A 115,343-nucleotide genomic window follows, 5' to 3' on the forward strand; every position below is an offset into this window, starting at 1 on the left:
CAATTGGAGTCCATGACACGCAGGATGGTAGAGGCCAACTTTGGTGAAGTCCAAGAGGAATTCGCTGCATTTATCGGCTCTACGCCTGAAGAGCGCTACAAGACACTTTTGCTGAAACGGCCATATTTAGTCGATCGTGTACCCCAGCATCAGTTGGCGAGTTATCTTGGGGTTACCCCAGAGTCACTAAGCAGAATTAAAAAGCGGATTAATCAGGATAAGATTTAGGCAGAGATCATGCTTTTTTCGGGACTTTTCCGCCTTTGATCATCAGCCATATCCCAAACCCCAGTTCTCCAACAATCATTGGCACATTAAATACAAATTCAAGGATCGTAATGAACTCATCGTATTGTGGAAGAAACGATTTGCAGAAGTGAATGATAATATATCCTGCTGCAGCAATTAACAATAAGATGCCAATGACTTTAGGGATGGTGTCAGATCGGAAAGCGACATAACCCACAATCATTAGATGCCCGCCAAAAATGATCAAACCGGCCGACCAGATCAATTCAAAAGCTTCCAAAAACAGCATCACAAATCCCTGTAGTTGACCGGTTGTAAATAATGATAAATAGTCTGCGCCGCTCGAGAGAAGCATCACTAATAGCAAACTCAGTATGGCAATACCCAATATAGCCGAATAGATAAGACGGAACCATACACCGAGCAAGGACAGCTTTTTATCAATGGGCTTCAGGATAAGATAGAATGCCCAGGCAACTACGATGTCACAGATCAGGATAAGAAGCCAGCCAAAGATTTCAGCCCTGAAAAGCATATTGGATGACCTGAGATTGTTCAATGTAGCACTGGCATCGCCTTGTATAACAAGACTTCCATGAACATAACCATAGGAAAAATATACTGCAATCGCCATGATGATAAGTGATATGCCGGCAGTTAGTGCTGTTTTCCGCAGTTCCAACCCTTCTTTAACTGGGGTAGTCATAATTTAACCTCCTTGTTTACATTGTTGATTTCATTGTAAACGGCTAATTATGACGGAGCATTGACTTAAATCAAGAGCTTAAAGGAACTGCTTAATCACAACATTTTTAAAGACCGCGATTCCGCCTTCTGAGAATAAGGTAATGCCTTGATCGTTTAATTCCGGGAAAATGAGACTGGAATGCACAATGATACCCTCATCAATAAAGACTTCGACGCTTGTTTTATCGACAAAAATTTTCAGATGAACCTTCTTCTGGCTGGCATCGAATGGAGACGTGCTTTCCAGATATTGTCCACTCGTGTCAGGATTTCCTGTATAAGTCCGATTGACATAGGTGTAACCGCCCTCTACAGAAACTCCGACATCTACATGACGGCTTTTATCGGTGGATTCCCGGAGTCTAAATCCCATATTGTTGAGCTCAGACCAGGACATATCGGCCTCAAGCTCATACGAGTTTCCTGTGAACGGAAGTGTTGTAGAGCCCTTTACTTGGATTTCTTTATAGGAGACGGTTGAATCCGCCGCCTTACTTAGGGCTTCAAGCGGTTGCGAAGCCAGATGATAAATGCCGTTGCCAGTCTGTTTAAGTTCAATTTGACGAACAATAGAGTCCATTCCGTTAAAGCCTTCGTGCAGCGTCGGAGTATTATGGGGATATTCCCAATTGTTCATCCAGGCTAAAGCGTAACGGTGAGCAGGAGGACCGCTGTTAGTCCCGTCTTCAAAGGTTACAGCACCATACCAATCAAAGCCATAATCCAGCCACTGTGGTTCCTGCCGATCAGGGACAAATGTCTTTCCGTCAAAAGCTCCTGTCCAGTAAGCGTAGGTGTTCGGCTTTCCTGATGATTTCCCATTGGCGCTGGCCCCAAGCACCCATTTAGAGGTCCCGTCTTCCGCAAGCATTACGTACAGATCGGGACATTCCACAAGCCCGATATTCTCCGTTACAAAACCGCTTGTATAGTGCCAGTCTTTTAAGTTGGGAGACTCGTAAAAACCTATTTTTGTGCCTTCTGCCAAAGTCATGATCCATTTGCGGGAATGCTCATTCCACATGATTTTCGGGTCTCTAAAATCAGCAGTTCCCGGATTCGGCAGAACAGGAGCGTTACTGTAAGCCTTAAATGATTTTCCCCGGTCGGTGCTATACCATAAATACTGCTCTTGTTCTCCCCCTTCGGCGGAGGGTTGTGTCACAATCGCGACCAGAGCGCCTTTTCCGAAACCTGAGGTGCCTGCCTCGTCCACAACAACCGAACCTGACCAGACATCGCCATTCGGATTACTATATTTGGGGATGGCGATGCCTTCGTCCTTCCAATACACCAGATCTGTGGATGTGGCATGCCGCCATTCCGTGCCATTCCCACTCGGATAATCACCGTTATACAAATAATAGTAATGGTAGGCTCCATCGTAATAAATGGGCCTTTGCGGGTCGTTTTTCCACTTGTCTGGCGTTGTGAAATGATAGCTGGCCCGTAAGGTTGACTCTGGATCAGAATCCTCGTCTTGCTTCAGCGGATTACTCTTTGCCCAATAATAACCCGCTAATCCCAGAGTGATCACAAAGCTTAAACCAATGATCCCTATAACGAGCTGTCGTGTAAACGTCCGCTTCTGGCTGCTCAAATGGATACCTCTTAGTTAACCGTTAATTGTCCTTGTTCCAGAACGCTGTCTTTAACTACCGAGGTCTTCGAGCCTTTAATGTTCAACAGGAAGCTTGGGGCGAAAGTGGACTGCTGGTCCTCATACAAACCTCTGTTAGTCATATAGCTTGTGATTACCACGTTATTTCCTTTTGCTTGCGGGATCGCGAAGTGAGAGTAAGTCCAGGTAACATCACTAGGATCAAGGTCCATATGCAGTACAAGCCCGCTTTTGTTCAACGGTTTGTAAGGACCGGTCAATGAATCTGCTACATAACCGAGCATGTATACATCATTAGCGCCGATTCCATCAATGGTCATTTTGGAGCCTCTGGAATCGGTGAACAAATACCATTTGTTATTCATTTCAAATATGTTCGCACGTTCAATTTCATCCGTTACGGTATTGGAGGCAATCAGCGGCTTCATCACTTTTTTGAGCGAGTAATCATCATTCAACTCAATAATACCCAGTGCGCCGTTCGCTAAGGTCGCAAGAGATTTCTTAGGACTGGACAACAATTTATTTTTTTCAGCTTCGAAGAAGGGTTTGTTGCCTCCATAATAAGTTCTGATGTCTAACGATTGTTCTCCCTGGTAACCTGTTTCCGTTCCGGTATTGGCTTCAAAAACAAGATATTTATGACCGTTATCTTCCACATAGTGAGGATCTCTTAACGTGTGGTTATCATCATAGTTACCTTCACCGAATGCTTGATCCACATTTTGATAGAACTTGCTGTCTCCGTCAAAGATTGATTTGAGATCTTCCACGCCATCCACTTTCAGCGTATCCGCATCAGGCTTGGACACATTCACTTGAGCAGTCGTCAAGGTTTGCTTGCCGAAAAAGTTATTCGCCGGATCCCAGCCTTGGCGGTTGGTATAGAACAAGCGGACTTTGCCTTCCTTGGTTAAGGTTGCGGAACCGGACCATTCTTCGGCTTGGTTATTTAGAATCGGATCGTTTGAAACGTATTTATCACTATTTTTAAATACTCTGCCGGCATTTTTCCAGCTATCAATCGAGGTGTCGCCTACTTTTTGATAGAACATGTATACGAAGGTGTCCCATCCTTTTTTAGGATCTCCCGCTAAAGCGAACACGATATGGTAGCCATTATATTCGGCAACGGTTCCGTCTGCGTTCTGAAGCGGCCAGCTGTCCCAAACATCCAGATCAAGAGCATTGCCAGACTCATCCACTGTATTTGCAGTAGGAATGTTTTTGATGGTGGAAGCATCAAACGAAGGGATTTGAAAATTCTCGCTTTTTTGTTGTTCCGGTATTTTCATCATGTCAGCGCGGGTAATGTGGGAAAAACCAAAGTCTTCATTGTAATTCTTGCTGTTATCGTCTTTGGCCAAAGCTGAAGCCCCGCCACCTGTAAGTAAAGCTGCTGTAAAGGTTACTGCTGTTGCTTGTCTTACCATCTTTTTGATATTCATTCTCCCGGTCTCCTTCTGATTTCGAATTTTTGTTGTTTTTAAACAGAAAAAAAGACCTAAAAATACCATTGGGGATACGTAAAACGCATCGATTCCCAAACGGATTTTTAGGTCTTGCCTGCTTAACAGTAACAATCCCGACATATTTTGTTGTCGCGTTAATTCTATAATTTTTTAACGGGAAATGGCTATAGACTGAAATCCCTATTTTTTTGAGGATGATACTAGGGGTATTCGATATCGTTTTGATATCAAGGGTCTAAAGTCCCGCGTTATTTCATTTCAATATATTACCATCCATCGACCGTGTACAGATCCGATCAATTTCCATGGCGATAAATACCAGCTGGCTGTCGATGAAAGTATACCCGTAATCTTCTTCAACCTGATCGCCAACCTCCTTGGCCTGCAAGTAGGCCCGGGTGTAGCGTTCTTTGGCAATTCGTACAATTTCAGGGTTCAACTCATTGAGAAGCTTGCCGGTTTTATCAGATTTCAGGATGTTTTCAAGCTGAGTCACCAGACGCTCGTAATTGGCGGAGCCTCGTTTGAGCGTAACACCGGCAGCCTGTTCCACACCTTCAGCAATATCACGGATCATTGCCGCCATTTCGGTATTTGTTCCGTGAGCTCCGGCGTTTTTCCAGGCAGTATGGATATGCATGGCGATATATCCGACCTCGTCCACGGGAATTTCGACCTGCAGTGTTTCATAGATAATGTTTTTGGCCTGTTGTCCAATCTGGAACTCTCTCGGATATAAAATGCGGATTTCATCCAGCAGCGTGTTCTGGATCATCGTTCCTTTAGCGATCCGCTCCAAAGCGAAGGAGAGGTGATCTGTCAGTGCAATGTGAATATGCTCATTAAACGTCACTTCCAGTTCACGTTCAGCATAAGAAATAATTTGTTCGGACGCGGCAATCTCTTCTTCAGGCAGTGTCCCCAGCATTTCCTGCAAATGGCCGTATTGATCCGGGTCATCCATAATGAACACTTTTTCAATAAGGGACGGATCTATAATATCGTTTTTCCCTTTCTGAAAAGCAATACCGGAACCCATGACAATCTTTTCCTCTCCAAGGTCGTTTACCACAACCGCGTTGTTGTTCAGAATTTTTTTGATTTTCATGTTATTCTCCTATGCTTGTTTGTTCCTTAAGAAGTCGCTTGTCAACCCCAAGAATCCAGGTGGCTGTAAAGGCTGTTATTGCTGATAGTAGAAAACCAATCAAATAATGGATAAGATTCAGCTGCCCGAGCTGGACGGTAAAGGCGATCATTGGAATCCCGGTTAAGCCGAACGAATCAGCTGCCACCTGATAATAAGCTACATAAGCCCCTCCGGCGGCACCTCCCAAAGCAGCGCCCAAGAAAGGGCGGCCAAGCTTCAGGTTGACGCCGAAGGTGACCGGTTCGGTGATGCCGAGAAAGGCGGTGATTGAAGCGGGTAGGGCTATTTTTTTCAATGCTTTGTCACGGGTTCTGGCATACACGGCCAGTCCGGCGGCAGCTTGGCCGATATTCGCCATAGACCAGATGGGAAGCAGGAAATTGACGCCGACGTCCGGATTGGTGATCAATCCGATTTCAATTGCCTGAATGCCATGATGCAGACCGCTCACGACAACAGAGCTATAGATTCCGCCAAGCAGCAGACCGAAAAACGAACTGCCGTATCTGAACACCACTTCCAGCAAGCTGCCAAGAGAGCTGCTCAGTTCGTAGGTGAGTGGACCGATGACCAGAATCGCAATGCTGCCCCCGGCGGCAAGGCTTAAAAAGGGGATCAGCATAACTGCAGTCGATGATGGAAGGATCCGGCGCAGCCACTTCTCAATTAGACTCATTAGCAATACCGCAAGAATCGTAGGAATTACGGCTCCTGGATACCCGAACTGCGGCGTTAATAATAAATTCTCAGAACTTATCGGTGCTCCTCCGAATCCGGTGACCTGCAATAGATCAGGACGGGTCATGACAACGCCGATTGCAGCGCCGAGCGCAGGGGTGCCTCCAAACCGCTTGGCCGTGTGATAACCAAACATCACAGCCAAAATCTGAAATGCTGAACCTGTCAGTAATGACAAGGTTCGGAACGGGACACTCTCCGGCTGCGCCCAGCCGAAGGCTTCCATCATACTAAGCAGGCCCAGCAGCAGGCCGACCCCGACAAAGAGTGGAATCATGGGCACGACGATATCGGAAAAAAAGCTTACCGCATCGACCATCTGTCTGAGCACACCTTTGACCAGGTTCTTTGACTTGGAAGGCGAACCATCGGTGCCGGTGGCCGGCATGGAGGGTTTCCGTTTCCGTACTTCAGACCAGAAAGGAAGTAGAGCCCGCTTGGACCCGGCAGTGCTGTCCGGGCTTATGGATTCAGAGGGTCCGGCAGACTGAACCTCTTCCTGCTGTGTTAGCTGGCCGTCTTGAAGGATGCGGACAACCTGGCGGTGCACCTTAAAGACGTTGGCTGATCCCAGTATAATTTGCAGCTGTTCGGCTCGAAAGAACACGCCCTGAACCTCCTGCATGCCGGAAAGGCCGGCTTCGTCCACTAGGGAACTGTCCCGCAGTCTAAGGCGAAGCCGGGTTGTGCAGTGGATGGCTTCTAATACATTGCCGGATCCTCCGGACAGCCTAATCAGATGTACAGCCAATTCCCTTGCCGAACCGCGGATCTCCTTCGCAGTCTCTCCAGCCTGTTCCGGACGGATATTCCCTTGCGTCATTACTGTGCCTCCCAACCATTTTGCTCAGCGGCTATCTCAGGAATCTAATTGTGACAATGATCGATTCTAAAATCAATGGTCAGGAATTACCACCTTATCAAGAAAAAACAGGTATTCCGCCTTAGTTTGAAACTTAGTTAGCCGAAAAACGGTTACCGGATACACCTTCAGCAGCATCGTTAGCGAAATGGCTTCGCTAAGTGATCCCATTCGCAATGCTTGTGCACAGTTGTATCAGCAAATACAGGATATTTATTTGAATAAGTTAGCTGCAGATGGATTTTCAAAAGATAAGGCGTATTCAATAGCGCTCATGCTGGCAGCCTCTATTGAAGGCGCAATGCTTCTCTGCTTAACACAACAAGCAACTGAACCACTTCGAGTGATTTCTCAAGTGTTACCAACTATTTTAAAGGGGTTTTAATAAGTGAGTAAAGAAATTAAAAAAGGGCCGATAATGGCTGCTCTTTTAGTAGCGGGCTTTGTTGGACTTTTTAGTGAAACGGCATTAAATATTGCCTTGGGAGATTTAAGCAAATTATTTAATGTGGATGCCACGACGATCCAATGGTTAGCCACAGGGTATTTTTTAACACTAGGGATTTTAGTGCCGGTAACAGGGATCTTGATGCAGAAATTCACCACGCGTCAAATGGTCCGACACTGGGTCCAACTTTAGCTGGACTTATTCTAGATACCTTATCTTGGCATTGGATTTTCTGGGTTACGATACCTTTCTTGCTGTTTTCCCTTATTTTCGGTTTGATCTATTTACGGAATGTGAATGAGATACGTAAGGTTTCAATTGATGCATTCTCTGTAATTCTTTCGACGATCGGATTTGGCGGTATTGTATACGGAGTAAGTGTTGCTGGAGATATCGGGTGGACAAGTACAACGGTTATAGGGGCCATCATCATTGGTTTTATAGCACTGTTTGGTTTTGTTGTTCGTCAGACGAAAATGGAAAATCCTATGCTAAATTTAAAAGCATTTCAATATCCGCTCTTCGTGCTTGGCATCATTATGAGTTTCATAACCTTCTTCAATATGCTGTCATTGCTTGTGATTCTACCGATGTATATGCAAATCGCTTTAGTCATCGCTGCATTTACAACAGGTCTTATTCTTCTCCCAGGCAGCCTGCTTAACTGTGTATTAGCGCCTACCATTGGCCGTATGTTTGACAAATATAGTCCGAAAGCGGTTATTGCACCTGGTACCATTTTAGTAGGGATTGGTTATGCGTTCTATTCACAATTTGGTACGGACACGGCTTTATGGATGATTGCGGTAACTCATATTATCATGATGTTAGGAATCGGTATGGTACTGGCTTCGGTACAAACCAATACCTTAAATGCTCTTCCGAAACAGTACTATCCGGATGGAATTGCTCTAACTCAAACCGTTCAGCAAGTTGCTGGCGCTATTGGTATTGCAATAATGGTATCGATATTATCAGCCAAACAGAATAGTTACTTGGCAACAGTTAGAGATGATCTGACAGAAGCTACAGCAGCCGGATCATCACTGGTGTTTAAAATCGGTTTGTTGTTAGCAGTGATTAACGTCGTATTGTCTTTATTCATCAAAAAGCCCCAAGTATCTAAAGACAACATCTAAAAGTCATTTTATGCTGAGAGAATTAGCCTTGCTGTTTTCAAGTGATGTAACTATAATTTTTTTTGGAACGAAAAAACACAGTCTGGTTGGTAGTCCAGGCACTAGGATGACTCTATATTTCAAGAGCGCCGTGTCAGTAGCCTTCCCCCCTCGGGATGTCCATCGTTTCCGATTTAAATGAGGGGGTTTCATTTTGAAGCTTACGGTTTATCACGATGGGCAGTATTGGGTAGGTGTTGTGGAGCAGGAAGACCAAGGGAAATTGAAGGCAGCCAGGTACATTTTTGGAAGAGAGCCTAAGGACGAGGAAATTCTCCATTTTGTCCGTGAGGAAATGTGGAGGCTGCTCGGTGGCCTCTCACAAGAAGTTGCCGTAAAGTTGTCTGATACGAAGAAGGTCAATCCGAAGCGGCTGGCAAGGCAGGCAGCGTATGAATTAAGCAAGAATGGGGTCTCCACCCATGCTCAAAAGGCTATGAATTTGGAGTATGAGAAGAACAAAAGGGAGAAACAGACTTGTTCTAATCAGCAACGGGAAGCCATGAAGGCCCGGATAAGGGAATTGAAGGAGAAAAAAGCGAAGGAAAAACATCGCGGACATTAATTTAACCTGCTTACGCACAAAGGGCATTAGTATCGGCAGCCTCGCAGGCCTATGAAGCGGAAGCAGCAGTACTTTCAGGCGGGGCGGCCGCCGCATCCGACCATACCGGTTATACGTCCGTAAACCCGCCTGCAAAACTCCAACAACATCATCAATGCCGGAACCTACGGCGTATATGTTAGAAGCTCCGCCAGCGGCAGCTCGGTCTTCAATAACAATACGGTTACCGGAGCACCTTCGGGCAAGTTCCTGAATACTTCCACAAGCTTTACTGTTTCAGAAACAGGGAATAACTGGTAAGCAGTTGAGTCGATGAAAAGGTAGAACAGAAGAGACCATCCTTTGCCGAGGAAGGTCTCTTCTGCTTGTTGACAGATATCCAGCATCTGGATACGATAGACTGAAATACAGCAATTCGAAAAGAGGCTTATGTATGTCACGAGGTTTTCGTTTCATCAAGTTGAGATAAGAAGACGCCTATCAATTTTTTGAATCCTGCAGCCAAGGATTTATTTGATTTGCCGTTTTTCAATGAACTGGTGAGATGGAGGCCTTTTTATGCCCGGATTTAGCGGCAGGGGACAGCTTTGCCTTGTTATATGCAGATGCCCAAGCACCGGACGGCGGATTTTGCCTGTCTGTGGTTTGGGCTGTTTGGTTTGCCCTTATACCTCCGTCTCATCTGATTTCTAATTCTATGGAGGTACACTCGTATGAGAACGAAAGATTCTTATACCCATCCAATGCTTGAAATCGCAGCTAGTCGTTACAGTATGAGCAGCGGCCAGCTCCGTTATCTTGGGGGCAGCCAGAATATGGTTTCGGTGTTTTCCGCAATTACGACGGGGATGAATTCTTCAGCAGCTTAAATAATCAGTGGCTTAAGGACTGGATCGCGGAGAGTAAACAGAGGTTTGAACAATCCATTCCCATTGTGGACATTTGGAACAGAGGAGAGAATACGAAATGAAATTGAACAACAAAAAACTTATTATTATTGATGGCATGCCGGGTTCCGGGAAAACGACCTGCGCGACGATGCTCTCGGATCAATTGTCCGCGTGGAATGTAACCAACCGGTGTATTCTGGAGCTTGAAGACAACCATCCTTTGTTCATACAGGGCTACAAATTCAGCTCCTTTGAGGATGAGGCACAGGCAGATCTATTCATAGAAGGGCTGCAAGCCCTGTTCAGGGCTTTTGTTCAGGATAGGCTGGCCAGTACGCAGGATATCACGATTATTGAAAGTGTATTGTTTCAGGATGCCATTAACTGCGCGTATCATATGGGCATGAATCATGATAAATTGCTCAATTTCTCGTTGGCACTGCAGGAGATATTATCACCACTGGAACCGCTGCTCATCTACTTTTACCAAGTGAATGTTGAAGGGCAATGGCGGTTTATTTGCAGTGTGCGCGGGAACGAATGGGGGCCGGTGGCTCTGCATACGGATGATGATTTTAAGGAAGCCGCTGAGTTGTGGGGCGGGAGTCAGGCGTTTGTAAGAGCAATTGTTGATTCTTGGGCCATACCGAAATTAATTATTGAGAATCAGGATTATTTATGGGATGAATATGCTGACCGCATTAATCAATTTATAAGGGATAACCTTTAGTTAGCAATAGTATTCGAAACCACTCCGCCAAAGGAGTGGTTTTTCGATTACAGCCTGCTCTCATCAAACTCTAATCTGCCTGCAAAGTCTTTCTCATGGATTGTGTTGTACCCTAAGGTCGATCAATCACAAGAATCGGAGGAATGACTATGAAAGGTTCAATATTGAAGCGTTTAATGAAGTGTCTACTGGCCGTGCTATCCCTGGTGATGGTGCTGATTTATACGGGCCGGGGCGGCCCAGGGCTCATCTTTGCACGGCAGCTGTCCGAAGCGGATTTCAAGACCACGCCGCTTGTGCGGGCAAAGGCTACGGCAGCGGGATTTTCTTTTGACAAAGGCATGACAAGCATCTCCTTAGCGAAAAACATCCAATCGGTTGCCATCAAGAACCGAAATGGCTCAATTGAAATTAAGCAGGGCAGCGGGAGCACTATTGAAATTCATACAACGGTGGTTGTGGATCAAGCGGGTGAGAAGGAGGCGTCGGCTGTTGCGGAGAAGACTGAGCTTCGGGTAAAGGAGGGGAAGGTTCTGGATATTGAGGCCTACAGTGAACGTTATGGCAGAAGCCATCATAAGGAGGCAAGTATTCATCTGACCGTTACACTGCCCAAGAAATTGGCAGCTGATCTGCAGGCGAATGTGAGCAACGGCAACATCAGCTTATCAAAGGTTCTCAGCGTCGGCAGAGTTAAGCTCTCGTCAGCGAACGGCAACGTTGATGCCAAAGGCATCGGCAATAATATTTCCCTGCGGAGCGACAATGGCACCATTCATGTGTCTGATGCGAAGCAGGCTGTTCAGGCCACCGTGATGAACGGGGATATTGTGGCTAATCAGATCGCCGGACCGCTCGGCATGGAAACCATGAACGGCAACCTGTCCTCCAAAGAAGCCAGCTCCACGATCGAAGCCGTATCATCCACCGGGAACATCCGCATTGAAAGTCGAAAGGTTGGCGGTAACTGGGAAGTTTCCTCAAATGTAGGAAATGTGTACCTGGCTTGGCCGGGGAGCGCGGAGGTGGAGGTCGACGGGAAGACGGCCCTTGGCGAGCCGCAGACTGATTTTCCGCTGGCGGTAAAAAACAATCACGTGACCGGAACCATTGGCAAAGGGACTTATCGTATAGAAGCATCCTCCATGGCCGGGTTATCCTTAATGAAAACCAGATAAGCAAGTGGAGAGGTGAGGGCAGGAGTGAAGGAGCGCGTCTTAATCATCGAAGATGAAATGGCAATGGTACGGCTGCTGGAATTGGAACTCTCGTATGAGGGCTATGAGACTACGATTGCAAGTGATGGGCCTGATGGGGTGGATAAAGCCCTGAGTGAGAGCTTTGACTTTATTCTGCTTGATCTGAATTTACCCGGAATCAATGGCATAGAAGTATGCAAAAGAATCCGTGCAGCAAAGCAAACGCCGATTATTATGATCACGGCGAGGGATACCGTAAGTGACCGGGTCCGCGGGCTGGATACCGGTGCGGATGATTATGTGCCGAAGCCATTCGCCATCGAGGAGCTTCTCGCCCGCATGCGTTCGGTACAGCGCAGACTTCAGACCAAGGAGACCGGGGACATGCTTAGCGCCAAAGATTTGACGTTAAGTGTAGCCTCACATCGCGTAAGCCGCGCGGGTCGGGACATTGAATTGTCGCAGCGCGAATTTGAGCTGCTCCACTGTCTGCTGCTCCACAAGAACCGGCTGATGCATCGCGAGGCGCTGCTGAATCTGGTATGGGGTTATTCCTACGAAGGTGAGACGAATGTCGTGGATGTCTATATCCGGTATGTGCGTATGAAAGTGGATGAAGGCTTTGGAGAAAAGCTGATCCATACCGTCCGCGGAAGCGGCTATATCTTAAGGGATTGAGGTGGCGGACTTGAAGACATGGACGTTCTCCCGTAAAGTCAGCGCATCCATTGCGCTGGCGTCTCTTATGGTGGCAATCGTGCTCAGCGGCTTCGTATATATCATGTTCAGTCAGTGGACAGAAGGTCAGGAAGTCAATTTGCTGGAGGCCAAGCTCAGGCAGTTTGAGCTTCAGATTGGGGAGGTTTCCTTCTTGCCTTCACTGCTTAAGCCGGGAATTGGAAAAGGCAGCGGAGCCGCAGCGGTGCTTAAACCGGATTTGTCGTCTTTTGCGGCTGACTTGGATAAAGGGCAGCGGCTCCAAATGCTGGATTCGAAGGAAAGGGTATTGGCGGAGGCGGGGATAGGGGGAGTAGACAAAGCCGTCAGATACAAGGCTGAAAGTGACATGGCTTTACCCGCATACGGGTCTGTTAAGCTGCGGCTTACAGACAGCGGGTATTCAAGGACAGCGACAGCGGTGCGGGAAGTTGGCAGAATTCTGCTGTTTGGCTTATTAATCGCAGCAGGAATAGCAGTTGTGGCCGGATGGATTGTAGCCCGATCAGCCTTGAAGCCGATCCGCAGCATGATCGGGGAGGTTCAGAGCATCGGAGCCAATAATTTATCCCGGCGGCTGCAGCTGCCTGCCGCGAGGGATGAGCTCTATGAACTGGGAGCAACCTTCAATGGGCTCTTGCATAAGCTTAGTGTCTCCTTTGACCAGCAGCGGCGCTTTGTCGCCGATGCCTCGCATGAGCTTAAGACACCGCTCGCCATCATCGAGGGGCATACGCATATGATGCAGCGGTGGGGGAAGAAATCGCCGGATGTGCTGGAAGAGTCGCTCGCTTTCATGATGGATGAAACCAGAAGGATGAAGGAGCTGATCGCCCAGCTGCTGCTGCTTGCCGAAACGGAAGAACCTCTGCCGGACGTTGCCGGTGATGGAGGCTGCGATCTTAAGGCAACCTTGAATGAGCTGCTTCCCCAGACCGTACATGTGAATTCTGAAGTGAAGCTGTGTTATGAAGAGGAGCGCAGCGGGGAAGCGCTGCTGATCCGGATGCCTGCAAGCGCAAGCTATCAGGTGCTGCGCAATATTGTAGAGAATGCGCTGAAGTATACGCCAGAAGGCGGTACGGTAAGTCTTGAGCATTTCATAGAAAATGGACAAGTGATTGTGTCAGTCTCGGATACGGGAATGGGGATTTCCTCCCAGCAGCTGCCACATATCTTCGACCGCTTCTACCGCACGGAGGGATCGCGGAACCGGACTCAGGGAGGTTCCGGGCTTGGCCTTGCCATTGCCAAAGCCATTATGGAGCGGTATGGGGGTTCCATTGTAATCGAGAGTACGCCGGGGCAGGGGACGAAAGTGACGCTGCGGTTTGTCCAAGGGTAAATGTTGATGATTTTTGTTCAGGATTTGAGTACAGACCTCAAGGAGCCTTCTCAGGATGAGAGGGCTCCTGCCTTCATATGGCGGTATGTCTTAACTATGCCGGCTTTGATTGAATCTTATTTTCCTCCAAAAACTGCCTTATTTCTTCTTGAGATTCAGATGGAAGTAATCCACGTATCACATTATCCTTTGTATGTATCTCCAGCAACAAACGATTTGTGACCGTATTCAATTTGCCGAATTCGTAATAGCTGATAAATTCCCAGGGGATCACGTTCCCCTCTTGGGAGATACCGTATTCTCCGATGTACATAAGTACTCGGTCATGGTTGGCGACAACCGGAAGAACCAGCATAAAAACATAGGAGAACCAGTGATCCTCGATCACATGGCTGACCTTGAACATGTACAACAGCCACAGAACCACAATTGTACTCACGTATAGCAGAGTGACCACAAGCAATAATTTATGTGGATTAAGTCTGGCTGGATCATAGACGCGAATTTGCCCGGCTGCCGACCGGTTAGCCTTGTATTGTCTATAGGCATAGTAGAGAAACCACGGGATGATTACACAATAAGTCAAATTTAGCACCATTATAAATATGGACTGAATCGTCATACTACCGCCCCGTTCTTCGGAATCCTGTCTGTTTAAGCTCTGAATTTCCCCATCCAGTCCGTGGCCCAGTCGACCAGAGGTCTTTGCGCTAGCAGCCGGATTTCGGCATTGCCGATGTGATGAATCTTGAGATTGATTTCCTGCTCATATTCATTCCCTAACGTGACAAAATCACTGTCATCCACCGCCTGGGTCGAATAAGTGAGCCACTCCCGCTTGCCGTCCACCAGAACTGCGCTGCTCTCGTCTACCATGTGCTTACCGGGGAAATCAGCCCGGGCTTCGGCCAGATGCAGGGAAGTATTCCTGTCGTGGCCGACGCCAACCAAGAGGACATAACCATTTAGCTGATAAATTTTGTCCAGTGGAGATCCGGCACCAAAAATATTGCTCAAATCATGGTCCGCCGTAATATAGGCTGCATGTCTGCCTACTGCTGCTATGGAGCGGGCGGGGTGATCCGATCTTTGGGCTCCCGGCCATTTGCGGAGCATTTCAGCCGCGGCACCCATGCCGATGGCCGGAGTAACCTCTTTATCATAGGCGGGCCAATGCTCCCGTATCACGGGCCACCATTCTGCCGGTTCCTGCCAGTGGACGCCTGTTGAAGGATCGAGGTTTTTCCAGGTTTGCGAAGGCATGACCAAAGTGCCGTCCTCCCCCACTATCTCCAGCAGCGCCCGGATTAAGGTTTCCGCACCTCCTACGACAAAACCCAGCTTGCTTAGCGAGGCATGAACAAACAGGGTTTGCCCTGCCGCCACTCCGCAGCCTTTAAACTGATGGATCAGGTCTTCCTTCGTTAAAATGGCTCTTGTTTCCTGCAGCTCAGTCATAGATAATTCCACCTTTATACAAAAATAACCCCGCATAAGCTGCGGGGTTGTCTCCGGATGCTTCCGGAAAACAGTGCCCTTGAATTAAAAAATTTACTAAATTATACCACGGAAATGCCAGCTGAGAATAGCGAATTACACTGTACTAACTCATGGGCGGAACAAGTTACAGGTAAAGAAGTGGGAAGTAGAGATTTGAGTAAAATGCAAGTTATGTTTACTTACATCCGAAAATATTTTCTAGTTAAATGTCATTTAATATAACATTAAGTTATTGACAACTCTATCTTTTTATCTATAATGATGTATAAGCAATAGGCGGTGACGTAGTTACCAATGTTCCTGTAATATTTTATAACATTATTATTAGCTATGAAGGAGTGATCGCCATGATCGCTTCCGCCGGACAATGGAAACAGGATATTTTACGGATCTACAATGAAATCAATAAGAGGATGTTCAACGCCGGTGTTAAGCAGCAGAAGGTTGATTTTGTAGGAAACAAGATTATCATTTTATCCATCAACAGCCGCGTGCCTGTACTGAAGGTGCTGGATACCCATGATGCTTCGGCCAGCAGGGAAATTAATCTGGTGCTGCATGAGGTATTCAAGCGTCAGATCAAGCAGGCTTTTATGGATGAATTTCAATTGAATATCAAAGCCGTTCTTAAAGATTATGATGTGGAGACCGAATATTCCGGTACGATCATAATTTTGGAGAAGGATTTGGAGCATTACCTGAACGTTACGCTGGAACTCTGAATGTGGGAGAGCCGGCCTGCCGTCAGTTTTCAGACAATAGCCCTGGGGCTGTGTCTAAAACTGGCGGCTTTTTGTTTATCCATTGAATTTCTGCATATGATCACAAAATTCTGAGGGGGATGAAGCGATGAAGGCCAAGATTGAAATTTCAGGGGTAAGCAAGTGGTTCCGCCGTGACGGCAAAGAGATTATCGCCATGCAGGAAACGAATCTATCCATTGAAGAAGGAAGATTTGTCAGTATTATCGGTCCCAGCGGCTGCGGCAAATCTACTCTGTTCAACATTATTGCCGGACTGATGCCTCCATCAACCGGCCGTGTCCTGGCAGACGGTGAAGATATTATCGGGAAGACCGGACATGTCGGCTACATGCTGCAGAAGGATATGCTGCTGCCCTGGAGGACCATTCTGGACAACATTATTCTCGGGATGGAAATCCGCGGAGTGCCGCGCAAAGAGGCGGTAGCCAGAGCCCAACCTTTGATGGACCGTTACGGGCTGAAAGGCTTCGGCAGCCATCATCCTGCAGAGCTGTCGGGAGGCATGCGGCAGCGGGCAGCGCTGCTCCGCACGCTTCTGTATGACAGGGACATTATTTTACTGGACGAGCCTTTCGGCGCGCTGGATGCCCAGACCAGGCTGACGATGCAGAACTGGCTGCTGGAAATTTGGGAGGACTTCAGAAAGACGGTATTATTCGTCACTCATGATATTGACGAGGCGATCTACCTGTCCGACGACATCTATGTATTCTCCGGCCGCCCGGGCAGAATTATTTCCAAGATTTCTGTGGACATGCCGCGTCCGAGACATAAAGAGGATACCGTATCGGCTTCTTTTATGGAGCTTAAAGCTCATCTGCTGGACCTGCTGTCCGGCGGCGGAAGCGAAGAGCCGGCTGCACATATCTCGTAAGTATGCTGCTTCCGAAGCGAGTTTTGTACAAAGAATACCAAGGAAGACTAACCTCACAAAACTTAAAGCATATGCTTCCGAAGTGAGTTTTGTACGAAGAATATCGATGAAGACTAACCACACAAAACTTTTAGGGGGAAACAGGATGGAAAGTGTGCAGAAGAAAGGGTATGTCATTCACAAGCTGGAGGCGTCCGGGAACAGCGCGGTGAAGCCGGACAAAAGGCAGGCGGAGCCGTTCATTCAGGACGAGGAGGCGGTGAAGCGCCGGACCGGCAGGATTATCAGCATCGGGCGTCTCTCGGTAGCGCTGCTGGTTGTACTCTGCTGGGAGCTATTTACACGGATCGGCTGGATGGATTCCTACTATTGGAGCAGCCCGCTCCGCATCCTTAGCACGACCTGGACACAGATTACGGAGGGCACTTTGCTTGAGGATATTGCCTACACCTCAAGTTCCACCATTCTGGGGTTTATCGGTGGAACCCTGCTGGGCTCGCTGCTCGGTCTTTCCTTCTGGTGGTCGAAGAGGTTTGCCGGGATCAGCGAACCGTTCCTCATTCTGCTGAACGCAATGCCGAAGCTGGCGCTGGCCCCTGTGCTGGTGATTCTGCTGGGCATCGGGTTTTTCTCCAAGGTAGCGCTGGCTTTTGCCATGACGGTGGTGGTTGCGGCCTTGTCGGCACACAGCGGGGTGCAGAGTGTGGACAAGGATATGGAGAAGCTGATGTACTCGCTGGGCGCGAAACGCCATCAGGTCTTTACAAAAGTGGTCATTCCCTGGGCGATGCCCTGGATGATCAGCAGTCTGCGGATTAATATTGCACTTTCGCTGGCTGGAGCCATTGTAGGCGAATTTATTGCTTCCAGTCACGGGATTGGCCGGATGGTCATTTATGCCGGGACGATTCTTGATATCAACCTTGTTTGGGTGGGGGTAGTGGTCTTGTCGGTGTTGTCGATGGTCATGTATGCAGGAGTGGTGCTGCTGGAGAAGTGGCTGTCCAAAGGGTACGGAATGAAGAAGGCGTAAGGCGGATTGTTCTATTTCATAAGATAAAGGGGAGAAACAAATCATGAAGTTGAAAAAAGTAAAGCTGTCCGCCGTCCTGCTGCTGGTCTCTTCCATAATTCTGCTTGCGGGCTGTAGTAATAAGGAAAGCGCCGAAGCCGCAGCCGGCAAGGAAGGTCTAAAGAAGCTTGTGATTGCCGAACCTCTGCATTATACAGGTTATCTGCCGCTGTATGTGGCGCAGCGCGAAGGGTATTTTGCGGAAGAAGGGCTTGAGGTTGAAATGCTGCAGGCTACCGGCGGCACGCATGTGACTTCGGTGGTCAGCGGGGATGCCTGGGGCGTTATCGGCGGTCCGGAATCCAATGCGCTGGCGAATACCGGCAATTCGGACCCGATTATTTCGGTAAGCAATGTCGTCAACCGTGCCAATGTGTATTTGATGGCGAAGAAAGGGACGGCTCCGGCAGGAAGCTCCGATGAAGAGCTAAAGGCCTTTCTTCAGGACAAAAAAATCAACGCCGGACGGCATGGCGGAACGCCGAACCTGCTGACCCAGTATTTGCTGCTGGAGCTGGGGCTTGATCCGCAGAAGGATGTACGTCTGCTGGAACCGGCGGACGGCTCAACCGTTGTGGCTATGGTTCAGCAGGGTGCGGCGGACATTGCGAACGGTGCCGAGCCGCAGATCAGCGACGGAATGGATAAAGGCGTGTGGGACGAGCCATTTTATAAATTCCATGATATGGGCGATTATGCGTATTCCGTATTGAGCGTGAAGAAATCTACCCTTGAGAAGGACCCGGAAACGGTGCAGAAGGCGGTGAACGCCGTGGTCAAAGCCTTAAAGGCTATCCAGGAGGACAAGACGATGGCGATGAAAGTGCTGAAGGCCGAATTCCCGACCCTTTCGGATACGGCGGCGCAGGCGGCACTTGACCGCGCTTATGAAGACCAGCTCTGGAGTCCGGACGGAATCATCTCGGAGGAAGCGCTGGACAAGGATATGAATGTAATGATCAAGACCGGGATTTATAAAGGCGAATATACGTATGACGGGCTTGTCGATATGCAGTTTGTAAAGAAGTCCGCAGAGAAGTAAGCGCCGCATGGCCTTCAAAAACTAAAGAGGTGACGATGATGGAGTTGACAGCAGATTTGATTATGCCGGATCGGACGGCTTTGGTCATAGTAGATGTGCAGAATGATTACTGCCACCCGGATGGTGCGCTTGTCGCAGGCGGAAACGATGTGGCTGGTGTAAAGGCGATGATGCCGCGGCTGCATTCGCTGATTGATGCGGCCAGAGCGCACGGGGTTCCCGTTATTTTTATCCAGACCTTTCATGAAAAAGCGACCGACTCTCCTGTGTGGGTTTCGCGTTCCGGGCGGGGTTCGCTCGGAGTCTGCCGCAAGGGGAGCTGGGGGGCCGGGTTTTATGAGGTGGCTCCGCTCCCTGAGGAGATTGTGGTCAACAAACACCGGTACAGCGCGTTTATTAATACCCGACTCGATTCTGTGCTGCGCTCGCTGCGGATCGAGACGCTTATCATGACAGGGGTAAGCACCAATGTATGCGTGGAATCGACGGCACGGGACGGTTTTATGCTGGATTATCATATCGTGCTGGCGGAGGACGCCTGTGCCTCCTATTCCCGGGCGGCGCATGAGATGACGCTGGAGAACATGAAGGGCTATTTCGGGGTAGTCGCTTCAGTCGCGGAAGTCGAGGAGAACTGGAACATCTGGCATCAATCTGCGCTGCAAAACGCGCTATGAGTTTCTCAGCCACGACTTCTAAGCGGGTTGTAAACCCTTCAGCTGTTAAGATTGTCATCTGTCTCGGGGCGTTCCTGTCCAATCTTTCCGCCGGGATGTTCAATATCGCCCTGGTCGACATTTCGGCGGATCTGCGGATACCGGTAGCCTCTGCCCAGTGGGTGGTCAGTATTTATCTGCTGGTCATCTCCGTCCTGCTGCCCGTGATGGGCCGGCTGGGAGATAGGCTTGGCCGGCGGAAGGTGCATAACTTCGGTCTGTTCGCTTTTGCGGCGGGCGCACTGGGCTGCGCACTCGCTCCGAATGCGATAATGCTGCTGGGCTTCAGGGTGATTCAAGGCGTGGGTGCTTCCATGTACCAGGCAACAAATATGGCACTTATTGTCTCTGTATTTCCCGCAGAGCAGCGGGGCCGGGCACTTGGGCTAATGAGTACCTTTGTGGCCGCAGGCTCCATGGCCGGGCCGGGGCTGGGAGGTTTCCTGATCCAGTGGTTCTCCTGGGAGAGCAACTTCTGGCTGCTTGCTGCAGTGGCAGGGGGTGTAGGGCTGCTTGCTGAGCGGCTGATCCCGCAGGATACCGAAACGGCTGGAGGGCGGCTCGATCTTGGCGGAGCCGTATGGTTTGCGGCCTGCCTATCCTCGCTGATGATTGCCCTCGATCTCGGCGGCCGCTCGTCCTTCCTGTCTCTGCCGGTGCTGCTGCTGTTCGCAGCTTCAGCCGTTACGGCCGCAGGCTTTGCGGCACATGCGCGCTCCTCCCGCAAGGGGAACACAGATGAAGCCGCGGCGACTACTCAATCCCGCCGGTCTGCTGATAGCGGCTTTGGACTATTCGCTGACCGGAACTTTGCCGCCGGAATTGTCATTACGGTCATCACATACATGGCGGCATTCGCCGCACAGCTGGCTTTGCCTTCGCTGCTGCGGCTGTCCGGTGCAGAGCCTGCGCTGGTCGGCTTAATCATGATCGGGTACCCTCTCGCGCTTGTGGTGACAGCTCCTATAAGCGGGGGCTTCGCGGACCGCAAAGGTCCGCTCGGCATCCTCACGGCCGGGCTGCTGCTCATGAGCGTGACGCTGCTGGCGCTTGGTTTCGCTGCCCCTGCGCTTGGAGCCGGGGCGATGATTCTGCCGGTGGTACTGCTCGGCTGTTCGATGGGAATGGTGACTTCGCCCAATACCAGCATCGTCATGGGGCTGGCGAAGAAATCCCAGCTTGGCCGGGTCAGCAGCGTGCTGGCGCTGTCACGCAATATCGGAATGATGTTCGGAACAGCAGCGGGCGGTCTGGTTATTGGCGGCGGCACTTCCGGATCGGGAGGAGGAATGTACATGGCTGTGTTTCTGGTCTGTGCAGCGGGAGTGGGTATTTCCTGTATCTGGCTGCTATATTCCCTTCGCCGCAGCAATAAGGACAAGGGAGTGGAGCAGCTGCCTTGGTCGCCGCGCTGAAACCTGCCGTGTCTCCAAATATAATTGCCGGCTTAGCCTATCCGCTCAAAATCAGCCGGTTATGCCTTAACCCATGAACCTTCGCCTTGGCAGGCGGAGGTTTTTGGCCTGGAATCAGCGCAGCCAAGCTCAGTTCTATTCCGCTCCGGATCATTCCATGCATTGCCAGGGAGTGGACTGTATGTTAGAATTAAATTACCAAGATTATGAAAAAGGTTCCTATAATCAAATGAAAAGGTGAAATGCTATGAGCGATAATGCGATCAAAATTGGTGTCTCCAACAAAGACGGTCAACTCGGTTTCTTGTCTGGAAGAGGCGGTCTCCGGGAGGGAGCAGGCAGGAAAGGTATCGGGTGCACCAAAAAGGTATCCCTGACATTGCCGGAGGAGCTGTGGAACAAGCTTGAAGCAGATTGTACAGCTACAGCATTATCCCGCTCGGAAATGATCCGGAATATCATTACTGCTTATTATTCATAATCATTCACTACAAGGGACAGGTGAGGGCAATGCTGGTCAATGTGACAAAGGAATCACTGCTTCATGCTCTGCAGCATGTCCTTAAGGCTGTTGTTGCGAATAGCCCAAATCCAATTCTGTCAGGAATACATATTCAGGCTTATGAGAAGGCTCTGGTGTTCACGGCAAGCAATACAAGTATGACCATCCAGTACAGGGTTCCCGAGGATAAGGACTCGATGAATGTGCAAAGAACCGGCGGAATTGTGGTGCCGGCCCGTTATTTAAGTGAGATCATCCGCAGGCTTCATGCCGGGTGGATAGCTTTTGAGAGCGAAGAACCTTTTATCCTAAGCATCACTTCAGGCGATTCGCATGTCCGGTTATGCGGTTTGGACCCTGCGGAATTCCCGCCTGTACACTCCCCTTCCACTGATGCTGAGCCTGCCTGCAAGTTTCAAATCCAAAATGACGTATTGCGATCGGCGATAAGACAGGTGTGCGTGGCTGCCTCCACATCCGATTCCAGACCGGTACTGACGGGAGTTTCTTTTGAATTTACCGGGGAAAATCTCAGCCTGATGGCAACGGACGGAATCCGTTTTGCTTCCCGCACGCTGCATACCGGGTATAACATAAACAACGGAACGAATGTTATTGTGCCTGCTAAAAATATAAATGAAATCGTAAAGATGCTTAGCGACGACAAAGCCGCAACGGAAATTGCAGTGAGCCGACATCAAATCAGCTTCACGGCAAATGAGCTGCATGTACAGTCCGTCCTCATTGAGGGGGTCTTCCCCTCAGCCGTAAAAAATGTGATTCCACAATCCTGCAAATCTGAACTGCTCATTGGCCCCTATGGTTTCCTGCAAGCAGTTGAAAGGGTGTCCGTACTGGCAGGCGGAAACATCATTCGGCTTACAGCGGCTTCCGGCAAGCTGGTTTTATTATCCGGTACGTCGGACATAGGAGAGGTCCGGGACGAAATTAACCTGGAAGCCATGGAGGGGGATGACTTCACCATCGCGCTGAACGGCAGATTTTTGCTGGATATCCTGCGCTGCCTGGATAGCGGGTCCCTCAGAGTAAGATACACAGGGAAGGAAAGCCCGGTGGTCATCCTGACTACAGACCCGCTTTCGCCCGCGCTATTCCTGATCACTCCTGTAAGGACCCATGATTGAGCCGCGTGCATAAACTTCATATCGCTGGCACCTTGACCTTGAAGTATACTTCAGGGTTTATGCTTTATCCGCAATCATTGCTGTTCTTCAGCTTATGGTGAATGTCTGGTATCCGGTGGACCCGGAAGAGGCTGAGGGGAAGGTGAAGGAGCATTATCCTTCCGAGCTCGGAGAAGCTATCAGTCTGGTATTTGGCCTGCCCAAGCAGCTGTTCAGTCATGTGACCGAAATTCCTACACATGTCGTCGATGGAGCGAAGCTGTCCGCAGCCGAGGCGAGCTATCCGGTTTTACTGTTCTCGCCGGGCATTCGTTCCACCCGGTTTCAGAGCATGACGGCCATCGAGGAACTGGTCAGCCACGGCTATATTGTAGTAGGGATGGATCATCCCTATACATCGGCTAAGGTCACATTCCCGGATGGACATTCGGTCTTCTATGAACCTGATCCCGAGTTTGATACCTCTGCAGAGCTTTATGAGTATAATGTCACAGGAGTAGGTATTCGCGCAGCCGATGCCAGCTTTGTACTCGACACGCTTACGGAATGGAATGCGCAGGATCCGAACGGTTTGTTTCAGGGCAGACTGGATCTGGACCGGACCGGAATATTCGGCCATTCCTATGGCGGGGCGACAACTGCGGAGGCGCTGGCACAGGACAAGCGGTTCAAGGCAGGCGTAAGTCTGGAAGGCGGATTCTGGGGGGAGGTTGCCTATACCGGATTGCAGCAGCCGTTTATGTACATGATGTCCGGAGGCACCGCTCAAAGTCTCGATCCGGTGCAAAATATTGATATTACGAGATCTTATGTGAGAGCCTTCTTCGATCAATATTTAAACAACAAACCGCAATCTCTTCTGGACGGGCCATCAGCCGATTCCCCCGAAGTGAAGTTTGATCAAGAGTATACCCGCAAGAGAATGTAATCAGCAGATAAAACTGAGAAGGCAGGGGGGAGCAGTCATGGAGGGCATGACACGCGGAGAGCTGGCGAAATTATCCGGGGTAAGCATGGCAACCATTCGCTATTACGAGGATAGTGGCATCCTGCCTGTCCCCGGGCGGGTAGCAAATGGTTACCGGATTTATACGGAGGATTATCTGGTGAAGATCAAGTTCATCAGGGATGCCAAATCCCTGGGGTATTCGCTGAAAGAAATCCGTGAAGTGCTGGGAATGCTCGGTCAAAAGATGGATGCCGAGACGCTGAAGGGACGGGTCCGCAATAAAATACTGGAAATCGATGAAAGAATTGCTGCAATGCGCTCCATTCAAAGCATGCTTGCAGGCCTGCTTGAGACGCCTCAGGAGGATATCCACAATTATTTGCAGTCGTTCCGCATTCACGATAAGGAATAGTTATTTGGACAGCAGCTCGTCAATCGTCACCGGGAACAATGCTTTCACAATCTCAAGTACGGCTTTGGCATAGTCCTGTATTTCCTTCTGGGCGTCATGCTCCAGCCGCTGATTCAGGAAATGCGCTACGGATTGCAGCGAAGCCGTCCAATACCAGCGGACATAGAGTCCATAGGCAGGCAGAAACAGCCTTGCCTGTTCCGCGCAGATTCCGTCTGCCAGCGCAGCCTCATATTTCTGAATCCCCAAATCCACATAGTTCATGAGCTCCCGGGTATATTTCTCTCCAAGCTCCCAGGCTACGATATCGCCGCTGCCTTGTTTGGAGTTCGCGGGTGCGCTTCGCCATTGCCCGGCGGCAGGGGTATAAAAAGCGGGTTCTTCCGTAATATACCTGCGGCTTGATTCATTCCAGGCCTCCAGGCTGTCACCGGTTCCTTCATAATGGGCCGAGCCGATGACGTATTTCCACCACTGTCTGGCGACCATAAGCGGAGCATAGATTTCATATTGGATCACGGCATGGCGGAAGGGGGAAGTATGTCCTTCTCTGGCCAGAAATTGAATGAGCCGCAGATCTTTTTCTGTGAGTGCATCCGACTGTTTGGCATAGGATACCCGCGCCGCATTAACAACGGTGAGATCGGAACCCATATGATTCACCAGCCGGACATAACCTTTATCGAGAACATCAATATTCAAGAGCAATTACCTCCAATTTTTTTCTCTTATTCTTATTCCTCTGTGCAGGTGGCATTTCCTGCAAACAAGGCACCCTTAGGGTGTCTTTTGTGTTGCGTTCGTCCGTTACCACTTAATCTGAAATCACTAAAGATACATTCTCCATTGATTTGAAGTCCAAGTTGCTGGTATGGTGAGAATGAGTATGTAAATATTTGGAGTGCGAGGATACTCTTCATAGCGCATGAATCAGGGAGTGGTTCTGGAGGATGTACAAAATAGTGTTTTTTGACGTGGATGGCACGCTCTTAAGTGAAGTTGACGGATGTATGCCGTCCAGCACCAAAGAAGCGCTTGGAACGCTGGCTGCGAAAGGAATAAAGGTCGTGGTCGCTACAGGAAGGCCGTACAGTCTGTGCGAAGAGTTCAGAGGGCTTGGTGTGGATACCATTATTTCCGCGAACGGAGCACTTGTCCAAAGCAATGGGGAAGTGATTCATAAGTCGCTGCTGAAGAGTGAGACGGTCCGCGAGCTCTCGGTATTTGCCGGAAATAATGGACATGGCTTATCTTATTTCACCGATTTGCTCACGATGAACGGCCTCGGGTTCGAAGATGACCGGATGAAGAGGGCGCTCCAGGAGACTTTAAGTCTTACGGAATATCCTGAAACTATGGGTTCGTTGTCCGAAGAAATATATTGCATGTGCCTATATGCGGATGAACATGAAGCCCAAAAATACATAGAGCAGTTCCCGAGGCTCCGGTTTGTCCGGTTCCACGGTTATGTGATGAATGTGTTGGAAGAAACAGAGGTCTCCAAATCAACGGCGATCCGCAAGGTGTTGGAGCACTTCGGGTTATCTCCTGCCGAGGCTGTCGCCTTTGGAGACGGGGGAAACGATATCGATATGCTGGAATATGTAGGCTTAGGAATTGCCATGGGCAATGGAGGAGAGCAGCTCAAGCAGAAAGCAGACTTCGTCACTAAAAAGGCGAGTGAAGGAGGGATTGCTTACGCTCTGCAAAAGTATGGTGTCATTTAAATAGGGTCCATTTAGGGGAGAGATGATGGTGCGGATTAGACCAATGGCAGTAGCTTTCTTATTTAATGATAAACAGGAGGTGCTGCTTCTGCAAAAGCGGTCTGGCAGATAGCACCTTAATTGAAAGTGAAGAAGGCCGGCTCTTGTGGGTGGATCGCAGTGCAATTGCCGATCAGCATGTAACCGCCTCAACGCAAGAAGTGATGCGGCATTACCTGGAGACAGGGATTCATAACAACCATGTTTATGTAGGCTCGTTGCACTCCTTCCATGGAGAACCTGCGATGGGCTGGAATGTGCTGGAGGACTGGGAGGGAAATAATTTATGAATGATATCGTTTCGATTCTAGGTGTTCCATTTTCCAAGCTGACGCTTGAGGAAACTACGCTTCGGTTAGCCGAGCAAGTTCAGAATAAACAGGACAGGCTCTTTCATCTAATAACGGCCAATCCGGAGATTACGTTAGCCAGTCAGACCGATGAACTGCTTCAGGAAATCATCAGCTCGGCGGACTTAATCGTGCCTGACGGGATCGGCATCGTACTGGCTGCCAGAAGAAAAGGCGAGCCGATCCCCGAGCGGGTAACAGGCTATGACCTGCTGCTCAGGATGCTGGAGAAGGGCAATGAGCTGGGCTGGAGCTTTTATTTCCTGGGAACCGATGAAATCACCAGCAGACAGGCCGTAGAGAAGATTAACGCCTCCTATCCGCAGGTGAAGATTGCCGGCAGGCATCATGGATTTTTTAATGCAGCAGAGGAGCAGGGGATACTTGCAGACATTCAGCGCAGCAAGCCGGATGTTCTCATTCTTGCCATGGGCGCACCGTATTCGGATAAATGGCTGTATAAGCATAAGCAGGAGCTGACTGGCGTTAAGCTTGTTTTTGGAGTTGGCGGCAGCCTGGACGTAATCTCGGGAAAAGTGAAGCCGGCACCGGTGATCTGGAAGAAGCTTAACCTGGAATGGGCGCACCGGTTGTTGTTCGCTCCCGTTGCCAAAGGACAGAAATCCCGCTGGCGCAGGCAGTCCGCGTTGCCCAAATTTGTGTACCGGACAATGCTCAGAAAGTGACGGGGATTCGTAACGATAACAGATTGTGAGGGCGGAAGGAAGATGGATGAGACGGAATTTAATAAGATCCTGCAACTGATTTCAATGATTTCGTCGGGAGCGGAAGGTTATGTTAGGGCTGCTTTTGCCGATGGGGCTGTGTCGGTTATGTACTATGGGGAATCAGGTCCCAATCAAGGTGTCTTCTGTCTGGTGGAGGGAGCGGATTGCGTCATTGCCTATGCAGTTTTCAGGCAGTGCGGCCAGCCCGATGTATTATTGGAGGTGATGGAGAGCGAGATTAACCCCTATTTACAGGCAAGCGAAGAGAGGGAGATCTGCTTTAATGTATACGGGAGAAATACGGAGATCGTTCAGTTCGTGAGAGGGCTGGGGTTTTCATCAGACATCGAAGGTTATCAGCTGAGGTATGCCGGGAACCATCCGGTTGAAGCGGAGCCCGCTGCTTTATTGCAGGAAGGGGGATTTACGCCGGAGATGCTGGAGTCCTTCATTGCCTTGTTTGATGGGGCGTATGAGCAGTTGAATAGAGATAACGGTTGGGACACGGACCAGTACCGGCGGGAGCCGGAACCCTTTTTGGCGACACTTGCCGCTTACGAAGCGGAGTCCCGGGTCCGTTCATTTTGGATACGAGGCTCTTTAGTGGGTGCTTATATTACGGAAGGGGAATATATCTGCGATATTGTTGTAGCGCCGGAGTACCAGAACCGCGGGTATGGCGGAATTATTCTGAAGCACTGCATCAACCGTATGAGAGAGCAGGGTGACGGGAATATTTTTTTGCGGGTGGCCGGAAGCAATGCCGGAGCCAAGAGACTCTATGAGCGAAATCACTTCGTTGAAACCGCCTGTTTTGCCGAGCATACCTACCGCCGCTAGAAAGAGCTTTTGTTCAAATATAAGAATTTATATGTTTCACGCTATAAATTATCCTTCTATTTCTCGCTGAAACGGATACCGTCCTTTGAGGACGGCGAAGCCGTTTCCACTTGATGATTATCGCTATTGTATTCGTTGCAAAGGAAGATGACCTATGAGTATAGATAACAGTAAATTGACCGAACTGATAAAAGATACAATATACTGCTTCATTTCCCCGGATATTCAAGTACTGGGTATTGAGAATATTCCTGTAGGCGCGGGATCACAGGCAGTTGGATTGTCGCGGCATAAAATAAATTGGAAAATGACAGCTGAAAATGAAACCGGTCCCACCGGAACAGCAACAACTATCTCTCTTGAGGTACCGGGCATCTACCTGTATTCCAAGCAAGCCACCTTTATTGAGCGGTCGGCACTGTCCAGATTATATTCACAGGCAGCGAATGTGCCGTACAGCTTATCGAACCATCCGCTGAACGAGGGCCGCAGTTTGCTGGTTATTCAGGACGTGGACGTTGATACGGATTACGCCAAGCTGGATATTGCACCCATTCAGGACAGAGAAATGTTGGCGCTGGCCTATATTCATCGGGCCAATATGGGATGCAGGGAAGATTTGCCGTGGCTGCCTATGGTTGATGAGGCCTATATTGCAGAAATAATCAATGAGAAATGGAGATATTCGTGGAATTTCGCTAAGGACAATCCGGCATTTGAGAGGACGTTTGGGCTGAATGTCATCTCCGGAATAGAGGAAGCCGCCGATGGCATCGTTGAGGAGATGTCTGCTGTGATCAATGATGCAAGTACTCATACGATGATCCACAATGATCTTAATCCCGGCAACGTATTGGTGCATAACAATGAGAACGTGTATTTTATTGACTGGGAGGAAGCCCGCTACGGCTCACTGTTTATGGACATTCCGATGCGGTGCGGCAGCCTGCAGCAGGCCAGTGCTTACCGGACCTATCTGGGCAATTTCGGCTTAGACATTCCAGAGCCACGTTATGCAAAGCTGTTCTCCATAGCTTCCCGATACTTGGGGCTCCGTTTTATGTGCTGGAACCTTGGGGTGTGGGAGCATAATGAGCAAGCGAAAGCGGATTTGCTAAAATACATGAAGATGGTGACCCAGCCTTTATTCAGTTCATAAGCAGCAGACGGTGAATCCTCCTTAACCGTTCTGGGTAAGTATTAGTGTATAGATTGAGCTTGAGAATTACATTTAGGAAAGAGTGGCGGCCGGAAGTCCAAATATTCTCTGGAGTCACGGACAATCCTAAAATAGAAGAATTATAAGTTCAATTTATATAGAGGGAAATTAGGAGGGATACGTTTGGGTAATCCGCTGAAAGAACTTAAGAAAAGTATCGACGGCTTGAAGCAGTCGCTGGATGGTGTTAAACATTCGGTAGACGGCTTAAAGGAGCCGGTGGATGAGATCAAGGCCAATATTCAGGAGACTAAGGATGAGGTGAAAATGCGGTCGGATAGTGTGAAATCCGAGGTGCAGCGGATGAAGGCATTCGTAGAGGAGACCAAAGAGGTGCTCGGTGAGGTTAAGGAAACGATTACGTCGGCCGCCGATGTTCTGTATACGCAGAAGCGTTATAAACGTCTGCTGAACCGGAAAAGAAAAGTAGGAAGCGGGAGCGCAGCACGCCGTAAGAAGGCTGCAGCTGTTTGGCGATCATAGATTTTTTTGGACAATCCCCGAAAAAGAAGACGTAAGAGACTAACGGCAATCCTCCGTTACTTTCTTACGTCTTTTTAATAGAAGTATTATTGGCAGCTTAAGGGAGTACTACACTCATGCTTTCCAAGGAGTCTGCCACGAACACGGGCAAGCCTGTATCTGTCTCTACGTATTCGAAACTGTTCAAGAACTGACCGCTCACCAGGGCTAACCCCGTAACCGATCCGGTATTTCCCTGAAGGACAATAAGACGTCCATCGGAGCTTGCAACGGATCTGCCCGAAGAATCAATATATATATCGCAGTGAAGGGTAACCTTCTCAAAGGGATGAAGCTCCAGCTCGATAGCGGAAATCTGTGGATATTCCTGTTCCTGATGAATCTCGGAGAACTGGTAGACGCCCTCTGTTAATCGGTATACCGCGGTCAGGCCGTCTCCACCATTGTCTACAATTGCATTTTCAACGTAAATAGCATGATCATCCGGCTGCAGCGTATAGCTGTTTCCGGCAAACGAGAAGAGCTGGGAGATTCCCTCCGGCTTAATCTGATAGGCAGTAAAAGAGGTGCGCCCATCCTCACGGCTGCTCTCGGCGACGACCACAGGCACTTCGGAGAGGGCTGACAGCTTATCATCAAAAGCAAGACTGCGGAGATTCTCGAAGCCCGCAATGACTTCACCGGTCCTTGTCGAGACAATCCCGTCCTCGCTCATATCCGCAAAGTAGAGGACTCCGCTGCTGTCTGTTCCGGCTACGGCCACCTTGGCTCCGTATCTTCCGGTGACGGAGACAACATGGGCATATTTGCCCTGCTCCTCACCGCCCGGTAGCAGGCGGACAGGCTCCGCAGCATTCCAGGCGATCCTGGCGGCGGCAATGTCTTCTGCAGTGTCCTGAAGTCCGGTGAGGTCGCTGTACAGCTGGATCGCTTCAGCATATTGGCCGCCGCGGACCAAACGTGCGGCGCTCTTCATCAGCTTCGCTAAGCTGCTGTCTATTAACGTAAGCACCTTGGATGAATCAATGCCGGCAGAGGCAGCATATTTGCGGTAGCTTACGGCATGCCCGGTAAAGGCGGCATAGGAATCACTGTCCAGATCGCCGCTGAGCATCTTCTTTGCGCTGGCCTCAGTTTGCTCCTGTACCCATGAGGCATTATAGGTGTGGCTGTTGTAGGCATCCATCATGGACAAGGCGGAATTCAGCAGAGCATCGAAGCTTCCAGCCGCCGCCAGCTCCTTGAGCTTAACCGTATCATGAGCTTGGAAGGACCCGGCCAGCAGCTTCTCCTTGGCTGGGCTCCCTCCATAAAAGGCATCGGGAATCCGCAGCAGATTCCACTTGAAGCTGTCCCCGCTGTCTTCATTGCCGCTGCCGCTTTGACTGGCCCCCAGTTCGGTAAGAAACTGGCTCTTGAACTGCTGGAACCCGGCTGAGAACTGGCCGGAAAGGCCTGAATCCGCCGACAACTGGCGATAATAGGATTCATAAGACCCTCCCGGCTGCATATACTCAGTTTTCAGGCTAAGCAAAGCAGCATAACTCTCCATGAACCCGGTAAAATCCTTTGTATCCAGCTGCTGGGACACTTTTAATACCAGTGTCTTGAGCCCGCTGCGGATCGCTGTTATTGGAGCCAGCTCCTTGAGCTTCGCTGCAACCTCGTCTTCCTTATAGAGGATGGAAGGGTTCGCCGCTGCCAGGCGGTACTGGTTCTCTGCGGCAATCAGATCGCCGGCGGCATACAGCCGGTCGCCTTCATGCACGGCCTTAATCTTGTCTTCGATTCTAAATGCCTTCTGTCCAAGCAGAATAAGGATGAATGTACACAAAATGATCAATATATTCCGCAGGGATATGGCTTGTTTAAACGTCATATTATAGTAGCCCCTTTCTCGCGGAGCCGGTACCGTCCTGACTTTGGACGGTGCAGCCGCTTCTTCTTGTTTAAAGTACTATTAAATATTGCAGTACTTTACTCAAGATTCAGGGTCCCACCGGTATTTGGCTTCACGGACTTCCGCCACCTTAAGATCCAGGCCGTTCCAGGCTTCATAGGGGCTGGCGGAGATCAGCCTGGATAAGCGCAGGAAACGGTCCTTGGGCAGATCCTGTATGTATCTTCCGATCATTCCGGAGTAGAGCAGCGCGTAACGCTTCAGGCGTACAGCCGCTCCGGCGACACCGACCAGGATGGCCGCACCTTTATCCATTTCAAGAATCTGAGCTTCATAATTCTTCACATAGCGCAGCGTACGGTCTTTGATAAGGTCAGGGCGGACCTTGGCGATTTCGCCGATATATTCTGCGAGCAGTGGCTCGAAATCCTTCAGCAACAGCTGTTCAAGCTCCAGGTACATATCTTTACGCAGCTGGAAACCGTGCAGAAGGGCAATACGCTGGCGGGCAATCCGGTCGCCGCGCAGCAGGATGGAAATTTCGCGCAGCTTCTCGTAGGCCAGCACATCATTCTCGCGCAGTACGGATACAGCCTCCTGACGGTTGATTTCCAGGCCCTCCTTGATGTTAATGATATTTCGTCCCAGCAGTTCATTGAGGGCATAAAGATTCTGGTTCTGCCTTACCTTCCGCTGCGTATAGAATAGAAGTCCGGCTAGAACGACTCCTCCGGCAGCGCACAGCACCATCTGCTGCAAGCTCTCGCCGAAATAGACCGAGACCAGGGTGAGCAGCAGGATGAGCAGCAGGCGGGTGTGCATTTTGCGTCCTGCGATGGAGGTGGCCTGCTTCTCCACCGGAGTCAGGGCGGCACGTCCGCATTTGCCGCAGCGCTCTTCGCCTAGTGCGGTATAACGGCCGCAATGGCGGCAGACGCGCAGGTTATCATGCGCATAACGCGGAGCCTTGAAAGGCCGGAAAGTTACGGGTTTCTTCTTATTCACGGGCAGGATCGCCTCCATTCAGTGCGGCGAGCAGCCTCTCGTCAATGTCGTCACGGGTAAGCGGCTTGCGCTGGCGTGAAGCATACAAGGAGATCTGAATTACGGCATATAGAAACGTAATCCCGAGAATGACGTATGAAATCATGGAACTCTTCCTTTCTTCTTGGAAGTACAGCGGTCTGGAGGGGCTGATAGAATGACGATTCTATGCACCCGGTTGCCGGTCCTGCGGTCCTAAAGTTGAAGTTTACAAGGTTTAATTATATCATAATGGCATACTATTTACAGATTTTAGCTATACCGTTACCCTGCCGCATAACCCGAATATAACACAAGAGGAGCCATCTTTATGCTTCGTACACATTTACACCTAAGAAGAACAAGTCCAACGATGCTGCAGCGTGTTGTACCTTTACTGCTGCTGATTCTGTTCATGGCCGCTGCGCCCTTTGCGACATTGCAGGCCAGCGCTGCAACATCTGCCGCGCCATCTCATATTGACGCCGTACTGCTGATTGATGTCAGCAACTCCATGAATAAGAGTGACAAGAACAAGATCGCGAACGAAGCGATGAAAATGTTTATAGATATGCTGTCTGCCCAAGGCGACAAGGTCGGTATCGTAGCCTACACCGATAAGGTGCAGCGGGAGAAGGCGCTGCTGCAAATCAGCTCTGCCAGTGATAAGCAGGACCTCAAGGATTTCATCGACGGTTTAAGCCGCGGGGCGTATACGGATATCGCCGTAGGGATGGAAGAGGCCGTCAAGGTGCTGGAGAATGGCAGTGACCCGGGTCATGAGCCAATGATCGTCATGCTGGCTGACGGCAACAATGATTTGGATGAATCAAGCGGCCGGACCCAGAGCCAGTCGGATCAGGAACTGGATGCTGCCATAGAAACAGCCAAGCAGAAAGGATACCCGGTTTATACTATAGGGCTCAATGCTGATGGCAAGCTGAATAAAGAAATTCTGGCAGGCCTGTCTGACAAGACAGGCGGCAAGGCATTCACAACGGATTCGGCCGATGATCTGCCGCAGATCCTAAGTGAAATTTTTGCCAGCCATTTGAAGCTGAAGGTCGTGCCTGTACAGTCGATTACGGCGAACGGAAGCTATCAGGAGGTTACGGTCAATGTTCCTAACAGCAGTGTGCTGGAAGCGAATATATCCATTATGTCCTCCCAGCCGGTTACCGCGAAGCTGACGGATCCTTCGGGAAAATCTATAGCTATCCCGTCGGACGATGTCCTGCTGTCCAAATCGAGCAGCTATAGCCTGATCAAGCTGATCTCGCCGGAGCAGGGGGACTGGAAGCTCCAGGTGAAGGGTGTGCCGAAGGATAAGATCGATATCAATCTCGTATTCAACTATGATCTGGAGCTTAAGATCGATGCGCTGCCTTCCGCCGCAACTTACAAGAAGGGCGATAAAGTTGAGATTTCCTCGCACCTGTTCAGCAATGGTGCTCAGGTAACGCTCAGTAATTTGTATCAAGATATGAAGGCGGTACTGCTCGCCACGGATCTGGATACAGGCGATGTGCAGGAGATTCCGCTGGATAACTCCGCAGCGGTCTTCAAAGGCACCTTTGAACTCAAGGACAGCCATGAGTATGAGCTGAAGGTCCGGGCGGAGGAGAGCAGCTTCTACCGTGAGAGTGACGTGCTCAAGATCAACGCCAAGACGGGGACGGTTGCTACAAGCCCACCGGCAGCGGGAACAAAGCCGGGTGGTGAAGAACCTGCTCTGGAGAAGTCTTCCTCAAAGACGCCATATTTTATCATTGGGGGCATCGTGCTGCTGCTCGCTGCGGCTGTTGCGTTCTGGCTGTTGCGCAAGAATTCGACCCGAGGTTTTGTAGGGCAGATGGTGGTGGAGGTACTCGACGGGAATACCGGAGAGAAGACCTATCCACAGTACAAGAAGCTTTCGGCGTTCCGGGGGAAATTCACCCTTCACCAATTGCTGCAGCTGGCACCGGAGCTGAAGGAGAGCGAGAAGCTCGTCTTCACACCGGGCAAGAATGACCGCCTGCTGCTGCGCGGCGGGGAAGGTATATCCGTGGAAAGATCGGGCCGTGTGGCCGATACCTCGCGCGGACTAGAATTGAAGAGCGGCGACCGTATTTCCGTGGCGCTGCAGACGGTAGATAAGACGATTTTGCTGGAGTATTTAATATAAGGCTGAGAAGTTAGTGGTATGGGGAGTTCCTGTAACTGGAATTTTTCAAATTGACTAGGGGGAAAACCTATGAAACCGGTAGTGAGAGAGCATATTCAGCAATTGGATGTATCGCTTGGCGGAGGGATCGTCAGCGACAAAATCAGAGTAGACACGATCGATAATCCGATCCTGATCATCGGCCTCGGCGGCACGGGCATTGATGCCCTGCTGCGCTTGAAATACCAGATCAACCGCCGCTTCAAGCTGCCGGAAGATCCGCTCTCCAAGAAGAAACGCGACAAGCCGGACAATGTGGAATTTTTGGCATTTGAGACCAATGAGCAGGACCGCGGTAAAAAATACAAAGGCATCGGCCTCGATCCGCAGAATGAATTTGTGCTGCTGGCCAATGCCGAGATCGGCGGACTGCTGCAGAACCGCAGCATTCTCGACCCGTATATTACAGAATGGCTGTCACCTGAGCTGAGCATTACCGACGGAATGAACGGTGCCGCAGGGGTACGCCAGGCTGGACGGCTGCTGCTGTTTACGAAGATCAACCAGGTTGTGGGCGCCATCGACAAGAAGATCAAGACGCTGTCCGTCGGCACCAGCAAGAAGCTGATGGTATTCCTGCTCACCGGTCTGTCCGGGGGAACAGGAAGCGGCTCGTTCCTTGATATTGCTTATATCGTGCGCGGGATTATAGAACGCGACTACGGCGCGGCCGGTGTTGACCGGGTGAACACACTGGGATATCTGTTCACGCCGGACGTGAACCTGGCAAACAAGAGCCTCAGCGAGCATACGCGCGAATATATCCGCAAGAACGGGTATGCGGCGCTCAAAGAGCTGGATTACTGGATGAATGTGGACAGCCGGGGTGAACGGTTCCGCCAGCAATACGGCAATATACTGACGGTTAATTCGCCGCTGCCTCCGTTCAATCTGTGCCATCTGATCTCGGCGACCAATACCGAAGGCAAGCTGCTGGAGAACGCCTATGATTATTGCATGAATGTAACTGCGGAGAATATCACGAACTTTATGGCCAGCGAGGAAAAGCAGTCGGGTGAGGAATTTGCGATCCACGACTATATCAGCAACATCCGCACGAACATTGCGCAGATGAACAAGACCTATCCGGCCAACTATGAATACAACATTATCGGGGCCTCTTCCGCAGTTCTGCCGATAGAGGAAATGACCACCTATCTGGCTTTCCGCCTGTTCGACAAGATGGACAAGATGTTCCAGCAGGCACCGGGGCAGGAGGATGTGGAGAAGCTGGCCCGCAAGCTGGGCATCGACCTCGACACCATGATCAAAACCTTTGAATCCCGTGTGCCGGAGCCGCTGCCCGGCTACCAGAACAGTGAACGTCTGGGCCATGCCAATGTGATCAAGAACCAGGTCGTCGACATGGATACGGAGCTGGAGCAGAACTTCCTGTCCCGGGCGCGTGAAGAATATATCAAGGCCAAGAAGCAGCTGCCGGGCGAAATCACCGGACGTTTCGGTGAGGAACTGGAGCGAATCTTCCTTCATCCTGAGCAGGGACCGTTTTATGTCTCTCGCCTGCTTTATACCGAGAAGGGCTTCTGTATTCTGAAGCTGATCCAGTCCTATATCGAAGCGCTGCGTGAGAGCCTGCTGAGACTTCCGCGCGATATCGAGACGGCGCAGGAGAGTGCGGAGGAGAAGCTGGGCGATGCGCGGAGCGCTTTTGTCTCCAAGGAAAAGAAGAAAAACGCCTATATCGAAGCCAAAATCAACGAGTACTGGCTGCATGCTGATGTGGAGCGCACGGAGCAGATGATCGAATTCTACGAGGACCTGTTTGAGCTTCTGAATGAAGAAAACAACCGGATTTATGGTGTGTTTACGGAGATTCTCAGTGCGCTCAGCACGATCTTTGAGAAGAACGGCGATATTTTGATTAACGGTGAAGAGCAGGCCGACCATAAAGGCAACAAAACCTACTACTGGAATATCGTCAATGTGCCGGATATTTCGGCGACGATCTCGAAGGTAATGGACCAGAAGGACGGTGATGACCTGATCCGTGACTTCACGCGGGAAATGCTGAAGCATTCCGGCCGCTGGGTCAAAGAACAGGAGATCGACATTGTGCGTTCCATCTCCGAATTCCTGAGCGATAAGTTCGGCGATCTCATTACCCGTTCGATGGAGGATTTCCTGGTCATGAAATACGGCCGCGAGGAGCCGCTGGATAAGTTCGTGGAGCGGATTATCGCCGGACGCCTGGATGAGGACGCCGTGCCGATTTTCCATCTCAGCAACAGCTCCGGCAGCCTGCACTTCCCGTCGTGGGGATTCGTATCTGTGCCGGTTAAGGCACCGGGCATCCTGAAGGGGATCCGCAATTATCAGAATAATGCGCTGGGCAAATCGCAGTTTACGATCAAGGAAAGCCAGGTGAAGAACCGGATTTTCTGGCTGAATACGCGCAATGGGGTACCGCTGTTTGTGTATACGCCGCTGCGGGTGTTCGAGGAGAACTATGAGCGGACCATCCTCGACAAGGAAGGCATTGGCCGCCATCTGGTGATGACTGACAAGAACAACTGGACCTACCTGCCGTCCCCGATTCCGGAAAAATCATGGGGCGATACCTACGTCAACGCCCGTGTGCGTGATTACAACGCCAGAGTTCGCGCCGATTTCGCGAAAGCACTGGAGAGCGGGGTTATTATCGAAAAAGGGCTGGATGAAAATACGAGCAGCCGGTTCTCGGTCGTGTTCACCAAGCCGTTCGACTTGGCTAAATTCCTGAGCGGCTATGATCTGCAGCTTGACTCCTCGCGTCCGAATCTTGGTGAAGTGAAGAAGGCAACCGACGAGCTGAAGGCGCTGCGCCAGAATGGGCTGGAGCGCGAAGGGATCAAGGATATCTTTGGCAGCATTAATAAGGAACTGGCCCAGGAGAATCTGATCCGTTCCCCGCAGCTGATTACCCGTGTGCGTGAAGAGCTGGCGAAGTACGAGGCGCTGACCGCGAAGGCGGCTGAGCTTGAGGCACTGCTGCATCAATATATCGACGAAGACAAATGGCTGGATCAGTTCATCGAAGCCTTGTACACCGATACGATCACCAAAAAAGGCGCGCTTTACGTCTATGACCGTGACGAGGACGAAGATGCCTGGGAACCCTTTGCCAACTTAATGAAGGAACGCAGCTATGTGGAGTATGCGGTATACCGCCATTTCCGCTCGCTGGATGAGAAGAGCCGCAGTCTGCTGCTGCGCAAGGCGGCCCGCCGCGCCGGTGAAATGACCGCTGCGGAGGATGTCACCCCGCTGCTCTACAAGCTGGAAGGCATGTATGTCTCCTTCCTGGAGGCGCGTGACAGTCTGGAATATGAGCGGGTGGAGCATGCGGACGGCGATGAAATGTACAGCTTCTACAAGAGCCTGACCGGCAAGCTTGGCAGCATCCGCAGAAAGCTGAAGTAAGCCTATGATTAAAGCACAAGCATTAAGTTATGCCCAGCAATATGCGGCACAGGAAGAGGCGCAGCGCAGCAAAGGGGATGGACGCAGCAGCATCCATTACCCGGCCTTGTTTCTGTTCCTGGGCGACAAGGTATCACCGGCCATTGGACCGGTGCTGGACAGCTGCGAACGGAAATGGGATAATGCCGGCGGCGTGATGGCACTGCATGCAGCGCCTGCAGGCGGCAAGGAACAGGGCCACAGTCAGGTGCAGGGCGGTGAAGGCGGAAGGGAGCGGGTGATGAGCATGGCCCTGCCGGAAACGGCGGGGCGCGATCCCCGCACGGTCCGCCATGACATCTACCGCGAATTTCACGAAGACAGCCGTTATTTGGCTGGGATGAACCGGACCCTCCGGCAGCTCGGCAACAGCATAGCGGATTATGGGCGGCTGTATTCTTCCTTTGACGTCATCCATTTGTCCATCATTACGCGGGTCGATGACCCGCTTAATGTGCTGCTGCCGGAAGTTGCCCTGCTGGCCCGAGCAGTGCTCGGGCAGTCGTTCAAGTCGGTGCAGACCGACCTTTACGCCCTGATCAACGAGCGGGAGCAGGGGGAGAATTTCGGGTATTCCAGTTCGGTAGGGCTGGCTTTTCTGCGTGAGCTGGACGGGATGCAGCTTACGGACTATACGTTCAAAGCGCCGCTGCTTGTAACCGAAGAAGGGCTGTCTATTCCGGTCGCCCATGGCCCCTCCGCCTTGTTCGATCTCGTCTATCTGCTCTCTGATAAGAACGAGCGGGGGATGATGTCCCCGCATGGCATGGACGATAATTATGAGATTATCGCCCATATCAGCCTGCTGAAGAACCGTGTGCGGCCTTCCACGGACCACGCAACTGGACATGGCGGCTATAACAATATGACCTTTAAGAGCGGCATCAGGGGCAGTACGGGAAGGCAGGGGTATGCATCCGCCGGCTTTTCCGCCGTTCGCAGACCCAATAAGCAGATTGCGCTGACGGTGCTGTACCACGCTTTCCGCTATCTTGCGGAAGAACTGCGCGGAGGCAGCGCTGCATGGAGTCTGCGTGAGCGGCAGTCGCTGCTTGGGCTAAACCCGGAGGCCTTGCGTGAACGTGCGGCGGCATTGCTGCCGGATGAAGCCGGAATTGCGGAAATGACCGGGCTGATGAGCCACGGACGACCGTCCTTCAGCGAACTGAAGCAGCTGTCGCTGCGCGAAGCGGAGGACCTGCTCTTCGGTGACGGCGGGCAGGCTTATTTCCGCCGCAACTTTGCGGAGGTATCCGCCGGACGCACAGCAGCCGTAAATCCTGCCCGTGAATGGGACGCTGTTCTGGCGGCCCAGGAGACGGCGGTTCCGCCAGTGACGTTCTATCAGCTGGCGGAGTGGACCGCCGGGCAGGGCGAAGCCGGCGGCAGTGTGCTGCATGCGCTGCGCCAGCATATGAACGGCCTGCGCTCAGCGTTATCCTCCGCACAGGAGGAGCTGGAGCGGCTCTACGCGGAAAGCGTGGAGCGCCAGCCGTTCCAGCGGGTGCCGCTGCTGGATAAACGGACGGTGCGCAATTTCATTCATTATTTATTTGAACGGGTCTATGGCGGAAAGTACGAGATTCTGCGTCTTGAGAGCGAGCTTGCGCTCTGCCTCCGATATGATGCCGCACTGGAACAGCTGCACCTGGAGAGCAAGGCTAAGGTGCAGACGATGGAGGCGCTGGAGGAAGAGCTGCGCAGTCTTGCACTGAATAGCATCGGCCGCAGCAACGAGACGGTGGACCGGAACATTATGGAGTATTACCGTACCGTCACGGAAGAGGTCATGAAGGACATGGAAGCGCGCCGTGGTGCCGGCATCTTCTTCAGCGAGCGCTTTATGGGCAGCCTCTCGGAACTGCTCAAGCAAGGCGGAGCGGCAGTCGCGGAACGGCTGATTGAGATCTGCCGGAGGGAACTGCTGGCGGCAGAGCCGTTCGCGCTGCCTTTTGAGGAAGAGCTGCTGCGGCGGGCCAATGTCGCGGCGGCTTATGAGAACCGCGAGATCGTGTCCAAGGAGGAGCTGTTCAAGCGGCTGTACCGGAGCCTGGAAGAGGAGGCGAACATCAATGTCCGCCTGTTCGAATACACGCAGGAGCACCGGCATGAGGAGAAATATTTCTTCGGCGACAGTGCATCCGAGTTCCTGCGCTACGCCTTCGGTGCAGACGAGACGACCCGCATCTACCGGCTCGGCTTCGTGCATGAGCAGCGCCGGAGCGGAGTCGAGAAGCTGAACCTGATGGGCGGTTTCCATCTGGAGGACCTGCTCTATTACCGCAACGGCAAGGTCTACTATGAGACCTACGCCACAAGCGGCTACCGGCTCCACGGCGTTGAAGCTGAGCAGCTCCCGGAGTTGCGTTAAGCCACAGGCACAGAATGGACGGCTGTGTGTGCTTCTCTTCTCAGATGAGCGAGCGTTTCTATTGTAAAAAGTGCAGCAGAACCGCTTGTGTCATCCCCTTACTGTATCAATCCAAGAAGAGACCGTTAGGAGTATGCTCCAGAGTATACTTTTTTTAAAAAGATAAGAATTTATATGCTTCACGCTATAAATTATCCTTCTATTTCTCGCTGAAACGGTTACCGTCCTTTTGAGGACAGCGAAGCCATTTCCACTTGCTAATACTGTAATTTCATAGCCAGGCTCATTGAGTAACATTACAATAAACAAAGGGAGTTCCTTCGCCGCCGTTTTTGCCATGGACTAGAATGCCAACAGCATGACCGGCTGGCTGCTCCGGTAATTATAAATATCAAATTTTAGTTGTTCCCGGAAAGGATGAATAACGATGCAGCGAAAAATCAATCTGCTCCTGTTCTTCTTCAGCCTGCTGGGCGGTGGAGTGGCCTTTGTTCTCGGTGAGCTGCTGCTTAGCCGCAGGCCCTATGACCTGCCGTCGATTGTGCTTGTCGGAATCTATTTTGCCATTGTGGCACTTGGGGTTGGGCTTGGCTGTCTGATTGCGGAGATGATCTCTCCAAGGCTGAACGGCTTGTCCTGGAAGCAGCGTTATCTGGGCTTGTCCTGGAAGCTGCTCCCGCTGACGCTCGTTCTGATGCTTGGAGTAGGCGTTTTAACAGAGTTTGTGTACGAGCTGAACTTCGGCGGAATCAAGCCGATCAAAAATGTCGTAATGGTCATTGATGACTCCGGCAGTATGATGCAGAGTGATCCTGACAACAGCCGCTATGCGGCTGCGGATGCGCTGGTGCGGCAAATGGACGAAGATAATCAGGTGGCTGTAGTAACTTTCAGCGACGAGTCTTCGGTTGTTCAGCCGTTGATTTCACTCTCCAGTTCGGCGAACCGCGAGAAAGTATCGGCTGTAATCAGCAGTTTGCAGACGACGGAGGGCGGGACGAATATCAGCGGTGCACTCACAGAAGCTATGAACGTTATTAACAGTGACGACAAAGCCAGCCGCGGAGCAATGGTAATCCTGCTGTCCGACGGGTTCAGTCAGTTCAATACCGCTACGGAACTCAACGAGTACGTGGAGCGCGGCATCGCGGTTAATACTATTGGACTGGCGCTGGACGATACATCAGGCTCCAATTTGCTGCTAGACATCGCTTCCGTCACCGGCGGGCAATACTATGATGTTACAGATGCGAACCGGCTGGGTGATGTGTTCCAGCAAATTTATGACCGCTTGGGAGACCGGACCTTGCTCACTGAGCGCAGTGATGCGACCGCCGACAGTCCGTATTATGCAGTAGTTCGTATTTTGGCGCTTATGCTGATCGGCATAACTCTGGGCGTTGGCCTTGGTATTGTGTTCGATAACCGCCACCTCGCTAAAAGCTTCGGAGTAGGCGGCGCAGTGTCCGGTCTATTCGCCGGACTGATCCTTGAATTCGGCCTCAGCGGGCATTCTTACTGGGATGCAATCATCCGTCTGATCGCCCTGCTTGTTCTGGCTGCGATTCTCTCCTTGTTCACCTTTGTTGTGCCGGTTGGGGAGGGACGATTATCCCGCAGAGGTGAAAGAAATGCTGCAGCCTCAGCACCGTCATCGGAGGGCTTCCACTCACCGCGCAGAAACAGGGGCAGCAAGGGATTCTAAAAGTATGGACAGCAGATAGGGAACATGCAAAACGATAGGGATAGTGAAAGGAGTTTACAGTCATGAGGTACGCCGAGGCTCATTCCTCCACGCCGGTTATTGCGGATGTGGTCTCCCGGGTGGAGGACCGGTTCTGTACGCTGCGATGGCGCTGGCCGGATGGCGTGCAGGCGGTCTGTATTCACAAGGCCTCTACAGAAGCGCCGGATAGCGGAGAGCTTCCGCCCTCCGGCATGAAGCTGTATACGCGCGAGGAGTACAAAGCGAATAATGGATACCGCGACAGGCTGGATGATATCGGCCAGGTGGTCTATACCATATTTGTCCGGCTCACCGAGAACGGAGAGACCCTGCTGGTGCGCCAGCCGGATGGCGAGAACCGTGCCTTGGTCAGTGCAGGCAAGGCGCGGATTTATTATTCCATCCAGCAGAAAAAAGCACTGTTCGGCAAGCTGAAAACAGTACATATGACGATTTCCGCCGAAGTGCCGGTGCCGAAGGATGTACTGTGCTACGTCAAGAAACGGGGCGGGCATCCGGCTTCTAAAGAGGACGGCATCCTTTTTCCATTTGTGCAGGATTTCCCCGCCGGGAGAAGCGTCCTTCCGCCGATTGAAATCGGCAAGGAGGATTTTGTACGCATCTTTTTCACGGATGGCCGTAAGTACGGATTGTATTATGAGCTGGTGCCGGAGTAATCCGGTGTTGAGCTTGTAATTATGAGTCCGCAGCTTGCTTGGGTCGTAAGTATCTTGAGGTGTAAGCTTCGTACGTCTGTGGTGCGCGCGTTTGCGGGAATGTAAGTAAGTCTGAATGGCCTGCTTTTTGGAGTCTGAAGTGGCTGGAATTGCATTTCGTGCAACTAAAACGATCGATTTCTTCTACTAAGCAGGTTTAATTGTATTTTGTACATCTATATTTCGGGAAAGCCGATAAAGTATGCCATTTGCTCTTCTATAATTGCACAAAGTGCAGGTAAAAGTGGAGCGGTGGGCCTGAGCGTTGATATAGCTGTACAAAGTGCAGTTATCATTAAGCTACATGCGGACGCAGAGCGAGGCAGAGAAGAGTAAAGTAAAGCGAAGCAGTTACAGTAGATTAGACTACAGCAGGTCATAGTAGATCAAATTGTTGGAACTTAGTTTTGTAGGCACTTACTAACAAGTTATGCAGACAGAACTTTTAGGAGGATGAGAGATGTCTTTTTTCAGCCGATTTAAGAAGAAAAATCAGCCGCAGGCGCGGCCGCTTTTTTATGATATTGTCTGTCCGTACTGCTTCACCAAGTTTTCGCCGGAGGACGTTGTTTTTCGGGCCATGCACAGCCGTGAGGATGATGAGAACTATGCGCTCGGCGAAGATGATGCACTGAATAAATACCGTGAGCGTTTCGGCCTCGATACTGTCGATGATATGGAGGCTGTGCTTAATCCGGCTGATATTCCCGAGGAATATCACCACTATACTGATCATGTGCTGACCGGTCTCACCGACCGCTATGGTGTGCTTACGCGCAGACGGCTGTGCCCGTCCTGCCATAATGAGCTCCCTGTGACCGCAGGCAAGGTTCCGAGCAACATTATCTCGATCATCGGCGCTTCCCAGGTCGGGAAGTCGGTGTACATGACCTCGCTGATCCATACGCTGCAGCATACGACGGCTGGGCATTTCGACGCGGCCTGCATGCCATTGAATGCTGAAATCAGCCGCAAGTTCCGCACCCTGTACGAAGAACCGCTGTTTGAGCGCGGTGATTTGCTGGCCTCAACACAGAAGGAGAAGATGCAGGAGCCGTTTATTTTTCAATTTGTGTTCAAGGATGAAGAGAAGCCGCCGCTGACACTGGTGTTCTTCGATGTTGCCGGTGAAGGCATGGTCGATCAGGATTACCTTGGGCTGCACGGCCAGCATATCAAGAACTCCGCGGGAATCCTGTTCATGGTCGATCCGCTGCAGATCCGCTCTATCCGGGAGAAGATCAAGATTAATTACGGCGACCGTCCCGGGGAATGGGTCTCGCAGTATGATGAGCCGCGTGATGTGGTGCTGACGATGTTCGGCGATTTCATCGCCTACCAGGAGAAGAGCAAGACCGATATCCCGACGGCCGTCGTGCTTGCCAAAAGCGACATGCTGCATTCGCTGAAGGATGAAGATGGCGACTACATCAAGTCCAACAGCAATGTATTCAACAACTATGTGCACCGCAACACGCTGAACCTGGATGAATTCCAGAACATCGACGGTGAAATCCGCCGCTTTATCGGCAAGGTAGACCGTCCGTTCAAAGATACGATGGATGTGTATTTTGCCAATACGGGGTATTTTGCCGTCTCCGCGCTGGGCAGCAATCCGGTCAACCAAAAGATAGAGGGTGTCGTCAGCCCGATCCGTGTGGACGAGCCTTTTATCTGGTTGCTGCATAAGCTGAACTATATTGAGGGGAGCGACGGGCCGTGAACAGATTCTCAGGGTCCAGGATCACCCAGCAAATGTATACCCGCGAGCGGCGGGGCGTATACCGGGCAACCGAAGGATTCGATACTGTAGCGAAGTCGGAGAGCCTGGACAATAATTTTGTCAAAAAAATCATTCATCCTTTCTGCCTTTATGATGCCCCGGCTGAGCTGGCGGCGCGCGGCGAAAAAAATGAGAAGCTGTATCCGCCCGCGCTGCATTTATTCCATACGGAAACAAACGACACGGTGATCGGGCAAAGCCGCTATCAGGCGACTGATTTTACCGGGCAGCGGAGTGCTTTTTTTGCCCATAACTTTGTAGTGCCTCCGACACGCGCCGAGGAAATTATTCAGAGCTATGGGGATTGGCTGCATGCCGATTTTGCCGGGAGTTATGAAGGAGAGCTTGGAGGAACCTTGCCGGAGCTGGCCGATATTCCGGCCCTACAGCGTGAAGTACAGGCTGATCCGCTAACGGTGCTGCGCAGTCTCGGGTTCAGCGAAGCATTGTTCAAGGCGCTGCTGCAGGCGGTCATGATCTCTGTGGCAAGCAAGAAAAAAAGTTATGTTGCCCTCGATGTTCCCATCGCAGAGCTGTCGCAGCGGGCGCTGGAGCTTACGGAGATTATTTACGGGGCTTTGCCGTATGATTTCCGCCGCAGGCTAGGGGTACTCACCTATGCAAACGAGCCAAAAAGCCGCAAATATATCGATCTTACCTTTGTAGAAAAAGGCTCGCTCCGCCCCGGAGACCGCAGTATCGAGAAGGATTTCATCTTTGATCTGGCTTCAGGCCGGACCCTGAATGCCGATTTCGGCGACTCGCAGCAGCCTTATGCCGATCTGGTATGGAAAACGCTGAAGAACAAGGGCAGTTTAGATGACTTTGCCCGGTTTGCCGATTCGCTGCTGCTAGGCGAGAATGTGGACCGCAAGCTGCAGTTGGCGCTCTATAATGAGCTGGCGGTTTTTTATGAGATTGAGCAGGGCAATGAAAGCTTGTACACGGAGAACAAAAATGCTGTGCTCAGCGGCCTGCTGTCCTACCTCAAGCCAGAGGGGGCGCTGGAGTCCCGGGTACGGCTGAACGATATGTTCCTGGAGCGCTTCGACCGTGAGTATGACCTGATCCGCCAAAAGGGGATTCCACAGCCGGAGATTATGGAGCGTTTTATGGAGTATTTTGTGCTGAAGGGCCATAATTACCGGGTCAAAGTGGTCGAGTATTTCATCAACGGCATGCTGAATGCCCGGTCTGCGAGCCGGGAGGATACATTGGCTGCGGCTTACACTATCATTGAGAGCAATGACGAGCTGAGTGCAGCCTTTTTCAAAAGAGTGCTGGCCCAGCCTATTTTCCGCAAGGCACTGCTGGAACCGTATATGGAATCCCGGTTGGCTGCTGCAGCCCAATCGTCTGACATTTTACGGTTTGTCGCCCACTGGGGCCGGTTTCTTCCGGAGGCGCTGCAGCAGTCGTTTGTCCGTGATACAATCAGCGATTATTTGCTGGAGAAGCTGCAGCGTGACAAAGATCCGGTTTCGGCGGTGGCCTCGATTCACGACTCTGTAGAGAAGGCGGAAAAAGAGCGCCGCAGAGGCAGCGGGTTCAACCCTGAGGCGCTTTCGCTGCTGAAGGAGCTGATGGCGGCAGCGGACCGCTTCCTGCTGAACCGTGTATCGCTCAGTGAGCTGACACAGGAGCAGCTGCTGGAGATTTCGTTCCTGCGCTACCGGGATACGGCGGACTGGCAGCCGCCGCTTGATTCCATCAGCAGGCAAAAATCCAATGCGCTGCGCGCTGCCTACCGCTGGTTCGGGGAGGAGAATCCGGATGAGGAACTTTTTGCCGGATTGTCACCAAAGGAGCTGGATGATGTACAGCTGCTCGGACGGCGCTGGCTGAAGGAATCGCGAAGTGTAGAGCCGTTCGAGCGCTTGCCGCTCGCTTTCTATCACAATAGTGACCGCGAGAGCGGCCCGCTGGATTATGACGCGCTGCTGGATCTCGTGAAGCGCAAAGCGGACGGCGACAAAGAAACGATATACCGTTTCTTGGCCTGGTCACAGAACAACCGGCTGTTCACGGTGTCGAAGAAGAAGCTGTACCCGGGCTACCGCCGGGCGATTCTAAAGTATTTCCTGAACAGCGACCGTGAAGCCTTCAAAAGCAGGGACTTCCGCAAAAGCTATGTCTCCGCTGCCGGGCCTGCTCTGCAAAATGTATATAACGAAGCCCGCTCCCAGCTGGCTTCGCCGCTGGCGCGGTGGGTTAGCCGCAGCCGATTTCAACTCCTGATCTCCGGCTCCATTCTGGGGATCGTACTGATTGGCGTCATTATCGCCATCAGCCTGCTGCGGCCGGACAGCCCGGACACGGCTCTGCCGGAGGGCAGCCCAGCACCGGACGGCGGCCAGCCGCCTGCTGCCGTGTATCTTAGCGGCAGCGGAGAAGGCACGGGCAGCAGGCTGGTGTTCACCTTTGCTGACGCTGAAGAATGCACCGCCTTTACTCCGGCGGAGATCAGTGTAGCAGCCTCCGGTGGGGATCCGGAGGTTTACAAGGTCACGGCGACGTCGAGCCGATGCCTCGCTCCGTCGCCGGATGCGGGAGCCGCCGGCTTGAACGGCGGCAGTGGAACGGCAACGCCGGATGCGTCAGCCGGAGCAGAAGCCGGCGCGACAGGGAACGCGGATGCCGGAACGGAAGTCGACGCGACGGGGACCGCGAACGCCGGAACAGAAGTCGGCGCGACAGGGAACGCGAACGCTGGAGCAGAAGCCGGCGCGACGGGTAACGCGAACGCCGGAACAGAAGTCGACGCGACGGGTAACGCGAACGCCGGAACAGAAGTCGGCGCGACAGGGAACGCGGACACCGGAACGGAAGCCGGTGCGTCCCCGGCTGTGTCATCCGCGCCTTCGCCGGGCGTGACCGGGGGGGCTTCGTACCAAGTCACTGTGGATCTGGAACCGGGGGCTAAGCTGGCCGAGGGCAACATGATCATCGCGGGCGATTACAAGCTGACTCTGCAGTCGGATCCAGCACTTACGGCAGCCCCTACACCGAGTGCCCAGCCTACTGCAACTGCGACTGCAACGCCTTCGGATGATGGCGGAACAGCAACCGATGCTGCTGAGTAAAGCGATATAAATAGACAAAAATCCTGAACCGCATGTTTTGCCCGGAAAGAGCAGGGTAGATGCGCATTCAGGATTTTTTTCTTTACACTGAGCCCCGGTGTTGGTTATTGCGGATCATACCCAGTAAAGGGGAAATTTCCCTCTAATGTGGACTATAGATTGAGAATAAGTTGTATAAGACGAAATATTACCGCTAAATTATCCGGTTGAGCCAGATGAGGCGTTTTGCGAAATAATAGCGGGTGTAAATCCGCCTAATCCTTATTAATGTGGGAGTAGCTAAAACTTAGCGGGCATTTTTTCCGCTACTAATGATGAACTGCGTGCAGACAGGTTGGGAGCAACGAAGAGTGTGTTTGATGCTTACGAAAAGGGATCAGCCGACAACGGGCGGCATTGGACAGCTTTTCTATAGACATACAAGGAAATAGTGGATATGATTATGAATATTAAAATTTGATAGTCTAGTGAAAAGGGTGCAGATTCTATCCATAGAATTTGCTTAAAAGGGAAGGCCGGTGCAAGTCCGGCGCGGTCCCGCCACTGTAAATGCGGAGCGACTCTTAAGGGTGCCACTGTCCTGTGAAGCAAGGACGGGAAGGCGGAGGGAAGCGGTGAAGCATAAGCCAGGAGACCTGCCTTTTTCTTGAACGTTTCTATTCTTCGTGGGGTAAGAATGCGGAACATTACAAATGGATGTGGTGGCGGAGCTTGAGCACCGCCGTGCTTCATTTGTATTCTTCCGAGGCCGCCCTTAACAGGGGCGGTTTTTTTGAGGGATGAGGATGAGGAATAAGCCGGTTGCTGTACGTGTTCCTTCTCTCTCGCAGAAACGGCCCCGTCCTTTTGAAAGGGACAGCACAGCCGTTTCTTCTTGTTGTCCGCTGCTTCAACTATTTTATTCACGGAAAGAGGTTAACGATGAAGACTCTTCTCTCTGCCAAGTCCTTTATGCTTGGCCTGGCTTTATTGCTGGTTATTTCGATTCTGGGCACAGCGCTTGTTCCTTCAGGACAAGTGTTTGCCGGGGCGGTCTCCGCTACCGCGTCCGGGGGAACGGAAAGTGTTACGGCTGCTGTATATGCAGCAGACGAATCTGGCGCAGAGCCGGCTGCGGCTGCATTAACAGCGAAGCAGCAGATTACCGTTGCCGGAGCGACCTATGCGGCTGCCGAGTATATGCTCAGCAGCGGTGTGACGTCAGAATGGCAGGCGGTTGGCCTCGCACAGGCGGGCTACAAAGTACCGGAAAGTTATGTCCGGCTGCTGGAGCAAAAAGTTCGGACGGCCAGCGGCAGCTTTGCCGCAGTCACTGATTATGCACGGATTGTGCTCGCGGTACAAGCCGTGGGGGCTGATCCGGCGAACTTTGCCGGAAACGGCTCTGAACCGGGTTTTAATCTGGTTGAGCGTATCTATAACAGTGACAAAATGAGCGGCCAGACGCTGAACAATCCGGTCTATGCGCTGCTGGCACTGGATTCCGGCAATTATACCATTGGGGCGGATGCCAAATGGAGCAAAGCGGCGCTGCTGAGCGAGATCCTGTCCAAGCAAAATGCGGACGGCGGGTTCGCCTTGACTTCCGGGGCGAGCGAGCCGGATATGACGGCGATGGCTTTGACGGCTCTTGCTGCGCATAAGAGTGATCCTCTGGTTGCAACTGCCGGGCAAAAAGCAGTAGCCTGGCTGTCCGCTGCGCAGGACAGCAACGGCGGCTTTGGAGGCAGCAGCGAAAGCGCGGCACAGGTCATTATCGGCCTTGCCTCCTTCGGGGTAGACCCGGAAGGAGCAGAATTTACCAAGGGTGAAGCAGACCTGATAAGCAGACTGCTCAGCTTCAGCGTAGAGGGCGGCGGGTTTGCCCATAATCAGGGCGGAAATGTAAATGCATTTGCTACAGAGCAGGGGCTGCAGGCGCTGGTGGCCTACACCCTGTACAGCGGGGGCGGAAACGGCAAGCTGTATGACTTCACTAAGCCTGCGGTTCCGAATCCGTTAGTGTATGTGCCCCTTGTAATTGAAGGGCCGCAGAACACGCTGGGAGAAGGGATGGCATACGCAGGCAATGTCCTCGAGGTGCTGGAGAAAGTGGCAGCCCAGAAGGGCCTTCCGATTAAGAATGAATCGGGCAGCTATGTAACGGGAATCGGCGGTATCCAAGCCGGAATCTACGGCGGCTGGGATGGCTGGAAATACGCTGTATCCCGGGATGGGGCATGGATTGATCCCGATGTAGGAATGAAGGACTTTAAACTTAAGGAAGCTGACAGGGTCCTCGTTTATTATGCGGGCAATGATACGCAGCTGGTGAATTCGCTGACGCTGTCCGCGTCGCAGCCAGGTGAGGAGGAGCCTTTCTCAGTTACGGTTACCCAGATAAAATGGGTATGGGACAACGCCACAAATATTTCGAGTCCTGTAACCTCAAGTGCATCTGGTGTGGAGGTGGCGGTCGGAGACCGGAAGGCAACAACCGGTGAAGACGGCAAAGCGGTCTTTGCCGAAGGTGTTCCGGCAGGAGACTATACGCTAACCGTAACCGGCTATGTTACGGACAATGCACCAACTATCGCTAAATATTCGCAAGCTGTAAAGGTAATCTCCAAGAATGTACCAGTCCACCTGTCGGTTGAAGGACCTGAGGGGCCGGTCGCTGAGGGAGCGCTGCAAGCATCCAACGCGCTGGCGGCATTGAAGAAGCTTACGGCATCCGGAAATATTCCGCTGGAGATTACGGAGTCCTCCTATGGCAGCTATGTGTCGGGCATTAATGGGATTAAGAACGGAACCCATGACGGCTATTGGAACTTCCTGGTGTCGCGCGGCGGGAAATGGATCTACCCAAGCGAAGGCATGGGTGATTTCAAACTGCAGGCGCAGGACAAGGTGCTTGTCTATTTTGCCGGTGCCAACACGAAGGTAGTAAATTCCGTTGCAGTATCTCCACCGCAGCCAAAACCGGGAGAAACGTTTAAAGTGACCGTTACCGGGGTGGAGTGGGTATGGAATAACACGACATTTGCTTCCGAACCGGTTGTTTCACCGGCAGCCGGAGTGAAGGTAACCATTGGCGGTAAAACAGTCACTACGGACAGCCAAGGCGTTGCAGTTTTTGAAGGAGGCTTGTCCGGCAAAATATACACGCTGGCCGTAACCGGTTATGTTGCGGAAGCCACACCAAATATTGCTCGCTATACGGATTCGCTGAAGGTAGCTCCGGGCAATGTAACCTCCTATCTGTCCATTGAAGGGCCACAGGGTCCGGTAGCCGAGGGCACGCTGGAAGCATACAACGCGTTTGATGCGCTGCAGCAGCTGGCAGATGCGAACAACATTCCGCTAAAGGTTACGGAATCTTCCTTCGGCATCTTTGTAGGGGGCATTAATGGAATCGAGAACGGAGCCTATAACAATCAGGGTTACTGGGCCTTTGCCGTATTGCGCGGCGGGGCGTGGATTTATCCGGATGTGGGCTTAAATGATTATATTCTGCAGACTTCCGACAAAGTGCTTGTCTACTATGCCGGAGAAAATACGCAGGTAGTAGATTCGGTACAGATTTCGCCTGCGCAGCCGAAGCAGGGTGAGGCATTCACCGCTAAGGTTACGCAGAAGAAATGGGTCTGGAATAATGACACGTATACTTCTGATCCGGTGACTTCACCGGCTGCGGGAGTGCAGGTCACTGTTGGCGATAAAACCATCACTGCTAATGAGCAAGGGCTCGCAACCTTTGAGGGAGGCCTGCCTGCCAAAACATACACGCTGGCCGTGAGCGGTTATGTCGAAGGCGGGACGCCTAAGATTGCCCGCTACACGCAGCCGCTGACCGTTACAGCTTCCGTAGAAGTGCCTGAGACTGCATCGGCCACGCTCACAGTCATTGGAGACACTACTAAGGGAACCATTCTGGCTGGTACCAAGATGACGCTGAACGAGGGGGAGACCGCATACAGCCTGCTGATCCGCCAGCTTGGAAGCAAGGTTGTCAGCGGCGGAAGCGGAGACAGTGTATACATTAAAGCGATTGATGGCTTGGCAGAAAGAGACCGCGGTGAGAAAAGCGGCTGGATGTACTCCGTAAACGGTGTCTACCCGGATTACAGCTCCGGAAGTTATAAGCTGAGCAGCGGTGATGCCGTAGCCTGGCGTTATACGCTTAATGGCGGAGATGATCTGAAGGGATCGGCTGGAGGTTCCTCCGGCACTGGAGGTGCAGCAGCAGGTACGGGCGGCAGCACGGTGAATGTGGACATCACCCCGGATAATACCCTTCCGCTGAATCAAGTAGGACAGACAACAGCTGTTTCGAACCTGAGCACTAAAATGACTCCAGCAGCAGCGGCTGCCCTTAGGCAGAAGCTGGCGGCAAACGTGGCTGTCTTCGAGCAGGAGGTCACTCCGGGTGCGGCGGCAACCTTGCAGGACAGCGGCGGTGAAGTGAAGCTGCAGCTGCCAGCCGGTTCCGTGTCCGGCAATGTGAAGATCAGCGTACGCGAGACTAATTCAGAACGCGCTGAGCTGGTATCGGGACTTTATGATTTCAAACCGGATGGTACGAAATTTGTGAAGCCGGCAGATCTCTCGATTACAGTTCCGGTTACGGCGGTAAACCCTGCCAATCTGGCTTTGGCATGGCTTGACGAAAGCACCGGCCGCTGGATTCCGGTTCCCGCTGCGCTGGATGCGCAAAGTGGGGTGATCACCGGAAAGGTCAGTCACTTCACGGCCTTTGCCGTAGTGGACCGCAGTAAATGGGAGCCGCAGCCGCAGCAGCTGAAGAGCGATATTGCAGCTACTGCCAAGGCAATCACGGCAGCCGAAGAGATCAGCGATTGGCAGGCGATTGGACTCGCCCGTTCCGGCCACACAGTACCGGCCGCTTATTTGAACGGAGTGAAGGAGCAGCTTGCCGCGAATAAAGGGGAGTTCCGCAAGGTTACGGATTATGAACGTTTGGCGCTGGCTGTTGCCGCTGCCGGCGGTGATCCGCAGAATATTGGCGGGTATAATCTGATTGAGAAAATTTATAACAATGACCATATGGTAAGCCAGGGCAGCAACGGCCTCATTTTTGCCCTGATTGCGCTGGACAGCGGTTCTTATACTGTACCTGCGAATGCGCAGTGGACTAAGGAACGGCTGATCAAGTCCATCCTGGAACTGCAAAGCAAAGACGGCGGATTCCCGCTGACAGCTGGCAGCACCGATGATGTGGACATTACCGCTATGGCGGTTACTGCACTCTCATCCCATAATGACCAGGCGGAAGTAAAAGCGGCTGCGGATAAAGCGATCGGCTGGCTGTCACAGCAGCAGCTTGAAGGCGGCGGCTTCAAGCTCTCGGGAGCAGAAAACAGCGAGAGCACGTCACAGGTCATCATTGCCCTGAGTGCTGCCGGAGTTGGTCCTAATGACTCCAGATTTATTAAAGCTAAGGGCGGACTTCTCAGCCATCTGGCTTCGTTCAGACAAAGCACTGGCGGCTATGCTCATTCGGCTGGGCAGCCTGAGAACAGCCTGGCTACCGAACAGGCATTACTGGCACTGGCTGCGTACAACCGGTTCCTGGCCGGAGAGGCGAAGCTGTTCAGCATCTCGCCAGCCGATTCCGGCAGTGTGTCCTTTGCCGATGAGGGCAAAATTTCAGCCTGGGCGCTGGACTCCGTTCACAAGGCCTATGAGCAAAAGCTGATGGAAGGCGTCAGCGGATCAAGCCTGATTTTTGCACCGAAGCAGAATATTACCCGTGCTGAATTCGCTGCGCTGCTGCTGAGACTGACAGATCAGACACCTGCTGCAGCTTCGGCTGCACCAGTATTCAGCGACGTAAAAGCCGGCACATGGTATTATGGAGCTGTGCTTAAAGCGAAAGAGCTCGGATGGGTAGGCGGAGTTACGGATACAACCTTTAATCCGAATGGCTGGATTACCCGCGAGGATATGGCTGTGATGATTTCCAGAGCGTTCAAGCTGGAGAACGGTTCTGCGGCTTCGGCGAAGACTGCGAAGTTCACAGACGAGCGCCGGATCAGCAGCTATGCGCTGTCAGCGGTCCATACGGTAACGGAGTCCGGTTATATGACCGGCTTCAATGGAGGATTTGACCCGTCAAGTGCCGTAACCAGAGAAATGGCGGCGGTCGTAGCCGTAAGATTGCCTTAAGTGTAATCCATCTTTAAGAAGGCGATTGAGCGGAGTAACAGGTTCATCGGACTGAAGCTTCAAAAGAAAACATAGAGTATAGGAACGGAACGGGGGAGCAGCAGGACAGCCTCCGTTCCTTTCCCTTTTTTCGGAGGTGTGAAAATTAATGTCCAAGCAATCCAAACGATGGTTGTTTTATCCCTTGCTTCTTCTCTTGGCGGCGTTGCTACTGGCCGGCTGTTCTTCCGGCGAGCGGCAGTCTGCCGGTTCTGATCTGAACAGTGCAGCAAATACCACCGCTACACAAAGCCCCGCCCCTGATAACGCCGCGTCTCCGCAAACCGGAGACGCAGCGAACACGGCCCCGCCGTCAGAACCGGCGGGCAGCACCGCTTCGCCTTCCGCGGAGGCGTCGGCGGCTCTTGAAGGAGCGGCGACGTCTGCGCCGCCTGACACCGCTGCAGGCACGGTGACAAGTCCCGTGCCTGCAGGAACTACGGCGCCGGCTGCGCATAGCCCGGCAGCCGGCACCGCCGGAGCAGCCGCCGCGAAGGCGTCGGCGGCACCCGGCGCAGCAGGCGGCGCCAGTGCGGGCCCGGCAGAGTCCTCTGCCAAGCCCGCAGCCACCGCGCGTCCATCTGCCGGCGCGAATAAGCCGGCAGCCACCGCACGTCCGTCTGCCGGCGCGAATAAGCCGGCAGCCACCGCGCGTCCAGCGGCTGCCGTTACGCAGCCGCCGTCCGAAGCGGCAGCGCCTGCGAAGCCCGCCGCTGCGGAGAGCACAGCTACCGTCTCCATCACAGGGGATGAGGAGTACGGCGTGATTTTGGCTCCGGCAGCCTTTGAAATTGAGAAGGGCGAAAGTGCGCTGGAGCTGTTGAAACGGATTACCCGCAAGAACAAAATACAGATGGAATACCAGGGCTCCAAGGGTTTCGCCTATGTGGAAGGAATAGACAATCTGTATGAATTCGACCATGGGGCAGAGAGCGGCTGGATGTACAAGGTGAACGGGGAGTTTCCGGGCAAAGGTGCCGGAAGCTATACTGTACAGCCCGGGGATGCTATTGAGTGGCTGTACACCCTGGATCTGGGCAAAGATCTGGGAGCCAAAGCGCCATGAACAGCGGCTTTCGCTCCATGCATCCTTCGGTAGCCCTGCTATACTATGCAGGGCTGCTGCTGTTCGCTGCCCTGCTGTTTCATCCGCTGTTTCTGGTAACGGAAATTGCCGGTTTACTTGGCCTTCTGCTGCTGCAGGGACAGGGACGGAAGCTGCTGCGGGGGCTGCCTTTTTACCTGTTGATGGCCGGCTCCGTGGCCGTGATTAATCCATTGTTCTCGCACCGGGGCTCGCACATCCTGTTTTATTTTATGGATCAGCCGATTACGTTGGAAGCGGTGTTCTACGGACTGATGATGATGACCGTGCTGCTGACGATTTTTATATTGTTCATTTCTTATAACTACACGGTAACGGCGGATAAATTCATGTACCTGTTCGCCGGGGCAGCGCCTAAGACGGCCCTGCTGACGTTGATGACGATCCGCTTTGTGCCTTTGTTTCAGCGGCGGCTGCGGCAAATTTCCCTGATTCAGCAGATCAGAGGCATTGATGTAAGCAAGGGAAAGCTGCGCAAAAGAATGAGGGACGGCATGACCCTGCTCAAGGTGCTTCTGACCTGGTCGCTGGAGGAGGCGCTGCAGACGGCCGATTCGATGAAAGCACGCGGCTACGGCATCCGCAAACGCAGTGTGTACGGGATTTACAGGCTTGACCGGCAGGACAAGACCGTCTTGGCTCTGCTCTCGCTCAGCGGTATAATTCCGCTGTTTGGCTGGCTGCAGGGGTACGGCATCTTTGAGATATATCCGCGGATGAAACCTATGGCCTGGGGCTCAGGCGAGGCGGTCATGTATGCCGGCTTCTGCCTGTTCGTAGGAATCCCCCTCTGGCTGGAAGGAAAGGAGAAATGGTTATGGCGATCATCGCGGCGGAAGGATTTTCCTTCCGGTATCCCGATGCAGAGAGAGACACGCTCCATGAGCTCTCATTTACGATAGAGGAGGGCGAGTTCGTTGTGCTTCTCGGCCCTTCAGGCTGCGGCAAAACAACACTTCTGCGCCATCTGAAACGGGAGCTTGCTCCGGTGGGATTGAACAGCGGTTCCATCAGCTATCAAGGGAAGCCGCTGGCGGAATTGCCTGCGGAGACAGCAGCCGGGGATATCGGGATCGTATTTCAGAATCCGGATGCGCAGATTGTGATGGATACCGTATGGCATGAGCTGGCTTTTGCGATGGAAAATATGGGCTACCCGCCATCGGTCATGCGCAGCAGGCTGGCGGAAATCGCCGGGCTGTTCGGGCTGGAGCCGCTACTGTACAAATCGGTGCATGAGCTCTCAGGTGGACAAAAGCAGCTGCTGAATCTGGCCTCCGTGCTGCTGCTTCAGCCCAAGCTGCTGCTGCTGGACGAGCCGACCTCACAGCTTGATCCTGTCGCTGCCCGCGAGTTTATCCAGACCTTGCAGCGGCTGAATGAGGAACTGTCGATGACGGTCATCATCAGCGAGCACAGGCTGGAGGAGGTGCTGCCGCTGGCCGACCGGGTGCTGATGCTGGAGGATGGTGTTCTGCAGGCCCAGGACACTCCCCGCGGATTCGTGCGGGGAGCCGGGCAGGGCCTGAACGCGAGTCATCAGGCCTACCTGCCGACAGCGTCGCGGTTATTCCTCGCCCTGTCACCGGAGGCCTCATCCGTTCCGCTGGAATCCATTCCGCTGACGGTGCGTGAGGGCAAACGCTGGCTGCATTCACACGCAGCAGCAGCGCCTGCTGGAGCTACGGCTACCAGCGGCTCACACTCCGCTGCGGGCGTCCTTTCGCCTGTGACCGCAGGCCGTGCAACAGCATCACAAGACGGTGCAGCTTCACGCTTCACCGGCGAAGCCAATGCCGCAGCACCCCTGCTCAGCTGCCGGGAAGTCACCTTCCGTTATGAGAAGGACGGCCCGGAGGTGCTGCGCAAGCTGACGTTGTCCCTTCACCGGGGAGAGCTGCTGGCTATCATGGGCGGGAATGGTGCGGGGAAATCGACCCTGCTGCATGTACTGGGCGGGCTGGCGAAGCCGCAGCGCGGCAAGGTCGAGTCTGCCAAAGGGCTGAAGTCCGGTCTTCTGGCCCAGAACCCGCTGCTCTATTTCAGCTATGACACGGTAGCGGAGGAACTGCGGCATATGGCCCAGTATGCAGGCAAGTCTCCTGAGGAGGAGAAACGGGAGATAGAAGCCCTGCTGGATGTATTTCAGCTTCATCAAGTGCTGGACAGCCATCCGCATGATATCAGCGGCGGCCAGCAGCAGAAGCTGGCGCTGGCCATGATAATGCTGCTGAAGCCCGGCGTTCTGCTGCTGGATGAGCCGACCAAGGGGCTGGACCCCGGGGCGAAGGAAAGATTGGCAGCCTTGCTAAGGCAGCTTTTGGAGCAAGGCATAAGCATTATTATCGTGACGCATGATGTGGAGTTTGCTGCAAAATACGCAACCCGCTGCGCGATGCTGTTTGACGGAAGCATTACAGCAGAGGGAGCTCCGGCGGAGTTTTTCAGCAGCAACTATTTCTATACAACGGTGGTAAACCGCATGGTGCGGGATTTGCTGCCGCAAGCATTGACTTTTGAGGATGTGATCAGAACATGGCAAGATTCCGGCTTCCGCTGTTAATTGCTTTAGGTGTATTTCTGGCCGGTCTGGCACTTACGTCAGCGCTGAAGGACCGTCATTATATGCTGCTCAGCCTCGTGCTGCTTGCAGCGGCATTGCTGCCGCTGTTTATCCGGCTGGAGCGGCGTCCGCTGGAATCGCGGGAGCTGGTGCTGCTGGCCGTGCTGTCGGCAATCGCTGCAGTCAGCCGGGTTCCTTTTGCCGCGTTGCCGAGTGTGAAGCCAGTGTCTGCTATTGTCATTTTATCCGCTTATGTCTTTGGGGCTGAGGCTGGCTTTATCATCGGGGCAGTAGCCGCGCTTGTATCCAATATTTATTTCGGGCAAGGTCCATGGACGCCCTGGCAGATGTTTGCCTGGGGGATGGCGGGCCTGACGGCGGGCTGGCTGAGGAATACCTGGTGGATGAAGAAACGAGGCGGCCTGCTTCTCTTCGGCTTCATCTGGGGTTTTTTGTTCGGCTGGATTATGAATATCTGGTACATTATCAGCCTGCCGGATGCATTTAGCTGGGGGCTTGTGTTATCCGCATACGTCTCGAGCTTTTATTTCGATCTGGCCCATGCCCTGTCCAATGTATTTTTCCTGGCAATTCTGGCCGGTGGCTGGACCAAGGTGCTGGAGCGGTTCCGCAAGAAATACGGGCTGCTGCAGGAATGATTAGGCCGCTGATCTCATGGATTCTGTTGCGTGAAATTACATTGGAATGTTATTTCAGTCATTAAGAGGTCTGAGTGTTCTTAAATTAGGATATTTTTCTGTTTATTTCGACATTTTTCGTGATTAATCATCATTATTTCGACCTTTTTCGCCGATGAATAAGATAACACAGCAAGAACAAAAAGGCGGGAAAAGGACATGAGACATTTGAAAGTGAAATATAAAATGGCACTGCTTGTGGTAATTGTCGTTGCTATACTGATCGGTTTAGGACTAACGGGCATTACCTCCACCCAAAAAATGGCCAAGCGATCCCAAGAGACCTATAGCGGGAATTTGCAGCCGATTTACCTGGTTACGGAGCTGCGGGCCAACAACCGGTCGATTGAGTCTTTTTTGCTGGAAGCTTTGCTTACCAAGGAAACCGTCAAGAGCAAAGAGCTGACCGAGGGGATTAAGCAAAACATTGCAAAAAACAATGAGCTGCTGGAGCAATTGAAATTAATTGCCTTCAAGGATACTGAAATCAGCAATAAAATCAACGAGTATATGTCGTTGCTGCCGGATTACCGGACACAGCGCGATAATATCATTCAGCTTGCCAATAAGAATCTTAATAGTGAAGGCTATCAAATTTTCTCGGGTGTGTCCTTTAGCGAGTCCAGGAAGCTGATGGTCGGTCTGCTGGATGACACAGCCCGGTTGCTTTTAGAGGATGCTTCTGAGCATAATGTGCTTACTTTAGCCGACGCTAAGACTTCCTCAACTGTGAGCACGATTCTGATTACTGCCGCCTTGATTCTCTGTATTCTGATCAGTATTATAATCACCCGGCTGATTACGAAGCCGCTCAAAGAATTGCAGGGATTGATGAAGCGGGCTGAAGAGGGGGATTTGACCGTAGCTGCATCCTATACAGCCAAGGATGAAATCGGCCAGATCAACCTTTCCTTCAATTCGATGCTGGATAGTCTGAAAGTGATGATGCAAGGGGTCTCGGAAAGTGCGGAGATGCTGTCGGCCTCGTCGGAGGAAATGAGTGCCAGTGCAGAACAGACCGCACGCGCTTCGCAGATGATCGCCGAAACCTCGAATGAAATAGCCGTGGGATTTGATGTCCAGGTCGAGAACATCAGCCGCACGACAGCATCCGTGCAGAACATGACGGAGGATATTGCCGCCGTCGAGCGCAGCGGCAATGAGATGGCTGAACTGATGGCCGGGGCTGCTGTCTCGACAGACCGCGGCGCAGAAGCTGTTGAGCGGATCCTTGCACAGATGAAGGAAATTGACTCTAGTGTTGCATCGAGTCAGAGAATAGTCAGCAATCTGGGCAATCTGTCCGGGGAGATCAGTACGATTATCACAACCATTAATGCAGTCGCCACCCAGACGAATCTGCTTTCGCTGAATGCGTCAATCGAAGCGGCCAGAGCCGGAGAGCATGGCCGGGGCTTCGCTGTTGTTGCCGGAGAGATCCGCAAGCTGGCGGAGGCCACAGGAAGCAGCTCGCTGCAGATTACCGGAATCATAACTGACATTCAGCAGCAAACCGCCAGTGCGGTAGATTCAATGGCACTGGGAACACAACTGGTATCAGAGGGTCTTGCGCAGAGTGAAGTGGTCTCGCAGGCGTTTGAGGAAATACAGCATTCAATTAATGATGCCGTCCGGCAGACGGAAGGCATCAGAGAGGCTGTCGGGCATGTCTCAAAGGAATCGCAGGCCGTATCACAGGCCATGGAACACGCCAATGAGATTTCCCGCAAAGGCGCGGGGGAAGTGCAGGATACAAGTGCTGCCAGTGAGGAACAATTGTCTGCGATGGGGGAAATGTCACTTTCTGCCCAGTATCTTGCCACACTTGCCGAGGACCTGCAGAAGGAACTGGCCAAGTTCAAACTCTAAATACAGAGCAGCAGCAGCAGATATAGGCTACATAAGGAGAGACCACCGGAACTTTCACGTTCCGGTGGCCTCTCCTTTTTATATATGGCCGAATGTTCATTTCATCGCCGGAATCACTCACCAACGCTAACTAATAGACATCTGAGACTGCGATTTATGTTTTTTATGAACATCCTGCAAAACAAAAAAAAGGCCCGCCCCGATCGGATGACCGGAGTGGACCTGAATGTGTTGTCCAGCTTATCTTGTTCTTAAGCGTACCAGCCCCATACGAAGATGAACAGGGTTCCGAAGATGGTAACCAATCCGACGAACAAAGCGTAAGCGATATTGATATAAAGCTCTTTCTTGGTATCTGCGGATTCCCCGATATGCATGAATACGAAGAGCTGCAGGGAAGCCTGGATAAGGGCTGTAATCAGCAGAACCGCCATATTTGCCCCATCGGACAGATCACCATAGATGACAACCAGCGCAGCGGCAGAAAGGACCAGAGAGGCCAGATAACCCATCACATGGCGAATTGGGAACAGTTGCTTCATCATGTCACATCAGTCCTTTCAGGTAGACGAAGCTGAAGATAAAGATCCAGACAACGTCCAGGAAATGCCAGAACAGCGAGAAGATAAAGGCTTTATTGGCGGTAGCCGGATTAATGCCCTGACGCCAGATCTGGATCATAATCGCTGCGCCCCACAGGAAGCCGAAGCTGACGTGGGCACCGTGCGTGCCGAGCAATACGAAGAGACTGGATAGGAATCCACTGGTTTGCAGTGTAGCCCCTTCATGAACATAGGTGAAGAATTCATCAATTTCTATGCCGATAAAGCCGAGGCCCATCAGCAGTGTGATTGCCATAAAGACCATCATGGCCTTCTTGTAGCCGAGACGCATAGCATGGATCGCAAGCCCGATCGTGAACGAACTCGACAGGAGCAGGAAGGTTTCAATCAGCACCGGGCCGATTTCAAACAGCTCGCTTCCGCTTGGTCCGCTGGCGAAACGGTCGACCATTACTAAATAAACGGTGAATAAAGTGGCGAAGAGCGGAATCTCAGCTCCGAGAAATACCCAGAAACCGAAAATCTTGTTGCTGTTCTCCTCTGTTGAATATTCCAGCGGCTTGGACGCATCTATTTTCATACAGTCTCACCCCGCAGTTTCTTTTCAGTAGCAATAACTTCTTCAGCTGAAACGTAGAAGCCGTGATCCCGGTCAAAGGACATGGCAGCCAGCATGATGATGATGCCTATTCCGGCCACGATGGCAGGAATCCACATGCTGAATACTAGGAAGAAGCCCAGGAAGAAGAAGATGACACCCAGGATAAATGGCTTCCCGGTATTGTTTGGTAAATGGATTTTAGTAATTTTATCTTCAAAGAGCGGAATATTATCCTGCTTCGCGGACCAGAAGGCATCACGCGTCTGAACTTTTGGCACAATTGCAAAGTTATAAGCAGGAATCGGACTTGGTGTAGCCCATTCCAGTGTACGGCCATCCCATGGATCGCTTGTTGTGTCTCTTGGCATGTAGCGTGTGCTCCAGTAGATGTTGTAGACCAGAATAACAAATCCGATCGCCAGGCCGACAGCACCGGCGAAGGAGAGCATATTCAGCGGACCAAAGCCGGTCTCTTCTGAGTAGGTATACATCCGACGGGTCATACCCATAAGTCCCAGGAAGAACAGTGGGAAGAAGGTGACATTGAAGGATATTATAATCCACCAGAAGGCATGCTTGCCCAGACGTTCATTCAGGCGGAAGCCGAATACTTTAGGGAACCAGTAATGGAACCCGGCGATAACGGCGAACACGGCGCCCGGAATCAGCACGTAGTGGAAATGCGCAACCAGGAACATCGTATTATGATACTGGTAATCGGCACTGGCCATCGCCAGCATAACGCCGGTAACCCCGCCGATGGTGAAGATCGGGATAAAAGCCAATGTGTACAGCATCGGGGTCGTAAAGGTTATTCGCCCTTTTCGGAGGGTGAACAGCCAGTTGAATATCTTAACCCCGGTAGGCACAGCTATCGCCATAGTTGTTATGGAGAAGAAGCTGTTGACCATAACCCCTTGGCCCATGGTATAGAAATGGTGAGCCCATACCAGGAAGGACAGCAGGGAGATAAGCAGCATACTGACGACCATGGAAGTGTAGCCGTACAGATTCTTTTTGGAGAAGGTGGCGATAATTTCGCTGTAAATACCGAATGCCGGCAAAATAACGATATATACCTCCGGATGTCCCCACACCCAGAACAGGTTGGCCCAGAGCATATCCATCCCGCCGTTAGCCATCGTGAAGAATTGAGAGCCAAACAGCCGGTCGAACATCATCAGGGCAAGTGCCACAGTCAGCACAGGGAAGGCAAATACGATAATAATGTTCGTAATCAGTACGGACCAGGTGAACATTGGCATCTTCATCAGCGTCATGCCTGGTGCACGCATTTTAAGAATCGTCACGATGAAGTTAACGCCTGTGATCAGTGTCCCGATACCGGAAATCTGCAGCGCCAGGGAGTAATAGTTATTACCGACCGTAGGGCTGAATTCCAGACTCGCTAGCGGGAAGTAAGCCGACCATCCGGCATCCGGCGAGCCGCCGATTACGAACGAAATGTTAAGCAGCATAGCTCCCATGAAGAAGAGCCAGAAGCTGACCGCGTTCAGCCGCGGAAAGGCCACATCTCGTGCGCCGATCTGCAGTGGGATAATCACGTTCATTAAACCGATGATAAACGGCATGGCCATGAACAGAATCATGATCAGACCATGGGTGGTAAAGACCTCGTTATAATGCTGGGCATCGAGGAATTTCATTTCCGGCGCTGCCGTTTGCAGACGCATCATCATGGCGTCAACACCGCCGCGGAACAGCATAAGCAGTGCGGCCAGGATATACATAACCCCGATCTTCTTATGGTCTACAGTTGTAAGCCATTCGCGCCAGAGGTATCCCCATTTCTTGAAATAGGTAAGCCCAACGAGAATCCCGATGGTCGCAAGAGCGATACTGATCATTGCTCCGTATATCAGGGGTTCGCCGTGAACCTTAAATTTGTCTAAATCCATTAGGGTAGCTCCTTTCAGGTTGTTACATTAAACTGTGAACGAGTTAGTGGCCCTCGTGTGTGTGTTCTTCTACAGGTGAGCTTGGAAGCGGCTCATTCACCTCAGGGTTGGGCTCGCTGTCAAATTCGGTCTGGCTGGATGGTTCAGGAGAAGGGTGGATGTCCTTGTTATCCTGATGATCCATATTTCCGTTATCTATATCCATTTCCGTACCATCGCCGCTCATATGCTCGCTATGGTCTCCCGGCGGCGGGCTGAACTCCAAATGGGTGGAGGAATAGGTTTTGCGTCCAAGATGTTCGGCAGCCAGCAGGCCTTTGAATTCATCCTCCGTAAGCTTAGGCGCGGTATCCTTAACCTCTTTGACCCATTCGGCATATTCCTTGTCGCTCATCACAAGCGCCTCGAATTCCATGTGGGCGAAGCCTTTACCGCTGAAGTTCGAGTTCTTGCCGATAAATGAACCTGCGGTGTCGGCGGAGAGATTAAGTTTTGTAAGCATGTCGCTCATCGCATACTTCTGTCCGGCAAGCTGTGGAATCCAGAAGCTGGTGATGGTGCCGAAAGAGTACAGTCTGAACTCTACCGCACGGTGAATCGGGAAATTGACGTAGTTTACGGTTTCAATTCCCTCCTCAGGATAGCTGAAATGCCATTTCCAGTTGGAAGAAGAGGCGTAAATAACCAAAGGCTTCTGGTCCTTGTATTCCTTCGCGACATTCTCAACCGCATGGGTTGATTTTACAGTCACTACTGACAAAAAGGTTACGATGATAATCGGGATAATAATCCAGATGGCTTCGAGAACCTTGTTGCCCTCCTCATGTTCTGGAATGTAACCTTCGTTGCTTTTCTTCGCCCGGTATTTCACCAGTACGAATATATATAAGATGTAGACAACTGCCAGGACCCCGATCATCACCAGAATGGACAGGATGATGGTGTCAGATAAAGTGCGTGCGGCCGGACCCTTCGGATTCAGAACGGTGAGCGAACTGCATCCCGGCAGAAGAAGGATTAGGCTGAGGAACAAAGCGTATAACGGACCCTTTTTTTTCATATAGAACTCCTTCCTTCAATACTTCTTTTCATTGCCGTTCATTAGCCAATAAACATTAACCTGTATCTATAGTAAGAACTACTTACCCATAATGCAAAATACATATTTTAACAATAAAGACACATAAGACCTTAATAATGGCGAACAAGTTAAATATGTGTGATCGAATTGTTACAAATGTCGTAAGGTATGACAAAGATCACTGTAGTGGTGCGGTTTAAGGTAATTTTAAGGTTGTTCAAATTTTGTTCACTTTTTCACAAATGTTACTAATTTCGTCACAATTAATTTTAGCAATAAAGCCTGATTTTAACCGCTTTTTGCGGCCGCGACAGCTTTCGACGATTATTGCGATTTTTTGATAAATATTAAGAATATGTCTTTTGTCACTGTGAAAAAGTAACAAGATATTCTTTGGGCGGTTACAATCTCTCAAATTCAAATCTATCTATGTGTGATAAAGTATAGATAAATATACATAGATAGGAGATTACTGCTTGTGCGAATGAAAAAAACAATGCTGTTATTCATGTCTTTATTCTTATGTTTCGGTATTCTACAGAACACGGCAATCGCAGCCGGAACGAATGCCTCATTACGTCTTGGTGTGAACGACACACTGACAGAAATAGAAGCTGTTTCTGTAAAAGGTAACTATTATGTTCCAGTACGCGCTTTGGCGCAGAAGCTGAAGTGGAACATTTCCATGCTTCAGGACGGGGTTCAGATCGCCGGAGGCGGTAAATCCCTTTTACTGCTCAAAAATGACGGAGGCGCCAAACTCCAGAATGATACCATTGTTCCAATAAGTACCTTTGTGCAGAATGGATCGCTGATGGTTCCACTGCGGATAAGTACTTATCTTGGGTATATGATAACCTTTGAGCCGGATAAATATTTACTAAGAGTGCGGGATACATCGGCGGCTTTGGATGATGCGGCGTTCGTAAGCCAATTCAAGAGCGAATTAAAGCCGATTGTCAGCGCAAAGCCGGCTCCGGAGACAACCCCGGTCAAGCAAGGGAGGATAGTGTATCTTACCTTTGACGACGGACCGTCGGCAACGACTTCGCAACTGCTGGATATTCTGGGCAAAAATGAGGTAAAGGCGACCTTTTTTATGCTTGGACCCAATATGAACCGGTATCCGTCGGCAGTGAAACGAATTGAAGAGGAAAGCCACGGACTCGCACTCCACGGCATGACTCACCGCAAAGAGAAGTTTTATGCTTCTCCGGGTGCAGCACTTGCCGAAATGTCAGCTGATAATGCAGTACTGAAGAAGATCACCGGCTCCAGCACAACACTGATCCGTCCGCCGTACGGAAGTAAACCGTATTTCACCAAATCCTTCAGGGACAGAGTGCTGAGCCAGGGTTTCCATCTGTGGGATTGGAATGTGGACTCAAACGACTGGAAATACAAGGAGAACAGCGCCAGGATCTATAATACGGTTATGGAACAGGTCCATAAACTGCAAAAGTCCAACAGCAATCCTGTTATCCTGATGCATGACCAGAAAGCTACACTGAAAGTGCTGCCGGACGTACTCAAAACACTGAAGAAGGAAGGCTATACCTTTGAGATTATTACGAAGGATATGGAGCCGCTGAATTTCTGGAAGGATAAGCGCTGATCGTCAGCGTTTACGGCAAGATGTAGAAAGAGTGTAAAAAGCGGCTTAAGCAGATTGTTTTCTGCTTAAGCCGCTTTTTTGTGCTGCGCGGTGGTTTCAGGGGTCTGTATTTGGAGGCCCGACAGCATAGCCTTGTCATATGTACAAATACCCTACGAGCATACTGACAAGCTCGGACTTTATTCTGTCCGTTCCAATACGATGGGAGGAAAAGGCGATGACATCCACTATGGCACTGATGGATTCGAATACAAGGAAGGCAGCGGCTTCCAAATCTGTGATCTTAAGCTCATCCTTACCCATTTGCAGATACTGGAGCGTTAGGACACGTCCGACTTCATACTGTGCGTCCATCAGCTCTTTGATACCCCCGTCGCTGAGATACATAATAGACAGTTCCTTGTGGAATCCGGTATAGACCTCGTGCGAGAGGATGAGGCTGTCTACCAGATGGCTCAGCAGTGCATACTTGTCAGGGCTCTGAATGTTAATCTCGGACATGTAGGCTTCTATCCTTGCCAGCAGCGCTTCACTGTAATTCTTAAGCACATCGATAAATACAGCCCGTTTATCTATGAAATAGGAATAGAAGCTGCCGGTGGATACACCCGCTGCTGCAGCAATCTGCTTCGTATTGGTCTGATGGTAGCCCTTCTCCGAGAAAAGCCTCATGGCGGCTTGAACGATGGCTTCCTTGGTCTTGATGCTGCGGTCCTGCCGCGGTGTTCTTGTCTTGTCTTCCATTTCACTCATGGTTAAAGCCCCCCCCCTTATAACCGATTGTAGAGGAGCAGTATTTGACTGTCAATAAAAGTTGAACTACAGTTCAAATTTGTTATTGACAAACATGAACTGTAGTTCATATAATTCAAACATGAACTAAAGTTCACATATGGGGAGAGATGAAATTGAGCATCAGAATGCGTAAGGCTTTTTCTTTTACGGCAATTGTTTTGGGTTTCTTCATGGCGCTGCTGGATACGACGATTATAAATATTGCCTTGCCTGAAATGACGAGGCAATTTGGCGGCAGCGTATCGCAAATTTCGTGGGTGATTAATGGTTATAATCTGGCGTTTGCTGTATTCATTCTCACGGCTTCAAGACTGGCCGACCAATTCGGACGGAAGAAAATATTTATCATCGGCGTGGTGCTGTTTACTGTGACCTCGCTGCTCGCGGGCTTTGCTTCTTCACTTGGGATGCTCATTGGATTAAGAGTCCTTCAGGGCCTTGCGGGGGCCATCATTGTTCCGGTTACCATTCCGCTGACAACCACAACCTTTCCAAAGGAGATGCACGGCTTGATCATCGGCATATGGGGGGCCGTTTCAGGCGTTGCGGCTGCGAGCGGGCCAGCACTTGGCGGGATTATTACGCAAAATCTGAACTGGCAATGGATCTTTTTTGTCAATGTGCCGCTGGGGGTGCTGAGTGTGGTGCTTACTTGTCTGTTTATACAGGAATCCAGAGATGACACTGCAGGCCGATCCATTGATTATGGCGGAACATTGGGAATAACCGGGGCGATGTTTTTTATTACCTATGCACTGATTAAAGTTCAGGACTATGGCTGGAACTCCCGGATGACGCTGCTACTGCTGGCTGCAGGGGTTCTGTTTCTCGTCTTTTTTTTCCTCACACAGTGGAAAGGGAAGGAGCCGATGCTCCCGTTGTCGCTGCTGAGAATTCCCCCGTTCAACGGTGCAACGTTAACTATGCTTTTTGTTGGTGCGGGGCTGATGAATATCTCTCTGCTGACCTCTTTCTTCCTGACCCGGATGATGGGGATGACCGAACTGCGGGCCGGACTTGTACTTTCCATGATCGCGGTGGGCTCGATCGTCAGCTCAGCCCTTTCCGGGCCATTGTCCAATAAATACGGCAGCCAGCTGTTTGGGGCGGTTGGAATGATTATGATGGCCGGAGCGATGTATTCATTAAGCGGACTGCATGCAGACTCAACGATTCCGGAAGTATTGATCCGTCTGGTTGTGGCCGGTATCGGCACCGGGTTCACCATGGCACCGGTGATGTCTTCAGCCGTACGCAACGTGCCAGAGGAGAAGGTAGGCATCTCATCGGGGATTACGAATATGGCAAAGTCACTGGGGGGTGTGATCGGGGTGGCTATTATCGTTACTGTGCTGCAGCAAAATACCAGCGACGGGCTGCATGCGGCTTCCGTCCGCGCGGTGAAAGCAGTGGAGAAGGATGCTGTGCTCCAGCCCTTTCTCAAAACAGTGATTGCTGATGCGGCGGGTTCATTGGCAAATGTGGAAAGCTCACCGGCTGAAACCTCCGAGAAGGTATTGAAGGAGGCCGAACTTGCTGCTGCCCGGCTTGCCCCTTCGGATCAGCAGGCATTTGCCGCTGACCGGAGCCGGCAAACCCGGGAGATGGAGCTCGTCCTGTCACGTGCAGGAGAAGACATGAAGCATGAAGCTGAACAGGCATACAGCAGAACTTACGTTTTAGCCAGCCTTATTATGCTTCCGGGTGCTGTATTCGCACTGTTCAGCGACAAACGTCGGAAACGGAAGGGGGCCGGGGTTCCTGGGGAACTTACTTTGCCGCAGCAATAGTGTTCTCCATGTATATCGTGCATATATAGAAGAAAGACCCTTGGGGCTTTATAAGATTAGGTCAGCCGGTAATTTCTGGTTGGCCTAATTTAATTTGGTTTGAGGTTGACATGTATATCTAACTGTACTAATAATAGTAGTACAGTTAATACACCTAGACACAGTTTGTGATACAACATCAGAAAGGAGAACTGTCATGTTCGAATTGGATGTCCGCAGCCGCAAGCCGATTTACGAGCAGCTGACCGGCAAGATCAAAGAAATGATTATGCATGGTATTTTGCGGGCAGATGAACAGCTTCCCTCGGTGAGGATCTTATCCTCGCAGCTCACCATAAATCCGAATACGATTCAGAAAGCCTACCGGGAGCTGGAGCGGGAAGGCTACATCTATTCCTTGCAGGGTAAGGGGAGTTTCGTGGCTCCGCTTCAACAGGGTCTGAACGAGAGCAAGAGGGCGGAAGTGCGGAATGAGCTGCTGCGCCTGATGGTCGAAGCCGTCTACCTCGGATTTACCGAAAGCGAGATAGGTGCGCTGTACCGCCAGGTGCTGGATCAGAGAGAGGGGGAGAAACATGATTGAAATTCGCGGCGTCAGCAAAATTTTTCAGGGAGAAAAAGCGGTTGACGGCATTTCGCTGACTGTACATAAAGGAGCAATTTACGGACTGCTCGGATCGAACGGTGCGGGTAAAACAACACTGCTGAAGACGCTCGCCGGTATTTACCGGCCGGAAGAGGGCACGGTTAAGTTTGAAGGGAAGCCGGTCTTTGAAAACCCCGAGGTGAAGCAAAGGATCATTTTCATGCCGGACAGTCCTTATTTCTTCCCGCAGGCATCAATCAAGAGCATGGCCGCCTTTTACCGCTCTATTTATCCGGGGTGGAATGAGGCGCACTTTCAGGAGCTTGGGAAAATGTTCCGGCTCGATACAGGCCGCAAGCTCAGCCGGTTCTCTAAGGGTATGCAGCGCCAGGCGTCCTTCTGGCTCGCCCTAAGCTGCTCCCCGGATGTGCTTATCATGGATGAGCCGATCGACGGGCTTGACCCGGTCATGCGGCGGCAGATCAAGAATCTGCTGTTCCAGGAGGTGGCCGAACGGGGGATGACCGTCATCATCTCCTCACATAACCTGCGGGAAATTGAAGATCTATGCGATCATGTCGGCATTATGCACGGCGGCAAAATGCTGGTGGAGAAGGATCTGGACGATCTCAAAGCGGACACGCATAAAGTGCAGGTGGCGTTCCGGGATGAGCGGCATGCATCGGTACTGACAGCCAAGCTGCAGATTCTTCATCAGGAACAGCGTGGCAGCGTTAATCTCTATATTGTAAAAGGGGACCGCGAGCGGATCGGGCAGGCTTTTCGGGTGTACGATCCATATGTACTGGATCTATTGCCGCTGACACTTGAGGAAATCTTTATATATGAAATGGGGGATGCCGGTTATGACGCGCAGCCGATTCTTCTTTAACAGCAGCGTAATCCGCCAAAACTTGCGCCAGCATGGCTGGATCGGAATTATATACACGCTAGGTCTGATGTTCTTTCTTCCGCTCCAGATGTTCTTGAGCGGCAATCCGAATGCGGAGCCTGAGAAAGTCGAGAGTTTGTTCGGTATCGGCGGTGATATGCAAGTGTTCTTTATCGCTACGCTTCCAGTGGTAGCCGGTCTATTCCTTTTCCGGTTTCTGCAGTCTAAACCTTCATCGGATCTGTGGCACAGCCTGCCGCTGCGCCGGGAGCATTTACTTGCTGCCCATGCATGGAGCGGCCTGATTCTTCTGCTTCTTCCGGTATGGCTAACTGCCGCAGTTACAGCAATCGTGGCACCACTGGACGGCAATAGGTACATTTACCAAGGAGCGGAAGTCTGGGAGTGGTGCCTGACGGTTACCATCCTCACCTTGTTCCTGTTCGTTTTCACTGCCTTCGTTGGAATATGTACAGGTCAAACTATTCTCCAGGGGGTTGTTGTTTATATCCTGCTCGTTCTTCCCTCCGCGCTGTTAATGCTGACCGGCATGCATCTTAATAGGTATTTGTACGGGTATTCAGGCGGTTATAATGATGAGTATAGAATGGTCAATTGGTCGCCGGTTCTGCAGATTGTGAGACTCAGCAATGCATACGATAAGGTCAGTACAGGAGAGAAATGGATATATTTCGTGATCACTCTCTTAGTAATTATGCTATCCTTTGTGCTTTACCGCAAACGGCATAGCGAAAAGGCTGGGCAGGCGATTGCCTTCACCTATTTCAATCCGTTGTTCAAAGCAGGGGTGATGTTCTGCACCATGCTGGTTTCCGTGTCTTATTTCGGCAATGTGAAGCCGCAGCAGACAGGCTGGCTTATTGGCGGCTGTATTGCCGGAGCACTCATCGGCTATGTTGTAGCTGAAATGATCATTCGCAAGACATGGCAGATCATGACCCGCAGGGTATTCGCTGACTTCGCCGCCTATACTATCCTGCTAGGACTCCTGCTCTATGTTCCGGTCACTGGGATTACCGGCTATGAGAGCAGGGTACCGGCAGCGGACAAAGTCACGGCGGCTTATGCCGGGAGCAATTTCTGGATGTTGACCGAACCAGGGCAAGGCCCGATGGAAGTTCAGAACCGTCCCTATGAAGAGAAGGAAGTCTTCAATGAAGACAAAAGCTATATTGAGGCTGTACGCAAGCTGCATCAGGCACTTGTCACTGTGCGGCCTGGCGAGGAAGAACGTTCTCTGGGCAATTCTATCGGCAACAGGCAGTTCAGCATTGCGTACCAGTTGAAGAATGGGCGGCAGATGCTGCGGTCTTACTGGATTCCATCAGCCGGCTTCGAACCGGAGCTGAAGGCGATCATGGAGAACAAGGAGTTCAAGCGCAACGAATATATGCTGTCCCGGCTTGGCGATAATGTGGAGAGTCTGAGAATCAGCAACATAAGTAAAGCGGTTTCGATCTCCGATCCTCAAGAGGTTAAAGAATTCAAGGAAATTCTGAAACGGGAGATATTGAACATGTCCTATGAAGATCAGCTGGACAACCGGGTTTCCAAGGCTTCTATCCAAACGATAGGCAAGCCGGATGAAAAGGGCTACCAGCTCTATTATGGCTATGAGTGGAAACCCTCCTATCATGAGCTTGAGGGCTGGCTGGCCGAAAAGGGATACGCGGATAAAATTCGTACCCAGGCACAGGATGTGGAATCCGCTGAAATTATAAAGGATGGGTATATTGATAAGCTTGACGCGGCAAGCAGGAATAATATTGAGCGGCATTTTGATCTGGCGCGCAGCGAAGGTCTTGCGGCGGTCACCAAGGATAAGAAGATTATCGGCGATATTCTGGGAAAAGAACGCTATTATAGCGGAAAAACCGGCGAATATGTAGTAAAGATGAAGTATAAGTACGGAGAAGTGACTTATATATCGCTGAGGAAACAAGACCTTACGCCTGCTATAAAATCACTGCTTCCTTAAGATTCTGGTTTTAGCTTCAGCGGGTTGACAAAAACTGGATGAGTGGATTATGCTTTTGGGAAATACAAGAACGGCAGGAGGTCTGGACAGATGATTGAACAAGGGGATAATCTACACTCGCATAATGCTATTATCTATCTTCCATTCATCTGTCCGCCTTGGGTTACTGTTCAGCGTTAGCAGCGTTTAGTTATTTCCGGTCAGCAGCCTGTAAGGCGGTTGCCGGAATACTCTAACTGTAGTTCTGCTATAAGATGGTGCCCGGCCATGGACGAGTGGAGTCCATGGCTTTTTTGTATTTCGGCAGAGTCCGAAAGGAGAATGAAGCATGTCTGAAATTCATCAATCGATCCTCCGCGAGCTGCGTGGCATTGAGGCGGAGGAGAATGTACGCATTCTGTATGCCTGTGAGTCGGGCAGCCGAGCTTGGGGGTTTCCGTCCAAGGACAGTGATTATGACGTCCGCTTTCTGTATTTGCGCCGCCCCGAGGCATATCTCTCGATTTTTGAGCAGCGGGATGTGATTGAACGGCCGATCAGCGAGTTGCTTGATATTAACGGCTGGGATCTGAAGAAAGGGCTGACCCTCTTCCGCAAATCCAATCCGCCGCTGCTGGAATGGCTGCAATCCCCCATCCGGTATGAGCAAAATTACACGGGGGCGGACAGTATCCGCAAGCTATCACCGCTCAGCTTCTCGCCCAAATCCTGTATCTATCATTATCTGAACATGGCCCGGGGGAATTACCGGACCTATCTGCAAGGCAGCGAGGTCAAGATTAAGAAATATTTCTACGTTCTCCGTCCGCTGCTCGCATGTGCCTGGATCGAGAAATACCAGGTACCGCCACTGGATTTCAATGTGCTGGCCCTGGATCTGATTCCGGAAGGAACCGAGCTTAGAGAGGCTGTACTGGAGCTTCTACGCCGTAAAATGTCCGGCGAAGAGCTGGATCTGGAGCCGCGTCTGGAAGTCATTAACGTTTATCTGGAGCAGCAGATCGCGCATTTCGAGCTTGCGGCTTCGCAATTTGGAAGCGGGGGCGGTGTAGCGGATGCAGCCCTGGATGAACTGTTCCGGGCCGCGCTGCTGGAAGTATGGGGAGAAGACAGCCGCTGGACTTCTAGCGGGGGAAATCAAAGCGAAACCTAAGGAGAGATCAACCTTATGCATTTAATCATCAAGGCGACAGGAACAGGAGCAGGAATGCTCTCTCATCTGCTCGCTAAAAAGAGCCGCTGGAGCGGATTCATGAATGTGTGCTTGCTGCTTTGGCACTGGAATCTGAGCCGGTGGATCCGCGGTTGTAAGCTATAGGGACGGAGTCCCATACGAAATTGATTATACGAAAGTGATTATAAGAGGTGCAATTTATGTTAAACCACAGCGCTGAGGTTTCGCTCAGCAAATTTATGACCAAGCTGCTTCGGCATACTCCGCAGCAGTATGGGCTGATACTTGATCCGGAGGATGGTTCCTGTCTGCTGGAGGAACTGCTCGCAGTGATAAACGCAGCCCCGAAGTGGTCTCATATTACAGAAGAAGATATCCGCCAAACGGTCACGAACAGTGAGAAGCAGCGGTTCGCCATTGAGGGGGAGCGGATCAAAGCGAGATACGGACACAGCCACACCAAAGTTGCCTATGAACCGGGAACACCGCCGTCCGTACTCTATCATGGCACTCACCAGAATGCGCTGCCGGCGATTGTAAAAGAGGGGCTGCAGCCGATGGGCAGGCAATACGTGCATTTATCGGAGGGGCTGCATTTCGCAACTCTGGCCGGAAGCCGCAGGGGAAAGCTTGTTTTACTCTCCGTGGATACGGTTAAGGCTGTAGAGTCTGGTGTAACCTTCTATTATGCCGGAAATGAGGTATGGCTGGCTGAGCCGGTTCCGCCTGCCTGCATAGCGCCATTAAGTGCACCGGAAGAATAATAGCACCAAATCTCCAGTACAGGAGGAATGTGATATGGAAGAGGTGACGGATCACCTGGATCACGGATTGCAGATCGTCTTCATTGGATTCAATCCAAGTCTCCGCTCGGGCGAGCTGGGGCATCATTATGCGAATCCGCGCAATAATTTCTGGCGGATTCTTGAGCAGTCAGGGCTGACGCCGCGCCTCTATGATGCCTCGGAGGACGGTGAACTGCTGAAGCTCGGCTACGGCTTTACGAATATTGTAGCCCGCCCGACCCGCGGGGCCGAGGATATTACCCGCGAGGAGTATACCGAGGGGCGGGAATTGCTTCGTGCCAAGCTGAAGCTCTACCGGCCGGAGGTAGCCTGCTTTGTAGGCAAGGGCGTGTACACTGAATTCAGCCGTAAACCAAAAGCAGATTGGGGATTTCAGGAGCATATAGAACCGGTAGTGGATGGCGTGCGCGAGTTCGTCGCCCCGTCGTCGAGCGGACTCGTCCGGATGCCGATGCCGGAGATTGTGGCTATTTACCGGAGACTATATGATTTCACCCATAAGGATGACTGAATTAGAGTTTGTCTGACAGCACACGGGGAGTGAGGATGGATGGAATCGGAGGGTGGACGGTAGGAAGGATGATAGGTGGCGATATATCCCAAAAGTAAGTGTTTTAGGATAACTGTATTCTATACAACTAAAAAAGAGGATTTTGGCATGCTGTAGGCGTTAACTGTATTCCGTACAGCTATAAATGAGGATATGCGTCTATAACGGCCTTTCTTGCGATTATAATTGCAGGAAGTGCAACTAAACCGTGACAAGAGATGATTTCTGCCTATTTAGTTGTACGAAGTACAATTATGGGTCCAGAGTCTAAGCTGAACCCCGTGAGCAGCAGTCAGCACCAACCCGGAAAGCAGCCGCAGTAATCAGTGCCAACTGGCCCGCCGCCGCGGGGGCAACGCAGCGCAATAAAAAAACACCCTGTAGGTTAAGGGTGTTTCAGACTGTAGACGAATAGGGTTTTGAAACGAATTATTTCTGTTTCAAAACCCTATTTTCTTTGTCAAATTTGTTGTGAATCTGTTTTAAAATCACACTACATTCCCTCCATTCGTGTATTGGTTATTTAATCAATTATTTTGACAATGTTGAAATAGAAACAAAAAATACTATATTATATTGTTAATGCACTGAGCGGGTAGGAGGACAGACCGTGAACAAAGAAGAACAGGTCATAATGGGCTTCAGGGACGTATATAACAAGATGGTTTGGCTTAATAAGGATAAGATGGAGGACAGTCTTAAGGGTTACAAGTCTTCTGAAGTACATTGCATCGAATACATTGAAAAAAACGTAGATTCCAACGTAACAAAACTTGCGGAGTCCTTTTATATGACCCGCGGTGCCATAAGTAAAATGACTAAGAAGCTCATAAAAAAAGGCCTTATCGAAAGCTACCAGAAGCAGGATAACAAGAAGGAAATCTATTTTAGGCTTACTGAGCAAGGGAAAGTAATTTATAAAATCCATGAGGACCTGCACAAAGAGTTTCAAGAGCGGGATAAAGCCGTATTTGAGCAGGTAACCGAGGAACAATTCGACAGCATGCTTAGCTTCGTGGAAAAGTATAGTAGGCATTTGGATGCAGAAATAAAAAAACTGGGTATAGATTTTAAGTCGGAATAACTTTGAATAATGAAAATGAAACCACAGGCAGCCGGGCTCTATTGAGAAAGGGCTGCCTTTTTTTGCCGTTTAATTTGTTGACAAGGAAACAAAATGGAGATATTATTTTGTTGACAAGGAAACGAAATAACAGCTTTTGAGGAGAGAATTTAAATGTCCATATTTAGATCACACAATGAACAGAACACAGAACAAACCGTAGATAAACACGCTTTAATATTCGGTCTTATCTCTGTGTTTCTTTGCGGAATAGGCTTCAGTATCATAATGCCTGTCGTCCCATTCTTAGTGCAGCCTTATACAAGCAATCCGGGAGAGCAAGCTATAGTTGTTACGCTGCTGACCTCTGTTTATGCCCTCTGCGTGTTTTTTGCGGCCCCCGTACTTGGGGCTTTGAGCGACAAATATGGCCGTCGTCCATTGCTCTTAGTATGCCTTTTGGGTTCCGCAATCGGGTACTTAATTTTTGGCATAGGCGGAGCTCTATGGGTACTATTTGCCGGGCGCATAATAGAAGGTATAACAGGCGGGAGCATAAGCACGATCTTCGCATATTTTGCAGACATCATTCCTCCAGAGCAGAGAACCAAATACTTTGGATGGGTGAGTGCGGTTGTAGGCGTAGGCACTGTTATTGGCCCAACTCTAGGCGGATTACTTGCCAAGTTTGGTTATGCTGTACCCATGTATTTTGGAGCAATAATAACTTTATTGAATGTTGTTTATGGATTCTTTTTTATGCCTGAGAGCCTTGGCAAGAATAATAGACTGAAAGAGATTACCTTTGTTAGACTGAATCCATTTACACAGCTTGCTAACCTGCTTTCCACAAAAACCTTAAAAAGGCTACTTGTCTCGGCGTTTTTACTTTGGATACCCAACGGATCTTTACAGGCGGTTTTATCCCAATTTACAATGGATACTTTCAGTTGGAAGCCTGCACTAATCGGTCTTGTGTTTTCAATTATGGGCGCCCAAGACATCATTTCACAAGGTTTCATAATGCCAAAGCTTTTGACAAAACTTAGTGATAAACAGATAGCAGTTCTTGGAATGATTTCAGAGATTATAGGCTACAGTCTTATTGCGCTATCTGCTTTGTTCTCATTCTATCCTCTTTTTATCGCTGGCATGTTTATATTTGGTTTTGGTGATTCGATCTTTGGGCCTTCATTTAATGGGATGCTCTCCAAGTCTGCCGATTCTAGTGAACAAGGAAGGATTCAAGGGGGGAGCCAATCTATTCAGGCTTTAGCAAGAATGATTGGGCCTGTCATTGGAGGTCAAATCTATGTATCACTTGGGTCTGCCGCACCCGCTTTTATGGGTATGATCCTTATAGCAGTGGCAATACCAGTTTTATATAAGAGAACGCAGGTAAGTATGTAAAAACATATAGTAATAGGGTTTCAGAACTCAGGGACAAGTTCTGAAACCCTATTGGTCTACAGTCTGAAACACCCTGCATGTTAAGGGTGGTTTTCTTATTTCTGCGCTCGTACAAGCCCGGCAGTTTGAGTATACGCCGTCTGTTAAGTCTCGATCAGCAACAGGATGATCGAGGACAGCGACAGGCACACGCTGACCAGATAAAGCACGGCAACAACCTGCTTCTGGTTAAGACCGGCCTTGAGCAGGCGGTAATGCACCTGGGTGGCGTCGGCCTGATAGATCGATTTGCCTTGGATGAAGCGTTTGACGACGACAAAGATATTATCGAAAATCGGCACGCCAAGCGCTAATATCGGGATGAATAACGACAGCACCGTTGCCTGCTTGAACGCGCCGTCCAGTGCGATCACGGCCAGAATGAAGCCGAGGAAGGTGGCGCCTGCGTCACCCATGAAGATTTTGGCTGGTGCCTTGTTGTAGCGCAGATAGGCAAGTGTAACTCCGACGAGAGCAATAGCCATAATTGCGGAAGTAGATTGCCCCTTGGTCACAGCGACAATAAACAGGGTGACTGCCGAAATGGCCGTGAGTCCCCCGGCTAATCCGTCCATGCCGTCAGAGAAGTTAATGACAGTAGTTACGCCGAAGATCCAGATGATCGTCAGCACGAACTGCAGAATAACCGGCAGGGAGATGTAATCCCCGGAGAACGGATTAATGAACCCGGTAAAGGCATTACCGGAGAGAAAAACAAGGATTGCCGCTGCAATCTGTACGATAAACTTGGGCAGTGCCGGGAAGTCCTTGCCCTTGGTTTTGTACCAGTCATCAATGGTGCCTATAGTCAGCAGCAGCACACCGCCGATGAACAGGGCTAGTGTCTCCAGTGAGAAGTCACGGGCAAACAGCAGATATGTAATGAAAAATCCGATAAATATGGCATAGCTGGCTGTCAGAGGGATGGGCTCCCTATGTATTTTGCGTTCGACATCCTGACGGGGCTTGTCCACAAAATCAAGCCGGAAAGCCAGTTTGCTAAGCGGAGGAATCAGCCAATAGACGATGAAAAATGACACCAGAAACGATAAAACGTATAAAATGACAATCACCACCGTTGATTTTTTTAAGCAGGTCTGTCTAAATTATATCGCAGAAGCAGAACGTTTGTCGACGAAACATAAAACTGGAGGAGAATTATGAAATACGAGGTTATTTTATTTGATGCCGATGATACGCTGTTTGACTATGGAATGGCGGAAGGACAGGCTTTTCTAAATGTGTTTGCCCATTTCGGGCTGCCGACGGGGGCGGAGGAATATGCGGCCAGCTACCGCGAGATCAATCAGGCGCTGTGGAAGGATCTGGAGCAGGGGCGGATTACCTCGGCGGCGCTCAGGGTGGAACGGTTCAACCGGTTGTTTGCGCGCCACAAGCTCGAATACAGTCCGGAGGCCTTCAGCGAAGTCTACTTGCGCTTTTTGGGTGAGGGGACCTATTTGATTCAGGGGGCGGTGGAACTGTGCGGCGGGCTCACCGGCTGCAGGCTTGCGATTATCACGAATGGAATCAAAGATGTGCAGTTGTCCAGAATTCAAGGCTCGCCACTCTGCAATACGTTTGAGCAGATTATTATTTCCGAGGAGGCAGGCTCGCAGAAGCCGGAGCCCGGGATTTTCGATTATGCTTTTGCCAAGCTTGGGATTACGGATAAGGGAAAAGTATTGATTGTGGGCGATTCTTTGACATCGGATATTCAGGGCGGGATGAATTACGGGATCGACACCTGCTGGTTCAATCCGTTGGAAAAAGCCAATGAAGCGGGGATTAAGCCTACATATGAAATCCGGGATCTGTCCGAGCTTCTTGGAATTATCGCCTGAAGTTGGAGGGTTAACAGGTTGAAAAGCTCTCCCGGTGTTAAATAGTATTAAGGCGCAAAATTCAATTCCACATCATTCTAATATACGGGAGAGGTTTGCTATGAATAAAAAATGGCTGATTGCCACAATTGTAGCCGGCTTGGCCGTAACCGGTTCTGCTGGCGTATACGCAGGAAGTAAATTGCAGCAGATCAAGGCTTACTTGAATCATGGACTCGGTATTGTTGTAGACGGAACTCCCTACTGGCTGAAGGATGCCAACGGCAAAACCTTGGCTCCGATCACCTATGAGGGGACGACGTATTTGCCGATCCGCTCCATCGCAGATGCCCTGGACGTGCCAGTTGCCTATGATGCGGTTAATTCCAAAGTGAGAATCGGCAGCGGGGCCGAAACTGGAGCAGCGTCAGGAAGCTCTGGAAGCACCGGAGGTACTGCGGGTTCCGGGAACTACGGCAGCGGCACAAGTACTCCGGCGGCGGGTGTGAAGCGGCCTGCTAATCTGCCGAAGGATTTTCCGATTCCGGCAGATGCCGTGGTTGCAACAACTTTGGATACGGATTCGGGCGGAGTCATGAAGGCCTCCTTTACTTATATGACCCAGGAGACATTGGGTACGATGGGGTTCGTGTATAGTGAATATGCCCGGATTAAACGGTCGGAGAATACATCAGAGACGGTAACTGCAACAACTGTGAAGATTACCGGCAAACTGGGCGGAATCAGCCCGGTCTCCATCTCAGGCCGAGCTTCGACAGCACAGCCCGGCTATAACGTTTTCACCGTTACCTGGTCGGAAATTTAAATATCGTGCTGTAGAATTCAGTATTATGAACAAAGCCGCATTCACAGAGAATGCGGCTTTGTTATATAAGAGGCGTGCCTCAGTATTTAAAAACTAACAGACAGCCGGATTAAGACTGCTGGCGGGTATCAAGCGGCTTCAGATGAGCTTCAATCTGTGCGCGCTTCGATTCCAGAAACGGCGGCAGGGCAAGCGATTCTCCCAGGTGCTCAAGCGGTTCGTCCGTGGCAAAGCCCGGACCGTCCGTAGCCAGCTCGAACAATATGCCATTAGGCTCGCGGAAGTAGAGGGAGCGGAAGTAGAAGCGGTCAACGAACCCGGAATTGGGCAGCTGTACTGTGCGGATGCGCTCGATCCATTGCTTTAATTCCTCTTCGTTGTCCACGCGGAAGGCCACATGGTGTACACCGCCCCGTCCGAGATGTTCCTGGGGAAGGTCATTGCGTTCCTCCAAATGCACCTCTGTGCCGGAACCGCCTTCTCCGGTTTCATATACAATGATGTCCGGCTGCCCGGCTGCGGGCGAAGGATAGCTGCCTTTGCGGCGGAAGCCAAGCAGATCCTCCAAGACTAATGCGGTGTGTTCCGCTGTTTCAACGGTTAAATGTGCGGGGCCCAGACCGACAATGGCATGCTCTGCCGGAACAGGACTCTTATCCCAGGGCTTGCCGCCGGGCACGCCCTGGTTGTTCTCATCCGAGACCAGATTGAAACGCTGTCCCTCAGGATCACGGAAGGCCAATGTCTTGCGGCCGCCCCGCTCAGTGATTTCATCATGCTCTACGCTGAACTTGGTTAAACGCTGTTTCCAATAATCAAGCGCCTTATCATCCGGCACACGCAGTGAAAGGGCAGAGATGCTGTTATTGCCGTCGCGGTTGCGTCCAGCATTCGGAAGCTCGAAGAAAGTCAATTCTGTCCCCGGATTGCCCAGCTCATCCCCGTAGAACAAATGATACACGGAGATGTCATCTTGGTTTACGGTCTTTTTAATCAGGCGCAGACCAAGCACTTCGGTGTAAAATTTGAAATTTTCCGGTGCTTTCTTTGTAATCGCGGATACGTGGTGAAGTCCTTTTAATGTTAAACTCATGGTATATTACCTCCTGTTAGTTGACTAAGCATGTATTGGAATCGTTCGGTTCATATGGAAATCGGATAGAACACAACGGCGAGTATACAGATTTGAACTGTTGTGAATATTATTAAGTTACTATAATTTTATCAGTTAATAACCTAATTTGCAATAGAGGATTTATGATCTGTACAATTTCGTGAAGGAGAGAAGCAAAAATGCACACCAAAACAGGCTTGTTTGAACAGTTGAAGGCACTTGAAATCAACCCGTCGGGGACACTGCTCGTTCATTCTTCGTTAAAAAGCATCGGTGAGGTGCAGGGAGGTGCAGACACGGTACTGGATGTGCTCAGTGAGTATATGAAGGACGGGCTGCTTGTGCTGCCGACACACACCTGGTCGTATATTAATGCCACTAATCCGCGATTTGATGTATTGAACTCCCCTGTCTGCGTCGGGATTTTGCCGGAATTGTTCCGCCGACGTCCGGGAGTGATCCGTTCCTGGCATCCGACCCATTCCGTGGCCGCCCTGGGCAAGGATGCGCAGGCGTTCATTGCCGGAGAGGAAAGCCGGGATACGCCTTGCTCACGGGATTCAGTCTATGGTAAGCTGCTCGACCGCAAAGCTGACATTATGCTGCTTGGCGTTGATTTACGGCGGAATACGTTCATCCATGGAATCGAGGAATGGGTGGATATTCCCGGCAGAATGACAGATGACCATGAGCTGCTCTACACGATTACGCCCGAAGGCGAAGAAATCGCCGTGCCTTCCCGTAGACATTGCGGACTGTCCTGGTCGCAGCATTTTTGGAAGGTGGAGCAGGTGCTTCAAGCGGGCGGTGCTTTACGCAAGGGCAGCTTTGGGGATGCCGTGGCAATGATCTGCGGCACAGTAGAAACGACTGAAATCCTAAGCCGGATGCTGGCTGTGAATCCCGATCTCTTCTCGGATAACGAACCGCTGAACGGCGAAGCAGTGCCAGAGGCGCTTCCGAAGACCAAGAGTCAGATACCTTGATGACTGCATAGTGGCTGAAAAACCTTTGTCTGTGGGCTTCAACCGCGATCTTAAGTTCAAACTATATAGCGGTTGACATCATCTGGAATAACATGGTAAGCTGGCAACAAATTTACGGGTCGGAATGGGCCAGGGGGGGTGCAGGAACAATGATGATACTAAATCGCTTTGAACAGAATGATCAAACAGGCTTCAGCGAGAGAATTCTATCCGGTGATGAGCCATCATTTGTCTCCTATAGTGACGATACGATTGTATTGCGCAGCTCCCCCTTGCTCGGCAGTATGCAGGCATAACCTGCAACTGTACACAGAGTTTTTGGGAACCCAGGCTGCGTATCTCGCAGCCTTTTTCTTTGGCCTTTTGACGGCTGGGGGAAGAGGCGGCGGAACGCAGTCTTTTTGTAGATATAAAAACTTATATGCTTCACGCTATAAATTATCCTTCTATTTCTCGCTGAAACGGATACCGTCCTTTTGTGGAAGGCAAAGCCGTTTCCACTTGTGTATGAGCTAGCTTACCCTAAATTTAAGCATTCCAGCACGGTTGAACCCATTCGTGAAAGGAGAGAGAACCATGAACGCAAAGATGAGTTGGCATGAACAATTTATAAAAAAACAGAGTCAGGAAAAGAAACAGGAGCAACCGCAACCGCTACAGCTATCGCAGCCGCAGGATCCCGCCTGCCCGCTATATGCTGTTCATCGAGATGAGCGTTATGTTTACTTGTCCGGCGGCATCTATCCTCCCGGTATCTCTCCTGCGAGGCGTAAGACAAGGGGGATTCCGATTGCAGAGCGCAGCATGGCTGCGCCGCTGCAGCTATGAGGAACAAGAGATGAGGCTGCCGGATTACGCTGGATTTTGCTGCTCCTGAAGAGGACGGCGAACCGCGTGAACCGGCAGTTTTTTATTTTGGGGTCGAAAAATAAGCTTTACGTTCAGGAGGAGAATGAAATGAATTGGAACAGCAAAACCCATGGCGGCAATCATTATGAGCTGGAGCTTCCGCACGGAGCGCTGCATGTGTTCGCCAACAAGGAAATTTACGGATCGTTTGAAGACAAAATCTTTGAGATGGCTGATAACAACCTGCGGATTCCGCGCAATAAGTATATGGGTTACACCCCCGATGCGCATGTGGGCGTAGGAACCTGCATCGGCACCACGGCAGTCTGGAATATGAAGGACGGTATGGTCTCCCCTTCAATTGTCGGCGTGGATATCGGCTGCGGGATGCGGGTACACACCACACCGCTGCTCAAGAAGGATTTGCAGGACAAAGCGGTCCGCCGCAAGCTGATTGAAGCGATTGAAAAGTATGTGCCGACGAACGAGCGCGTCAACAGCAACTATGCCGACATCGACATTATGGAGGTTGTGCGGAACGGCCTAAATGGCCTGCCCGATAAATATATTCCTTCGCCGCAGTGGATCACGCATGTGGAGGAAAGTAATTTCCGCTATGACCATGCGGCGCTGGAGCAGCTGCCGCCCAAAATCCGCAAGAATGCCCACGGACAGCTTGGCACACTGGGCAGCGGCAACCACTTTTGTGAGATTCAATATCTGGAGATTGCTGAGGAGCATAAGGAGCTGGCGGCGAAGTGGGGGCTGTTTGACGGCGGGGTTGTCGTGATGATTCATTCTGGCTCCCGGGCCTGGGGCGCAACGGTGGGCCGGGAGCATACGAAAACCATTAAGGAAGCGATGCATCTGTGGGGCGTAAGTAATCCTGATCCGAACCTGAATTACGCGCCGATCAGCAGCCGGGAAGGGCAGGCCTACCTGAACCTGATGTACTCTGCGCTGAATTTTGCCGTAACCAACCGGCATATGATCGCTTTCGGGGTGCAGGAAGCTTTCCGGGAACTGTATGGGCCGCAGTTTGAAATGCCGGTGCTGTATGACCTGATGCATAACTACGCGCTGAAGGAGTTCCACCGCGGCCAGCCGATGCTGGTGCACCGTAAAGGGGCAACCCGTGCGCTGCCGCCAGGCCATTTCCTTAACACACCTGTGTATAAGGACACAGGACATCCCGCACTGATTCCCGGCTCCATGGGTACCTCCTCGTACATCATGCTCGGGCGGGAGGAAGGCTTGAAGAACTTCTACTCCATCTGCCACGGCGCGGGAAGAGTACGCTCCAGAAGAGCTACCCGGCTGGCAGTGACAGTTGATGAGTTCAGCCAGTCACTGAAGGTGGGCACGGAGGAGGAGATCATCGTCAACCACCGTTCCCTGGAAACGATTCTGGATGAATGCCCGCAAGCCTATAAGGATGTGGACCAGATCATCGACAGCATTACGGGGGCGGATTTAGCCGATGTGGTCGCGAAGTGCAAGCCGATGGCTGTAATTAAAGGAATTTAGCTTTATTAATGAGGTACTTACAAATTATAATAGATTTGGGTATTTACGATCTGCGTGCTTAGCGGGGATTTCTGATGATCCCGCAGTGCCCGCCATTGTATGGCCGGGTATACTGCAGAGCAGATCCGGGACTTATCCTCCTTCGGGGTTCGAATCCCCATCGCCTTATAAGCGACTTTGGTAAAATTTGAGCATTACACATGAGTAGACCTTTGCCGGAGATTCTCGGCCTGTCCTTCGGGCAGGTGCCGGAAGCGCTGCTATGCAGCCGGCGGATACCGGAGCCGGGAACGGGCACGGATAGAGGGCCAGGCATTGCATAACTCTTCAGGCTGCAGGCGGGCCAAGATGTTATGCCGTGAACCCTTCCTTCGAGAACTTGCCTCTCCCGCTCCTTAAGACCGGCTCCGCAGCCGCAGCCGGGAGAATCTCCTTGCCGGGGTCGACGATCAGAGGAGCCGCCTCAAGTCAGAGAATCAAGGCGGATTCGGGAGGAACTAATGTTAAATAAAATCACGATTGCTGCCGATGAACGCGGACTACTGTTCAAGAAAGGCAGCTACGACAAATATTTAGAGCCCGGTACATACTGGTTGACAGGTTTTACAGATCAGAAAATCGAAAAGTTGAAATTAAGCGAGCCGTTCAGCGTCCCCGGCAAAGCGTTGAAAGTTTTCATCCAGGACGAAGTGCTGGTGCGTGACCTGGAGATTGTGAACGTAACCGATTATGAATATGTGCTGCATTATGAGGACGAAAGATTCCGAACCTTGCTTCCTCCCGGCCAGCATGCTTTCTGGACGAAGCTGAGCACGCACCGGTTCATCCGCGCCGATAGCCGCCAGCCGGAGATTCCGGCGGAGATTGACCGCTCCATCCTGCCGTGTTTTCCATATGCAATTCAGAGCTTTGAGGTAGCCGCACATGAAATCGGCATTCTTTATTTCAATAACATGCTGCAGCGGGAGCTGCCTCCGGGCAAATATGATTTCTGGAGAGGTCCGGTGAAGGTGGCGGTAAAAACCGTTGACCTGCGCCAGCAGCAAATGGATATGACCGGTCAGGAGATGCTGACAGAGGATAAGGTTAGCCTCAGGCTCAATTTTGTCTGCCAGTATTCGATTGTGAATCCGCAGCGGACGCTGGCGATCAAATCGGTGGAGGAACAAATGTATATCAGCCTGCAGCTGGTGCTCCGTGAATACGTCGGCAGCCTGAAGCTTGATGATCTGCTGCGGATGAAGCAGGAGGTGGGGGCTTTTGTACTCTCCCGGCTGCAGGAGCAGAGTGAAGGGTATGGTGTACAGTTCCACTCCGCCGGAGTGAAGGATATTATTCTGCCGGGAGAGATCAAGGATATTCTCAATACCGTGCTGCTGGCGGAGAAGAAGGCACAGGCGAATCTGATCACCCGGCGCGAAGAAACAGCCTCCACCCGCAGTCTGCTGAACACAGCAAAGCTGATGGATGAGAACAAAACGCTATACCGTCTGAAGGAGCTTGAGTTTCTGGAGAAAATCAGTGAGCGGATCGGCAATGTCTCTTTGGTCGGCGGAGGTACGCTGGCGGAAAGGCTCGGCCAGCTGCTGATCCATGACGGTGACGGGAAGCAGTAGTACGGCGTTTTTATTCTGCATTTTCATTTCCCTGACTGCCGGATAACCTGCCAGCGGACTTTTTTCGTAGGCGGGTTATTCTTGTATAAGCATACAATTTATAAGCATAAATGGTGACCTCAAACTTAAGTTCTGCCGCACAATCTGGCTAGTCCCTATCAATGTATGGTATATTATTCTCACAAAAAACAAAGTAAGGAGATTGGAAATGGAAAAAACATTGATCTTTGGACACAAAAATCCGGATACGGATACGATTTGTTCAGCAATTGCTTATGCGGCACTGAAAAAAGAACTGGGCTGGGATGCCGAGCCGGTTCGTCTGGGAGAAGTAAGCGGCGAGACGCAATTTGCGCTCGATCAATTTGGAGTGGCAGCTCCGCGTCTGGTAGAGAATGTGGCAGGCGAAGCTAAACAGGTTATTCTGGTTGACCATAATGAACGGCAGCAAAGCGCAAATGATATTGATCAGGTGCGGGTTGTTGAGGTTATCGACCATCACCGGATCGCCAACTTTGAAACGGCTCATCCGCTGTACTACCGTGCCGAGCCGGTTGGCTGCACAGCAACAATCCTGAACAAGCTGTACAAAGAAAACGGAGTAGCGATTCCGAAGGAAATCGCCGGTCTGATGTTGTCCGCCATTATTTCCGATTCTTTGCTGTTCAAATCGCCAACCTGCACCGGAGAAGATGTGGCAGCTGCGCGTGAGCTGGCTGAAATTGCCGGTGTGGATGCAGACAGCTATGGACTTTCCATGCTTAAAGCTGGAGCAGACCTCAGCGACAAGAGCATTGCACAGCTGATTTCCCTGGATGCCAAGGAATTCAAAATGGGTGAATACAAAGTGGAAATTGCCCAGGTAAATGCGGTGGATGTGAACGATGTGCTCTCCAAGCAGGTAGAGCTGGAAGCTGCGCTGAACACGATCATTGCTGACAAAGGACTTGATCTGTTCCTGTTCGTTGTTACAGATATCCTGAACAACGATTCCGTAGGTTTGGCTTTGGGCCGCGTTGCAGGTGCTGTAGAGCAGGCTTATAATGTAAAGCTGGATGATAACAAAGCTATTCTGAAGGGTGTAGTTTCCCGCAAATCGCAAATCGTGCCAGTGCTTACGGAAACGATTGCCAAGCTGTAACAATTGCATGGAAGACTGGACGTTATCCTGTTCCTAATCATATGATTTCAGAGAAACCGGCTGTGCCATCCTTAACAGGACGGGCCAGCCGGTTTTTTTGGCAATGCACATCTGCCGCCGTTTGGATCTACCAAATGTTCGGCTATACTGTTTTCTAATATTATGCAACTAATTGCCTTCTGAAGGGTATAAACAGCATAGTCACAGAGAGGGGGAGTAAGAATGGGGAAGATGAAAAAGAAGGTTTTGGCAGCCGTTTGTATAACGATGATTTCAGGCGGAACCATGCTTTATGCCGCGCCCGGCAAACCGGATATAGCGGTCTATTTGAACAATGTGCTGCAAAAACAAGCAGGATTATCAGTTGATGGAGAGACCTATCTGCCGGCCCAGCAGCTGGTTGGGGGGCTGCAGGCGCTTATGTTCTGGGACGAATCCGCCAAGGCCGTCCGTGTCTATAAGCCGAATGTTAACATAGCGTTGCTTGATGATCAGGGGAAGATCTTTGGAAAGGTCAGAAGCGGTGTCAGCAATAAATTTTCGGTCTTGGTGCAGGTGGACAGCCTGAAGACGGATATATCGGATTTGAAAATAATCATCAGCGATCCGGAGGGCAAAACAGAAAATATTGATGCCGCGTCGGTCAAGGACAAGAAGGACAGCTTCTGGTTCAAATCCGCTGAGTTCTCCAGCACCTTTAGTGCAAAGGGAAACTATAAGATCCAGGTGTATCTGAAGGATACTACTTCCAAGGAATGGGCGGTTGTTTCTGAAATCCAAATCTCTACAATCTAAACGAAACGTACGGATATCAAGAAATTTCCGGTTCCGCGAACGGCCAAGCTCTCCCGAGATCGTATTGCGATGCCGGCAGGGCTTTCTCTTTGCCAAAATTGGGGATGGGCTCTATACTAAGCTTACATGAATGTGCCGAAAGGAGCGGGAATAATGACAAAAACGCGAAACAGCGGAGCTCTTCAATATAAATCGTTTGGACTGGTATTGCAGGCGCTTGTGATCCTGGCGAAAAAGGGCGACACCTGTTCAAGCTGCGAGATCGCCGAGCTTCTCTCGTCGGAGGCAACGCTGTTGAGACGCACGATGGCGAAGCTGACCAGAGAGCATATCCTGGTGACCCGGGAAGGCAGGGATGGCGGATATTTGCTGAACCGTGCCCCGGAGGAGCTGACGCTCGCGGAAATATACCTGGCGCTGGAAGTGGGGGAATCCCGCAATAAAGCGGTAAAAGATACGATGTGCATCAATGCTTTTGGAGAGCAGATGAAGGCGGCCTGCGGAGATGTTTTGGAGGAAATGGATCGCAGTGTGCTTGGCGTGCTGGAGCAGTACACGCTTGCCGATATGGTGCGCAAAGCAGGTTGTTGACAGGATTCATTTATTTGAATTATACTGTGCATATTAAAATACAGTTAAACGCATCATGATGAGTTGCCGCAGGGAGAGTATATTTTTTTTGCTTTTAACTGTGTGTTAATAAACACAGAATATAAACCGGATTAGGAAGAGGAGGAGTAGTGTGATGTCAACGGAATTGAAAACGGAAGTGGAATTTAACAAGGTGATCCGCGAACGGCATTCGGTGCGCAAATATGATCCATCCTGGAAGATTTCCGAGGAGGAGATCAAGGAGATTCTAGGAGAGGCGGTTCTGGCACCGTCCTCCTCCAATCTGCAGCCATGGCGGTTCATCGTCATTACGGATCAGGAGCTGAAGGCACAGCTGTTGCCTATCGCCAACAACCAGCAGCAGACGGTAGAAGCTTCTGCCGTTATCGCCGTGCTTGGCGATTCCGAGGCATACCGCAATGCAGAAGCTATTTACGAGTACGCAGAGGCTGCCGGATATGTGACTCCGGAAGTGGGAGCTGCCATGGCGAAGAGAAGCCGGGATGGATATTCCAGCATGCCGGTTGAGGTGCTGAATAACATCGCGCGTGTTGACGGCGGCCTGGTATCCATGCAGCTTATGCTTGCAGCCAAAGCGAAAGGTTATGACACTGTGCCTATGGGCGGCTTCAACCCTGATGGCTTCAGAGAGCTGTTCCAGATCCCTGAGCGTTATATAACAGTGATGCTGATTGCTCTGGGCAAGGCAGCGGTGGAAGGACGGCCAACCGTCAGATTGCCGCTGGAGCAGGTTACCCATTGGAACGGATTTCAGGGTTAAATAGCTTCACCTGTCAAGGGAAGCATGGGCTGGTCAGCGTAAGCTGGCCGGTTTTTTTGTTTTGCGGTGCTTTCTGCTAAAATATTGTTAGCAGATGCTTTCGAAGTCGGTTTTGTTCGAAGCAGATCTTTGAAGGAATGCTCACAAAACTTTCAGGAGGGGATCATATGATTCAAGTCTATCCGGCACAATCCGCCCACCGTTTTGATCATGGCTGGCTGCAAGGCAGCCACAGCTTCTCGTTCGGTGATTTCTATGATCCTAATAATACCTCGTTTGGTCCGATGCGCGTCTGCAACGATGATACCATCGCACCGGGCAGGGGCTTCGGCGCCCATCCGCACAGCGACATGGAGATCGTCTCCATCGTGCTGTCCGGCAGGCTGCGCCATGAAGATAATTTGGGCAATGTAGCAGAAACAACCTTCGGCGGCATTCAGCGCATGTCTGCTGGAACCGGCGCTATTCATACGGAGCATAATCCTTCGGACAGCGAGCCGGTACGGCTGCTGCAGCTGTGGTTCATGCCGCGTACCCGCGGAACGGCACCTTCTTACAGCACCGGCCGATTTGATCCGGCGAAGCTTGAAGGAAAACTGCTGCGAGTGGTGGCTGCAGAGCCTTCGGAAGAGGTCGTGGGTATTGCCCAGGATATGACAATTTATCTCGGCCGGGCGGAGGACGGCCAGGTATTATCTTTTCAACAGGAGCAGGGACGGCGCATTTTTATATATCTAATTGAAGGAAGGCTGAAGCTGCAGGGGGATGTCGAGCTGCTGCCGGGGGATTCGGCACGGATTGAAGAGGTCAGTGCCTTAAGTCTTGCCGCTGCAGAGAATACCCTGGTTATGGTGATTGATTTACCGTAGCTGCTTACGAAGTACAGTTACAAGGAGGGACATATAATGGCGCAGCAGGAGAGAGTGCTGGTTAAGCATTCGGTAACAGGACGTTTGCTGGTCAGCAGCACGGACGGCCCGGCCTATACGTTTGATCCGCAAGGCGAATTGACGGTAATTACGATCTGCGGGGTAGCTTCCGATAAAGGGGCAGCAGTGGTGGAGCTGAAGTCCGAGCTCAATGTGTTCCGCTTCGAGGAGCCTGCGGAGGGGCCGGTTATCAAGCATTGGTATTATGTAGGCGACAACGCGGTAGATTACGACGCCTCTTCAGGATGTCTAACGATAGCGGTCCAGTCCGAGATTGAGTACCGGCCCGACCAATATTGGGAATAGCGGAGTCAATCTGATATTTCTTTGACTAATATCACATCACAGGTGAAGTTAGTGTCTGGTAAAGTCGTTTTTTTCAAAAAATCCACGGAGAGAGGACAAATGATATTGACAATCCGCTCCTGGTGTACTAGCTTTGTTATGAAACGTAACACGACCAAAGAGATGAGATAGGAGAAATGAACAAAATGGAATTGTTTGCAGCAATGCAGCGGGACGATTACGAAGAGCTATTGTTTTGTCAGGATAAGGCATCAGGGTTAAAGGCGATCATTGCGATTCATGACACAACACTGGGGCCTGCACTGGGCGGAACAAGAATGTGGACTTATGCTTCCGAGGAAGCGGCGATTGTCGATGCGCTGCGGCTGGCCAAAGGTATGACGTACAAGAATGCTGTGGCGGGGCTAAATCTCGGCGGCGGGAAGACGGTGATTATCGGCGACCCTAAAAAAGACAAAAACGAGGCGATGTTCCGGGCCTTCGGCAGATACATACAAGGTTTGAACGGCCGTTATATCACAGCGGAGGATGTAGGCACCACGGAAGAGGATATGGATATTATTCATCAGGAGACGGATTATGTTACCGGGATTTCGGCCACTTACGGTTCTTCCGGCAATCCTTCACCGGCTACAGCTTTCGGGGTGTATCAAGGGATGAAGGCCGCAGCCAAGGCGGCTTTTGGCAGTGATTCGCTGGCTGGTAAGACAGTGGCAGTACAAGGTGTAGGCAACGTGTCCTTTACACTGTGCAAATATCTTCACGAAGAAGGAGCACAGCTTATTGTAACGGATATTAACAAGGAAGCTGTGGCCCGGGCAGTAGAGGCCTATGGGGCCAAAGCAGTTGATCCTGCGGACATCCTCTCAGTAGCTTGCGATATTTATGCCCCTTGCGCACTCGGTGCAACCATTAATGATGAGTCGCTGCCGCTGCTTAAGGCGAAGGTTGTCGCAGGTGCGGCCAACAATCAGCTGAAGGAGCCGCGTCATGGTGATGCCCTGCACGCTAAGGGCATTGTTTACGCGCCAGACTATGTCATTAACGCCGGTGGCGTAATCAACGTTGCCGACGAATTGAACGGCTATAACAAGGAACGAGCCTTTAAGAAAATTGCCAAGATCTATGGCAGCATTACCCGTGTGCTGGAGATTTCACAGGCCAATGGAATACCGGCTTATGCCGCTGCAGACCGCCTGGCAGAAGAGCGGATTGCCCTGCTGCGCACAAGCCGCAGCACGTTCCTGCGGAATGAGCATCACGCCATCAGCAGAAGATAACGTTTCTTCTATATAAATAAGCAAAAGCCCATTTCCGGTTAAGCGGAGTGGTATTATCCCCTTCAAGTAGACACTCGTAAAAAACCTCCTGTGTTAACATGAGGAAATGAGTGAACTTGGAGGGGGTTTTTGTATGGCGAAAAAGGGACAAGTATTTCAATCGTACTCAGAGGAATTCAAGGTAGAGGCTATTCAAACCTATCTTAAAGGAGTAGAGAGCTACAAGGTAGTCGCAGAAAGGTTGGGGATTGCGAGTTGTACCCAGCTTAAAGTATGGGTAAAGAAATATCGGATTGGAGAGCCATTTGATACACGTAAGGGTACAACAAACCCTTTGAAAGGACGTCCTCGTACTACATTTGCCAGTATCGAAGAAGAACGAGATTACTTGAAGGCACAGGTGGATTACTTAAAAAAGCGGTATCCAAATCTGTTAACGGAGCGAAGTTCGGGCTACAAGACAAATACGCCGTAATCGAAGAGCTACGTGACCAGCATGGCGTTACCCGCCTATTAGCTATTGCAGGTGTATCTCGAGCAAACTACTACAAGTGGCGAGGTACACAGGCTCAGCGGATTGAAGCCCATGCGCAGGAGCACGCAATTAAAGAGCATATGGTGGCCGTTCACTTAGCCCATCCCTATTTTGGATATCCTCGAATGCGAACAGCCCTGTGGGAGGCCGGCTACCTCGTCAACCACAAGAAGGTGTGGCGGCTCATGAAAGAACTGTCGATCCAGTCGGTCATTCGAAAGAAAAGGAATCGCTCGAGCTATGCTCCTTCCGTGGTCTATCCTAACCGATTAAAGCGCCAGTTTCATGCGACAGCTCCTCAACAGAAGCTGGTAACCGACATTACGTATATCTCAGACGGCACGCGCTTTTATTATCTGTCCGCCATTCAGGACCTGTTTAACAATGAAATTGTGGCCTGGCAGATCTCAGAGCGAAACGACGTAAAACTCGTCCTGGATACAGTTGAACAGTGGACACGAAAAAGAGACGTGTCTGAAGCCGTACTCCATTCGGACCAAGGCTTCCAATACACGTCTCAGGCGTACAACACACGATTAGAGGCATTCAGCGTCAAGGGCAGCCACTCTCGCAAAGCAACCTGCCTAGATAACGCCTGCATCGAATCCTTCTTTTCGCATCTGAAGACAGAAAAGTTGTACCTTCACCAGTTTAAGTCAGAAGCAGAGATTCATCAAGCCGTCGAGGAGTATATCTACTTTTATAATTACCAACGTTTCCAGGCGAAACTCAAACAGCGCGCGCCGATCGAGTATCGGCACGCGCTGGCTGCTTAGCTTTTTTTCATCTGTCTTCTTGACAGGGGTATGACCAGAGATGGGCTTTTGGCTTTCAGAGCAGATGAAACTTCAAAGGCTACTGTACCTTCTGCGGTTCCGGATAAGTGACGCCGAGCGTATCTACGGTAACCTTTTTCATCACCGGAGGTGCTTCCGGGCGGTCCGAATCGTCACGCGGCAGGTTGACGATGGATTCCACTACCTCAAGACCCTCTGTAACTTTGCCGAAAGCTGCATAGCTTCCGTCCAGGCTCGGATAAGCGGCTGCCATAATAAAAAATTGCGATCCGGCAGAGTTGACATCCTGGCTTCTGGCCATCGAAAGAACACCCTCTGTATGCAGCAGGTTGTTGGTGAACCCGTTGCCGGAGAATTCGCCGGAAATGCTGTAATCCGGTCCGCCCATACCTGTACCGTCAGGATCGCCGCCCTGAATCATGAAGCCGGGAATCACCCGATGGAATATGGTTCCGTCGTAAAATCCCTTTTTAATGAGGGAGATGAAATTATTGACGGTATTTGGAGCGACTTCCGGATAGAGCTCTGCTTTGATAATGCCGCCGTTATCCATCTCTATAGTTACGACCGGGTGGCTGGCTGTTGCAGAAGGGACGCCTTCGGTAGCCGCAGCAGCATCTTCTTTTTGCGGAGCGGGGCTGGCTTCACTGTTTGCAGTATTGCCTGACGTTTTGTTGTTGCCGGAATTCACCGCTTCATTGCCGTTAGCCGGTTTGTTGCCGCATCCGGCTACAATGATCAGCAGCAGTGTCATCATCAGAAGGATGACGGGTTTTTTTCTTGTTAGCTTCACGTTCGTAATCTCTCCTTTTTCCTTGTTCATCTCATGTTCTTCCACATTATCATACCTTCTTTGTCCCACTTCTTGCAAAGTGAGGTGTGAGGGCCGGGATTGGCACAAGTTCAAAAGAGGGGTAGAATAGGTAGATGCTTCCAAGGTATAACAGAAGGGATGTGTGCTTCATGCAGTTTTCGTGGAAGCGGAACCTGATCGTGCTTTGGGTGGGTGTTTTCTTTTGCAGTACGGCATATTCGATCTCGATTCCGTTCCTTTCAATTTTTTTGAGTGACCAATTAGGGGTCACGAGTCATTTGGAGATTTGGTCGGGGGTCAGCTTCGGCATCACCTTCCTGGCCAGTGCACTAATTTCGCCTTATTGGGGTTCACTGGCTGATAAATATGGCCGCAAACCGATGCTGATCCGCTCGGGCTTCAGTCTGGCGGCCTTATACTTAATTAATTTCTTCGTCCATGACCCATATGTATTTCTGATCGTACGGATTTTTCAGGGCCTGCTGGCAGGCTTTGTTCCGGCAGCCATCGCCATGGTGGCCACCAATACACCCGAGGATAAGACCGGTTATGCGCTGAGCATCATGTCGACTGCGGGAGCTACCGGCAGTATCATCGGACCGCTCATTGGCGGCGTAGTGAGTTATTATACCAGCAACCGCAGCGCCTTTTTGTTCTCGGCTGCGATCGTTCTGGTCTCGGCCCTAATCGCTACTTTCTTCGCCAAAGAGGAGAACTACGACCGCTCTGCACCCAGATCACGGGTCAGGGATGACATCCGGGAGGCGAGAAACAACCGCGCCTTTATTACCCTGCTGTCACTGGCCGGCATCAGTACTTTTTCGGTAATGATCCTTGAACCGCTGCTGCCGATTTATTTGCTTGATATGGGCATTTCCAAAAGCACCGCTACACTAAGCTCGGGAATTGTATTCTCCGCCGTAGGGATTGCTACTGTGATTATGGCACCGCAATGGGGGAGAATAGGCAGCCGCAAAGGCTTCGGACTTGTCCTGTTTATTGGCCTGATCGGCGGGGGAATTGGGAACATCCTTCAGTATTTTGTCTCAGGTTATGTAGAGTTTGCGGTACTGCGTTTTGCCTATGGCCTGTTCTATGCCGGAGTGCTTCCTTCGGTTAACGCAATGATAGTCCAGACCATTGAACCGGGATTCCGCGGGCGGGCATTCGGACTGAATCAGGCGGCTTCGCAGCTGGCAACGATGGCCGGTCCGATTATCGGCGGCTTGCTCGGCGCGTTCATTCCCATCCGCTGGGTGTTTGTCATCAACGGTGTGATGCTGCTGGTAGCGGCGGTGCTGGTGAAGACCCGTAAGCTGGAGGCGAAAGTCATCGCAGCCCGTCATGCTGGAGAACCGGTAGCGATGCAGAAGTAGCATGCCGGATTACGCTGCCGTAAGGTCCGGATTAGGATAAGCTGTCGGCTTGGTCCATTCTTAATGGAAAAAGCACCGCCGGAACAACTTCCGGCGGCGCTTGGCGTCAGTCCTACATTATTCTTCTTCTCCGTTCGATCCGTTCAGGACATCGGTCCCGGGCATTACATCCAGGGGAGGTGAGGCAGGGTCCACAGCAGTTCCGGGCTGAAGCTCGTCGGCGTCGGGAATATCCTCCAGTGGCAGATCCTCTTCCTCATCGTCCAGAATTTCGTCGTCACCGGCATAATCAATGACGCTGCCCGTCAGTCCTGCAGCCCCGGCGGCTAAGACGGCATCGGATTCAAGTAGCTCATCCCGCCCGGTTCCCGGTGAAGCGGCTATCTCTCCGTGCCGTTCAGCCCGCGGACGAAGAGCAGGTTCAGGTGCACTGAGGCCTATGTCAGCAGCCAGAATGTGGTCTTCTACGAGCGCCGGATCGGCACCGTCATCCACTACGCCATCGAAATCAATGGGAGCGGCACCGACGGGTTCATGGCTGGTAAATGCAGATTCGAGCGGCCGTCTGTCTTCCTGATCCGTGCCGCTGCCGCTTGTGCTCTGTTCGGTAATCGTGCCGAGCGGACGCAGTTCTTCCAGCGGAATATCCTGCTCCGGGGAGCGTTCTCCCATCTTTGTATAACGCTCATATGCAAAATCGGCTTCAGTTTTATTAAATTCATTACCCATAGCCGTTCAACTCCTTTGCTTAAGTCTGTCCCTTTTTAGGAACAGCATGGTCAATTGCTGCTTGCTGGTCGTCGTCCGGCAGGGCGCCGGGAAATGACCCTTCCTGAAACAGGCCGAACTGTTCATCGATATCCCGCTCGGTTACCAGCCCATCTTCATCAGAGGGTTGGCCCGCGGTGATGTTCTCCTTCTTGTCCATAGCCTATCCTCCTCGACTTCTATAATAGTTCTTTACCCGTTTATCCGGCGCCGAATCTGTTACACCCCGGAGCAGCTTGTCCATTAGAAATTAGAACGGGTATAGAGGAGATTCTTAGCCTGATCTTAATATATTCAATCCAGGCGCCATTTAACCGTGTAACCAAGGGTAAACTACTTAATTCGAGGTTTTTTGCAAGATTAGGCAGGTATAGTGCGAAGGTTGTCGAAAATAAGAATCATATGAACTATATAAATACCACTAATGATTTATTGAGGAGCCAAGATGAAGTTGCCATCATCAAAGAGAGTAGTTGCGATATTCATGCTGCTGCTTTTGATCGCTATAGTGCCTATCGGTATCGTCATGGAGTGGGACGAGCGGTCAGGCGTTGCCTTGCCGGAATGGGAGCTGAAGTGGGGAAGTTCAAATATACAGGATGTTGAAGAGGCTGCGTCTGCACCTGATGAGGATTGGATAAAGCAGACAGCAAGTTCATCCAGGCCGCTCACCAATGAAGGGATGACAGGAGCCTGGATACGCTTCACTTTACCTCCGACAGCGGCAAATTCGGCACTGCTTATAGATAAAGTGTATGGAAATACGCTTAAAGCTTACAAGAATAACGTTCTTATTTACGATTCGGCAGATATGGTCAATTATAATGGCAGCAAAGTGCTGATTCCTTTGTCAGCAGAAGATAAAAGCGGCCAGCTTTATTTGTGGAGCAGCGGCGGCAGCAAAGATTTCGGTATAGAAGGCGGCATCAGGGTAGGGAATTATGACAAGCTCCTTGCCCATTATGTTAAACAGAATCTGATCGATCTTGTCATCGGTGCGGCCCTAATATTTATGGCTGTTGCGCTGTTGATGTGCCTGCTGTTTTTCAGGCTGGAATTTTTCTCGGGCGGCTTATGGCTTGTGCTTGTTATAGCTTCCTTCGGTATGCTGCTGATCACCTACTCACCTTTTTTGCAGCTCGTCTTGCACGGCCATGACCAATGGATTGAGGTTTGTTTTGATCTGGCTTTACTCATACTTCTGCCGGCATTTACCTTGTATTTTGAACGGATATTCGGACGTGGAAAAAGTCTGTGGCTGGTCCGGTTTCGTAATTTTCAACTGCTTTATTCGGGATTCAGTCTCGGCTTTCTGCTGCTGAATATATTACTTTCCTACCGCTTGGATCACCTGTATAGACTGATGAGTGTTCAAGTGATCGGCATCATGATGATCCTGCAATTCTTTTACTTGCTGGTTTTTGCGGTTATTCATGCTCTTAGAGGCAACCGGGAAGCTCTTATCTTCACGATAGGCTTTGTTATTTTCGCGGTTCCTTCGCTTAGTGAGCTGATCCTGTACTTTTCATCCACACATAGATACCATTTGTATTGGTGGAAATGGGGAGTGGTTGGGTTCCTCCTTTCTCTGATCATTATCCTCGGGAGAAGGCTGGCCCGGAATTATGAACAGACCGTGGAATACTCCCGGGATCTGGAGAAATTCAACAACGATCTGCAGCGCTCGGAGAAGATGGAGATCATCAGTGAGCTCGCTGCTTCGGTTGCCCATGAGGTTCGCAATCCGCTGCAGGTAACCCGGGGTTTTCTGCAGATTCTGGGTGAACGCTCCGGCAAGAAGGAAAAGGAGTACCTGGAAATGGCAATGGAGGAGCTGGACCGGGCTTCCTTGATTATTACGGATTTTCTGACCTTCGCCAAACCGGGGCAGGAAACCGTGGATGTATTTGAGGTTTCGGAGGAACTGAAGCATGTGTCCGGCATTTTGATGCCACTGGCCAATCTGCAGGGTGGTGAGATAGAGCTCCGCCTGCAAAGCGATCTTCAAGTGAAGGGCAGCGCCTCCAAGTTTAAACAGGCTTTTATCAATTTGATCAAGAACAGCATTGAATCGCTTCAGGAGGATGGGCTGATTCAAGTAACCGCCTGGAAATCAGGTCAGCATATTATTATCAGTGTGCAGGATAACGGGGAAGGCATGAGGGTTAGCGAACTTGCCCGGCTGGGAGAGCCGTACTATTCGAATAAAACCAAGGGAACAGGGCTCGGGCTCATGGTTACCTTCCGTATTATAGAAGCGATGGACGGGTCCATTCAATTTCACAGTACAAAAGATGAAGGTACCGAAGTGATTGTTAAATTGCCATCAGCCGGAAAAATTTAGAATTTTTTTGGTAAATTTCGTTTTTATGAAGGGATAGGCAACGGCCAGCGCGAAATAATACCAATACAGAACACTTTGTTTCTGAAACTTTCTTCTGAGGTGCTTACATGCGCTTGATCGTCAAAAGTTTACATATAGTAGCAGCATTTTTTTTACTTTTTATGATCTGCGGTTCGCTCACGGTATCAGCGGAAAGTCATTATGCTTCTAAAGAAATCACAAATTGGCAAATCAAATGGGGCAGCAAGGCGGGGGATACAGGACATCAAGTTCCTGTTTCCGATAAAGAAGAGTGGCTGAGCGCCGGCTCCGGCCAGAAAACACCGGAGCTTCCAGACGGAATCTCTTCTGTATGGACACGCATTTCGCTTCCGGAATTCAAATATGTCTCACCTGCAGTCTATATCGATACGTTATATGCACTGCATGTAAAAGTGTACATGGAGGATCGCCTCATCTTTGAAGCTGACCGCAGTTATATTAAGGATAATTATTCACTGCTCGTGCCCCTAAGCAGCGGGGACAACGGGAAGAATCTGTACATATGGACTGAAACGCTTAAGGATCGGATCGGTATCAAGGATCAAGTGATCATTGGGGAACACGGAGTTCTGATTAAGGACTATATCAAAAACGGGCTTATCGACGTTATTCTGGGCGGTGCCTTTTTGTTTGTGGCGATAGTCCTGTTTGTGTGCGCGTTTTATCTCAACAAGGATTACTTTTCGATAGCGGCCTCTTTATCTATCGTCATTGCCTCCACCGGAGTGCTGTCGATCACGTATTCCCCGTTTATTTATACCTTTTACAGCTATTTAGGTCCGGTGAGCATAGTCTTTCTGGATTTGGCGTTACTGTCGCTTCTGCCTGCGCTGACCTATCTGTTTGAGAAAATATTCGGCGGCGGAAGGTTTGGCATCATCCGTAAGTTCCGCAAATTCCAGACAGCATATTCTTTATTTTGCATCGTTTGTCTAGTGATCAATGGACTGTCGGATAACCGCTTTGTTGAACTGTACTATTTTATATCAGTCACTATCATCGGATTTCTAATGATCCTTCAATTCATTCTCCTCATTGCCTGTGTCATTATCTATTCTTTGAAGGGAAATAAGGATGCGATCATTTTTGCCATCGGCTTCGGAACTGCAGCCTTTACTGGAGTAGCCGAGCTGGTGTGGTATTATATCCGCCAAGGCAATTATGATCTGTTCTACTGGAAATGGGCGCTGGTTGTGTTCATTCTCTCGCTCATTATTATTCTCGGCCGCAGGCTGGCCCTGAACCATCAGCAGGTGGTCAAATATTCCCGGGAGCTGGAGCTGTTCAACAATGAACTGCAGCGTTCGGAAAAAATGGAGATTATCAGCGAGCTTGCTGCATCCGTAGCACATGAAGTCCGCAATCCGCTTCAGGTTACGCGAGGATTTTTGCAGCTGCTGATGGAGAAATCGAACGGAGATGAGCAGAGATTTCTGTTCATGGCCCTTAGCGAGCTGGACCGCGCAGCGAACATCATTACGGATTTCCTGACCTTTGCCAAACCGGAATTCGAGCAGGTCTCGATTCTTAATGTTCATGATGAATTCAAGCATATCGAGAGCATCCTGCTTCCGCTATGCCATTTGAACGGGGGCAAGATGGTGCTGGACGTGAAGGAACATTGTTGGGTGAAGGGCAACTCCTCCAAATTCAAGCAGGCTTTTATTAATATCATCAAGAATAGTATCGAGTCTCTCGGGGAGGAAGGGACCATTCATATGTCGGTATATGCCAAAGGGGACAGGGTGTATATTCATGTGAAGGATAACGGGGAGGGAATGGAACCGGGCGTATTGAACCGGCTTGGCGAGCCGTATTTCTCGAACAAGTCGAAGGGCACAGGCCTGGGACTTATGGTCACTTTCCGCATCATTGAGGCCATGAATGGTGAAGTCCGCATTATAAGCAAAAAAGGAGCAGGAACCGAATCCATCATCATTCTGCCGCTGGCAGAAGCTCCGGATGATTCCAACTCCTTATGAACTCTTAAACCTGTTGTTCTACCAAGAACCGAGTGTAGTAACGTCGGTCTTCAGTATGCCTGAAGATGGACTGGGAGGAATAACCAGATAGAACTCATTGGAGCCTTCCTCTACCGTCTTGAGCGTAATATGGTCGGGAAGATTGATGCCTAGTGCTTCTTTGAGGGCTGCTTTTGGGTCTGAGAGCAGCTTCTGCTTGAAACTTGGATCTTCCCATGCTTTCTGAATCACTTGATTTCTAAGAATTGCTTCTGACAAAATAATCACCCTTCCCCTGAATGGTTATATTTACCTCATGAGCATAACATAGGATTTTATATTAATCTATTGCTATTTCTATGATCATAATAGAGTTGCAGTGCTTATTATGTATTCCTATTTTTGGATAACCAGTAGCTGAGTCCTCCTCCCTGCAAAAGCTGTTTCTCTGCTTCGATAGCTGCTGCGATATGCTGGAGATTCTGGACCAGCACATGGTGGAAAGCTACCAGATGGGGAGCCTTCAGCCGGTATTCTGCGAGTTTGCTGTGGTTGGCGAGCGCTGTTTCAGCGTAGGACGCCAGCCCGCCTTCCGTAAAGATGAAATCTTTGACCTTCCCCGCTGTAAGCGGGCCTTGACCCTCCTGAAGCTGGCAACGGGCCAGAGACAGCAGGCAATTATAGCTGCCCTCCGCCAAATCCTGCTCCCAATCCTCGTAATCATCAAGCATTTGCAGTGTAATCAGTACCTTATGCAGCATCTCTTCCGAATCCGCAATTAGAAAAGCATGATCCGAAAGTAGCAGGACGGCTGTACTGCAGAGCTTAAGCGGACTGGCTTTGTGGGCAATTTTGACACGGTCGTTCAGGAAATAGTCACTGCTGGCCTCGCCTGCCACACTGTCTGCCCATTCAAAAAGATAACGTTTGAAATAGGACCAGAACGAGGAGTCCGGGGCGAAAAGAGGCCGGTAAATATGGAGAAATTCCACGTACAGCAGGTTGGCAAGCGGCAGCTGCTCTGCGGCGGTTGGCTCTTTGCTGTCCATCAGATCATCCTGCAGGAAGAAATAGAGCATAATTAAGACGTTCCCCAGCGACATCTGATGCACTTGCTCTGACGTAAGACCGTATTCTGAGCGCAGCCAGAACGGGAGTAAATAACATATGTAATTTTTGTGGCTTCCTGCTTTAAATACGTTAAACTGATGAAGATAGGCCAAACCTTGTGTACGAAGCGGTTCTGGAAATCCTGTGATGATGACACTGGCATCGCCAAATACCGCGCGGAGCTCCTCATCGTACTCATGAAGCCAATCCATAGGCTGCTCCCCTGTCAATATTTTATTTTTTTTAGAAAAAATGGGGTTATCCGTCATGATTATAGTCCTACTAACCTGGGATTTCAATGATAATTTATGGGGTGATATAGTAATGGAGTACTATAATTCATCTTATCCACGGATTGAGAATTGCTAAAGGGGGATGGACATGGAGAAGATTGTGTTTGGGCTGGCCGGCGGCGGCTGGCGGGCGGAGTTCTATTTGCGTATTGCCAAACAGCTGCCGGAACAATTCGCTGTAGGCGCTATGTTTGTGCGCAATAAGGAGAAAGCCGATGTCTTAAGCAGGGAATGGGGAGTGAAGGTCTACACTTCAATTGAAGAGTTTATCTCAGCGGGTACTTATTCCTTTGCGGTAATTAGTCTGAAACGCGAGGTAAGCAAAGCGTATATCATCCGGCTGGCGGAAGCGGGTATTCCGGTGCTTGCGGAGACGCCGCCGGCGCCCGATCTGGAACAGCTGACGGAGCTATGGAATAGGGTGGGCCGTTCTGCCGTCATCCAGATTGCCGAGCAGTATCTGTTCCAGCCGATGCATGCGGCAAGAATCAAGCTGGCCGCTTCCGGCAGGCTTGGCACGATCAGCCAGGCCCAGGTATCGGCTGCACACGGATATCACGGAATCAGCCTCATCCGGCAGCTGCTGGGCATCGGCTTCGAGAATCCAATAATTCGTGCACAGAATTTTTGTTCTTCTATTATAAAGGGACCGCAGCGAAGCGGACCTCCGGTTGCCGAGGTGATGGTTCAGACGGGGCAGATGCTGGCCACTCTGGATTTTGGAGCCCGGCTAGGTGTGTTCGATTTCAGCGGCGACCAGTATTTTTCATGGATCCGCGGCAACCGGATTTTGGTGCGCGGGGAGCGGGGGGAACTGTTGAACGATGAGGTGTCCTGGCTCCAGAGCTATGATACGCCGCTCTACTGCAAGCTGCGGCGGATGGATGCCGGGCATGGCGGAAACCTGGAGGGCTTTTATCTCAAGGGGATTATGGGAGACGGCGAATGGCTGTACCGGAATCCATTTGCCCCGGCCAGGCTCACGGACGATGAAATTGCCATTGCAGAGAGCCTTGTCCGAATGCAGAGACATGTTCAAGGAGGACCTTCTTTCTACAGTTTGGCCGAAGGATGCCAGGATCAGTATTTGGCACTGCTGCTGGAGCAGGCGGCGGCGAGCGGAGAAACGGTGACTTCCCATAGTCAGCCGTGGTCAGAGCAGGGCTGAAGCAGCGGATGTAATCAAAAGCACGGCCGGGCGGGGGTGTTTCCCGCCTGCCGTGCTTTTTGGTATGTGATCGTACGAGCTTACAACGGCTGCGAGCCGGATAGTTGTGCAGCTAATTGTGCATACTCGCCGCGCAGCCGGAGAAGTTTCGCGACACTCTTCTCCAAGCCGCCGAGCCGGTTGCGCCGGGTCCATAATTGCCGGTATTGATGCAGCAGGAGGTCGAGATCATGGATCTGATGGTCCACCAGTGCCGGATCAATCCCGGCAGGTTCCGCAGCCAGCAGCTGTTTGATGCGGCCAAGCTGCACGGCATGCTTTACAAAATGAATGCCGTTCTCAAGCTCTTGGATGACAAGTTCGGCATCCGTGCATTCCAGCGCAAGATCTTCAAGCTGATCCTCAATACGGCTGATGTACTGCTCCAGATTATCGAAATGCTCAGCGGTGAGTTTATTTACGATCCCCATGTTGGCCAGATTACTGCGCATCAGCATGGACATTTCTGAATCATTGGGGCGGGAAATGCCGGATTCAAGCTTGTAGTAATTTCCAAGATCGAGCAGCAATTGCCCAATCTTCTCCGAACGGTCGTGAAAGACCGAGGTATTCAGATATCCTGCAACATCGGCATCAAGATTGTTGTCGACATTCCAGGACAGCGCAGCGCCGTAGACAAATCCGGCATAACTCACCGGAAGATGCTGCCAATGGCCGAAATCACCCCAGTCCGTAATGAGGTAGCCGATAGCCCCGTTGTTCTTGCCGTGTACAGCGGCGTTATGCAAGTTGGCGAGCATATTGCCGGTGCGTCCGGTAAGGGAATTCCAGGAGCTGGTTCCCGGGCAGACATAGAACGGGATTTGTGCTTCGCGGAATTTCAGGGTGTCCGCTTCGAACGGGTGGTCTGCGCTGTAACCCCATTCCATGGCAATAATATTTTTAGGCAGCTGGGGGATCAGCTCAGGATGCTGGATGATAATATCACCCCAGAACTGCATCGTTTTTCCCCGCTGTACAACGAGCTCATGAATCTTCTGCAGAAATGACAAGTAGAGCGTGCCTTTGCCTGCTGCATCTGCCGCGGCTTTGCTTTTGCCAAGTCCCAGTTCATAAGTCTCGTCGCAGCCAACGTTGAACTGATTCGAGGTGAAATAAGGAAGAAGGTCATCATACATTGTGCCCAGCAGCTCGAGTACTTTAGGGTCTTCAGTATCGAAGGTGCCCGGCTCCATGAAAAGCCCATCCGGATATAAATCACTGTCATACATATGGTCTGGCAGCATGAACCCCTCAGGACTTTCGGCCAGTGCTTTGAATTCCGGCCGGGTCAGCCATCCTTCCATATGGCCGAAGCTGTTCTGGTTGGGAACCAGCTCGATATAACGTTCGCGGCAGTAAGCATCGAGCAGCAGAATTTCTTCACCGGTTATAGGTGTTTCGAGCTCCCAAACCTGGGGGAACGACTCATAGGCAAAAGGAGAACCTTCTATATATAACTGCAGTTGGTTCAGCTTCAGATCGGCCATAAGATCAACGATCCGGTAAAGGGTTTCGAGTTTGGGCGTTTTGTTGCGGCTGATATCAATCATCAGTCCTCTTGCGGCAAAGTCCGGTTCATCCCGGATATGCAGACAGGGAATGTTTCTGCCGGATTGTTCCAGAATCTGTTTCAGGGTTGCCACTGCATAATAGGCTCCTTCAGGAGAGCTGTAAGTAATGAAGATTCCATGCTCTTCGATGACAAGCTCATAACCTCCTGCAGACAGCAGGCGGTTGTAGCTAAAGCTGCATGCGGAGGAAACGGCCGGACGTGTACCTACTGACAAAGGCAGGCTGAGCTGAAGAACTTGAGAAATGACAAGCTGAAGCTTACGGGCTGCCGGGAGAACGGAACGGTTCGCCTCACCGGAGAGAACAATGCTTGCTTTGGCCGGAAGGCGGAAGTAGCCTTCAGAGCGCGTGATTGTCCGTGGATGGGGAAGCAGCTGTAAAGTGCGAATTTCAGGCATAGTGTGGACACCTCTTATTCATGTAGAATATGATCATCTTCCTAACAACCATATCACTCCTAAACAGAGTAAGGAATGCAAAGTACGTCCAAGGTCATGGATTATATAATCAGTCCTTACCCAGTACAATACGTAGATCGCAAGGTGCCACGGTAGAGGGACTTTTGGCCTCATTCGCAAGTGGATTTACTGCTAAACGGCTCCCTGCAGGCAAAGGTAATATGTGGTATCGTGCATTATAATGATCGTTTTTATTTCTCGGCAATTTTGGAGTATCTATATATAAGACGACATATTTCTTCTTTTGTTGCGGATGAATGTCGGATCATGCAGCTTTATGTTGACACTCACAAAAATCAAATGCTATTATTTAGATAATATTAGTAATTTTTATGATAGTTCTTAAAGACTATGTTATGCCGGAGATGAAGCCATGAGGGAATTTTACTGCATCAGTTGCCGCAGTCTCCATAAGGTGGACGTACAAACAAACCGCTCCGTACGCATTTTGTCCACCGGGTATCATATCGTTGGCGAACAGCGCTATCAAATTTGTATCTGTAATCTAACTGAGTTGCATACATCCTTCCCAGCTGCAGCCGAATATAATGCGGAATGACTGGTCTAATGATGCATCTGATTCATATATCAGCCGAACAGCCTGTCCACTCAGCGGACAGGCTGTTTAACGTGCCTGTTCACCCATTTTTGAAAGTGAATACGCTATCTTTTGGAAATATGGATAACTCTGAGTGAAACTCCGAAAAAAAATGAATGATATTCTGTTATTTATTTGAAAAGAAAACGCTGTCAGTAAATAGTGAAACTTGTTATTGTGATTTTTCTCATGTATGATGCTTTTAACAAAGCTTAAATAAGCTCGAATTTTCCAAAAAATGGAGAATAGGGTGGTGGGATGAAAATCAAAACAACTGCGGAAGACAAGATGATAGCATTTTACAGATACTTTTCTTTGTCCCTCACATCTCTGATGTACCTCCTGGACCACACGGGACCTTCCGTAATTAATAAATCCCTTTTAATAATAATTTTGTTCTTATTTGCCCAACTATTCACTATGTATTACCGGAGGTTCCGGAATAAACCGCGTGTCCTTATGGCAGCTGTAAGTGTAGAAATGGCGGGTATTATTGCACTGACGCTGTTAACCGGTGCATATGACAGCTCCTTTAGACTGTATGTGCTTAACCCTGTGCTGATCGCTGCGGGTTCGTTATCCATCTATTTCGGATGGAGTTTGCTGCTTGGATACATTGGTATATTCGCAGTATTTTGTTATGTTTTTCTTAATTCTGCCGGAAAAACTTTAGCTGAAGCTGCATTGGCAAATGGCAACCTGTTTCTAGCACTGGTACTTACGGTTATAATTATGCAGATGGTTAACAGGATCAAGCGGCAGCGGGAAGAAGCAAACGCGCGGACCAATGAAACCATGGAGCACATTAAATCGCTCTATCATATCGTGGAAACATCAAGCCAGCATGACTTCATGAACATAGGCCAGGTTATTACGGATTATGTGGTAAAGCTTACCAAACTTGACAGAGCCTTGTTCTGGTTCGCCAAGAAGAGCGGTGAGCCTGCACCGCAGAGCCGGCAGACCGGCTGGCAGCAGGAAGAGGAACGTTTTCTTTTCTCGGAGCTGGAGAAGCATGAGCATGAATGGAGATTACAGCGCGAGCCTGTATTCAAGAGCCTGCCGGGGCTCGGAGATTTTTTGCTGATGCCGGTGAGAATGAGCACCCGCTTTGTTGGCATGATCGGCGTGAAGCTGGAGTCCTCGGAAGGCCTTGAAGGCCGCCGGTGGTATATCCAGCAGTTGATGTTTCTGTCGGAGCTTAGTGCAATTATTCTTGAACGCCATGAGCTGGGTGTCATCGAGAACCGGCTGATCATCACGAATGAGCAGAACCGGATTGCGGATGAAATGCATGACAGTGTCTCACAGAGTTTATTCGGCATCGTCTATGCCACTCACTCGCTAAAGCAGACCTGGCCGAAAATGTCTGATTCCGAGCTGGAGGAGCAGATAGAGCTTATCCATGATTCGGCGACCAAGGTGGCCAAGGAGCTGAGAATTACAATCTACAGTCTTAGCTCCAAGAAGAGCGGCGGTCCAACCTGGCTGGGTATGGTAAGGTCTCATCTGAAGAGCTTGTCCAGACTGAATGATGTGGAGATTGAACTAAAGATCACGGGTGATGACTTCAGTCTCCCGTATCCCTACCACAAGGCGCTTTTCCGGATTATCTCTGAAGCGACCGGCAATGCCATTCGTCATGGTGCGGCCAGCCGGGTGGATGTTGAACTGTCACTTAAGCCAAAATGGATAAGACTTTCCATAATCGATGATGGTGTAGGTTTTGATACGAGTCTGCTGTTGACGGAGTCTGAGGATAACACAGGCGGACTGGGGATGAAGAATATGCAATATCTGGCGCAGTCTCTTGGGGGCGATTTTCAATTGTCCAGCAGTGAGAATGCAGGCACAAAAATTTTAATTTCGATACCTGTCGGTGTGGCTGAATTAAAAAATGCATAAATTTTAGGCAGGAGGTCGTTCAAGTGAAAATCGTCATTGTTGATGATCATCCTTTGGTGAGAAGAGGATTGGCAGCTGTGATTTCAATGCAGCCCAATTTGCATTTTGCCGGCGAGGCAACGAATGGCCAAGAAGCTCTTCTTGTAATTGAGGAGACGCAGCCTGATCTTGTGCTGATTGATCTGAAGCTTGCCGATGAATCGGGACTGGACGTAATCAAAGCAGCACGTGCGCACGGTTTGACCAGCAAGTTTATTCTGCTGACCTCATCGGCAAGCCGGGAGGATTTCCTGAAGGCAGAAGAAGTGCTGGTTGATGGATATGTGCTGAAAGAAGCGCTGCCGGAGGAATTGCTGTTTGCGATTCAACTGGTCCATAAGGGCAGAAAGTATTATGACCCCGGCCTAATGGAAGATAAAATGCGGATGAGCGGCAGCAGTCCGACAGATGAATTGACACCGAAAGAGAAGGAAGTGCTGATTGAGCTGGGTCAGGGTGCCTGCAACAGGGAAATCGCCTCGCGCCTGTTCATCAGCGAATTTACGGTCAAAAAGCATGTGAGCCAAATTTTGGCGAAGCTACAGGTTGCTGACCGGACGCAGGCAGCATTGTATGCCAATGCAGTCGGGCTGACCAAATATGAAATGTCGTATGATTAAGATAAGCTATGATGGCTTAAAGAATGGAGCACGGACTTAGAGGTCCGTGTTTTTTTGTGCGAATTATTATTTTCCAGGTTCCGGACTGCAGATGAACCGGGATACTTTACACGTAAACGGCTGAGCCTTCCTTTTGAAAAGGGCGGTGAGGCCGTTTTTTCTTGGACGCTTTCCGCAAATTTGATGACTTGGTGTAGGGGTTCCTTCCATAAGTTGTTACAATTTACCAAGCGTATACTACTAAAGTATACCATAGAGGTACACTAAAGTGCCAATAGGACTCACACGAAAGTGAAGATTAAAGTGATGGTATGACCCATGTGGCAAGTCGTATGGATTGATAGAATAAAAGTAAGATATCTGAAACTTTCATGATTGCTTTCAGAATTAATGCGGAAGGAGGGTTACTGTGGAAAAGACGATTTTGGATTACATTAACCTGATAAAGAAAAGGTTATGGTTAATCATGGTGTTTGTATTAATCTCCTGCGCCACCACCTTCTACGTCAGCAAGAACTTCGTCGTACCCGTCTACTCCGCCTCCGGACAGCTGCTGGTCAATAATACCGCAAATGTACCCGAGAGCAACAATCTAAACAATCTAAACTTCAGCCTTAACCTCATCGAGAGCTATAAGGAAATCATGAAATCCCCCACGATTATGAAGAATGTTGTAGCGGATCACCCGGAATTCAATCTGACGGAAGACCAGCTGGCGTCTAAGCTGCAGGTGAAATCTTCAGAGAAAAGCTCGGTCATCAATATCAGCGTGCAGGACGAAAGCTACAGTAAAGCAGCTGGGATAGTAAACGCGGTTTCACAGTCGTTCATCCGCAGCTTGCCGACACTGATGAAGCTTGATAATGTAACATTCCTGACGCCTGCTGACCCAACCGATGTTCCCGGACCGATCAACGGTGGCGCCAACATGAATATCATCATCAGTTTTGTAGTTTCGCTGATGGCTGCAATAGGGATTATCCTGCTGATGGAAACACTCAATGGAACGCTCCGGAGTGAGAAGGAAGCCGAATTCGACCTGGGTCTGCCGGTCATTGCAAGCATTCCTGCCATCCGCAAACGTGATTTGGGTAAAGCAGCAAATGCTAATTCGAGAGTAGGGGAGGGCGCTTATGTTGCGGCTGAATAAAAGTTTGATCACGGACTTGAATCCGTCCTCGCATATCTCCGAATCCTTCCGCTCGCTGCGCACCTATATCCGCCAGCTGGGACTGCTTGGCGGAAATTCAGGCAAAGTGCTGCTCTTCACTTCAGCGGAAGGCGGAGAAGGCAAGACGACCATTCTGGCCAATCTGGCGGTTTCTTTCGTTCAGGATGGCAAGAGGGTTGCCGTTGTGGATTGCAACCTGAGACACCCCGGACTGCATTCCGTGTTTGAAGTGGAAGGCAGCCATGGGCTTGCCGCTTATCTGGGCGGCACTGAGGAAACCAAAGATGTCGCAGTTTACGGAAATTTGGCGAATCTGGCCGTGATCCCTGCCGGTATTACCGCTGTCAGTCCGCCGGATCTGCTGGGTAACGACAAAATGGCAGCTCTGCTGGAAGAGCTGAAAACAAGCTTCGATCTTATCCTGCTCGACTCGCCGCAGGCAGTGGAGTTCAGTGATGCAAGAATCCTGGCCCCGCTGACGGACGGTGTCATCATCGTGGCAAGGCACGGCAAATCGAAGCGTGAAGCGCTCCGCAAGCTGAAGACGCTCATGGATCAGACCGGAACCAAAATTCTTGGCATTGCCATGAATCATAGTAAATGAGCTCACAAAACTTTTAGGAGGTAAGTGCGATGAAAAAGGTAAAAAAGGTAATTATCCCTGCTGCTGGGCTAGGAACGCGCTTCCTTCCCGCGACGAAAGCAATGCCTAAGGAAATGCTGCCGATCATCAACAAGCCAACTATTCAATACATCGTAGAGGAAGCCATCGCTTCCGGTATCGAGGATATCATTATCGTTACCGGTAAAGGCAAACGTGCAATTGAGGACCATTTCGACAATGCGTTCGAACTGGAATCCCGGCTGCTGGAAGACGGCAAGCTGGAACTGCTTAAAGAAGTTCAGCGTTCCTCTAAAGTAGAAATACACTATATCCGCCAAAAGGAACCAAAGGGATTGGGCCATGCGGTTTGGTGCGCAAGACGTTTTATCGGAGACGAGCCCTTTGGCGTTATGCTCGGTGATGACATCGTAACCGGACAGGTTCCTTGCCTGAAGCAGCTGATCGACCAATATGAAGAAACACAGAACTCAGTGATTGGTGTTCAGGAAATTCCGGATGAATTCACTAACCGTTACGGGATTATTGAACCGGATTTGCAGGATGGAAGACTCTACCGGGTTAACAACTTCGTCGAGAAGCCGGCACTGGGTACAGCACCTTCCAATCTGGCCATTATGGGCCGTTATGTGTTCACTCCTAAGATCTTCAAATACCTGGACCTGCAGGAAAAAGGTGCTGGCGGCGAGATTCAGCTCACGGATGCGATCCAGAAGCTCAATCAAAGCGAGCGGGTATATGCCTATAACTTTGATGGTACGAGATACGATGTCGGCGAACGCCTTGGATATATTTTAACCACATTGGAATTTGCCCTGCAGAGTGAGGACTTGCGCTATCCGGTAATGGATGCCATGTCGGAATGGCTCAGCAAGGCCGGACAAACCACGCTTAGCTAAAAATGAGGAGAACCACAAAACCTTTAGGAGGAATGAGGAGAAATGAGCATGCAAAAACTGCCGGAAGACTATGAGGCCGTCCTGCCGAAACTTTACATGCTGCATGCCAAAGAAGGGAATAAAGGTATGGATTCCTATCTGGTGATGAAGCGGATTATCGACATTTTTTTCTCCGCTCTTGGCCTTCTCGTACTGCTGCCGCTATTCACTCTTGTTGCTGTCCTGATCAAGCTGGAGGATCCGAAAGGCAAAGTGTTCTTCCGGCAAACCCGGGTAGGCAAAGAAGAGAAGCTGTTCCCAATGTATAAGTTCAGATCTATGGTGTCTAATGCTGAAGAGCTGAAGGCGAATCTGATGGCTTATAACGAAGTGAGCGGCGCAATGTTCAAAATCAAGAATGATCCCCGGATTACACGGACGGGAAGATTTCTGCGCAAGACGAGCATTGATGAACTGCCTCAGCTCTGGAACGTGCTGATGGGCCATATGAGTCTGGTTGGCCCCCGTCCTCCGCTCGTTGAAGAGGTGGCGCAGTATTCGGAATACGACAAGCAGCGGCTCATAGTTACACCGGGCTGCACAGGTTATTGGCAGGTAAATGCCAGAAACAGCGTCGGCTTTGACGAGATGGTGCAGCTGGATTTAACCTACATCCAGATCCGGAGCACGATGCTGGATCTCAAAATCATTGCGAAAACCGCCCTGATGCTGCTCGGGTCCAAAAATGCTTATTAAAAATATGGAAATTGGGTGAATGCCGATGCTTGAATACGGAGATGTACCTAAGATTTCCATCATTATCTGCACCTATAACCGATCGGTTTTGCTAGTCAAAACCCTTCAATCGCTGCTGTCATTGGAGAATCTGCATCAGGCAGAGATCATCGTGGTGGATAACCACTCCAAGGATGATACGGCGTCCGTCACCAAACGCTTTATGGAGACGGAAGGAGCAGAGATGGATATCCGTTATCTTCTGGAACCGGTACAGGGGTTGTCGGCAGCCCGAAATACGGGGATTCTGGCTTCCAAGTCGCCAATCATTGCCTTTCTTGATGATGATGCGATTCCTTGCCGAACCTGGATAACAACGATTGTTGACAGTTTTGAACAACATCCGGAAGTGATGGCCATGGGCGGAAAAATCGCTCCGATCTTTGAAAGTAAGCGGCCTGAATGGCTCATTAAGCCGTTTGAACTGCCTTACACGATTGTAGATCTGGGCGACCGGGTGAGGGAATATCCGAAACGGCTGCATCCCTGCGGAGCCAACATGGCTATGCGTAAGCTTGTATTTGACATCAGCCTGTTTCCTCTGGAGCTCGGAAGAAAGGGAGATTCACTTCTCTCCGGTGAAGAGACCTGGTTATTCGGTCAAATACAGGGAGAAGGACATTCCATTCTCTATCATCCTCAGATGGCGGTCGATCATTTCGTACCGGCAGGCCGTCTGACTGAAGATTGGATTATGAAAAGATATTACAGTCAAGGCATATCCAACGCTATGAAAAGCGAAGGTGTGAAGGGCAATCTGATCCTGCTGGTCAAGACGGCCGCCAAAGTAGTCTATATCATGGCGGATTCGATCCTCTCCAGAAGCAAGGGAAGAAAGCTTCTGAACAGATGCCGGCTGGAGAGTATTCGGGGAACTCTTCATATGATTTGGAACCGGAAGAGGCAATCTGCAGCGGGGTGAGGGAAGACAATGACTAATTTTGGGTGGGGCTCAAAAATCAACGCTTTGCCATACGGAATGCTCTACCTGGTGTCTGCCCTGTTCCTCGGAACAGCGGTCATTTACCAGCCGGCAATTGCGGTAGCTGCCGTACTCCTGATTATATTGCTGGTTGTCTCTCTCTCTCGTCCTGAACTGATCAGTTATTTCGTTCTGTTGACGACAGCGATCTCCATTAACTTCTTGTATAACGGCAGCATGTTCGGGATTGAAATTCTTTCCCTCTACAAGCTGGTTATCCTGATGCTTCTGGTGCCTTGCATTCTGGTCAACGGCCTGAAGTTCCGTCTCAGTCCTCCGCTCTGGGCCATGGTAGCACTGGTGTTCATCACCTTTGGCTTCTCGATCTGGCTGCCGGAGATGAGCTCATCCATTGCCATAAAAGCCTTTATCGGTCTGTCGCTTCCCTTCGTGTTTCTCCTGATCAACTGGAAGAAAGAAGTGGCTGAGAAGCAAATCCGCATCATCACTTTGCTGCCGCTGGTCAGCGTGCTGGCTGGAGTGGTGCTGCAGGCGGCTCATATCCATTCATTTCTCGATATCGAGTTCACGGGCGCTATACGGATACAGGGGGCGAACATTCCAGCGCATCTGGCTATGCTGGCTTTTATGGGAGTGGGCATCGCATTTATTGAGGTGAAACGGAGTCCGCAGCATATCAAGTTTTTCTACACCGTGCTGGCGCTGAACTTTCTAATCCTGATCGGAACAGGAACGCGGGGACCGATATTAGCCCTGGTTTTGATGGTTCTCTACTATTTTTACGACATTTCCCGTCAGTACTTAAAGGGGAGAACGCAATATCTGATTCCGCTGCTGTGCTCGTTTCTCCTGATTGTCTCGGCTGTCTATCTGCAGCTGGACAACATCAAGAAGCGCTCCTTCGAACGGACGACCGAAACGGGTGTTGATTTGTCGGGACGGGCGGAGGCCTGGGAATATTTCCTGCACAAAGCGGAGGATTCGCCCCTTGCGGGCAGAGGACTCGGCGCAGTGACTGTAGCCAATGACGGGTCGCTGTACAAAGGCTTTGTGGTTCCGCACAACGAGTACATCCGGTTTTATTTCGATGGAGGATATGTCGGCGCCATCCTGCTGTTGCTTTCCTTATTGGCTGTGTTTCTTCTGGTTTACAGAGCTTTGGCACCGCCGGTCAAACCTTACTATCTGCTCTTTATTGCAGCGTTCCTAATTTATTCTTTTTCCGACAACACGCTGTCGACGGTCCAATCCATTATTCCGTTCTGTTGGTACCTGAACTGCCTGTATCGATCTTCACAGCCAACCGATTCCCCACAAAAAGAAGTGATACGATGAACCAAGTGAATATGTTCGATGTCAATTTCGATAACTATGATTTCATGGATCTGCTTGAATACATTGACAAGACCATTAAGGAAAGGAATCAATCCTACATCCTGACCTGCAATGTCGATCATGTGATCAAGCTTCGCAAGGACAAAGAGTTTAGGGCGGTATATTCCGAAGCGGGTGCCGTAGTGGCGGATGGAATGCCGCTGATCTGGGCTTCGAAGATGCTGGGCAAGCCGCTGAAGCAGAAGGTCTCCGGATCAGATCTCTTCAGCCGCCTGGGTGACGCCTTCGAGCAAAGAAAGTACCGGCTGTTCTTTCTGGGCTCGGCGGAAGGTGTGCCAGAGCGGGCGACAAAGAATTTAAAGGCGGCTTATCCCGGCATGAACATTGTCGGCTGTTATTCTCCCTCCTACGGTTTTGAGCACAACGAGGAAGAGAATCAGCGTATTATCCAAATGCTGACCGAAACCCAGCCGGATATTGTATTCGTCGGTGTGGGCGCACCGAAGCAGGAGAAATGGATCTACCGGCATTACACCTCCTACCGGGCGCCGATTTCCATCGGCGTGGGAGCGACGTTTGATTTCCTCTCGGGCTCCGTCAAACGGGCGCCGGACTTTATGCAGAAAACAGGGCTTGAATGGTTCTGGCGGCTGAGCCAGGAACCGGGACGCCTGTGGAAAAGATATCTTGTAGATGATGCCCAGTTCCTGGTCCTGCTGCTTAAAGAGCTGCGCAAGCGGGATAAGATCAAGGGCGGGAGATTTGAGTAAACATACGAAATTTGGATGGCCATAGGGCGGAGGTGGGGAAATGAAGATGATGAGCCAGAATGAAAGCAACCTGACATTGCCATCCCTCACTTCGGTGAAGTCAGGCGTCATGATGACGCTGATCTGCGCTATGTGCCTGGGGCTTCCGCTGCTGATCGGCTTCGCCAGTGCGAAGCTCAGCTCTTCCAGCAGTCTGCAGGGGGTCATTCTGGCAGGGATTCTATTCCCCGCATTCCTGCTGGCGCTGCTGAAGCCGAAACACCTGATCGCCTATACTCTGCTGATCTGGGCGGTGGCCCCGGAGCTGCGGCGTATCGCCGACTGGTACGAAGGGGTCTACCACTCGGTATCCCTGCTCAGCCTGGCGCCTCTGCTGACGGGAGCAACACTTGCGATTCCGGTGCTGAAGGAAATCCACAGAATCCGGAAATCCTCCACGCGGATCATCCTGCTGTTCTCGGTAGCGTTGGCCTACGGCGCATTGATCGGTCTGGCGAAGAACGGCATAGGCTCGGTATACGA

Annotated in this window: 101 protein-coding genes, 3 pseudogenes and 1 riboswitch (2 of these 105 only partly in view); of the genes and pseudogenes, 80 read left to right on the forward strand and 24 right to left on the reverse strand. The window is 50.7% G+C overall.

The annotated features are described in order from the left end of the window. Positions 1–228: the final stretch of a Crp/Fnr family transcriptional regulator gene (locus H70357_RS04615; protein WP_038586290.1), read on the forward strand. 357 nt of this gene lie to the left of the window's left edge; 228 of the gene's 585 nt are visible here — the last part of the coding sequence; the start codon falls outside the window, past its left edge; its stop codon occupies positions 226–228. A 7-nt stretch (positions 229–235) separates the two neighbouring features. On the opposite strand, the gene H70357_RS04620 is transcribed toward H70357_RS04615, so the two are convergent. The 5 genes from H70357_RS04620 to H70357_RS04640 all read right to left on the reverse strand — a co-directional run bounded on the left by H70357_RS04620 (position 236) and on the right by H70357_RS04640 (position 6,800). Continuing rightward, positions 236–955 (reverse strand): DUF4386 domain-containing protein, encoded by a 720-nt coding sequence (locus tag H70357_RS04620; RefSeq protein WP_038586293.1) that lies wholly within the window; start codon positions 953–955, stop codon positions 236–238. Positions 956–1,033: 78 nt separating this feature from the next. After that, positions 1,034–2,485: a glycoside hydrolase family 32 protein gene (locus H70357_RS04625; RefSeq protein WP_231578452.1), complete on the reverse strand. Its 1,452-nt coding sequence runs from the start codon at positions 2,483–2,485 to the stop codon at positions 1,034–1,036. 122 nt (positions 2,486–2,607) lie between these two features. Beyond that, complete coding sequence (locus tag H70357_RS04630) at positions 2,608–4,065, reverse strand: glycoside hydrolase family 68 protein (protein ID WP_038586300.1); 1,458 nt, start codon at positions 4,063–4,065, stop codon at positions 2,608–2,610. A gap of 277 nt (positions 4,066–4,342) precedes the next feature. Next, the gene (locus tag H70357_RS04635; RefSeq protein WP_038586301.1) at positions 4,343–5,197 is read right to left on the reverse strand and encodes a PRD domain-containing protein; all 855 of its coding nucleotides are present in this window, start codon (positions 5,195–5,197) and stop codon (positions 4,343–4,345) included. 1 nt (position 5,198) lies between these two features. Then, positions 5,199–6,800, reverse strand: coding sequence for a PTS transporter subunit EIIC (locus H70357_RS04640; RefSeq protein WP_052091819.1), 1,602 nt, complete (start codon positions 6,798–6,800; stop codon positions 5,199–5,201). A 151-nt stretch (positions 6,801–6,951) separates the two neighbouring features. Between H70357_RS04640 and H70357_RS04645 the strand changes: the two are divergent. The 8 genes and pseudogenes from H70357_RS04645 to H70357_RS04680 all read left to right on the forward strand — a co-directional run. Next, a pseudogene (locus H70357_RS04645) lies at positions 6,952–7,224 on the forward strand (LmrA/YxaF family transcription factor); the annotation flags it as partial. 33 nt (positions 7,225–7,257) lie between these two features. Next, positions 7,258–8,426: pseudogene (locus H70357_RS04650) on the forward strand (MFS transporter). Between the two features lie 193 nt (positions 8,427–8,619). Beyond that, the gene (locus tag H70357_RS04655) at positions 8,620–9,030 is read left to right on the forward strand and encodes a YjdF family protein (protein WP_038586304.1); all 411 of its coding nucleotides are present in this window, start codon (positions 8,620–8,622) and stop codon (positions 9,028–9,030) included. Positions 9,031–9,743: 713 nt separating this feature from the next. Beyond that, positions 9,744–9,899, forward strand: a complete 156-nt coding sequence (locus H70357_RS35660; RefSeq protein ID WP_156130812.1) for a hypothetical protein — start codon at positions 9,744–9,746, stop codon at positions 9,897–9,899. 97 nt (positions 9,900–9,996) lie between these two features. Continuing rightward, entirely contained in the window at positions 9,997–10,650 is a 654-nt protein-coding gene (locus tag H70357_RS04665; protein ID WP_038586310.1) for a P-loop NTPase family protein, read from the forward strand. Positions 10,651–10,799: 149 nt separating this feature from the next. Beyond that, the gene (locus tag H70357_RS04670; protein ID WP_038586312.1) at positions 10,800–11,828 is read left to right on the forward strand and encodes a DUF4097 family beta strand repeat-containing protein; all 1,029 of its coding nucleotides are present in this window, start codon (positions 10,800–10,802) and stop codon (positions 11,826–11,828) included. A 24-nt stretch (positions 11,829–11,852) separates the two neighbouring features. Continuing rightward, the gene (locus H70357_RS04675; protein ID WP_081965689.1) at positions 11,853–12,527 is read left to right on the forward strand and encodes a response regulator transcription factor; all 675 of its coding nucleotides are present in this window, start codon (positions 11,853–11,855) and stop codon (positions 12,525–12,527) included. A gap of 10 nt (positions 12,528–12,537) precedes the next feature. Further along, entirely contained in the window at positions 12,538–13,911 is a 1,374-nt protein-coding gene (locus H70357_RS04680; RefSeq protein ID WP_038586315.1) for a sensor histidine kinase, read from the forward strand. 94 nt (positions 13,912–14,005) lie between these two features. On the opposite strand, the gene H70357_RS04685 is transcribed toward H70357_RS04680, so the two are convergent. Both H70357_RS04685 and H70357_RS04690 read right to left on the reverse strand, forming a co-directional pair. Further along, positions 14,006–14,533 carry a DUF5673 domain-containing protein gene (locus H70357_RS04685; protein ID WP_038586318.1) on the reverse strand — a complete coding sequence of 176 codons (528 nt, stop codon included), beginning with the start codon at positions 14,531–14,533 and terminating at the stop codon, positions 14,006–14,008. Positions 14,534–14,565: 32 nt separating this feature from the next. After that, positions 14,566–15,369, reverse strand: a complete 804-nt coding sequence (locus tag H70357_RS04690; RefSeq protein WP_038586320.1) for an AAC(3) family N-acetyltransferase — start codon at positions 15,367–15,369, stop codon at positions 14,566–14,568. Between the two features lie 389 nt (positions 15,370–15,758). Between H70357_RS04690 and H70357_RS04695 the strand changes: the two genes are divergently transcribed. The 10 genes from H70357_RS04695 (at position 15,759) to H70357_RS04740 (ending at position 24,302) form a co-directional block, all read left to right on the forward strand. Next, the gene (locus tag H70357_RS04695; RefSeq protein ID WP_179091728.1) at positions 15,759–16,133 is read left to right on the forward strand and encodes a Na-translocating system protein MpsC family protein; all 375 of its coding nucleotides are present in this window, start codon (positions 15,759–15,761) and stop codon (positions 16,131–16,133) included. A gap of 127 nt (positions 16,134–16,260) precedes the next feature. Continuing rightward, positions 16,261–17,049, forward strand: coding sequence for an ABC transporter ATP-binding protein (locus tag H70357_RS04700; RefSeq protein WP_038586322.1), 789 nt, complete (start codon positions 16,261–16,263; stop codon positions 17,047–17,049). 145 nt (positions 17,050–17,194) lie between these two features. After that, positions 17,195–18,082: an ABC transporter permease gene (locus tag H70357_RS04705; protein WP_038586324.1), complete on the forward strand. Its 888-nt coding sequence runs from the start codon at positions 17,195–17,197 to the stop codon at positions 18,080–18,082. A 43-nt stretch (positions 18,083–18,125) separates the two neighbouring features. Beyond that, on the forward strand, positions 18,126–19,163 hold the full coding sequence (locus tag H70357_RS04710) for an ABC transporter substrate-binding protein (protein ID WP_038586327.1): 1,038 nt from the start codon (positions 18,126–18,128) through the stop codon (positions 19,161–19,163). A 38-nt stretch (positions 19,164–19,201) separates the two neighbouring features. Next, entirely contained in the window at positions 19,202–19,840 is a 639-nt protein-coding gene (locus H70357_RS04715; protein ID WP_052091821.1) for a cysteine hydrolase family protein, read from the forward strand. Then, on the forward strand, positions 19,837–21,294 hold the full coding sequence (locus H70357_RS04720) for an MFS transporter (protein ID WP_038586330.1): 1,458 nt from the start codon (positions 19,837–19,839) through the stop codon (positions 21,292–21,294). Before H70357_RS04715 ends, H70357_RS04720 begins: the two co-directional genes overlap by 4 nt. A 247-nt stretch (positions 21,295–21,541) precedes the next feature. Then, positions 21,542–21,775, forward strand: a complete 234-nt coding sequence (locus H70357_RS04725; protein WP_038586333.1) for a ribbon-helix-helix domain-containing protein — start codon at positions 21,542–21,544, stop codon at positions 21,773–21,775. 29 nt (positions 21,776–21,804) lie between these two features. Continuing rightward, positions 21,805–22,941: a DNA polymerase III subunit beta gene (dnaN, locus tag H70357_RS04730; RefSeq protein ID WP_038586336.1), complete on the forward strand. Its 1,137-nt coding sequence runs from the start codon at positions 21,805–21,807 to the stop codon at positions 22,939–22,941. A 94-nt stretch (positions 22,942–23,035) separates the two neighbouring features. Continuing rightward, positions 23,036–23,869, forward strand: a complete 834-nt coding sequence (locus H70357_RS04735; protein WP_231578376.1) for an alpha/beta hydrolase family protein — start codon at positions 23,036–23,038, stop codon at positions 23,867–23,869. A gap of 37 nt (positions 23,870–23,906) precedes the next feature. After that, positions 23,907–24,302, forward strand: coding sequence for a MerR family transcriptional regulator (locus tag H70357_RS04740; RefSeq protein ID WP_038586339.1), 396 nt, complete (start codon positions 23,907–23,909; stop codon positions 24,300–24,302). Here the strand turns inward: H70357_RS04740 and thyX are convergent, their stop codons facing one another. Then, a complete protein-coding gene (gene thyX / locus H70357_RS04745) occupies positions 24,303–25,010 on the reverse strand; it encodes an FAD-dependent thymidylate synthase (RefSeq protein ID WP_038586341.1) in 708 nt (235 codons plus the stop codon). Between the two features lie 242 nt (positions 25,011–25,252). Here thyX and H70357_RS04750 point away from each other — a divergent pair, with 242 nt between their 5' ends. From H70357_RS04750 to H70357_RS04775, 6 genes are all read left to right on the forward strand, one after another. Then, the gene (locus H70357_RS04750; protein ID WP_038586345.1) at positions 25,253–26,029 is read left to right on the forward strand and encodes a Cof-type HAD-IIB family hydrolase; all 777 of its coding nucleotides are present in this window, start codon (positions 25,253–25,255) and stop codon (positions 26,027–26,029) included. A gap of 143 nt (positions 26,030–26,172) precedes the next feature. Then, positions 26,173–26,358, forward strand: a complete 186-nt coding sequence (locus H70357_RS04755) for a hypothetical protein (protein ID WP_038586347.1) — start codon at positions 26,173–26,175, stop codon at positions 26,356–26,358. After that, positions 26,355–27,104 (forward strand): WecB/TagA/CpsF family glycosyltransferase, encoded by a 750-nt coding sequence (locus tag H70357_RS04760; protein WP_038586350.1) that lies wholly within the window; start codon positions 26,355–26,357, stop codon positions 27,102–27,104. The genes H70357_RS04755 and H70357_RS04760 overlap by 4 nt, the downstream gene beginning before the upstream one ends. Positions 27,105–27,146: 42 nt before the next feature. Beyond that, on the forward strand, positions 27,147–27,986 hold the full coding sequence (locus H70357_RS04765; protein ID WP_038586351.1) for a GNAT family N-acetyltransferase: 840 nt from the start codon (positions 27,147–27,149) through the stop codon (positions 27,984–27,986). Between the two features lie 154 nt (positions 27,987–28,140). Beyond that, entirely contained in the window at positions 28,141–29,145 is a 1,005-nt protein-coding gene (locus tag H70357_RS04770; RefSeq protein ID WP_038586353.1) for a phosphotransferase, read from the forward strand. A gap of 183 nt (positions 29,146–29,328) precedes the next feature. Beyond that, positions 29,329–29,688, forward strand: a complete 360-nt coding sequence (locus H70357_RS04775) for a DUF948 domain-containing protein (protein ID WP_038586356.1) — start codon at positions 29,329–29,331, stop codon at positions 29,686–29,688. A gap of 97 nt (positions 29,689–29,785) precedes the next feature. Here the strand turns inward: H70357_RS04775 and H70357_RS04780 are convergent, their stop codons facing one another. From H70357_RS04780 to H70357_RS35665, 3 genes are all read right to left on the reverse strand, one after another. Further along, positions 29,786–31,567: a hypothetical protein gene (locus tag H70357_RS04780; protein WP_038586359.1), complete on the reverse strand. Its 1,782-nt coding sequence runs from the start codon at positions 31,565–31,567 to the stop codon at positions 29,786–29,788. 102 nt (positions 31,568–31,669) lie between these two features. Further along, a complete protein-coding gene (locus H70357_RS04785; RefSeq protein ID WP_052091822.1) occupies positions 31,670–32,593 on the reverse strand; it encodes a hypothetical protein in 924 nt (307 codons plus the stop codon). Continuing rightward, a complete protein-coding gene (locus H70357_RS35665; RefSeq protein WP_156130813.1) occupies positions 32,586–32,738 on the reverse strand; it encodes a hypothetical protein in 153 nt (50 codons plus the stop codon). Before H70357_RS35665 ends, H70357_RS04785 begins: the two co-directional genes overlap by 8 nt. A gap of 246 nt (positions 32,739–32,984) precedes the next feature. Between H70357_RS35665 and H70357_RS04790 the strand changes: the two genes are divergently transcribed. From H70357_RS04790 to H70357_RS04860, 13 genes are all read left to right on the forward strand, one after another. Next, complete coding sequence (locus tag H70357_RS04790; protein WP_038586364.1) at positions 32,985–34,778, forward strand: vWA domain-containing protein; 1,794 nt, start codon at positions 32,985–32,987, stop codon at positions 34,776–34,778. Positions 34,779–34,847: 69 nt separating this feature from the next. Then, the gene (locus H70357_RS04795; protein ID WP_038586367.1) at positions 34,848–38,237 is read left to right on the forward strand and encodes a tubulin-like doman-containing protein; all 3,390 of its coding nucleotides are present in this window, start codon (positions 34,848–34,850) and stop codon (positions 38,235–38,237) included. Positions 38,238–38,241: 4 nt separating this feature from the next. Then, a complete protein-coding gene (locus H70357_RS04800; protein ID WP_052091823.1) occupies positions 38,242–40,647 on the forward strand; it encodes a transcription initiation factor TFIID in 2,406 nt (801 codons plus the stop codon). 427 nt (positions 40,648–41,074) lie between these two features. Continuing rightward, positions 41,075–42,352, forward strand: a complete 1,278-nt coding sequence (locus H70357_RS04805) for a VWA domain-containing protein (protein WP_038586370.1) — start codon at positions 41,075–41,077, stop codon at positions 42,350–42,352. A gap of 62 nt (positions 42,353–42,414) precedes the next feature. Then, complete coding sequence (locus H70357_RS04810) at positions 42,415–43,050, forward strand: hypothetical protein (protein ID WP_038586373.1); 636 nt, start codon at positions 42,415–42,417, stop codon at positions 43,048–43,050. Between the two features lie 499 nt (positions 43,051–43,549). Continuing rightward, positions 43,550–44,812 (forward strand): hypothetical protein, encoded by a 1,263-nt coding sequence (locus H70357_RS04815; protein WP_038586374.1) that lies wholly within the window; start codon positions 43,550–43,552, stop codon positions 44,810–44,812. Then, complete coding sequence (locus H70357_RS04820; RefSeq protein ID WP_052091824.1) at positions 44,809–47,955, forward strand: GAP1-N2 domain-containing protein; 3,147 nt, start codon at positions 44,809–44,811, stop codon at positions 47,953–47,955. The genes H70357_RS04815 and H70357_RS04820 overlap by 4 nt, the downstream gene beginning before the upstream one ends. Positions 47,956–48,412: 457 nt before the next feature. Then, positions 48,413–48,612, forward strand: a riboswitch (cobalamin riboswitch). Between the two features lie 264 nt (positions 48,613–48,876). Beyond that, complete coding sequence (locus tag H70357_RS34175; RefSeq protein ID WP_052091825.1) at positions 48,877–54,123, forward strand: S-layer homology domain-containing protein; 5,247 nt, start codon at positions 48,877–48,879, stop codon at positions 54,121–54,123. A 148-nt stretch (positions 54,124–54,271) separates the two neighbouring features. Further along, on the forward strand, positions 54,272–55,228 hold the full coding sequence (locus H70357_RS04840) for a DUF4430 domain-containing protein (RefSeq protein WP_052091826.1): 957 nt from the start codon (positions 54,272–54,274) through the stop codon (positions 55,226–55,228). Next, positions 55,225–56,169 (forward strand): energy-coupling factor transporter transmembrane component T, encoded by a 945-nt coding sequence (locus tag H70357_RS04845; RefSeq protein ID WP_052091827.1) that lies wholly within the window; start codon positions 55,225–55,227, stop codon positions 56,167–56,169. Before H70357_RS04840 ends, H70357_RS04845 begins: the two co-directional genes overlap by 4 nt. Next, positions 56,085–57,830 (forward strand): ABC transporter ATP-binding protein, encoded by a 1,746-nt coding sequence (locus H70357_RS04850; RefSeq protein WP_063848013.1) that lies wholly within the window; start codon positions 56,085–56,087, stop codon positions 57,828–57,830. The genes H70357_RS04845 and H70357_RS04850 overlap by 85 nt, the downstream gene beginning before the upstream one ends. Next, positions 57,803–58,489 carry an ECF transporter S component gene (locus H70357_RS04855; RefSeq protein ID WP_038586381.1) on the forward strand — a complete coding sequence of 229 codons (687 nt, stop codon included), beginning with the start codon at positions 57,803–57,805 and terminating at the stop codon, positions 58,487–58,489. Before H70357_RS04850 ends, H70357_RS04855 begins: the two co-directional genes overlap by 28 nt. Before the next feature lie 198 nt (positions 58,490–58,687). Beyond that, a complete protein-coding gene (locus H70357_RS04860; RefSeq protein WP_038586384.1) occupies positions 58,688–60,397 on the forward strand; it encodes a methyl-accepting chemotaxis protein in 1,710 nt (569 codons plus the stop codon). Positions 60,398–60,648: 251 nt separating this feature from the next. Here H70357_RS04860 and qoxD read toward each other — a convergent pair whose 3' ends face one another. Genes qoxD through qoxA form a run of 4 tightly spaced genes read right to left on the reverse strand, consistent with a single transcriptional unit; the run spans position 60,649 to position 64,540 of the window. Further along, positions 60,649–60,942, reverse strand: coding sequence for a cytochrome aa3 quinol oxidase subunit IV (gene qoxD, locus H70357_RS04865; protein ID WP_081965692.1), 294 nt, complete (start codon positions 60,940–60,942; stop codon positions 60,649–60,651). Position 60,943: 1 nt separating this feature from the next. Further along, the gene (gene qoxC, locus H70357_RS04870) at positions 60,944–61,540 is read right to left on the reverse strand and encodes a cytochrome aa3 quinol oxidase subunit III (protein ID WP_038586387.1); all 597 of its coding nucleotides are present in this window, start codon (positions 61,538–61,540) and stop codon (positions 60,944–60,946) included. Beyond that, a complete protein-coding gene (gene qoxB, locus H70357_RS04875) occupies positions 61,537–63,480 on the reverse strand; it encodes a cytochrome aa3 quinol oxidase subunit I (protein ID WP_038586390.1) in 1,944 nt (647 codons plus the stop codon). The genes qoxC and qoxB overlap by 4 nt, the downstream gene beginning before the upstream one ends. 43 nt (positions 63,481–63,523) lie before the next feature. Further along, entirely contained in the window at positions 63,524–64,540 is a 1,017-nt protein-coding gene (qoxA, locus tag H70357_RS04880) for a cytochrome aa3 quinol oxidase subunit II (RefSeq protein ID WP_038586393.1), read from the reverse strand. Between the two features lie 505 nt (positions 64,541–65,045). Here qoxA and H70357_RS04885 point away from each other — a divergent pair. Beyond that, a complete protein-coding gene (locus H70357_RS04885; protein ID WP_052091829.1) occupies positions 65,046–66,176 on the forward strand; it encodes a polysaccharide deacetylase family protein in 1,131 nt (376 codons plus the stop codon). Between the two features lie 135 nt (positions 66,177–66,311). Here H70357_RS04885 and H70357_RS04890 read toward each other — a convergent pair whose 3' ends face one another. After that, positions 66,312–66,929, reverse strand: a complete 618-nt coding sequence (locus H70357_RS04890) for a TetR/AcrR family transcriptional regulator (RefSeq protein WP_038586396.1) — start codon at positions 66,927–66,929, stop codon at positions 66,312–66,314. A gap of 155 nt (positions 66,930–67,084) precedes the next feature. Here H70357_RS04890 and H70357_RS04895 point away from each other — a divergent pair, with 155 nt between their 5' ends. The 10 genes and pseudogenes from H70357_RS04895 (at position 67,085) to H70357_RS04935 (ending at position 77,241) form a co-directional block, all read left to right on the forward strand. Beyond that, complete coding sequence (locus H70357_RS04895) at positions 67,085–68,761, forward strand: MFS transporter (protein ID WP_052091830.1); 1,677 nt, start codon at positions 67,085–67,087, stop codon at positions 68,759–68,761. A 196-nt stretch (positions 68,762–68,957) separates the two neighbouring features. Continuing rightward, positions 68,958–69,344 carry a GntR family transcriptional regulator gene (locus H70357_RS04900; RefSeq protein WP_038586399.1) on the forward strand — a complete coding sequence of 129 codons (387 nt, stop codon included), beginning with the start codon at positions 68,958–68,960 and terminating at the stop codon, positions 69,342–69,344. Then, positions 69,337–70,239, forward strand: coding sequence for an ABC transporter ATP-binding protein (locus H70357_RS04905; RefSeq protein WP_038586402.1), 903 nt, complete (start codon positions 69,337–69,339; stop codon positions 70,237–70,239). The genes H70357_RS04900 and H70357_RS04905 overlap by 8 nt, the downstream gene beginning before the upstream one ends. After that, positions 70,214–72,238: a DUF6449 domain-containing protein gene (locus H70357_RS04910; RefSeq protein WP_052091831.1), complete on the forward strand. Its 2,025-nt coding sequence runs from the start codon at positions 70,214–70,216 to the stop codon at positions 72,236–72,238. The genes H70357_RS04905 and H70357_RS04910 overlap by 26 nt, the downstream gene beginning before the upstream one ends. A gap of 328 nt (positions 72,239–72,566) precedes the next feature. Beyond that, the gene (locus H70357_RS04915) at positions 72,567–73,391 is read left to right on the forward strand and encodes a nucleotidyltransferase domain-containing protein (RefSeq protein WP_038586405.1); all 825 of its coding nucleotides are present in this window, start codon (positions 72,567–72,569) and stop codon (positions 73,389–73,391) included. A 77-nt stretch (positions 73,392–73,468) separates the two neighbouring features. Then, positions 73,469–73,549: pseudogene (locus tag H70357_RS37025) on the forward strand (metallophosphoesterase); the annotation flags it as partial. Positions 73,550–73,612: 63 nt separating this feature from the next. Continuing rightward, the gene (locus tag H70357_RS04920) at positions 73,613–74,176 is read left to right on the forward strand and encodes an RNA 2'-phosphotransferase (RefSeq protein ID WP_038586408.1); all 564 of its coding nucleotides are present in this window, start codon (positions 73,613–73,615) and stop codon (positions 74,174–74,176) included. Between the two features lie 34 nt (positions 74,177–74,210). Then, on the forward strand, positions 74,211–74,729 hold the full coding sequence (locus tag H70357_RS04925; protein WP_038586411.1) for a mismatch-specific DNA-glycosylase: 519 nt from the start codon (positions 74,211–74,213) through the stop codon (positions 74,727–74,729). Positions 74,730–75,378: 649 nt separating this feature from the next. Continuing rightward, a complete protein-coding gene (locus H70357_RS04930) occupies positions 75,379–75,852 on the forward strand; it encodes a MarR family transcriptional regulator (protein ID WP_038586414.1) in 474 nt (157 codons plus the stop codon). A 153-nt stretch (positions 75,853–76,005) separates the two neighbouring features. Then, positions 76,006–77,241 carry an MFS transporter gene (locus H70357_RS04935; RefSeq protein WP_038586418.1) on the forward strand — a complete coding sequence of 412 codons (1,236 nt, stop codon included), beginning with the start codon at positions 76,006–76,008 and terminating at the stop codon, positions 77,239–77,241. A gap of 143 nt (positions 77,242–77,384) precedes the next feature. Here the strand turns inward: H70357_RS04935 and H70357_RS04940 are convergent, their stop codons facing one another. Beyond that, positions 77,385–78,344, reverse strand: coding sequence for an MraY family glycosyltransferase (locus H70357_RS04940; protein WP_179091714.1), 960 nt, complete (start codon positions 78,342–78,344; stop codon positions 77,385–77,387). 96 nt (positions 78,345–78,440) lie between these two features. Between H70357_RS04940 and H70357_RS04945 the strand changes: the two genes are divergently transcribed. Both H70357_RS04945 and H70357_RS34180 read left to right on the forward strand, forming a co-directional pair. Beyond that, complete coding sequence (locus H70357_RS04945) at positions 78,441–79,124, forward strand: YjjG family noncanonical pyrimidine nucleotidase (protein WP_038586420.1); 684 nt, start codon at positions 78,441–78,443, stop codon at positions 79,122–79,124. Positions 79,125–79,224: 100 nt separating this feature from the next. Then, positions 79,225–79,929, forward strand: coding sequence for a stalk domain-containing protein (locus H70357_RS34180; protein WP_052091832.1), 705 nt, complete (start codon positions 79,225–79,227; stop codon positions 79,927–79,929). A gap of 109 nt (positions 79,930–80,038) precedes the next feature. Here the strand turns inward: H70357_RS34180 and H70357_RS04955 are convergent, their stop codons facing one another. After that, on the reverse strand, positions 80,039–81,022 hold the full coding sequence (locus H70357_RS04955) for a ring-cleaving dioxygenase (RefSeq protein WP_038586424.1): 984 nt from the start codon (positions 81,020–81,022) through the stop codon (positions 80,039–80,041). A gap of 200 nt (positions 81,023–81,222) precedes the next feature. Between H70357_RS04955 and H70357_RS04960 the strand changes: the two genes are divergently transcribed. From H70357_RS04960 to H70357_RS05020, 15 genes are all read left to right on the forward strand, one after another. Continuing rightward, positions 81,223–82,029, forward strand: a complete 807-nt coding sequence (locus H70357_RS04960) for an AAC(3) family N-acetyltransferase (protein ID WP_038586426.1) — start codon at positions 81,223–81,225, stop codon at positions 82,027–82,029. A 149-nt stretch (positions 82,030–82,178) separates the two neighbouring features. Further along, positions 82,179–82,325, forward strand: coding sequence for a hypothetical protein (locus H70357_RS35675; protein WP_156130815.1), 147 nt, complete (start codon positions 82,179–82,181; stop codon positions 82,323–82,325). A 280-nt stretch (positions 82,326–82,605) separates the two neighbouring features. Next, positions 82,606–82,857, forward strand: a complete 252-nt coding sequence (locus H70357_RS04965) for a hypothetical protein (protein ID WP_038586429.1) — start codon at positions 82,606–82,608, stop codon at positions 82,855–82,857. Positions 82,858–82,986: 129 nt separating this feature from the next. Next, a complete protein-coding gene (locus H70357_RS04970; RefSeq protein WP_038586431.1) occupies positions 82,987–84,405 on the forward strand; it encodes an RtcB family protein in 1,419 nt (472 codons plus the stop codon). A 200-nt stretch (positions 84,406–84,605) separates the two neighbouring features. After that, a complete protein-coding gene (locus H70357_RS36860) occupies positions 84,606–84,728 on the forward strand; it encodes a hypothetical protein (RefSeq protein WP_269322465.1) in 123 nt (40 codons plus the stop codon). Between the two features lie 177 nt (positions 84,729–84,905). Beyond that, positions 84,906–86,021, forward strand: a complete 1,116-nt coding sequence (locus H70357_RS04975; protein WP_038586435.1) for a slipin family protein — start codon at positions 84,906–84,908, stop codon at positions 86,019–86,021. 208 nt (positions 86,022–86,229) lie between these two features. After that, a complete protein-coding gene (locus tag H70357_RS04980; protein WP_038586438.1) occupies positions 86,230–87,162 on the forward strand; it encodes a manganese-dependent inorganic pyrophosphatase in 933 nt (310 codons plus the stop codon). Positions 87,163–87,384: 222 nt separating this feature from the next. After that, positions 87,385–87,957 carry a hypothetical protein gene (locus H70357_RS04985; RefSeq protein WP_081965693.1) on the forward strand — a complete coding sequence of 191 codons (573 nt, stop codon included), beginning with the start codon at positions 87,385–87,387 and terminating at the stop codon, positions 87,955–87,957. A gap of 153 nt (positions 87,958–88,110) precedes the next feature. Beyond that, positions 88,111–88,548: an RrF2 family transcriptional regulator gene (locus H70357_RS04990; RefSeq protein ID WP_038586441.1), complete on the forward strand. Its 438-nt coding sequence runs from the start codon at positions 88,111–88,113 to the stop codon at positions 88,546–88,548. Between the two features lie 154 nt (positions 88,549–88,702). Beyond that, positions 88,703–89,350 carry a nitroreductase family protein gene (locus tag H70357_RS04995; RefSeq protein ID WP_038586444.1) on the forward strand — a complete coding sequence of 216 codons (648 nt, stop codon included), beginning with the start codon at positions 88,703–88,705 and terminating at the stop codon, positions 89,348–89,350. A gap of 167 nt (positions 89,351–89,517) precedes the next feature. Further along, on the forward strand, positions 89,518–90,219 hold the full coding sequence (locus H70357_RS05000; protein ID WP_038586447.1) for a pirin family protein: 702 nt from the start codon (positions 89,518–89,520) through the stop codon (positions 90,217–90,219). Positions 90,220–90,255: 36 nt separating this feature from the next. Continuing rightward, a complete protein-coding gene (locus H70357_RS05005) occupies positions 90,256–90,585 on the forward strand; it encodes a hypothetical protein (RefSeq protein WP_038586450.1) in 330 nt (109 codons plus the stop codon). Between the two features lie 185 nt (positions 90,586–90,770). Beyond that, complete coding sequence (locus H70357_RS05010) at positions 90,771–91,865, forward strand: Glu/Leu/Phe/Val family dehydrogenase (RefSeq protein ID WP_038586452.1); 1,095 nt, start codon at positions 90,771–90,773, stop codon at positions 91,863–91,865. A 133-nt stretch (positions 91,866–91,998) separates the two neighbouring features. Then, a complete protein-coding gene (locus H70357_RS37030; protein ID WP_038586069.1) occupies positions 91,999–92,340 on the forward strand; it encodes a transposase in 342 nt (113 codons plus the stop codon). Then, positions 92,223–93,176: an IS3 family transposase gene (locus H70357_RS05020; protein WP_442950466.1), complete on the forward strand. Its 954-nt coding sequence runs from the start codon at positions 92,223–92,225 to the stop codon at positions 93,174–93,176. The genes H70357_RS37030 and H70357_RS05020 overlap by 118 nt, the downstream gene beginning before the upstream one ends. Before the next feature lie 79 nt (positions 93,177–93,255). Here the strand turns inward: H70357_RS05020 and H70357_RS05025 are convergent, their stop codons facing one another. Beyond that, the gene (locus H70357_RS05025) at positions 93,256–94,020 is read right to left on the reverse strand and encodes a peptidylprolyl isomerase (protein ID WP_052092445.1); all 765 of its coding nucleotides are present in this window, start codon (positions 94,018–94,020) and stop codon (positions 93,256–93,258) included. Between the two features lie 140 nt (positions 94,021–94,160). Between H70357_RS05025 and H70357_RS05030 the strand changes: the two genes are divergently transcribed. Beyond that, entirely contained in the window at positions 94,161–95,387 is a 1,227-nt protein-coding gene (locus H70357_RS05030) for an MFS transporter (RefSeq protein WP_038586456.1), read from the forward strand. A gap of 117 nt (positions 95,388–95,504) precedes the next feature. Here the strand turns inward: H70357_RS05030 and H70357_RS35680 are convergent, their stop codons facing one another. Both H70357_RS35680 and H70357_RS05040 read right to left on the reverse strand, forming a co-directional pair. Beyond that, positions 95,505–96,116: a hypothetical protein gene (locus H70357_RS35680; protein WP_038586459.1), complete on the reverse strand. Its 612-nt coding sequence runs from the start codon at positions 96,114–96,116 to the stop codon at positions 95,505–95,507. Between the two features lie 19 nt (positions 96,117–96,135). Then, entirely contained in the window at positions 96,136–96,315 is a 180-nt protein-coding gene (locus H70357_RS05040) for a hypothetical protein (RefSeq protein ID WP_038586461.1), read from the reverse strand. Positions 96,316–96,606: 291 nt separating this feature from the next. On the opposite strand from H70357_RS05040, the gene H70357_RS05045 reads away from it, so the two are divergent. Further along, positions 96,607–98,499, forward strand: coding sequence for a sensor histidine kinase (locus H70357_RS05045; protein WP_197073652.1), 1,893 nt, complete (start codon positions 96,607–96,609; stop codon positions 98,497–98,499). 113 nt (positions 98,500–98,612) lie between these two features. Continuing rightward, positions 98,613–100,523, forward strand: a complete 1,911-nt coding sequence (locus tag H70357_RS05050) for an ATP-binding protein (RefSeq protein ID WP_379144074.1) — start codon at positions 98,613–98,615, stop codon at positions 100,521–100,523. 18 nt (positions 100,524–100,541) lie between these two features. Here the strand turns inward: H70357_RS05050 and H70357_RS05055 are convergent, their stop codons facing one another. Next, positions 100,542–100,784: an NHLP leader peptide family RiPP precursor gene (locus H70357_RS05055; protein ID WP_038598665.1), complete on the reverse strand. Its 243-nt coding sequence runs from the start codon at positions 100,782–100,784 to the stop codon at positions 100,542–100,544. A 104-nt stretch (positions 100,785–100,888) separates the two neighbouring features. Further along, a complete protein-coding gene (locus H70357_RS05060; protein ID WP_038586471.1) occupies positions 100,889–101,824 on the reverse strand; it encodes a hypothetical protein in 936 nt (311 codons plus the stop codon). Positions 101,825–101,993: 169 nt separating this feature from the next. On the opposite strand from H70357_RS05060, the gene H70357_RS05065 reads away from it, so the two are divergent. Beyond that, positions 101,994–103,073, forward strand: coding sequence for a Gfo/Idh/MocA family protein (locus tag H70357_RS05065; protein WP_038586474.1), 1,080 nt, complete (start codon positions 101,994–101,996; stop codon positions 103,071–103,073). Between the two features lie 80 nt (positions 103,074–103,153). Here the strand turns inward: H70357_RS05065 and H70357_RS05070 are convergent, their stop codons facing one another. After that, entirely contained in the window at positions 103,154–105,085 is a 1,932-nt protein-coding gene (locus H70357_RS05070) for a beta-N-acetylhexosaminidase (RefSeq protein ID WP_052091833.1), read from the reverse strand. 1,138 nt (positions 105,086–106,223) lie between these two features. On the opposite strand from H70357_RS05070, the gene H70357_RS05075 reads away from it, so the two are divergent. The 10 genes from H70357_RS05075 to H70357_RS05120 form a co-directional block, all read left to right on the forward strand. Next, positions 106,224–107,648 carry a sensor histidine kinase gene (locus H70357_RS05075; RefSeq protein ID WP_231578377.1) on the forward strand — a complete coding sequence of 475 codons (1,425 nt, stop codon included), beginning with the start codon at positions 106,224–106,226 and terminating at the stop codon, positions 107,646–107,648. Positions 107,649–107,671: 23 nt separating this feature from the next. Further along, positions 107,672–108,307 (forward strand): response regulator, encoded by a 636-nt coding sequence (locus H70357_RS05080; protein WP_038586479.1) that lies wholly within the window; start codon positions 107,672–107,674, stop codon positions 108,305–108,307. Positions 108,308–108,716: 409 nt separating this feature from the next. Beyond that, positions 108,717–109,457, forward strand: a complete 741-nt coding sequence (locus H70357_RS05085) for a YveK family protein (RefSeq protein WP_038586482.1) — start codon at positions 108,717–108,719, stop codon at positions 109,455–109,457. Then, positions 109,441–110,082, forward strand: coding sequence for a CpsD/CapB family tyrosine-protein kinase (locus tag H70357_RS05090; protein ID WP_038586485.1), 642 nt, complete (start codon positions 109,441–109,443; stop codon positions 110,080–110,082). The genes H70357_RS05085 and H70357_RS05090 overlap by 17 nt, the downstream gene beginning before the upstream one ends. 29 nt (positions 110,083–110,111) lie before the next feature. Further along, entirely contained in the window at positions 110,112–110,999 is an 888-nt protein-coding gene (galU, locus tag H70357_RS05095) for a UTP--glucose-1-phosphate uridylyltransferase GalU (protein ID WP_038586488.1), read from the forward strand. A 42-nt stretch (positions 111,000–111,041) separates the two neighbouring features. Then, positions 111,042–111,734, forward strand: a complete 693-nt coding sequence (locus tag H70357_RS05100) for a sugar transferase (RefSeq protein ID WP_038586491.1) — start codon at positions 111,042–111,044, stop codon at positions 111,732–111,734. 25 nt (positions 111,735–111,759) lie between these two features. Then, a complete protein-coding gene (locus tag H70357_RS05105; protein ID WP_038598671.1) occupies positions 111,760–112,695 on the forward strand; it encodes a glycosyltransferase in 936 nt (311 codons plus the stop codon). Between the two features lie 9 nt (positions 112,696–112,704). Next, positions 112,705–114,051: an O-antigen ligase family protein gene (locus H70357_RS05110; RefSeq protein ID WP_038586493.1), complete on the forward strand. Its 1,347-nt coding sequence runs from the start codon at positions 112,705–112,707 to the stop codon at positions 114,049–114,051. Beyond that, complete coding sequence (locus H70357_RS05115; protein ID WP_038586496.1) at positions 114,048–114,821, forward strand: WecB/TagA/CpsF family glycosyltransferase; 774 nt, start codon at positions 114,048–114,050, stop codon at positions 114,819–114,821. Before H70357_RS05110 ends, H70357_RS05115 begins: the two co-directional genes overlap by 4 nt. Before the next feature lie 40 nt (positions 114,822–114,861). Then, positions 114,862–115,343 carry the start of an O-antigen ligase family protein gene (locus H70357_RS05120; RefSeq protein WP_038586499.1) on the forward strand. Its footprint extends 1,018 nt past the window's final position, so the window shows 482 of its 1,500 coding nt (coding positions 1–482); it begins with the start codon at positions 114,862–114,864; its stop codon lies beyond the right edge, outside the window.

Source organism: Paenibacillus sp. FSL H7-0357 (genome assembly GCF_000758525.1).
Lineage (GTDB): Bacteria > Bacillota > Bacilli > Paenibacillales > Paenibacillaceae > Paenibacillus_AQ.

Coding starts and splice junctions, on each gene's coding strand:
- H70357_RS04620 (WP_038586293.1), bottom strand. CDS start 955: ATGACTACCCCAGTTAAAGAAGGGTTGGAACTGCGGAAAACAGCACTA.
- H70357_RS04630 (WP_038586300.1), bottom strand. CDS start 4,065: ATGAATATCAAAAAGATGGTAAGACAAGCAACAGCAGTAACCTTTACA.
- H70357_RS04635 (WP_038586301.1), bottom strand. CDS start 5,197: ATGAAAATCAAAAAAATTCTGAACAACAACGCGGTTGTGGTAAACGAC.
- H70357_RS04640 (WP_052091819.1), bottom strand. CDS start 6,800: ATGACGCAAGGGAATATCCGTCCGGAACAGGCTGGAGAGACTGCGAAG.
- H70357_RS35660 (WP_156130812.1), top strand. CDS start 9,744: ATGAGAACGAAAGATTCTTATACCCATCCAATGCTTGAAATCGCAGCT.
- H70357_RS04665 (WP_038586310.1), top strand. CDS start 9,997: ATGAAATTGAACAACAAAAAACTTATTATTATTGATGGCATGCCGGGT.
- H70357_RS04670 (WP_038586312.1), top strand. CDS start 10,800: ATGAAAGGTTCAATATTGAAGCGTTTAATGAAGTGTCTACTGGCCGTG.
- H70357_RS04685 (WP_038586318.1), bottom strand. CDS start 14,533: ATGACGATTCAGTCCATATTTATAATGGTGCTAAATTTGACTTATTGT.
- H70357_RS04690 (WP_038586320.1), bottom strand. CDS start 15,369: ATGACTGAGCTGCAGGAAACAAGAGCCATTTTAACGAAGGAAGACCTG.
- H70357_RS04695 (WP_179091728.1), top strand. CDS start 15,759: ATGATCGCTTCCGCCGGACAATGGAAACAGGATATTTTACGGATCTAC.
- H70357_RS04700 (WP_038586322.1), top strand. CDS start 16,261: ATGAAGGCCAAGATTGAAATTTCAGGGGTAAGCAAGTGGTTCCGCCGT.
- H70357_RS04705 (WP_038586324.1), top strand. CDS start 17,195: ATGGAAAGTGTGCAGAAGAAAGGGTATGTCATTCACAAGCTGGAGGCG.
- H70357_RS04710 (WP_038586327.1), top strand. CDS start 18,126: ATGAAGTTGAAAAAAGTAAAGCTGTCCGCCGTCCTGCTGCTGGTCTCT.
- H70357_RS04715 (WP_052091821.1), top strand. CDS start 19,202: ATGGAGTTGACAGCAGATTTGATTATGCCGGATCGGACGGCTTTGGTC.
- H70357_RS04720 (WP_038586330.1), top strand. CDS start 19,837: ATGAGTTTCTCAGCCACGACTTCTAAGCGGGTTGTAAACCCTTCAGCT.
- H70357_RS04725 (WP_038586333.1), top strand. CDS start 21,542: ATGAGCGATAATGCGATCAAAATTGGTGTCTCCAACAAAGACGGTCAA.
- dnaN (WP_038586336.1), top strand. CDS start 21,805: ATGCTGGTCAATGTGACAAAGGAATCACTGCTTCATGCTCTGCAGCAT.
- H70357_RS04735 (WP_231578376.1), top strand. CDS start 23,036: ATGGTGAATGTCTGGTATCCGGTGGACCCGGAAGAGGCTGAGGGGAAG.
- H70357_RS04740 (WP_038586339.1), top strand. CDS start 23,907: ATGGAGGGCATGACACGCGGAGAGCTGGCGAAATTATCCGGGGTAAGC.
- H70357_RS04750 (WP_038586345.1), top strand. CDS start 25,253: ATGTACAAAATAGTGTTTTTTGACGTGGATGGCACGCTCTTAAGTGAA.
- H70357_RS04760 (WP_038586350.1), top strand. CDS start 26,355: ATGAATGATATCGTTTCGATTCTAGGTGTTCCATTTTCCAAGCTGACG.
- H70357_RS04765 (WP_038586351.1), top strand. CDS start 27,147: ATGGATGAGACGGAATTTAATAAGATCCTGCAACTGATTTCAATGATT.
- H70357_RS04770 (WP_038586353.1), top strand. CDS start 28,141: ATGAGTATAGATAACAGTAAATTGACCGAACTGATAAAAGATACAATA.
- H70357_RS04780 (WP_038586359.1), bottom strand. CDS start 31,567: ATGACGTTTAAACAAGCCATATCCCTGCGGAATATATTGATCATTTTG.
- H70357_RS35665 (WP_156130813.1), bottom strand. CDS start 32,738: ATGATTTCATACGTCATTCTCGGGATTACGTTTCTATATGCCGTAATT.
- H70357_RS04790 (WP_038586364.1), top strand. CDS start 32,985: ATGCTGCAGCGTGTTGTACCTTTACTGCTGCTGATTCTGTTCATGGCC.
- H70357_RS04795 (WP_038586367.1), top strand. CDS start 34,848: ATGAAACCGGTAGTGAGAGAGCATATTCAGCAATTGGATGTATCGCTT.
- H70357_RS04800 (WP_052091823.1), top strand. CDS start 38,242: ATGATTAAAGCACAAGCATTAAGTTATGCCCAGCAATATGCGGCACAG.
- H70357_RS04805 (WP_038586370.1), top strand. CDS start 41,075: ATGCAGCGAAAAATCAATCTGCTCCTGTTCTTCTTCAGCCTGCTGGGC.
- H70357_RS04810 (WP_038586373.1), top strand. CDS start 42,415: ATGAGGTACGCCGAGGCTCATTCCTCCACGCCGGTTATTGCGGATGTG.
- H70357_RS04815 (WP_038586374.1), top strand. CDS start 43,550: ATGTCTTTTTTCAGCCGATTTAAGAAGAAAAATCAGCCGCAGGCGCGG.
- H70357_RS34175 (WP_052091825.1), top strand. CDS start 48,877: ATGAAGACTCTTCTCTCTGCCAAGTCCTTTATGCTTGGCCTGGCTTTA.
- H70357_RS04840 (WP_052091826.1), top strand. CDS start 54,272: ATGTCCAAGCAATCCAAACGATGGTTGTTTTATCCCTTGCTTCTTCTC.
- H70357_RS04845 (WP_052091827.1), top strand. CDS start 55,225: ATGAACAGCGGCTTTCGCTCCATGCATCCTTCGGTAGCCCTGCTATAC.
- H70357_RS04850 (WP_063848013.1), top strand. CDS start 56,085: ATGGCGATCATCGCGGCGGAAGGATTTTCCTTCCGGTATCCCGATGCA.
- H70357_RS04855 (WP_038586381.1), top strand. CDS start 57,803: ATGGCAAGATTCCGGCTTCCGCTGTTAATTGCTTTAGGTGTATTTCTG.
- H70357_RS04860 (WP_038586384.1), top strand. CDS start 58,688: ATGAGACATTTGAAAGTGAAATATAAAATGGCACTGCTTGTGGTAATT.
- qoxD (WP_081965692.1), bottom strand. CDS start 60,942: ATGATGAAGCAACTGTTCCCAATTCGCCATGTGATGGGTTATCTGGCC.
- qoxC (WP_038586387.1), bottom strand. CDS start 61,540: ATGAAAATAGATGCGTCCAAGCCGCTGGAATATTCAACAGAGGAGAAC.
- qoxB (WP_038586390.1), bottom strand. CDS start 63,480: ATGGATTTAGACAAATTTAAGGTTCACGGCGAACCCCTGATATACGGA.
- qoxA (WP_038586393.1), bottom strand. CDS start 64,540: ATGAAAAAAAAGGGTCCGTTATACGCTTTGTTCCTCAGCCTAATCCTT.
- H70357_RS04885 (WP_052091829.1), top strand. CDS start 65,046: ATGAAAAAAACAATGCTGTTATTCATGTCTTTATTCTTATGTTTCGGT.
- H70357_RS04890 (WP_038586396.1), bottom strand. CDS start 66,929: ATGAGTGAAATGGAAGACAAGACAAGAACACCGCGGCAGGACCGCAGC.
- H70357_RS04900 (WP_038586399.1), top strand. CDS start 68,958: ATGTTCGAATTGGATGTCCGCAGCCGCAAGCCGATTTACGAGCAGCTG.
- H70357_RS04905 (WP_038586402.1), top strand. CDS start 69,337: ATGATTGAAATTCGCGGCGTCAGCAAAATTTTTCAGGGAGAAAAAGCG.
- H70357_RS04910 (WP_052091831.1), top strand. CDS start 70,214: ATGACGCGCAGCCGATTCTTCTTTAACAGCAGCGTAATCCGCCAAAAC.
- H70357_RS04915 (WP_038586405.1), top strand. CDS start 72,567: ATGTCTGAAATTCATCAATCGATCCTCCGCGAGCTGCGTGGCATTGAG.
- H70357_RS04920 (WP_038586408.1), top strand. CDS start 73,613: ATGTTAAACCACAGCGCTGAGGTTTCGCTCAGCAAATTTATGACCAAG.
- H70357_RS04925 (WP_038586411.1), top strand. CDS start 74,211: ATGGAAGAGGTGACGGATCACCTGGATCACGGATTGCAGATCGTCTTC.
- H70357_RS04935 (WP_038586418.1), top strand. CDS start 76,006: ATGTCCATATTTAGATCACACAATGAACAGAACACAGAACAAACCGTA.
- H70357_RS04945 (WP_038586420.1), top strand. CDS start 78,441: ATGAAATACGAGGTTATTTTATTTGATGCCGATGATACGCTGTTTGAC.
- H70357_RS34180 (WP_052091832.1), top strand. CDS start 79,225: ATGAATAAAAAATGGCTGATTGCCACAATTGTAGCCGGCTTGGCCGTA.
- H70357_RS04955 (WP_038586424.1), bottom strand. CDS start 81,022: ATGAGTTTAACATTAAAAGGACTTCACCACGTATCCGCGATTACAAAG.
- H70357_RS04960 (WP_038586426.1), top strand. CDS start 81,223: ATGCACACCAAAACAGGCTTGTTTGAACAGTTGAAGGCACTTGAAATC.
- H70357_RS35675 (WP_156130815.1), top strand. CDS start 82,179: ATGATGATACTAAATCGCTTTGAACAGAATGATCAAACAGGCTTCAGC.
- H70357_RS04965 (WP_038586429.1), top strand. CDS start 82,606: ATGAACGCAAAGATGAGTTGGCATGAACAATTTATAAAAAAACAGAGT.
- H70357_RS04970 (WP_038586431.1), top strand. CDS start 82,987: ATGAATTGGAACAGCAAAACCCATGGCGGCAATCATTATGAGCTGGAG.
- H70357_RS36860 (WP_269322465.1), top strand. CDS start 84,606: ATGAGTAGACCTTTGCCGGAGATTCTCGGCCTGTCCTTCGGGCAGGTG.
- H70357_RS04975 (WP_038586435.1), top strand. CDS start 84,906: ATGTTAAATAAAATCACGATTGCTGCCGATGAACGCGGACTACTGTTC.
- H70357_RS04980 (WP_038586438.1), top strand. CDS start 86,230: ATGGAAAAAACATTGATCTTTGGACACAAAAATCCGGATACGGATACG.
- H70357_RS04985 (WP_081965693.1), top strand. CDS start 87,385: ATGGGGAAGATGAAAAAGAAGGTTTTGGCAGCCGTTTGTATAACGATG.
- H70357_RS04990 (WP_038586441.1), top strand. CDS start 88,111: ATGACAAAAACGCGAAACAGCGGAGCTCTTCAATATAAATCGTTTGGA.
- H70357_RS04995 (WP_038586444.1), top strand. CDS start 88,703: ATGTCAACGGAATTGAAAACGGAAGTGGAATTTAACAAGGTGATCCGC.
- H70357_RS05000 (WP_038586447.1), top strand. CDS start 89,518: ATGATTCAAGTCTATCCGGCACAATCCGCCCACCGTTTTGATCATGGC.
- H70357_RS05005 (WP_038586450.1), top strand. CDS start 90,256: ATGGCGCAGCAGGAGAGAGTGCTGGTTAAGCATTCGGTAACAGGACGT.
- H70357_RS05010 (WP_038586452.1), top strand. CDS start 90,771: ATGGAATTGTTTGCAGCAATGCAGCGGGACGATTACGAAGAGCTATTG.
- H70357_RS37030 (WP_038586069.1), top strand. CDS start 91,999: ATGGCGAAAAAGGGACAAGTATTTCAATCGTACTCAGAGGAATTCAAG.
- H70357_RS05025 (WP_052092445.1), bottom strand. CDS start 94,020: ATGAACAAGGAAAAAGGAGAGATTACGAACGTGAAGCTAACAAGAAAA.
- H70357_RS05030 (WP_038586456.1), top strand. CDS start 94,161: ATGCAGTTTTCGTGGAAGCGGAACCTGATCGTGCTTTGGGTGGGTGTT.
- H70357_RS35680 (WP_038586459.1), bottom strand. CDS start 96,116: ATGGGTAATGAATTTAATAAAACTGAAGCCGATTTTGCATATGAGCGT.
- H70357_RS05040 (WP_038586461.1), bottom strand. CDS start 96,315: ATGGACAAGAAGGAGAACATCACCGCGGGCCAACCCTCTGATGAAGAT.
- H70357_RS05060 (WP_038586471.1), bottom strand. CDS start 101,824: ATGGATTGGCTTCATGAGTACGATGAGGAGCTCCGCGCGGTATTTGGC.
- H70357_RS05065 (WP_038586474.1), top strand. CDS start 101,994: ATGGAGAAGATTGTGTTTGGGCTGGCCGGCGGCGGCTGGCGGGCGGAG.
- H70357_RS05070 (WP_052091833.1), bottom strand. CDS start 105,085: ATGCCTGAAATTCGCACTTTACAGCTGCTTCCCCATCCACGGACAATC.
- H70357_RS05075 (WP_231578377.1), top strand. CDS start 106,224: ATGGCGGGTATTATTGCACTGACGCTGTTAACCGGTGCATATGACAGC.
- H70357_RS05090 (WP_038586485.1), top strand. CDS start 109,441: ATGTTGCGGCTGAATAAAAGTTTGATCACGGACTTGAATCCGTCCTCG.
- galU (WP_038586488.1), top strand. CDS start 110,112: ATGAAAAAGGTAAAAAAGGTAATTATCCCTGCTGCTGGGCTAGGAACG.
- H70357_RS05100 (WP_038586491.1), top strand. CDS start 111,042: ATGAGCATGCAAAAACTGCCGGAAGACTATGAGGCCGTCCTGCCGAAA.
- H70357_RS05105 (WP_038598671.1), top strand. CDS start 111,760: ATGCTTGAATACGGAGATGTACCTAAGATTTCCATCATTATCTGCACC.
- H70357_RS05110 (WP_038586493.1), top strand. CDS start 112,705: ATGACTAATTTTGGGTGGGGCTCAAAAATCAACGCTTTGCCATACGGA.
- H70357_RS05115 (WP_038586496.1), top strand. CDS start 114,048: ATGAACCAAGTGAATATGTTCGATGTCAATTTCGATAACTATGATTTC.